At 44.7% G+C, this 115343-nt stretch carries 85 protein-coding genes and 3 tRNA genes (1 of these 88 cut by a window edge); 51 read left to right on the forward strand and 37 right to left on the reverse strand.

The genetic code is table 11. From position 1 onward, the window contains the following. On the reverse strand, positions 1 to 1594 hold the 5' portion of the coding sequence (locus ABD960_RS17980; protein ID WP_345333341.1) for an NAD+ synthase. The gene continues 56 nt to the left of window position 1, outside the view; only the first 1594 of its 1650 coding nucleotides appear in the window; its start codon is at positions 1592 to 1594; its stop codon lies off the left edge, out of view. Positions 1595 to 1634: 40 nt separating this feature from the next. Between ABD960_RS17980 and gldB the strand changes: the two genes are divergently transcribed. Both gldB and ABD960_RS17990 read left to right on the forward strand, forming a co-directional pair. After that, a complete protein-coding gene (gene gldB / locus ABD960_RS17985) occupies positions 1635 to 2669 on the forward strand; it encodes a gliding motility lipoprotein GldB (RefSeq protein WP_486348238.1) in 1035 nt (344 codons plus the stop codon). 44 nt (positions 2670 to 2713) lie between these two features. Next, positions 2714 to 3181 (forward strand): hypothetical protein, encoded by a 468-nt coding sequence (locus ABD960_RS17990; protein WP_345333345.1) that lies wholly within the window; start codon positions 2714 to 2716, stop codon positions 3179 to 3181. Positions 3182 to 3237: 56 nt separating this feature from the next. Here the strand turns inward: ABD960_RS17990 and ABD960_RS17995 are convergent, their stop codons facing one another. Next, on the reverse strand, positions 3238 to 4377 hold the full coding sequence (locus tag ABD960_RS17995) for a PQQ-dependent sugar dehydrogenase (protein WP_345333347.1): 1140 nt from the start codon (positions 4375 to 4377) through the stop codon (positions 3238 to 3240). A gap of 272 nt (positions 4378 to 4649) precedes the next feature. Here ABD960_RS17995 and ABD960_RS18000 point away from each other — a divergent pair, with 272 nt between their 5' ends. After that, positions 4650 to 6872 carry an ATP-binding protein gene (locus ABD960_RS18000; protein ID WP_345333349.1) on the forward strand — a complete coding sequence of 741 codons (2223 nt, stop codon included), beginning with the start codon at positions 4650 to 4652 and terminating at the stop codon, positions 6870 to 6872. On the opposite strand, the gene ABD960_RS18005 is transcribed toward ABD960_RS18000, so the two are convergent. The 3 genes from ABD960_RS18005 to ABD960_RS18015 are packed head-to-tail and all read right to left on the reverse strand — an operon-like array spanning position 6869 to position 8759. Further along, a complete protein-coding gene (locus ABD960_RS18005) occupies positions 6869 to 7435 on the reverse strand; it encodes a biliverdin-producing heme oxygenase (protein ID WP_345333352.1) in 567 nt (188 codons plus the stop codon). The two genes, ABD960_RS18000 and ABD960_RS18005, sit on opposite strands and share 4 nt — an antisense overlap. A gap of 50 nt (positions 7436 to 7485) precedes the next feature. Continuing rightward, complete coding sequence (locus tag ABD960_RS18010; protein ID WP_345333354.1) at positions 7486 to 7941, reverse strand: phosphatidylglycerophosphatase A family protein; 456 nt, start codon at positions 7939 to 7941, stop codon at positions 7486 to 7488. Continuing rightward, positions 7941 to 8759: a TerC family protein gene (locus ABD960_RS18015; protein ID WP_345333356.1), complete on the reverse strand. Its 819-nt coding sequence runs from the start codon at positions 8757 to 8759 to the stop codon at positions 7941 to 7943. The genes ABD960_RS18010 and ABD960_RS18015 overlap by 1 nt, the downstream gene beginning before the upstream one ends. A 169-nt stretch (positions 8760 to 8928) precedes the next feature. Between ABD960_RS18015 and ABD960_RS18020 the strand changes: the two genes are divergently transcribed. Together ABD960_RS18020 and ABD960_RS18025 are read left to right on the forward strand one after the other, a co-directional pair. Then, the gene (locus tag ABD960_RS18020; protein ID WP_345333358.1) at positions 8929 to 9261 is read left to right on the forward strand and encodes a hypothetical protein; all 333 of its coding nucleotides are present in this window, start codon (positions 8929 to 8931) and stop codon (positions 9259 to 9261) included. A 91-nt stretch (positions 9262 to 9352) separates the two neighbouring features. Then, the gene (locus ABD960_RS18025) at positions 9353 to 9781 is read left to right on the forward strand and encodes a tail fiber domain-containing protein (RefSeq protein ID WP_345333360.1); all 429 of its coding nucleotides are present in this window, start codon (positions 9353 to 9355) and stop codon (positions 9779 to 9781) included. Positions 9782 to 9916: 135 nt separating this feature from the next. Here the strand turns inward: ABD960_RS18025 and ABD960_RS18030 are convergent, their stop codons facing one another. From ABD960_RS18030 to ABD960_RS18070, 9 genes are all read right to left on the reverse strand, one after another. Continuing rightward, positions 9917 to 11818, reverse strand: a complete 1902-nt coding sequence (locus tag ABD960_RS18030) for an alpha-amylase family glycosyl hydrolase (RefSeq protein ID WP_345333362.1) — start codon at positions 11816 to 11818, stop codon at positions 9917 to 9919. A 20-nt stretch (positions 11819 to 11838) separates the two neighbouring features. Next, a complete protein-coding gene (locus ABD960_RS18035; protein WP_345333364.1) occupies positions 11839 to 14292 on the reverse strand; it encodes a glycoside hydrolase family 31 protein in 2454 nt (817 codons plus the stop codon). A gap of 69 nt (positions 14293 to 14361) precedes the next feature. After that, on the reverse strand, positions 14362 to 15387 hold the full coding sequence (locus ABD960_RS18040) for a SusE domain-containing protein (RefSeq protein WP_345333366.1): 1026 nt from the start codon (positions 15385 to 15387) through the stop codon (positions 14362 to 14364). Positions 15388 to 15400: 13 nt separating this feature from the next. Continuing rightward, positions 15401 to 16984, reverse strand: a complete 1584-nt coding sequence (locus ABD960_RS18045) for a RagB/SusD family nutrient uptake outer membrane protein (protein ID WP_345333368.1) — start codon at positions 16982 to 16984, stop codon at positions 15401 to 15403. Positions 16985 to 17005: 21 nt separating this feature from the next. Further along, positions 17006 to 19951 (reverse strand): SusC/RagA family TonB-linked outer membrane protein, encoded by a 2946-nt coding sequence (locus tag ABD960_RS18050; RefSeq protein WP_345333370.1) that lies wholly within the window; start codon positions 19949 to 19951, stop codon positions 17006 to 17008. A 152-nt stretch (positions 19952 to 20103) separates the two neighbouring features. After that, on the reverse strand, positions 20104 to 21966 hold the full coding sequence (locus ABD960_RS18055) for a glycoside hydrolase family 13 protein (protein WP_345333372.1): 1863 nt from the start codon (positions 21964 to 21966) through the stop codon (positions 20104 to 20106). Between the two features lie 307 nt (positions 21967 to 22273). Next, positions 22274 to 23914 carry a DUF6377 domain-containing protein gene (locus ABD960_RS18060; protein ID WP_345333374.1) on the reverse strand — a complete coding sequence of 547 codons (1641 nt, stop codon included), beginning with the start codon at positions 23912 to 23914 and terminating at the stop codon, positions 22274 to 22276. Between the two features lie 127 nt (positions 23915 to 24041). Further along, on the reverse strand, positions 24042 to 25595 hold the full coding sequence (locus tag ABD960_RS18065) for an MFS transporter (protein WP_345333376.1): 1554 nt from the start codon (positions 25593 to 25595) through the stop codon (positions 24042 to 24044). Positions 25596 to 25856: 261 nt separating this feature from the next. Then, positions 25857 to 28364, reverse strand: a complete 2508-nt coding sequence (locus ABD960_RS18070) for a M14 metallopeptidase family protein (protein WP_345333378.1) — start codon at positions 28362 to 28364, stop codon at positions 25857 to 25859. Between the two features lie 164 nt (positions 28365 to 28528). On the opposite strand from ABD960_RS18070, the gene recQ reads away from it, so the two are divergent. The 4 genes from recQ (at position 28529) to ABD960_RS18090 (ending at position 33833) form a co-directional block, all read left to right on the forward strand. Then, positions 28529 to 30667, forward strand: a complete 2139-nt coding sequence (gene recQ, locus ABD960_RS18075) for a DNA helicase RecQ (protein ID WP_345333380.1) — start codon at positions 28529 to 28531, stop codon at positions 30665 to 30667. Between the two features lie 138 nt (positions 30668 to 30805). Further along, a complete protein-coding gene (locus ABD960_RS18080) occupies positions 30806 to 32230 on the forward strand; it encodes a glycogen synthase (RefSeq protein ID WP_345333382.1) in 1425 nt (474 codons plus the stop codon). Continuing rightward, positions 32227 to 33492, forward strand: coding sequence for a glucose-1-phosphate adenylyltransferase (locus ABD960_RS18085; RefSeq protein ID WP_345333384.1), 1266 nt, complete (start codon positions 32227 to 32229; stop codon positions 33490 to 33492). The genes ABD960_RS18080 and ABD960_RS18085 overlap by 4 nt, the downstream gene beginning before the upstream one ends. 158 nt (positions 33493 to 33650) lie before the next feature. Continuing rightward, positions 33651 to 33833: a hypothetical protein gene (locus ABD960_RS18090; RefSeq protein ID WP_345333386.1), complete on the forward strand. Its 183-nt coding sequence runs from the start codon at positions 33651 to 33653 to the stop codon at positions 33831 to 33833. A gap of 63 nt (positions 33834 to 33896) precedes the next feature. Here the strand turns inward: ABD960_RS18090 and ABD960_RS18095 are convergent, their stop codons facing one another. The 4 genes from ABD960_RS18095 to fumC all read right to left on the reverse strand — a co-directional run bounded on the left by ABD960_RS18095 (position 33897) and on the right by fumC (position 37291). Further along, on the reverse strand, positions 33897 to 34349 hold the full coding sequence (locus ABD960_RS18095; RefSeq protein WP_345333388.1) for a low molecular weight protein-tyrosine-phosphatase: 453 nt from the start codon (positions 34347 to 34349) through the stop codon (positions 33897 to 33899). A gap of 96 nt (positions 34350 to 34445) precedes the next feature. After that, complete coding sequence (locus ABD960_RS18100; protein WP_345333390.1) at positions 34446 to 35240, reverse strand: S1/P1 nuclease; 795 nt, start codon at positions 35238 to 35240, stop codon at positions 34446 to 34448. 67 nt (positions 35241 to 35307) lie between these two features. Then, a complete protein-coding gene (locus ABD960_RS18105) occupies positions 35308 to 35754 on the reverse strand; it encodes a fumarate hydratase (protein WP_345333392.1) in 447 nt (148 codons plus the stop codon). Between the two features lie 139 nt (positions 35755 to 35893). Continuing rightward, positions 35894 to 37291: a class II fumarate hydratase gene (gene fumC, locus ABD960_RS18110; protein WP_345333394.1), complete on the reverse strand. Its 1398-nt coding sequence runs from the start codon at positions 37289 to 37291 to the stop codon at positions 35894 to 35896. A gap of 162 nt (positions 37292 to 37453) precedes the next feature. Here fumC and ABD960_RS18115 point away from each other — a divergent pair, with 162 nt between their 5' ends. Beyond that, positions 37454 to 38053 (forward strand): hypothetical protein, encoded by a 600-nt coding sequence (locus tag ABD960_RS18115; protein WP_345333396.1) that lies wholly within the window; start codon positions 37454 to 37456, stop codon positions 38051 to 38053. 4 nt (positions 38054 to 38057) lie between these two features. On the opposite strand, the gene ABD960_RS18120 is transcribed toward ABD960_RS18115, so the two are convergent. After that, positions 38058 to 38993 carry a hypothetical protein gene (locus ABD960_RS18120; protein WP_345333400.1) on the reverse strand — a complete coding sequence of 312 codons (936 nt, stop codon included), beginning with the start codon at positions 38991 to 38993 and terminating at the stop codon, positions 38058 to 38060. 200 nt (positions 38994 to 39193) lie between these two features. On the opposite strand from ABD960_RS18120, the gene ABD960_RS18125 reads away from it, so the two are divergent. Beyond that, positions 39194 to 40402 carry a serine hydrolase domain-containing protein gene (locus ABD960_RS18125; protein ID WP_345333402.1) on the forward strand — a complete coding sequence of 403 codons (1209 nt, stop codon included), beginning with the start codon at positions 39194 to 39196 and terminating at the stop codon, positions 40400 to 40402. 252 nt (positions 40403 to 40654) lie between these two features. Further along, positions 40655 to 40960 (forward strand): YbaB/EbfC family nucleoid-associated protein, encoded by a 306-nt coding sequence (locus tag ABD960_RS18130; RefSeq protein ID WP_345333404.1) that lies wholly within the window; start codon positions 40655 to 40657, stop codon positions 40958 to 40960. Positions 40961 to 41013: 53 nt separating this feature from the next. Here ABD960_RS18130 and ABD960_RS18135 read toward each other — a convergent pair whose 3' ends face one another. Then, positions 41014 to 41925: a DUF6607 family protein gene (locus ABD960_RS18135; RefSeq protein ID WP_345333406.1), complete on the reverse strand. Its 912-nt coding sequence runs from the start codon at positions 41923 to 41925 to the stop codon at positions 41014 to 41016. A 196-nt stretch (positions 41926 to 42121) separates the two neighbouring features. On the opposite strand from ABD960_RS18135, the gene ABD960_RS18140 reads away from it, so the two are divergent. The 3 genes from ABD960_RS18140 to ABD960_RS18150 all read left to right on the forward strand — a co-directional run bounded on the left by ABD960_RS18140 (position 42122) and on the right by ABD960_RS18150 (position 47401). Continuing rightward, the gene (locus tag ABD960_RS18140; RefSeq protein WP_345333408.1) at positions 42122 to 43147 is read left to right on the forward strand and encodes a LacI family DNA-binding transcriptional regulator; all 1026 of its coding nucleotides are present in this window, start codon (positions 42122 to 42124) and stop codon (positions 43145 to 43147) included. 286 nt (positions 43148 to 43433) lie between these two features. Continuing rightward, the gene (locus ABD960_RS18145) at positions 43434 to 46598 is read left to right on the forward strand and encodes a ligand-binding sensor domain-containing protein (protein WP_345333410.1); all 3165 of its coding nucleotides are present in this window, start codon (positions 43434 to 43436) and stop codon (positions 46596 to 46598) included. After that, positions 46583 to 47401 (forward strand): response regulator transcription factor, encoded by an 819-nt coding sequence (locus ABD960_RS18150; RefSeq protein ID WP_345333412.1) that lies wholly within the window; start codon positions 46583 to 46585, stop codon positions 47399 to 47401. Before ABD960_RS18145 ends, ABD960_RS18150 begins: the two co-directional genes overlap by 16 nt. A 42-nt stretch (positions 47402 to 47443) precedes the next feature. On the opposite strand, the gene egtD is transcribed toward ABD960_RS18150, so the two are convergent. The 7 genes from egtD to ABD960_RS18185 are packed head-to-tail and all read right to left on the reverse strand — an operon-like array spanning position 47444 to position 54328. Continuing rightward, positions 47444 to 48427 carry an L-histidine N(alpha)-methyltransferase gene (gene egtD / locus ABD960_RS18155; protein WP_345333414.1) on the reverse strand — a complete coding sequence of 328 codons (984 nt, stop codon included), beginning with the start codon at positions 48425 to 48427 and terminating at the stop codon, positions 47444 to 47446. Between the two features lie 23 nt (positions 48428 to 48450). Then, positions 48451 to 49602 carry an ergothioneine biosynthesis protein EgtB gene (egtB, locus tag ABD960_RS18160; protein WP_345333416.1) on the reverse strand — a complete coding sequence of 384 codons (1152 nt, stop codon included), beginning with the start codon at positions 49600 to 49602 and terminating at the stop codon, positions 48451 to 48453. A gap of 3 nt (positions 49603 to 49605) precedes the next feature. Further along, on the reverse strand, positions 49606 to 51177 hold the full coding sequence (locus tag ABD960_RS18165; RefSeq protein ID WP_345333418.1) for an ABC transporter permease/substrate-binding protein: 1572 nt from the start codon (positions 51175 to 51177) through the stop codon (positions 49606 to 49608). After that, positions 51170 to 52135: an ABC transporter ATP-binding protein gene (locus ABD960_RS18170; protein ID WP_345333420.1), complete on the reverse strand. Its 966-nt coding sequence runs from the start codon at positions 52133 to 52135 to the stop codon at positions 51170 to 51172. Before ABD960_RS18170 ends, ABD960_RS18165 begins: the two co-directional genes overlap by 8 nt. Positions 52136 to 52140: 5 nt before the next feature. Next, a complete protein-coding gene (locus tag ABD960_RS18175; RefSeq protein ID WP_345333422.1) occupies positions 52141 to 53523 on the reverse strand; it encodes a mercuric reductase in 1383 nt (460 codons plus the stop codon). After that, a complete protein-coding gene (locus ABD960_RS18180) occupies positions 53520 to 53801 on the reverse strand; it encodes a DUF427 domain-containing protein (RefSeq protein WP_345333424.1) in 282 nt (93 codons plus the stop codon). The genes ABD960_RS18175 and ABD960_RS18180 overlap by 4 nt, the downstream gene beginning before the upstream one ends. A 14-nt stretch (positions 53802 to 53815) precedes the next feature. After that, positions 53816 to 54328 carry a nucleoside deaminase gene (locus ABD960_RS18185; protein ID WP_345333426.1) on the reverse strand — a complete coding sequence of 171 codons (513 nt, stop codon included), beginning with the start codon at positions 54326 to 54328 and terminating at the stop codon, positions 53816 to 53818. A 169-nt stretch (positions 54329 to 54497) separates the two neighbouring features. Between ABD960_RS18185 and ABD960_RS18190 the strand changes: the two genes are divergently transcribed. The 5 genes from ABD960_RS18190 to ABD960_RS18210 all read left to right on the forward strand — a co-directional run bounded on the left by ABD960_RS18190 (position 54498) and on the right by ABD960_RS18210 (position 56742). Continuing rightward, positions 54498 to 54572 (forward strand) — tRNA-Glu (locus ABD960_RS18190). Positions 54573 to 54634: 62 nt separating this feature from the next. Then, a tRNA-Glu gene (locus ABD960_RS18195) sits at positions 54635 to 54706 on the forward strand. A gap of 290 nt (positions 54707 to 54996) precedes the next feature. Further along, the gene (locus ABD960_RS18200) at positions 54997 to 55806 is read left to right on the forward strand and encodes a zeta toxin family protein (RefSeq protein ID WP_345333428.1); all 810 of its coding nucleotides are present in this window, start codon (positions 54997 to 54999) and stop codon (positions 55804 to 55806) included. 11 nt (positions 55807 to 55817) lie between these two features. After that, a complete protein-coding gene (locus ABD960_RS18205; protein WP_345333430.1) occupies positions 55818 to 56060 on the forward strand; it encodes a hypothetical protein in 243 nt (80 codons plus the stop codon). Between the two features lie 121 nt (positions 56061 to 56181). Next, positions 56182 to 56742 (forward strand): DUF4256 domain-containing protein, encoded by a 561-nt coding sequence (locus ABD960_RS18210; protein ID WP_345333432.1) that lies wholly within the window; start codon positions 56182 to 56184, stop codon positions 56740 to 56742. Between the two features lie 9 nt (positions 56743 to 56751). Here the strand turns inward: ABD960_RS18210 and ABD960_RS18215 are convergent, their stop codons facing one another. Next, positions 56752 to 57639 (reverse strand): dienelactone hydrolase family protein, encoded by an 888-nt coding sequence (locus tag ABD960_RS18215; RefSeq protein ID WP_345333434.1) that lies wholly within the window; start codon positions 57637 to 57639, stop codon positions 56752 to 56754. 150 nt (positions 57640 to 57789) lie between these two features. Between ABD960_RS18215 and ABD960_RS18220 the strand changes: the two genes are divergently transcribed. Together ABD960_RS18220 and xth are read left to right on the forward strand one after the other, a co-directional pair. Next, complete coding sequence (locus tag ABD960_RS18220) at positions 57790 to 58233, forward strand: hypothetical protein (protein ID WP_345333436.1); 444 nt, start codon at positions 57790 to 57792, stop codon at positions 58231 to 58233. Between the two features lie 106 nt (positions 58234 to 58339). Further along, complete coding sequence (xth, locus tag ABD960_RS18225) at positions 58340 to 59116, forward strand: exodeoxyribonuclease III (RefSeq protein ID WP_345333438.1); 777 nt, start codon at positions 58340 to 58342, stop codon at positions 59114 to 59116. 57 nt (positions 59117 to 59173) lie between these two features. On the opposite strand, the gene lepB is transcribed toward xth, so the two are convergent. Together lepB and ABD960_RS18235 are read right to left on the reverse strand one after the other, a co-directional pair. Then, entirely contained in the window at positions 59174 to 60271 is a 1098-nt protein-coding gene (lepB, locus tag ABD960_RS18230) for a signal peptidase I (RefSeq protein ID WP_345333440.1), read from the reverse strand. A gap of 81 nt (positions 60272 to 60352) precedes the next feature. Beyond that, positions 60353 to 61519, reverse strand: a complete 1167-nt coding sequence (locus ABD960_RS18235; protein ID WP_345333442.1) for a hypothetical protein — start codon at positions 61517 to 61519, stop codon at positions 60353 to 60355. 281 nt (positions 61520 to 61800) lie between these two features. Here ABD960_RS18235 and ABD960_RS18240 point away from each other — a divergent pair, with 281 nt between their 5' ends. The 11 genes from ABD960_RS18240 to ABD960_RS18290 all read left to right on the forward strand — a co-directional run bounded on the left by ABD960_RS18240 (position 61801) and on the right by ABD960_RS18290 (position 78516). After that, a complete protein-coding gene (locus tag ABD960_RS18240; RefSeq protein ID WP_345333443.1) occupies positions 61801 to 64746 on the forward strand; it encodes a TonB-dependent receptor in 2946 nt (981 codons plus the stop codon). A gap of 219 nt (positions 64747 to 64965) precedes the next feature. Further along, positions 64966 to 65949 carry a hypothetical protein gene (locus ABD960_RS18245; RefSeq protein WP_345333445.1) on the forward strand — a complete coding sequence of 328 codons (984 nt, stop codon included), beginning with the start codon at positions 64966 to 64968 and terminating at the stop codon, positions 65947 to 65949. After that, the gene (locus ABD960_RS18250; RefSeq protein WP_345333447.1) at positions 65942 to 67063 is read left to right on the forward strand and encodes a glycosyltransferase; all 1122 of its coding nucleotides are present in this window, start codon (positions 65942 to 65944) and stop codon (positions 67061 to 67063) included. The genes ABD960_RS18245 and ABD960_RS18250 overlap by 8 nt, the downstream gene beginning before the upstream one ends. Positions 67064 to 67084: 21 nt before the next feature. Then, positions 67085 to 67447, forward strand: coding sequence for a VOC family protein (locus tag ABD960_RS18255; RefSeq protein ID WP_345333449.1), 363 nt, complete (start codon positions 67085 to 67087; stop codon positions 67445 to 67447). 58 nt (positions 67448 to 67505) lie between these two features. Then, positions 67506 to 68063 carry a DNA-3-methyladenine glycosylase I gene (locus tag ABD960_RS18260; protein WP_345333451.1) on the forward strand — a complete coding sequence of 186 codons (558 nt, stop codon included), beginning with the start codon at positions 67506 to 67508 and terminating at the stop codon, positions 68061 to 68063. Between the two features lie 170 nt (positions 68064 to 68233). Continuing rightward, on the forward strand, positions 68234 to 71044 hold the full coding sequence (polA, locus tag ABD960_RS18265; RefSeq protein WP_345333453.1) for a DNA polymerase I: 2811 nt from the start codon (positions 68234 to 68236) through the stop codon (positions 71042 to 71044). A 159-nt stretch (positions 71045 to 71203) separates the two neighbouring features. Next, positions 71204 to 72511 carry a UDP-N-acetylmuramoyl-tripeptide--D-alanyl-D-alanine ligase gene (locus ABD960_RS18270; RefSeq protein ID WP_345333455.1) on the forward strand — a complete coding sequence of 436 codons (1308 nt, stop codon included), beginning with the start codon at positions 71204 to 71206 and terminating at the stop codon, positions 72509 to 72511. 88 nt (positions 72512 to 72599) lie between these two features. Continuing rightward, the gene (locus ABD960_RS18275; protein ID WP_345333457.1) at positions 72600 to 74828 is read left to right on the forward strand and encodes a putative Ig domain-containing protein; all 2229 of its coding nucleotides are present in this window, start codon (positions 72600 to 72602) and stop codon (positions 74826 to 74828) included. Positions 74829 to 74875: 47 nt separating this feature from the next. Further along, positions 74876 to 75877 carry a phosphotransferase enzyme family protein gene (locus tag ABD960_RS18280; protein WP_345333459.1) on the forward strand — a complete coding sequence of 334 codons (1002 nt, stop codon included), beginning with the start codon at positions 74876 to 74878 and terminating at the stop codon, positions 75875 to 75877. 106 nt (positions 75878 to 75983) lie between these two features. Further along, positions 75984 to 77303 (forward strand): APC family permease, encoded by a 1320-nt coding sequence (locus ABD960_RS18285; RefSeq protein WP_345333461.1) that lies wholly within the window; start codon positions 75984 to 75986, stop codon positions 77301 to 77303. 28 nt (positions 77304 to 77331) lie between these two features. Next, positions 77332 to 78516 carry an aminotransferase class V-fold PLP-dependent enzyme gene (locus ABD960_RS18290; protein ID WP_345333463.1) on the forward strand — a complete coding sequence of 395 codons (1185 nt, stop codon included), beginning with the start codon at positions 77332 to 77334 and terminating at the stop codon, positions 78514 to 78516. Here the strand turns inward: ABD960_RS18290 and ABD960_RS18295 are convergent. Continuing rightward, positions 78458 to 79903, reverse strand: coding sequence for a S41 family peptidase (locus tag ABD960_RS18295; protein WP_345333465.1), 1446 nt, complete (start codon positions 79901 to 79903; stop codon positions 78458 to 78460). The two genes, ABD960_RS18290 and ABD960_RS18295, sit on opposite strands and share 59 nt — an antisense overlap. 517 nt (positions 79904 to 80420) lie before the next feature. Between ABD960_RS18295 and ABD960_RS18300 the strand changes: the two genes are divergently transcribed. Continuing rightward, positions 80421 to 80492 (forward strand) — tRNA-Arg (locus ABD960_RS18300). A 175-nt stretch (positions 80493 to 80667) separates the two neighbouring features. On the opposite strand, the gene ABD960_RS18305 is transcribed toward ABD960_RS18300, so the two are convergent. Beyond that, positions 80668 to 81276, reverse strand: a complete 609-nt coding sequence (locus ABD960_RS18305; RefSeq protein ID WP_345333467.1) for a TetR family transcriptional regulator — start codon at positions 81274 to 81276, stop codon at positions 80668 to 80670. A gap of 141 nt (positions 81277 to 81417) precedes the next feature. Between ABD960_RS18305 and ABD960_RS18310 the strand changes: the two genes are divergently transcribed. From ABD960_RS18310 to ABD960_RS18335, 6 genes are all read left to right on the forward strand, one after another. After that, entirely contained in the window at positions 81418 to 84657 is a 3240-nt protein-coding gene (locus ABD960_RS18310; protein WP_345333469.1) for a SusC/RagA family TonB-linked outer membrane protein, read from the forward strand. 10 nt (positions 84658 to 84667) lie between these two features. Further along, entirely contained in the window at positions 84668 to 86467 is a 1800-nt protein-coding gene (locus ABD960_RS18315; RefSeq protein ID WP_345333471.1) for a RagB/SusD family nutrient uptake outer membrane protein, read from the forward strand. 25 nt (positions 86468 to 86492) lie between these two features. Further along, entirely contained in the window at positions 86493 to 87728 is a 1236-nt protein-coding gene (locus ABD960_RS18320; RefSeq protein WP_345333473.1) for an alkaline phosphatase family protein, read from the forward strand. Positions 87729 to 87734: 6 nt separating this feature from the next. Next, positions 87735 to 87995 carry a CBU_0592 family membrane protein gene (locus ABD960_RS18325; protein ID WP_345333475.1) on the forward strand — a complete coding sequence of 87 codons (261 nt, stop codon included), beginning with the start codon at positions 87735 to 87737 and terminating at the stop codon, positions 87993 to 87995. 15 nt (positions 87996 to 88010) lie between these two features. Next, on the forward strand, positions 88011 to 88898 hold the full coding sequence (locus tag ABD960_RS18330; protein ID WP_345333477.1) for a metallophosphoesterase family protein: 888 nt from the start codon (positions 88011 to 88013) through the stop codon (positions 88896 to 88898). A 935-nt stretch (positions 88899 to 89833) separates the two neighbouring features. Continuing rightward, positions 89834 to 90424, forward strand: coding sequence for an RNA polymerase sigma-70 factor (locus tag ABD960_RS18335; RefSeq protein WP_345333479.1), 591 nt, complete (start codon positions 89834 to 89836; stop codon positions 90422 to 90424). Between the two features lie 9 nt (positions 90425 to 90433). Here ABD960_RS18335 and ABD960_RS18340 read toward each other — a convergent pair whose 3' ends face one another. Continuing rightward, positions 90434 to 91867: a sulfatase-like hydrolase/transferase gene (locus ABD960_RS18340; protein ID WP_345333481.1), complete on the reverse strand. Its 1434-nt coding sequence runs from the start codon at positions 91865 to 91867 to the stop codon at positions 90434 to 90436. Between the two features lie 175 nt (positions 91868 to 92042). Between ABD960_RS18340 and ABD960_RS18345 the strand changes: the two genes are divergently transcribed. From ABD960_RS18345 to ABD960_RS18365, 5 genes are all read left to right on the forward strand, one after another. Next, on the forward strand, positions 92043 to 93005 hold the full coding sequence (locus ABD960_RS18345) for a FecR family protein (RefSeq protein ID WP_345333483.1): 963 nt from the start codon (positions 92043 to 92045) through the stop codon (positions 93003 to 93005). A gap of 261 nt (positions 93006 to 93266) precedes the next feature. Continuing rightward, positions 93267 to 96611, forward strand: a complete 3345-nt coding sequence (locus ABD960_RS18350) for a TonB-dependent receptor (RefSeq protein ID WP_345333485.1) — start codon at positions 93267 to 93269, stop codon at positions 96609 to 96611. A 10-nt stretch (positions 96612 to 96621) separates the two neighbouring features. Then, positions 96622 to 98244 carry a RagB/SusD family nutrient uptake outer membrane protein gene (locus ABD960_RS18355; RefSeq protein WP_345333487.1) on the forward strand — a complete coding sequence of 541 codons (1623 nt, stop codon included), beginning with the start codon at positions 96622 to 96624 and terminating at the stop codon, positions 98242 to 98244. Between the two features lie 40 nt (positions 98245 to 98284). Next, entirely contained in the window at positions 98285 to 99409 is a 1125-nt protein-coding gene (locus ABD960_RS18360; protein ID WP_345333489.1) for a SusE domain-containing protein, read from the forward strand. Positions 99410 to 99478: 69 nt separating this feature from the next. After that, on the forward strand, positions 99479 to 100639 hold the full coding sequence (locus tag ABD960_RS18365; protein ID WP_345333491.1) for a glycoside hydrolase family 76 protein: 1161 nt from the start codon (positions 99479 to 99481) through the stop codon (positions 100637 to 100639). Positions 100640 to 100786: 147 nt separating this feature from the next. Here the strand turns inward: ABD960_RS18365 and metG are convergent, their stop codons facing one another. Then, positions 100787 to 102859: a methionine--tRNA ligase gene (gene metG / locus ABD960_RS18370; RefSeq protein WP_345333493.1), complete on the reverse strand. Its 2073-nt coding sequence runs from the start codon at positions 102857 to 102859 to the stop codon at positions 100787 to 100789. Between the two features lie 41 nt (positions 102860 to 102900). Here metG and ABD960_RS18375 point away from each other — a divergent pair, with 41 nt between their 5' ends. After that, positions 102901 to 103803, forward strand: a complete 903-nt coding sequence (locus ABD960_RS18375; protein WP_345333495.1) for a S66 peptidase family protein — start codon at positions 102901 to 102903, stop codon at positions 103801 to 103803. Between the two features lie 53 nt (positions 103804 to 103856). Continuing rightward, positions 103857 to 104264, forward strand: a complete 408-nt coding sequence (locus tag ABD960_RS18380) for a DoxX family protein (RefSeq protein ID WP_345333497.1) — start codon at positions 103857 to 103859, stop codon at positions 104262 to 104264. Positions 104265 to 104330: 66 nt separating this feature from the next. On the opposite strand, the gene ABD960_RS18385 is transcribed toward ABD960_RS18380, so the two are convergent. From ABD960_RS18385 to ABD960_RS18395, 3 genes are read right to left on the reverse strand one after another with little or no spacing between them, the layout of a single operon-like run. After that, positions 104331 to 105317 carry a DUF1735 domain-containing protein gene (locus tag ABD960_RS18385; protein ID WP_345333499.1) on the reverse strand — a complete coding sequence of 329 codons (987 nt, stop codon included), beginning with the start codon at positions 105315 to 105317 and terminating at the stop codon, positions 104331 to 104333. A gap of 21 nt (positions 105318 to 105338) precedes the next feature. Next, complete coding sequence (locus ABD960_RS18390; RefSeq protein WP_345333502.1) at positions 105339 to 107036, reverse strand: SusD/RagB family nutrient-binding outer membrane lipoprotein; 1698 nt, start codon at positions 107034 to 107036, stop codon at positions 105339 to 105341. Positions 107037 to 107054: 18 nt separating this feature from the next. After that, positions 107055 to 110162: a SusC/RagA family TonB-linked outer membrane protein gene (locus tag ABD960_RS18395; protein ID WP_345333504.1), complete on the reverse strand. Its 3108-nt coding sequence runs from the start codon at positions 110160 to 110162 to the stop codon at positions 107055 to 107057. A gap of 183 nt (positions 110163 to 110345) precedes the next feature. On the opposite strand from ABD960_RS18395, the gene ABD960_RS18400 reads away from it, so the two are divergent. From ABD960_RS18400 to ABD960_RS18415, 4 genes are all read left to right on the forward strand, one after another. After that, a complete protein-coding gene (locus ABD960_RS18400) occupies positions 110346 to 110678 on the forward strand; it encodes a PadR family transcriptional regulator (protein ID WP_345333506.1) in 333 nt (110 codons plus the stop codon). Positions 110679 to 110707: 29 nt separating this feature from the next. Beyond that, positions 110708 to 112378: a PspC domain-containing protein gene (locus ABD960_RS18405; RefSeq protein ID WP_345333508.1), complete on the forward strand. Its 1671-nt coding sequence runs from the start codon at positions 110708 to 110710 to the stop codon at positions 112376 to 112378. Then, positions 112375 to 112581, forward strand: coding sequence for a hypothetical protein (locus tag ABD960_RS18410; protein ID WP_345333510.1), 207 nt, complete (start codon positions 112375 to 112377; stop codon positions 112579 to 112581). The genes ABD960_RS18405 and ABD960_RS18410 overlap by 4 nt, the downstream gene beginning before the upstream one ends. Before the next feature lie 210 nt (positions 112582 to 112791). Beyond that, entirely contained in the window at positions 112792 to 115215 is a 2424-nt protein-coding gene (locus ABD960_RS18415; RefSeq protein ID WP_345333512.1) for a TonB-dependent receptor domain-containing protein, read from the forward strand. Positions 115216 to 115343 lie beyond the last annotated feature (128 nt).

The following is a 115343-nucleotide window of genomic DNA, read 5'->3' on the forward strand; positions in this document are numbered from 1 at the left end:
GCGATACCCTTAAAATAGGCGGTGTTTGGTAGCGCTTATGCTCAGCGGTATTAACCAGTTTTATTACCCTGCGCACGGTGGCTTCGTCAAAGCCCATGTGTATAATTTCTGATGATGAACGCCGGTTTTCCAGGTACTCTACCAGTATTTTATCCAGCACGTCATACTCCGGCAGCGAGTCAGTATCTTTTTGATCGGGCCTTAACTCTGCCGAAGGCGGTTTAATAATGGTATTTTCTGGTATAATCTCACGCTCGCGGTTAATGTATCGTGCCAGTTCAAACACCTGTGATTTATAAACATCGCCTATTACCGAAATACCGCCGCACATATCGCCATACAACGTACCGTAGCCCACAGCAGCCTCGCTTTTGTTGGATGTATTGAGCAATATGTAACCAAACTTGTTGCACATAGCCATCAACAGTACGGCACGGCTGCGCGATTGTATGTTCTCCTCGGCAATATTGAACGGCAGGTTTTTAAACTGCGGCGCTAACGCTGTTTCAAAAGCATCGGTAACATCCTTTATAGCGATGGTTTCTGATTTACAGCCAAGCGCATTCACCAGGTCTTCCGCATCCTTAAGGGAGTGGTCTGTTGAATATTTGGAGGGCAATAATACGGCCATCACGTTTTCAGGGCCTAAAGCCTCGGCAGCCAAAGCACATACCACGGCCGAGTCAATACCGCCTGACAGGCCCAAAGTGGCACGCGTAAAACCTGATTTATAAAAATAATCGCGTATACCTAATAACAGCCCCTGGTGAATTTGGGCTATATCGCTTTCACGTTCGGCCCTGATACCCTTTTGATGTGTAAAGGTGACAGAGGCATCATCGTTCAGGGTGTAATAGGCTATGCTCTCCTCAAAATATGGCATCTCGTCAATGAGGTTACCGGCGTTATCAAACACCATTGATCCGCCATCAAAAATCAACTCAGTTTGCGCGCCCACCTGGTTAACGTAAAACAAAGGCAGGTTATAACGTGCGGCATTATCTTTCAGGATAGCGATACGTTCTTCATCGTGATTATACGCGAAAGGCGAGGCCGCGATATTGATCATTACTGTAGGCTGCTGCTTAATCAGCGTATCCATCGGGCGGGTAATGTATAACGGGTTCTCGATTGTATTCCACAAATCCTCGCAAATGGTTAACGCAATGCGGTGCCCTTTGAAGTCGATACAGTTAAACTCTGTCGACGGTTCAAAATACCGGTATTCATCAAATACATCGTAGTTAGGTAACAGGGCTTTATCGACACGGTGCTGTACCTTGCCATCGCTAATGAAATAAGCAGAATTATTTAGATCCTTCCCTTCCGGCTTATCGTTCTCCGTCGGCAGGCCTATAATACACGCTATATCCATACACTCCTGTGCTATTTTTTGAGCGGCATCCTCACAAAGGCCTATGAACTCCTTAAACTCCAGAAAATCGCGCGCGGGATATCCGCATACGCTTAGCTCGGCAAATACTACCAGATCGGCCCCTTCAGCCCGGGCCTTTTTCAGGGCATCAATGGCTTTCGCCGTGTTCGATTCAAAGTTACCGATATGATAGTTGAGCTGCGCTAAAGCGATCTTCATAAGAATGTATGGTTATTTTATAAATTTGTACAGGATGAGCATGATTTACACCTGTAACAAAGCAAAACAAATTTATTTATTTTTCAGCATCATGCTACTGTTTTGCGCTTGCGGCGACAGTAAAAAGGTTGACGTAAGCCATATTGATATCAATGTTACCATCAGCCGTTTTGACCGCGACTTTAATGCTATGCGTACAAAACCCATGCCGCAGCAGGCCGCGCTGCTGCAACAAAAGTATGGCAGCTTTTACAGCGACTATATTGAACGTGTTTTACAAGCCGGTTCTACCGCCGATACCGCATACTTTAGTACACTTAAACAGGTATTTGCCGGCAAAGCTTATAACGACCTGAAACACGAGGTTGACTCGGTATACCCCAGCCTTGATTTGCGGGAAGCCGAATTAACAGATGCATTCAGGCGCATTAAGTACTATTACCCCGGGTTTAAGCCGATGAAGGTCTATGCTTATTTTTCGGGCTTTCAGGCGCAAACATCCATCGGAGATGGATATGTAGCCGTAGGGCTGGATATGTTTTTAGGTGCCAATTCTAAATTTTATCCGGCGCTGGTGCAGCAATATCCGCACTATCTATCGCGCCGGTTTACGCCTGATAATATTACCCCGCGTGTTGTGGAAGCTGTTTTGCGAGAGGACATGTTCCCGGAGAACGATGCCGACAAGACCCTGCTGGCCCGCATGATCTACAATGGTAAAATTATGTATGCTATGGATGAGGTGCTGCCCGATGTGCCCGATAGTACTAAAATTGGTTATACCGGCAAGCAGCTGCAATGGTGCAATACCTTTAAAAGTGATATCTGGGCTTACTTTTTAAATGAAAACCTGCTGTATAACTCCGATTATCAAAAAATACAGAATTATTTAAATGAGGCGCCCTTCACACCCGGCCTGGGTGAGCAAAATGAATCGGCGCCCAAACTCGCGGTTTGGACGGGTTGGCAGATTGTAAGGCAATATATGGGCAAACACGCTGATATCACCCTGCAACAGCTAATGGCTGAACGCGACGCGCAGAAGATACTCAACGATTCAAAATACCGGCCTTAGCTTTACACCGATTTTATATCTTTGCGCTATCTAAATTTTATTACATGACGAAATTTTACGCGCCGCTGCTCATCCTTTGCAGCATTCTGTTCTTCTCCTGTAAAAAGGATAACGAAAGAAACATTGACAACACCATCAGCATTGTTGGTAAATGGAAATTAGTTAAAGACAGCTACAGCCTTTACAACGGTGATAAACTGGAATATAGTGACGATAGTATTGATGAATTAGACCCTGAATATTTGTATTTGTATGCCGATGGAACAGGCAAAAGTGCAAACACTACAGACACATGGGGCAAATTCAACTATACATTCACCAATAATCAAATAAACTACAGTAATTACGTTGCTTACAACGATGGCAATCCGCTACCGGAGATAGAACCTTTTAGCCTGAGCGTAACATCGTTAACGGCAACTAAGCTCGTAATACACGAAGAAGGCACCGAGGTACATGATAACGTTACTTACCGGTTTGTTATCAATTCGGAATTTACCCGCGAAAAGTGATTAAACCAAAACAGCTGCCTTGGTCAGGCAGCTGTTTTTTTGATATGTACTCAATATTATTTTTTGTTCGGTATCAGCTTTAATAAAGCACCAGGGCCTTCGGTAACAGCGTATATGTAACCATCAGGGCTTTCAGCAACGTAACGGAAACGGCCTTTATTCTGCAACAGGCGCTGCTCTGATTTATACTCAGTACCGTTAATCGTTACACGGTTAATGTGCATTAAAGCAAGCGCACCCACCAGGAGGTTGCCTTTCCAACCCGGGTATTTATCGCCGGTGACAATGCTTAAACCACAGGTAGCAATTGAAGGCACCCAATAATGTTTAGGATTCTCGATGCCGGGCAACTCTTTATTAGGTGTTAACACGGTGCCATCATAGTTAATGCCGTATGATGTTTTTGGCCATCCATAGTTTTTGCCCTTTTCAATCAGGTTAAGCTCGTCACCGCCTTTAGGGCCATGCTCAACTTCCCAGATATGGTTGTTCACTGCATCATAAACCATACCCTGCGGATTACGGTGCCCTAACGTCCAGATAGAGCCATGCGCGCCCGGCTGACCCACGAAAGGATTATCCTGCGGTATGCGGCCATCATCAAACAGGCGGTGTATTTTACCATGGTCGTTATCAAGCTCCTGCACCTTTGGCTGGGTACCACGCTCGCCGGAGCTTACATACAGGTAACCGTCCTTATCAAATACCACGCGGCTGCCAAAGTGAAAATCAGCGGAGATATACGGCTTGGCGGTATAAATATCCGTGAGGTCGGTAATGTTATTACCGTTAAGTTTGAAGCGGGCAAGCGCTGTTGTGGCGCCACCTTCAACCGGTTTGGCGTAGGTAATATATATCCAGCCGTTCTTTTTATAGTCAGGATGCAGCTTGATGTCCATTAAACCGCCCTGTCCTTTATTAAACACGGCCGGCACGCCTTTAAGCTTTTCACCGGTAAATTTATCGTTCTTAAAAACCAGTATCTCACCGGCACGCTCGGTAACCAGCAGGCGGCCATCAGGCAGCCATACCATCCCCCACGGGTTACTTAGTTCGCTGTAAATTGTTTTTACGGTAAAGCCGGTACTGTCGGCTACCTTGGGTTCTTCCTTTTCTACATCATTGGCAGGCTTGGTACTGCATGATAGTAGTATGATTGCCGAGGCAAACAATGCCGGCAAAAAGGCTCTCTTCATAATCGATTTTAAAAGGTGATGATTCATGACTATAAAGCTACTGCATAAATATATACTTAGTATGTACTTTTTTAGCAAAAGCGCACATTGTATCAACCAAATTACCTGCTAAATAACCGCTTTGCTTTTTTAAGCGCCCGCGGGCATTAACCGCCTGTATTAATATTACTTTACATACCCGCACAGCAAAACATTTTGAATTTAATTGGCTTTATAGTTTCAGTTATTTTTTCATATTTGTTATAAATATTTACTTATAAATACAATCCCCTATGGCGTTTAATGTTGATCTGACCAACTGTGACAGAGAACCTATTCACATACCCGGCCAAATTCAGCCTTATGGTTTTTTGATAGCAGTTGATAACGACAATATTATACGCTATCATAGCGAGAATGTAAGCGACTTAATACCGGGCCTGCCATCGCTTTTATTAGGTAAGGAATTAAGCGAGGTGGAGTATGCCCTGAGCCCAAACGAGCCGATGGGCTTTATCAGCCAGCTGGTTACCTTCGGCAAAACAACCAAAAGCTTTGAGCAGATCAATCCTTTTCAGCTGGAGTTAAACGGCAATAGCTATTACATGATCATTCACCAGGCCGACGATTTGTTTGTACTGGAGTTTGAGCCCGCTAATTCTGAGGCGACCGCGGATATGCAAAAGATGATCGGGCGTTCGATATCTGAAATGCTGGCCGACAAAAACCTGCAAAACCTGTTGAACAACTCGGCTGAGCAGGTAAAAAAAGTGATCGGGTATGACCGCGTGATGGTTTACCGCTTTGCTGCCGACGGGCACGGCGTGGTAATAGCCGACGCCAGAAACGAGGAGCTGGAATCATGGCTGGGTTTGCATTACCCTGCATCAGACATACCCAAACAAGCGCGCGAGCTTTACAAACTCAACCACACCCGTATCATAGCGGATGTAAACAGCATCCCCTCAAAAATAGTAACCCTTGCTGACGGCGAGCCGCAACCACTCAACCTCACCTGCTCGCAATTGCGTGCCGTATCGCCCATCCATATACAATACCTAAAAAACATGGGGGTGGCGTCGAGCTTCAGTATATCATTAATGTACAAAAAAGAGCTTTGGGGGCTGATTGCCTGCCATAGCTATACACCAAGATATATTGACTATAAAGCCCGTGAGTCCGCCAAACTAATTGGGCAGATACTATCATCAGCTTTAGAATTCAGGCAGGATGAGGAAAACCAGCAGCTGCAGGACCAGCTATTTGCAAACGTCGAAAAAATATCCAAGCAGATGCAGCGCAGCAACAGCCTGGAAGATGCACTTACTACCGATGAGGTTAGCATCCTTAACGTTACTTATGCCGACGGCGCCGTGTTAATTTATGAAGGCAATACCTTTAAATTTGGAAAAGTACCTAACGACGATCAGTTAGCCGGGCTGCTGCAATGGATAAAGACTGATGTTACGGACACTTTCTTTTGCACCGATCACCTGTCAAACAAATATGCGCCGGCACTAAAATATAAGGATATAGCGAGCGGCATTATCGTATCGGCTATATCAAAGGAGATGGGCGAATATATGATATGGTTTAAGCCCGAACAGCTAAAACAGATCACCTGGGCAGGAAATCCCGAAAAGCCGGCAGAGGTGGACAACAATGGCATGCTGAACATATCGCCACGCACCTCGTTCGAAGCCTGGGCCGAAACGGTTACGGCACGCTCCGCTGCCTGGAGCAACGAGGAAGTTAAAGCCGTTATACGCTTAAAGGAAGAGCTCACTTACGCCATCAACCAAAAAGCGAGTGCGATCCGTCAGCTTAACGAGAAGCTTAAACAGGCTTATGAGGAGCTTGACACCTTTAGCTTCACCATATCGCACGATTTAAAAAACCCGATATCGGTAATCAAAAGCTATGCCCAGTTACTTACCCGTGATGCATCCATCCGCCCAGAAGCATTACGCGTTATTGACCGTATTGTTGACCGCGCCGACAAGATGAATTACATGATTAATGAGGTGCTGGATTACTCGCGCATCGGCCGTTCAGAGATCGACTTTATGGATGTAAAGATAGGGCCAATGGTAAATGACATTATTAAGGACCTATCACTGGTATATGATACCGCACGGCTACAGATTACCATAGGTGAAACGCCGGTTGTAAAAGGCGACCCGATTATGCTGTTACAGGTTTTTGCCAACCTGTTGAGTAATGCTATTAAATACTCGCAGCGTGCTGATCCGCAACAAATAAGCATTGAAGGTAAAATAACTGATACCGGGGTACTTTACCGGATAAAAGATAACGGGCTTGGTATTGATATTAAGCAACTTCCGCGCATATTTGAGCTATTTAACCGCACGGACAATGTGAAGGACATTGAGGGCAGCGGCGTTGGCCTGGCCATAGTAAAGCGCATTGTTGAAAAGCACCGCGGCAAAATATGGGTGGATAGCGAGTTGGGCAAGGGTTCAACCTTTTATGTAGAATTCAGCAACCCCGCTTAATTGCAGCGTGCAATCCAGTCGGCAAAGTGCCTGAATGTACTGTTGGCCGATTCGGTCACAACCTCCTGCTCCGCTTCGGTTTGCGCCTGGTTGTTCATTTTTTCTTTAAAAGCGTTCCACATGTTCATGGTATCATCGCCATAACTGTTGAAAAACGAAAGGGCGTTACCGTGTGACGGATCGAGCTTTTGCACAATCATTTTACTGATAATTTTACCGCCAAGGGTTGAACCCTCAATTACGTACAGCGCACCCAAGGCCTGCAAGTGGTTGGTTAATACCGGCAGGCTGTCGCCATCGGCCACGACAGGCACATTCTCGTTAAGCGCTTCCAAATCTTCGGCTATAGCTGAGGTTTTACGGCGCTGATGGTAATCATCTATTAAAGTGGTATCAATAGCGGCATCAATATGTTTTTCAAGCCCGCCAAAATAGCCGTAAAACATTTTTAATAATGAGGCGTAATCATCCTTATTACTTATCGCCTTTATACGGCCAATTAGGGCTACTTCTGTTTGGTGGTGATATGTTTTGGTTTCGTCTTTCAGTTTTTCAGATAGCATATTTTCTTTTTGGGGGATATATCTTTAATAACAACTTCAAAAGCAAAAGTTTATTTCAACAGGCCCGAAAATACTAAAACCTGCAATGTGATGTTAGCATAAACACCGGCCAACACATCATCCATCATTACGCCCAGGCCGCCTTTTAGCGCTTCCATGCGACGCACGCCAAGTGGTTTTACCATGTCAAAAAAGCGAAACAGTATCAGCCCGGCAACAAGCAGTTTAATATTATTGACGGGCACAAACAGCATGGTTATCCACATACCCGCAACCTCGTCAATAACTACACGGTAGCTGTCCTTACCCCAAAATGGTTCCACCTTGTTACCGGTGTATATACCAATAAGCAGTATAGCCAAACCAATCAGTACGTTGGGTAAAGGCATCAACACTGCCGGAACCTGCCATAGAAAATAAAGCACAACGCAGGTAAAAATGGAGGCATACGTGCCGCCACCTTTTATGTAACCAATGCCGAATAGAGACGCGATCAGTTTATTCATTAGCTCTTTTTTAGCACCCCCTCTGCATCTTCTGCTACTTCAGGCTCAATCACATTTCTTTTAGGGAAGTTGAATAGCAACGAAGTTACCACCGGGATTATAAATATGGCTACGGTAAAGATGGACACGAACAGATCGGTACGCTCACCCTCAATAGCATGGGATAATGGTGTTTCGGGGTAAAAGTGGGTATATAATGATGATGACAGTTTAAGCCCTAATACACCGATCACGATGAACGCGATGGTTTCCAGAAAGGTGAACTTTTCCATCAGCTTAACAAAAGCCTGCGCCACAAAACGCATAGCCAGTATGCCGATGAATACGCCCGTATAGATCAAAAAAACGTGGTCAGTAAAGGCTACGGCGGCAAATACGTTGTCGATGGAAAAGGCGAGGTCCATCACCTCAACCAGCGCTACAGTTGCCCAAAAGTTACCTATTAAACCTACGGTTGATTTATAAATCCAGCTTTCGTTTTTATCAACGTTCTCGTCTTCCTTATCGGCTGACTTGCCGGCTTTGGTTTTAAAATAGTTGAAAGCCAGGTATAATAAGTACAGGCCACCCAACGGTTTAAGCCACCATATTTTTACCAGCCATGCCGCTAAAAATAAACAAATGCCCCTGAAAACATAAGCGCCTATAATGCCATAACGCAGGGCTTTATTACGCTGCTCCTTCGGCAGATCAAGCACCATGGTAGCCAATACCGCGGCGTTATCAACCGAGAGCAGGCTCTCTATAACAATCAGGTTCAGGATGATAAGTAAACCTGCTTTAATATCTTCCCCTAACAGGGTGTGTAAAAAATCCATGTAAAAATGCCGGTAAACGCGGCGCGTAAAGGTCGCAATTATTTACTTAACTTTTTTGGTAGCAGTGCGTGTTAAGCACAATATTGCATGGGTTATATTATAAACGTAAAAGTTTTAAAAACCAAATCATTTTTACTATGTTTGCATAGTAAAGTACATTCATTTGATAATGAGAGTAAGCCTGTTAAGATATCTGCTCACCTTCGTGCTCATTTTTTCCGTAATGGAAAAAACAGGTATCTCCCTGCTCTCTATAATCAGCCATACCGGCACCGAGCTTTCTGAAAAAATTTATGCCGACGATGAGGAAAATTCATCGTCACGTACCGAAAGTAAGGAAACGGTTATGAATGAATTTTGGCTGCACCACCCGGAATGGCTGCTACCCGCCCCGCATTTTAAAGCGCGCGCAAATACTTACTTACATGCCGATAGCGACGATCTTTCGGCTTACTTTCCATCTGTACCTACTCCCCCGCCAAACGGCCGTTTTTTAGCCTGAGCGCTTTTTTTATTTTTTTACCCCTTTAACTAAACGCATGCGGCAGCGGTTGCCGCCCACGTTTGTTTAACCTTTATTTTTAATTTATATCATGACTATCAATAAAATTGGTGTTGCCCTGGCAACCATTGCAAGTGCTTTTATATTAAACACGGCTTCGGCGCAAACTGTAAGCGACAAGCAACTGAAAAAGAACAGCGAACCAATACGTAATTCGCTTAGCTACGTTAATCAGCTCGAGCCGCTTAAGTTTGAGTTTGATAAAGACAAATACAAACAATTAAACTTACCATCAGGCACCCAGTACGGTTTCTCGGCTGACGACGTTAAGCTGATACTGCCCGAACTGGTAAAACAGGATAACAAGTGGTACAGTGCCGGTAAAAACAACCAGCGCACCGTGACCACCGGTACAATTGATTACGAGAAGCTGATACCTATATTGGTTGGCGCCATTAAAGAGCAGCAAGCCGAAATAAACGAGCTGCGCAGCCACATACAGCAGCTAAAAAGCAAGTAAACAGTGAGTTTAGTTATAGTGAGAGCGCCCTTGGGCATAATGCCGGGGCGCTTTTTTATGCAAAAAAGCCGCCCCCTTGCGGAGCGGCTTTTCTAACTAAATTAAACCAACAACATTTAACACAAATGCTGTTATCTATTGCAGCTGTGCTGAGCTGTATATGTGATACTCGCCCGGTTGCAGGGTGAGGCTCATGCTTGTGCTGGTTACGTTAAGCGTGCTGCCGGTAACATAATCATACCAGGTACCGGTTTTGGTGAATGCTAGTGTAGCGGTTTTGGCTGTTACATCATAATTACCTACTACCTGCACATCAACCCCGCTTCCGCTAAGCGCCATATTTTTCACCGCGCCCGTAAGGGTATAGGTTGCGGTATTAGCACCAAACACCGGGTTTTTCAACTTCATTTTTATGTATTTGGCGTATGCATTGTACAGTGCCTTGCGCTCGGGTACGTCTTGATAATTCCAAAGTATGGGCTTGTTACCGGTACGGCCGTTCTGGTCAATGCTGACGTCATAACCCAGCTCACCAAATTGCCAAATCATTTTCGGGCCCGGCGATGCCATCAGAAAGGCCGCCGTCATGGCGCCGCGTTTCAGGCCATTGTTCAGCAGGCGGGCATTGTAACCATCCTGATTACCATAGGTTATATTTTTAAACATCACGCGCTCCTCGTCATGACTCTCGGCATAGCTCACCAAACCATCAGCAATGGTAAAGGTGTGCGCGGCAAACATAAGTTGCGACAGGTCTGACGTGTTTATCCAACCCATATTAGCTTCCTGAAAACCATGAGCCAGGTTATTCCAAAGCATCATGCCTTCAGCAGCAAGCTCCTTTTCTTCCTGTGCGGCGGCAAAGTGCTCCAATATCACATAAACGTTAGGGTCAACGGTTTTAATGAAGTTGTTATAATCTTTCCAGATGGCAATGCGGCTGGCATCGTATGCAGACCATGCGTTCACATCATTCGGGTTATTGCTTTGCGTAAAACCTTTTGAAAGGTCGAAACGGTAACCGTCAATTTTATACTCTTTCAACCAGTGGCGCATTACGTTTTTTGAGAAATACCTGGTTGCCGGGCTTTCGTGGTTAAAATCATACCCCACATTAAACGGGTGCTTGGCATCCACATTAAACCACGGGCTTAATGATGATGGCTTGCCGGTATTTTGGTCAAAGTACATGCGCACCATGGGCGATGAGCCAAAGGCATGGTTAAGCACAATATCCATAATAACAGCAATACCGCGCTGGTGGCAGGCATCAACCAGCGCTTTCAGGTCGTTTTTGGTACCATAATACTTATCGGGCGCGAAAAAGAAGGAATCATTATACCCCCATGATTCATTGCCCTCAAATTCAGCAACCGGCATCAGCTCAATAGCGTTAACACCAAGCCGACTGATGTAATCCAGCGTATCAATAATGGTTTTGTAGCTATGATCTTTAACAAAATCGCGCACCAGTAATTCGTATACCACCAGGTCCTTTTTAGCGGGGCGGGTAAAGCTACTCACTTTCCAGGTGTATGAAGGCTGGTTGGCCTGCATTACACTTACAATGGAAGTGGTTTTTCCTGCCGGATAAGCTTTCAGGTTAGGGTATACCGATGCCGGGATATATTTATCGTTATCCGGGTCAAGTATCTTCTCGGTATAAGGGTCGGCTACACGCAGGTTACCGTTAATTAAATATTGATAAGCATACTCGGTATTGGCATCCAGGTTATCAACCTGCGCCCACCACCGGGTACCATCGGTACTGCGTTTCATGGTGGTTGTGGTCCAGTTATTAAAATCGCCAATTACCGATACCGATACCTTACCCGGCGCGTACAGGTTAAATATGGCCGATGTACCGTTATTAATAAATGTAACCCCATCGCCCGCATTGTTAGGGATGCCGTTGCTGCTGGTATCCGGCGTTTCGGTTTCCGGATCAGTAGGCGTTGGACCAGCAGGACTGCTTTTTTTACAGGCCACATTGGCCAGCAGCAGCGCTATAATGGATAGTTTATATATTACTCTCATAACTTATATTTTGGTAGCTGTTAATAGTTAATAACAAATTCGGCGCTGTTGTTAGGCAAGGTAACCGTGCGCGTATTGCTACCCTCGGCAGCATTGGCCACGCCCTGCGGATCAAATTTTGAAACCGGATTGATGAACGATACAAACTCCGCTTTAGCCTGCAACTGTTTGCCGCCGGCTTTTAGGTCGGTATTGCCAAAACCGTGCATATACAAGCGGATATGTTTAAACTTTGATGCCATCGATCCATCCGCCTTTGCAAACGTGATGGCTTTTTTGGCGGCATTATAGCTGATGGTGCGTTTATAAAAGCTGCCTTTTTCGTAATCGTAGCTTTCACCGTCATCCTCATAATACACAAAGCTGTTATTTACATCGCCTTTGTAAATATGTACGTTAAGCGTATCGGTAGGTTTTTCTGTAGTGTTTTGTATCAGCGATTGCATCGGGATGATGGCACTCTCCTTTACATAAACCGGCAACTTGTTGTTGGCCAGTTTAACAATAGTTTCGGTACCGCCATCACTCAACTCATCCGAATACAGGTTATACCATTTGCCTTTGGGCAGATAAACGATTCCGTACGCATCAGCACCGGCAAACGGCGCTACCAGAAAAGCATTGCCAAACAGGTATTGGTTTTGATACTGGTATACCTTCGCATCGTGCGTATAATTGATAGCCAGGGAGCGTACTACAGGCAAACCATCCTGTGTGGCTTCATAAAAGGTAGAGTATAGATATGGCAGCAGTTTATAGCGCAGGTTAATGTAGTTGCGCGCTACCTCCAGTGTTTCCTCACCAAAAGCCCATGGCTCGGCCGATTTGGTGTTTACACCGGTGTGGTTACGGAAGTATGGATTAAATGCGCCTATCTGCACCCACTTAGTGTACAGCGCAACGCTGGCATTGCCGGTAAAGCCGCCTATATCCATACCACTGAAAGGCACGCCGCTCAGCCCTAAACTGCTCAGCAGCCTAACGCCTTGCAGCATGTGGTCATCTTCGGCACGGTTATCACCAGTCCATAGGGCTGAGTAACGTTGCAGCCCTGCATAACCCGAACGGCTCAAAATAAACGGCCGCTTATTCAATGCCTTGCGGAAACCCTCATAACTGGCCCTGGCCATTTGCATGCCATAAGCATTACGCGCTTCGGGATGGGCTGCCTTACGGCCTTCCCAGTCAAAGATCACGTTATCGGGCATTTTCTGTCCCCAGGTGGCAATCTCGTTCATATCATTCCAAATACCGCTAACACCATCAGCAGCGTATTGCTTTATTTCACCCTGCCACCAGTCGCGCCCTTTAGCACCGGTAAAGTCTGGGAAATGGCACCAGCCCGGCCACACCTCGCCGGTATAGTTGGTATTATCAGCATATTTTATAAAAATGTCGCTCTTCTGTCCGCGTTCGTAAACGCCGTAACTGGCCTCGGTTTTTACACCAGGGTCAACAATTACCGTGGTTTTAAAACCCATTTCCTTCAACCGGCTATTCATTTTCACGGGATCCGGAAAACGGTTTTTGTCCCAGGTGAACACCTTGTATTTATCCATATAATGGATGTCGAGCGTAATGCCATCAGCAGGTATCTTTTTCTCGCGCAGTGTTTGGGCTATACGGTACACCTCGGTATCGGGGTAATAACTATAGCGGTTTTGCTGATAGCCCAGGCTCCACAGCGGCGGCAAATTCATGCGGCCGGTAAGCGCGGTGTACGAGGTAATGATATCCGCCAGGTTTTTGTGGTAGATGAAGTAATAGTTCATCTCACCGCCACGCGCACCGAATGATGAAAAGCGGTTGTTGCTGGCGCCAAAGTTAAAATCGCTTTGCCAGGTATTATCTAAAAATATACCGTAATTCAACCCATGGTGTATGCCGATGTAGAACGGAATGGTAGAGTACAACGGATCCTGATCAACACGGTAGCCAAACACGTCCGAGTTCCAGTGCGTATAGCCTGAACCACGGCGGTCAAGCGCGCCGGTTTTTTCGCCCAGGCCAACAAAACGCTCGCCATCCTGCATTTTTTTGTAAGTAGTTACGTAATCACTTACCCATGAGGTAGCCAGGCCAGTTTCGTCCTGACTGATCACCTTACCATCAGGCGTATAAAAGGTAACACTGAAAGGCTTTTTACCGATGATCATCTTAACCGAATCGGTAACTAACTGTATCTCGTTATCATTTTGGGTGATGGATGCCTTTCCCTGTTGTGGCTTGGCTATCACCGCGTACGAAAAATCAGACGCAAGCTCTTTTTTATCAATACGCACCCTGATAACCGAGGGGCTATACACTGTAATCTCGGCGCGGGCATTTTGCGTAGCGATTTTTAAATGCTGGCCGTTTTCGGTTACTGTGGTAACATCGCCCATTGGCCTAACCGGGTTGTTTTGAGCAAAAACCGGTAAGGTAAAAGCAAAGCATACCCCGAGAGCCCAAATAGCTCTATCAAATATCTTCATGAAATAAACTGATTAATGTGTGATCAGAAAAAATAACCCCGGCTTAGGCCGGGGTTAAAAAGGGTCAGTTTATAGTTTAGTAATTGTATACGTTTTGGCGTTAATATCTATGCTTACCCTGTAATTACCGGCAGCATCTATTTTGATATTATTATCATTGTTTGTATTCAGCACGCCGCCTGCACCACCGTAGTTGGTGCCCCAATCATCATTCAGTCTGAATTTAATTTCGCCAACGGTTAGTGGCAAGGTAACGCTCCAAACACCTGTACCATTGTTATACTTCATGTCCGTATCTGAATCCCATCCGGTTGGTGTAGCGCTGCCGATGATACCCCAGCTGTACTTTTTAATCTCGTAAGTAAGAGCATTCAGGTTAGCGGTGATCTGATAAGAACCCGGGCCTGCAACTTTAAGGTTTCCGCCTGATGTACTCAATGAGCCGCCTCCACCATCGCCGTAGGCAGTAGCCCAGCTCTTAGCCGGGGTAATTTTAAATTCGTAGTTATTACCGGCATCAGCGTTATAGTAAATATAACCCGTGTAAATACCGTTTCCGGTGGCTGATATTAAGCTATCGGCAGTAGCCGGATTCCAGCCCTGGTAGTTACCCGGCACATATGCCCAGGCAATAAGCGGGTAGGGTTTTACCGACATGCTTACGGTACTTGAATAAATAGTTTTTAGTTTATCATTTACTTCAGATTTAACGCGCGCTTCAATTTCCGTAGCCGAATCAAAAGGCAGTTCAAGCGCCAGCAGCACTTGGTTAAACTCCAAAACAGTGTAGGTTTTTGATGTTACTTTGGCATCAATGGCAACCTCCTTCGGCGCAGCAAAGTTTGAACCTTTAATAGCTATTTGCAAGGTATTTTTCACCGCCGCTTTGAACCCGAAATCGGGCTCGGTAAAATTAAAAGTTACCGCAGTTTCGGCCTCATTCGCTTTCTCAAGGTTTAAAGTAGTTTCTGATGCCTTTAAGGTGCCGCTTGCCGGGCTGTCAGACGCTACACTTTGCACTTCATCTTTTTTGCATGACCACAGCACCAGCATCATCATGCCAAATGCCAATGTTTTTATGATATGAGATTTCATATATCGTAATATTTTAATAGCCTGTATTCTGTTTCAGATTCGGGTTAGCTATAATGTCAGTTGATGGGATTGGGAACAAGTTACGGTAAGTTTCAACACCACGGCCGGCCTTTACGCCACCTTTGTATGGCCACAGGTACGAGGCATCGGTATATTTACCAAAGCGCACCAGGTCAGTACGGCGCTGGCCTTCCCAGTAAAACTCGCGGCTGCGTTCGTCCAAAATATCATTTAATGAAATGGAAGCAACGTTACCTGAAGCATTGCCATAAGCACGGGTACGCAAATTGTTAAAGTAACTGGTTGCGGTTGCAAGGCTACCTCCGTTACCGCCGCGCAAAGTTGCTTCAGCGTAGATCATGTATGCCTCAGCCAAACGGAACAGCGGGATATCCATTGAACAAAACGTACCGCCTACTGATGGCGCGGTTGCGCCAGATTGGGTGATGTTTTTGAATTTGGTTACCGCCAAACCATCCGTAAAGGTGGCCAGGTCATCAACATTACGTTTGTCGCCAAAAAACATGGCGCGCTTATCGGTAGCTCCTGAAGCATCGGTAAACTTGTTCGGCAGGTTTTGACGGGTACGGTTACCACCCCAGCCACCGTTTGGTACGCCAAAGCTGGTAGGGTTCATAGCTGCATTAATAGCCGCATTGATCAGGTAAGTAGCGCCACCGTAGTTTTGGGTTTTAACACCATCGTAAGCAATTGCGAAGATAGTTTCAGGGTTGTTTACATTGTTATCAGCCAAAAACAGGTTTTTATATTGGCTATGCAGGGTGTAACCTGCGCCAATTACTTTATTAGCATAGGTGATTGCGTCGGCATTGCGTTCGCTACCTGTGTAAACCTGGGCGTTCAGGTACAGGCGGGCAAGCAATGCCCAGGCTGCAGCTTTATCAGCACGGCCATATTCGTTAGTGCGCGGATCTTTTAATAACGTTTCAACAGCCTTCAGTTCTGATTCCACATAGCTGAACAGCGCGGCCCTGGTGGTTTGCTTTGGCAGCTCTTTACCAATATTATCATTTTCGGTAATAAACGGCGGGTTACCGTACAGGTCCATCAGCACCCAGTATTGAAAGGCACGCAGAAAACGCGCTTCGGCAATGTAATATTTAATTTCGGCAGCATCGTTACCGGTAATGTTGCGGCTTGCCAGCTTAGCGTCCGTACTCTCGCGGATAAACTCGTTAACCAGCGTGATCTGGTAAATAGAACGGGTGTAAAGGCCTTGCAGCATCAGGTTGGTTGATGACCAGGTCATCTGGTCAATCTCTGAAACACCCGGATCACCCAACCAGGCACAAACAGCCTCGTCTGTTGATAGTTCCTGAGCGCCGAAATACAGGCGGAAAAAGTCGGATGTACCGGCATCAATACCACCCAGATCGCCGCTGCCCGCGCCGCTGTTACCGGTTTGCGCAAAGCTGCCGTATACTTTGGCCAGCGCGCCCTTGTAACCCGCCGGCGTAGCATAAACCACGTCTGAAGTTACATCATTGGTTGGCTTCAGATTCAAATCCTTAGCACACGATGTTACAGCCACAACAATTACCATCAGGGCTGCATATATTTTTAATTTATTTCTCATAAAATAATCTCGTTAAATTGGTTAAAAACCTACGTTAACACCCAGTGTGTAAATGCGCGGGCGCGGATAAAGGGTATAATCAATACCGTTAAATATCTCCGGATCAACACCTTTATATTTGCTCACCACAAATACGTTTTGCACGTTGGCTGAAAAATTATAACGGCCGATATTATAGCTCAGGCTCAGGTTATCCATTTTAAGGAACGATGCGTTACGTATAAAGTAATCACTATTGTATTGATTGATTGTGAAACCGCTGTTTAAGAACTCCACCGGCGCATTATTAATGCTACCGGCCGGATTAAGCAGGTTTGAACGTGTAGCCAGGTTTGATGATACGTTATCATACATATAATTACCCAAACTTGCACGCAACACAGTAGCCAAAGTCCATCTTTGATAGTTTAGCGATGTGCTGAAACCCATCAGGAATTTAGGCGCGGGGCTTTTATAGAAATACCTGTCGCTGGCGGTAATGGAACCATCACCATTTAAATCCTCGTAAACACCTTCAAGCGGTTTACCATCGGTGCCGTATACCTGTTTGTAAACATAGTAGCTGAACGGTGCTTTACCCGCGGTATGTACTTGTATAAAGTTACCTGTAGCACCGGTTATTGAGCCTGCCTGCTGGAAATAGTTGGGGTTATCAACCAAGGTGAGGTTGGTTACCTTGTTTTGGAGATAGGTGAAGTTAAAGCCCATATCCCAGTTCAGCTTTTTACTTTTAATTATCGAACCGTTCAGTTCAAGCTCAACACCTTTATTTTCCATGTTACCCACGTTGGTAAGTAACTGATTGCTAAAGTTTGAACCCACAGGTATATTAACCACAGCCAACAGGTCTTTAGTTTTTTTGTAAAACACATCCAGCTTACCGGCTAAACGGCCATTCAGGAAACCGAAGTCTAAACCGATGTTACTTGTGGCGGTAGTTTCCCACTTAATGTCCTTATCATAAGCCAATGGGGCATACATATAATAAAACTCATTACCGAATTGGTATTGCGATTCATTTGAACTCTTCGCATAGTTAGGTAGGTAAGAGTACAGGCTACCAATATCCTGCTGGCCGGTTACACCGTAGCTTAAACGCAATTTCAGGTCAGACAGCACATTGCTGCTTTTCAGCATAGGCTCCTCACTGATCCGCCAGGTAAACGCACCTGAAGGAAATACGCCCCAGCGGTTCCTGTTTTCAGGGCTAAACCTTGATGAACCGTCGGTACGTACCGTACCTGACAGGATATATTTACCGGCATAAGTGTAAATAGCACGACCATAGTATGATAATAACCTGCTGCGCGGTATATCATACGGGAAAACAGGGTTTGATATTGCCGTTGTACCATCAAACTGATAACTTGCGTAAGCAAAGTTAGTACGCTTGTTATCATAGTAACCATAACCGGCAATCGCATCAAGGTTGCTGTTAATTGATTTAAAATCTTTTTTATAGGCAAGAAAGAACTCCAGTACCTTGTTATTAATATCGTTCATATAACGAGAGCGTAAGCCTTTGGTAGCGTAGTTCTGTGCAGCAAAATCGGGGATAACGGTTGTGCCCTGGCCACGCGAAATATCATAACCCAAGTTAACATTGGCGCGCAATTCAGGTAAAAAAGGTAAAGTATAATCTACCTGCAAATTGCCAAAACTACGTGCAGCACGTCCTTTATCATCCCTTTGCTCAATTAAGGCTACCGGGTTGCGTGGGGCATTCGGGTTTGGAACATCTCCGCTAGTCCACTCAAAATAATTGCCGTATTTGTTTTCCGCATTTACAGCCTGGGTTGGGTCAAACATAATGGCTGATCCAATAGCGCCCTGGTTAGCGAACGTAGAACGTGAGTAACTACCTTTTAAATTCAGATCAATTTTAAGGTGATTATCCAAAAATTTTGGCGAAAGCGTAAGCGCGCCTGATACACGGTTCATGTTATCGCGCATCAGTATACCGTCCTGGTTAAGGTAACCTATGTTTAATCGGTATGGTGTATTTGCTTTTTTACCGGTTACGCTAACATTGTTATCGGTTGTAAACGCATTTCGGAATATTTCTTTCTGCCAATCAGTATTCGCGTCGCCCAGCAGGTCTTTTTGCGCTTGTGTTCCGTTAGCATTTACATAATCGCGCACTTCAGCGGCGGATAAGTTATTTACTTTACGCGCAACTGTCGCGATGGAGTTTTGTGACGTAACGTTGATCTGAGGTTTGCCACTGCCTCCTTTTTTAGTGGTTATCAATATAACGCCATTTGATGCTCTTGAACCGTAAATAGCCGTTGCATTGGCATCTTTTAAAACTGTGAAATTTTCGATATCATTAGGGTTGATCAGCGTCAGCGGGTTAGCTACACCTGGTATCGACTCGTTATTAAGCGGAACGTTATCAACAACAATCAACGGCGCATTGCTGGCATTAAGTGAAGCTCCTGCACGTATGCGTATCTCGCTGCCCGCGCCTGGTTGGCCTCCGCCAGATACGATCTGAACACCCGGAAGTTTACCGTTTATCAGTTGCTCCGGCGAGGTAATGGTACCTTTTTGAAAATCCTTCGAGCTAATTGACGTAATGGAACCGGTAAGTTCCTTTTTCTGTTGTGTACCGTAGCCAATAACTACCACCTCATTCAGCGATTGTGATTCGGCCGTCAGCAAAAATTCAACATTGGTGGTTTGGCCTGCCGTAACGGTGACTGTTTTGATTAGCGTTGTATAGCCGATATATTTGGCTGTAATGGTATGTGTACCGGCGCTCACGCTGTTCAGCTTAAAAGCACCGTTCATATCAGTAGCCGTGCCAACGGTTGTACCGTCAACAGTAACTGATACCCCAGGCAGGCTCTCGCGCTTGGTATCAAGCACAGTACCGCTTATACTGCCTGATTGCGCAAATGCAAAGCCTGATACAAGCATCATGGCAAGCAAAAGCACATAGTTTTTTAGATAAAATCTTCTCATACAAATTAAGGTTTTAATGCGTAAAGCTTTATTCAATGGTTACTTAGTTGGTTATAATTGTGTGGTTGAAAAGTGCCTCAAATTATGAGCCCTTCAGGCGGGGGCGCCTTTTGCTGTTGTTCTCATCATGTTTATTTGGTTTATTTAGTTAGTTAATTAAGCTCGAGTACATACTGGCCCCGGGCGGGTACCGTAACATTTTTGCTGATGCTGACCGCCTTACCCGTTATTACATCGGTACCAACGGCGTGCTTGCCGGTAACATCGGTAAAGCGAGCCATCTCCAGGGTTTGGTCTTTGCCAGATGCGTTGAGCATTACCAGCACGGTTTTTTCACCATAAATACGGGCGTATACATAAACATTGTCATAAGGCGCGTAATGTATCAGCTTGCCTGCCGTAACCGCCTTATTGGTTTTGCGCCAGTTAAGCAGTCTGCGCAGATAATTAAAGGCTTCATTCTGCTTGTCAGTGCGGCCTTCAGCGGTAAAGGCATCGGTTTTATCACCAGGCCAGCCGCCCGGAAAGTCCTTACGTATCTGTCCGTCGCCGTCGCTTTTAGGGCCTTCCATCAAAATTTCTGTACCGTAATATATCTGCGGAATGCCGCGCGTGGTAAGCAGAAACGCGAAGGCTTGCTTAAAGCGGTCAAGATTTTTATCATCCTTGCGGGTAAAACGGCCCAGGTCATGGTTATCCAGAAAGGTAAGGATATTGTTCGGATCCGGGTATAAAAAGTCCTGAGCTATTACCTCAAAAATCTGGTATATGCCTGATTGCTCGCCGCCATTCCTGTTGGCATCCTCATTAAAACCCCAATCAGCCGTAAAAGTTAACGGGAAATCCATCACCGTTTTCAGGTATGTATTGTTAGGGTTGATGGCCGAGTTACGCTGCCACCAGGCGGTTTCACCAGGTTTACCATACCATGATTCGCCTACAATGTTAAAGTTAGGGTACTCGGCCATCACTTCTTTGCACCAGCGGGCCATAAAGGCATAGTCAGGGTAAGGGTAGGTATCCTGGCGAATGCCGTCAATACGCGCATACTCTATCCACCAGATGCTGTTTTGTATGAGGTAAGTGGCCAGGTGGCGGTTACGCTGGTTCAAATCGGGCATATCAGGCACAAACCAGCCGTCAAGCAAAATATCTTTCTCTTTTTTTGCTGCGTGGGGATCCATCGCGGTAAGCTTGGCGTGGTTGGTTTGTACGTACTTTGCGGGATTATTTATCCAGTCAGCGGCAGGTTTATCCTTCATCCAGGGGTGTGCCAGGCCGCAGTGGTTAAATATCATATCCATCACCACCTTCATGCCCTTGGCATGCATATCGGCAGTGAGTTGCTTGAATTCGGCATTTGAGCCGAAACGTGGGTCAATCTTATAAAAATCAGTTATAGCATAACCATGGTAAGAGCCGTTTGGCATCCGGTTTTCCTGTACGGGATTAAACCAAACCGTGGTAAAACCCAAATCCTTAATGTAGTTCAAATGGTCGGCTACGCCTTTCAGGTCGCCGCCATGGCGGGCGTCCGGGTTCTTGCGGTCAACACCAACCGCCTCCAGCACGTCATTTTCGGTGCTGCCGTTAGCAAAACGATCGGGCGTAAGCAGGTAAAGCACATCCGTACTGTTAAAGCCCAGCGCCCCACTGTGATCGGTACGGGCTTTCAGTTCATAGCTTATGGCCTTTACATCACCATTGGCGCCGGTGAATTTTATACGCATAATACCCGGCTTTGCCGAGGTGGCTATATCCAGGTAAATAAATAAATAGTTGGGGTTATCGGTTTTGGCAACCTCGGTAATCTTAACACCAGGGTAGGTAATCATAGGTTTGGCTTTAGCTATACCCGTGCCATTCACCATAAGCTGAAGCTGCTTATTCTTCATGCCGGCCCACCAAAAAGCAGGTTCAACCCGATTTATGCTTACCTGGCCAAAAGCATTGCCCAATGCGGTAACGCATAACAGTACAACGAATACAAAACTTTTAGTATAGGTTTTATACATGTGCAGCTCGTTCAAAAAAATGTTATCGGTTAATTGGATCTAAATTGGTTAACACCATTTGCCACAGTGTTTCGATAGATTAATTTATACGAAACAATGATGCCCGGTGTTTTAACTGATACAAATTTGATGAGCTTGCAAGCGTTTAGCTATTTGTTTAGCTAAAATTTAAGGAAAAATCGAATTATTTAAAATTAAAATCCTGATTTACAGTATTTTAATTTTATAAAAAATTTGAAAAATTTAAACAAATTTAGGCTTGTCGAAACACGCTTAAGTGTGGAATAGTGTTAAACCGGGATATATTTTACGCGTTATCGGCAATTTTTTTACCGCCCCGCGTGTTGTCAACCGCTTTAATGTCCATTATACGTTTATCAAACTCATCACCCGGAAAAAGTGATTTTGCTTTAAGGCGCATCTTGTACACGTAGATGGTTTTTTCGGAATACTCGAGTATTTTGGAGATGGTTTCGGTGTCATTTATGCCCAGCCTGATCAGCGCGAAGATACGCAGGTCAGTAGTGAGCACCTCATCGCTCTTAGGCCATATCTGATCCTCTTTTTTGAACAGGGCATTAAAGGACGATACAAAATTCGGGAATATTTTGATGAACACATGATCAAACGTGTGGAACAAGGTCTCACGCTCCTTTTTGATCTGAATGTTATCCACAATGAGCTGGATATGATCATAACGTTTTTGCGAGAGTTTAAGGTCGACAGAGCGCTTTAGTTTTTCGAGTTTCAGGATATAGCCCGATATCACGTTAAAAAAATAGCCGATGTATTCTTCTTTGATATGTGTATCTTCCTCAAGCTTACCGTTAATCGCTTCCAGCTCTGCATTGGTTTCCTCAATTATCTTCTCTTTGGCCTTGAGGTTTTTGAGTTGCCTGAACAGCATTACCGATATTACAATAACCAGGGCAGCCAGCACGGATAATGATACGATGAATATCAGGAAACGGGTTTTTTCACGCTCGCTGTACTTTAATTTCTCAGCAGCAATAATAGGTAGGATGGAACTGATTTGCGCGCGACGCTGGCGTGCACCATAAAAATCAGCATCGGCCATGGCATGCTGGATGTACTTATACGCGTTCTTGATATCGCCCTGCTTATAAAATATTTCGGCAAGCCAGAAAATGGCCAGCGTTTCTTTAGTCGATGATCTGATGTCACTTGTAACTGCCTGTATAAGCAGCTCGATTCCCTTTTCGCGCTGCTTGTTTTTTAAGTAAATGTCGCCGAGTGTTGATGCTACTATGGCATGCTGGTGCTCGGTAAGTTTTTGGGTGTTCAGTAGCTTCAAAAAATCAGCCTCAGCGGCAACCGGGTCGCCTTGCTTGAGCTTCTTGTAGCCGATAAGGTATAAATTATTGTATGATCCGGGTACGCTGATCGCTATTGCCGAGTCAATATACTGATTGGCCTTCTCCACATATTGCGGTGAGTACTGGTTATCGTTATCATAATTGGCCAGGTCAAAGTTAGCCCGCATCATTAACCGGTAATACTCATACCGCATGGTGTCGGGTAGCATACGCGCGTCAATTCCGGAAAGATTGTCGAAGGCCTCTTTAAACATGCCCGACGATAACAGGATAAAGCCAACTTTTACCTTGCTGGTGTACTCCCTGCCTACATCGTTAAGCTTTTGGCTTAACTGGAGCAGTTTGTGCGCGTAAACGTAAGCCGAATCATATTTGTATGATTTATATTCCTCGTAAAGCTGCGAGCAAACATCAAAGCTCCGGGCGGGGTTATTGCGTACCCGGGCAAACCGCGTTTTAAGCTGTTTCAGCCGCTGCTCCTTCTGGTTATCGTACTCACTTTTGCGGTTAAGTTCCACGTCGAGCTTATCCAGCAATTCATTCGTTTTGCCTGGTGCAGCAAAAACAGCATTCCCAATCAAAAGCAGCAGAATTAGCAGGGCAGCGCGCATAAACAGGTTTAATTGTTCGCAAAGTAAGCAATAAAAAAGCAAATTGCCTTATTGCTGTTTACGCTATTAACGCTGCCCACAGTTATTATTTTAAAGCTCCGCGAATTATTTTTTTTTAAGCTAAACATTAAGCCGGCGATGGCCCCTGAGCGCTAACTTCTGCGTTGGCTTCGGGCAAATGCACTGCTTTATAACCGCCTTTTGAACGGAAGTACAATAGCAGCAAAGTATAACAAACCATCAGCCCAAGCGGAAATAAAGCCACCGTTTTCAGCGCTTCTTTTTTAGCGGTCTCCTGCACACCTGTTACGGTAGCCTTTTCGGCCACGGGCGCGGCGGCAAGCTTACCAGCGTCAATAGCCTGGTAAGTACCAAACATGCTTGATCGTGGCGTTGTGGCGTACGTACTATGCAGCTCTGTTTTGTTTTGGCTGTCGTAAGCCTGTAGTTTATTGTCGATGGTTTTATCCTGCACAAAACCCAGAATAACCGCGCCGAGCACGCCAGCGCCGATCATACCTACGCCACCGGTAACATTCATGGTAAGTGCCCCGCCTTTAGGGAAACGCTCAGCTACTACGCCCAGCATGGTTGGCCAGAAAAAGCTTTTGCCGATGCCGAATATCGTAGCGGCTACCAATATCATTACGCCATCTGCCCCGGACAAGAAGAATAAACCCAACGCCGCTACGCCCGAACATACGGCCAGCAAACCCAATGGTGATATACGGTGGATGATGTTACCCGCGCAAAAACGCAGTATCACCATTATTGCTGAGGTATAAATAAGTATCCAGCCGCCCTGCAGCCCTATTTTTGACATGGCAGGCGCCATTAAATCTGATATCCAGCTGTCAGTGCCCAATTCAGTTATCGCCATCGGTAGCATGATCAGTAGCATTAGCACAAATAACGGCTTGCCAAAACTACGCACAAACGCCCCGAACAAACCCACAATGGCCAAAGTAACAATTACGTTTACGCTGGTAGCCCAACCGAATACCGAGCCTATCTGGAAAACAATCAAACCTACAATGATAAGTGCACCGCCAATGCCTACTTCTTTCAGCATATCCAAATAAGATATACCGGCCTTTACCCGCTCATTGATCGGGAATTTATGCGGCAACATTAACAGGCCATAACCCAGGGCAGGTATCAAAACCAGTAATATCTTTAACTTCCAGTTGGTTTCCGGACCCATCAGCAGGGCCATAACACCGCCTAATATTAAACCGGTTGGCCAGCCCGCGTGTAAAAAGTTAAGCCATTTGGTTTTTTCCTTCGGGAACATACTGGCCACTGCCGGGTTAGTAACCGCCTCAACGGTACCATTGCCCAGCGCCATAATAAATGTACCTATATACAGCATGGTATAACCTGTAGCAAACCACGTAATAGCTGCGGACAGGATATGGCAGATAAAAGCAAAGATCATGGAGTTTTTATAACCTACTTTATCAATTATCAAACTAAACAAAACAATACTGATAGCGAATGGCCATAGCCCCACCCCTGCAATCTCACCGGTTTGAGTATTGCTGAGGTTAAACTCAGCACTCCATTGCGGCAGCGTTAGCGCCCGTAAAATAAACCCGAACGAGGTAGTTACAATAGCCACAAAACAGGCCAGGAACAGCATTTTGTTAGGCGCTTCGGCCGTTTGAGTCGTTGTGCTCATAATTGGTATTTAAGGTTTTTATAATCTGTTAGTGATGGCAGATATAACGCAGCATAATAATAAGCCCGCCTTTCAGCCAAAAAATGATCAGATACTAAAATGTTATAATTGGTAAGCCAATCGTTTATGGCTTTGATTGTTTGGTTATAACAATCGATTGCATATTTAATATAAAATATTTGTATTTGCAAGCAGATCAGTATATAATGCAAAACGCCCGGCTAAATATCAGCCGGGCGTTTTGCAAATATTCATTTGCGATTACTGCACCATAAATACAGCGTTGCCAAACAACAGCTTGCCGTTTTCCCAAAAGCTGCGGAACAGCGGATCATCAGCCAGGAATACAACCGAACCCCGGCCAACTGATTGTACGCCGATCAGCATACCATCAACCAGTTTGGCTTTGCTGGTTTGGCCCACAAAGCCCGAGGTATAACCATCTTTCTTTAACACGCCCACATTCCAGCTGCTGCCTGAGTCCAGGTAATCATAAACCTCTTCATTCATTTTAAGCGTATAGTAATCCGCAGGCATACCAAAGCCTAAAGGGTGGGTATTGTCCAAGTGGATTTTATAAACCGCGCCGGGTACATTGCTTTTTAAAGCCTCTTTATCGCGGTCGGCATAGGCAATTACTTTATTGGTGGCCTTGCTTTTATCATCCTTTTTATCTGTCGCGGCCTCTTTTTCGCGTATGCCAAAAAGCTTTTTATCTGCCAGTTGTGCTACAGCATTCTGCATGGCTATCAATTTACCGCCGCTGCTAAGCCAGCTTTGCATTTTGTCGGTCGGGAAATCGCCGTAATTCCCATCCGCGAAAATCATCACATCTACATCATTCCAGCGCATACGGCTCAAATCGCTGTAGTTCACCAGCGTAACCGGGTAATTTATCTGCTGCTCAAAATAATGCCAAACTTCGCCAATAGCTTCTGATGAGGTTACATTACCGGCCACTAAAATCACTTTTAGCGGGCGGATATATTTAATATAGTCAGACCCCATATCGGCGCCTTTATCCACAAAGCCCGAATTTAGCTGCACCAGCGGATGGTTGGTTTCGGCAGCGATGGATCGGATGGTTTTATCAAAATCCTTTTCTTTATTGCTCGACCGGGTAATGAGCAACGAGCCGGCAGAGAATTTTTTGCCACCGGCCTCAAAAGGCTTTTCTGAATAGCGCACTTTAACGCCTCGTTTAAGCAAGCTTGCCAAAAACTTAACATCATTTACAGATTGCCATGCCGACACGTAAGCATAAGCCGCGTTGCTGCTGTAAGCAGGTGCAACAACAGCAGGTGCCGACTGCCGCTGCGGTTTGTATGACTCCTTAACCGCCCAGGCTTTTAAGCCGTAAGCATAAGGCAAAGCCCAGCCCGTAATATCATAGGTATTGCTATCGGCAATAAATGTTTTAGGCTCCAGCAGTACATTCAATAAAACCGCCTTAGGCTGGTAGGCATTTATCACCAGATCATTAGCCGCGGGTTTATAGCTTTCGGTTTTTCCGGTGATATAATTCAATCCGCGTACTGAATTGCCAAGCCCGTAGCCATACTCAATACCATTGCGTTTAAGCAGGGCGGCAAGTGCGGTTATCTTATCGTTATTGCTGTTTTCTATCACAAAGGTTTTATACGTTCCCGGTGGATTGGTGCGACCCACGTCAAAATACTTTTTGTATTCTGTTAAAGCTTTTTGTGCATTGGCGGATGCCGCCTCAATGGTACTTAAGCTGTTAGAGTGATGATGCGCTATCCGATCAGCCAGTGTAAGCGTATCGCCGGTACGGGTTTGTATAGCCAGGCCACCGGCTATGCCGCCCTGTTCATACGTCATGCCTATGGAGCCGTTATACAGCGGGTAAGTATCGCCGTAGGATGGGTAAAGCAGATCGAATATCTCCTTGGTAAAATAAGCCCAGCCATTCTGGTCAAAATACTTCGCGTTGTTTTTACCGATGATTACCTGGAACTCGCGCTGCCAGGGAGTAATATCCTGGTGCACCGGCTCGGCAGCAGGGGCAAAATAGTATGGCGCGTTGTAGCCCTGCTCATGAAAATCGACATGTATTTGCGGCAGCCACTGGTTATACAGCGCTACGCGGCCCTGTGTTTCCTTTTGTACCTGCCATGCCCAATCTCGGTTCAAATCAAAAAAGTAATGGTTAGTACGCCCGGCGGGCCAGGGCTCAAAATGCTCACGGGCGGCAGGGTTGGCATCGGGTTTCTCTCCTTTGGCCGAATTGTAAAAGTTAACATAACGCTCACGGCCATCAGGGTTAAGGCATGGGTCAATTACCACTACGGTATTTTTTAGCCAGGCCTGGGTGCGGGTATTGGCGGGGTCGACCATATCGTACAACGTTTGCATAGATACCTCGCTCGAACTAGGCTCGTTACCATGTACGTTAAAGCTGAGCCATACTATTACCGGCGTGTTACTATTAATAGCCCCGGCGACTTTTTCCATACCGGCAATGCTTAAATTATTCTTGCGGATCTCTTCCAGCCTGCCAATGTTCTGCGCCGAAGCGATGAACATCGCCATCAGCGGGCGCCCCTCATTGGTGGTACCGTAAGGCGCCAGCTTTACGTTGGATGCGGTTTTAGCTATGTAATTAAAATACTCGGCAATGCGGGCATGGTGCGTAAACCGCGAGCCCAGGCTATAACCCAAAAATTCATCGGGCGATTGTATTTTCTGCGCCAAGGCATTTACACACAAACCAAGACACAGCAACAGGGTGAATAATCTTTTAAACATATAATGGTGCAGCAAGCGTTTACCTAATTAACGCAGGTGTTAAATGTCGATAATTTACAGGTAAGATCGCTAAAATTTTTATGTAAATATCCTGAAACAGGCATCGCCACACACGCAATAATCCGCACATTTGCACATCAGCATATCTGCACATTAACATACTCATGACCCCACTACAGGCCCTGCAAAAATATTTTGGTTACAATGCGTTCAGGCATCAGCAGGAAGCTATAATCGGGCAGATACTTTCAGGGCACGATGTAATGGCGCTGATGCCAACCGGCGGCGGTAAATCGCTCTGCTACCAATTGCCTGCGGTGTTAATGCCGGGGCTTACCGTTGTCGTATCGCCGCTCATCGCGCTGATGAAGGACCAGGTTGACAGCCTGAACGTGAACGGCATCCCGGCGGCATTTTTCAACTCCAGCCAAACACCCGATGAACAGCGCGACATCATCACCCGGCTAAAAAGCAACCAGATAAAACTGCTTTACCTTGCCCCGGAGCGCTTGTTCGGCACCGAAAATAAGCTGATCGATTTTTTGAAATCGTTGCCTGTATCGCTCTTCGCTATTGACGAGGCGCATTGTATATCGCACTGGGGGCATGATTTTAGGCCGGAGTACCTGATGCTGGCGCACATCAAAGATCATTTTAATAAAATACCCGTAATTGCCCTTACCGCCACCGCCGATAAGCAGACGCAAAAGGACATCCTGGAGAAGCTTGCGCTGCATGAGCCCACTGTTTATGTTTCTTCATTCAACCGGGCGAACATCACTTATAGGGTGTTACCCAAAAACAAAAGCTTTAACCAACTGCTTAACTTTTTGGCGGACAGGCGTAATGATTCGGGCATTATTTACTGCCTCTCCCGTAAATCAACCGAAGCCCTGGCTGCCGACCTGAAAGCGGAAGGCTATAGCGCCGAAGCTTACCATGCTGGGCTCGATCACACCACAAAAGCCCGTAACCAGGAAGCCTTTTTACGCGATGAGGTAAAGATCATGGTAGCTACCATTGCCTTTGGCATGGGCATCAATAAATCTAACGTACGTTACGTGGTGCACATGGATATGCCCAAAAACATTGAAGGCTATTACCAGGAAACCGGCCGCGCCGGGCGCGATGGTTTGCCCTCTGATGCCATGCTGTATTACTCGCCGGGCGATACCATCAAGCTGAAAGGCTTTGTAACATTAGAAAATAATGAAGAGCAAAGCCGGGTGTTGCTTGAAAAGCTGAATGACATGGCCACTTACTGCGAGCTGCACACCTGCCGCCGCAAATACCTGCTGAACTATTTTGATGAGGATACGGCTGACAATTGCGGCTCATGCGATATATGCCTCAGCGAGTTTAAAAAGTTTGATGGCACGCTCATCGCCCAAAAGGCACTATCGGCTGTATACCGGCTCAACCAGGGCTTTGGGTTAGGTTATGTGATCGATTTTTTACGCGGATCAAAAAGCGAGAAGATCCGTGATGAGCACAAGCAGCTTAAAACCTATGGCGTAGGTGCCGACATCAGTAAAGCGCAGTGGCAGCGCTACCTGCGCGAACTGAACGCCCACGGCTATCTGCAAATAACCGATGATGCCTACCCCGTAGTTAAGCTGACCGACAAAAGTGAGGCGATACTTAAAGGCCTTGAAAAGGTTGAGTTGACCGAAGCGCAGATCATCGAAGAAAAAACCGAGGAAGCATTACCCTTTGAAGCGCCGTTACTGGATCAGCTTAAAAGTGTACGATTGCATTTTGCCAAGCTTGAAAATGTACCGGCCTATATTATCCTGTCTGACGCTACTCTGCTGGAAATGGCCACCTATCTGCCGCAAAGCATGGATGAACTGCGCCATATTTCCGGCTTTGGCGATGTAAAGCTGGCCAGGTACGGCCGCGAATTTCTGGAAGTGATCAAACCTTATTGCAGTGCCAACAACCTGTCATCAAAGGTAAAGCAGCGTGCGGCAAAGCGCCAGCCTAAGCCGCGCAGCGAAAAGGTGAACAACACCCAAAGGGAAAGCCTAAACCTTTTCAAAGCAGGCAAAGGCATACAAGAGATAGCTGCCGAACGCGGCCTTTCGCCCATGACGGTTGAAGGGCACCTGACCCAGTTTGTACAAACCGGCGAGCTTGAGGTTGCCGAGTTTGTTGATGAAAACAAGGTACCCGTTATAAAAGATGCCATTGAAAGCTATGGCCCCGAACGCCTGGCACCACTGAAAGAGGTTTTAGGCGACGGTTACAGCTATACCGAAATTAAAGCGGTAGTAGCATGGCTTAAGCGCGAAATTGAATAAGATTGACCTGTTGCTAATCAAATTTTAATGCTTGGTCAGCAAAGCGTATTTTTTTAAAAATATCACACATTTTTGTGCTTATTGGGTTTGTTTGTTACGGCTTAATGTTAGTACATTGAAGCCCATTTATAACCTGTGATGAGAATATACCATTTAAGCGCCGAGTGCTTTCCGGTTGCCAAGGTTGGCGGCCTTGCCGACGTTGTAGGCGCGCTGCCCAAATACCAGGTAGCAGCCGGCTTGCAAGCTGCCGTTGTGCTGCCCTATTACGACCGCAAATTTACCCGTGAGCATGAGTTTGACACCGTTTTTCAGGGGCTGACCCTGCTTGGTACAAGGCGCTTATACTTTGAGATACTTAAAGAGAAAACGAACGCCTTGGGTTTTGAGCTTTTTTTGGTGAAGATACCGGGGCTGATAGACCGCCAGGAAGTTTATTGTTATCCGGATGAAACCGACCAGTTCATCGCATACCAGATCGCTTTCCTGGATTGGATCAACTGGAGCGGCCAAACACCGGATGTTATTCATTGCCACGATCATCACTCAGGCTTGGTGCCATTTCTGCTGCAGCACTCCAACGCTTACAAGCGTTTGGCTAACATACCCACGGTATTTACCATACATAACGGCCAGTACCATGGCGCTACGGATTGGGAGAAACTAAGTTATCTGCCCGACATCGATATGACTAAAACCGGCTTGTTAGATTGGGCCGGGGCGCTTAACCCATTAGCTACGGCGGTTAAATGCGGCTCGGCTTATACCACGGTTTCGCCAAGTTATCTGCATGAGCTTACCATAAACTCCAACGGGCTGGAATACCTTTTTTATATCGAAGGCTACAAAGGCCAGGGTATATTAAACGGCATTGACACCGATGTGTGGAACCCGGCTGCCGATAAGCTTATTGCATCAAAATACTCATCAACACGCATCACCCAGGGAAAAAATAAAAACAAGGCCGCACTTTGCCAACGTTTTGGTATAAGTACCGAACTGCCGCTGGTGGTTTTTATAGGCCGTTTAGTGGGTGAAAAAGGCGCCGACCTGCTGGCTCCGGCTATTGAACGCAGTTTGCAGGAAAACTATGGCCGCGTTAATTTTTTAATGCTGGGCGCAGGCGATAAAAATACGGAAGCGGAACTATTGGCACTTAAAGAAAAATATGCCGAACATTATAACGTATTCATTGGTTACGATGAGGCGCTGGCGCATTTATTTTATGCAGGTGCCGACTTTTTGCTGATGCCATCGCGTGTGGAGCCTTGCGGCCTTAACCAAATGTACTCGTTACGATATGGCACTTTACCAATTGTACGCAGCACCGGTGGCTTAAAAGATACCGTAATTGATTTTGGCGAGCAGGGCGGTTATGGCATCCGCTTTAACCAGGCCAGTGTTGATGATATATGTTACTCTGTAAACCGGGCTATTGTGTTGTATAACGATATGCCGCGTTTACAAAAATTACGCAAAACAATGATGGCGCTCGATCACTCCTGGGATCGTTCGGCCACTGAATATGTAACCCTTTATAACCGAATAATAACAGCATCATGAGTTCAAACGTAATAGCAATTGTGCTTGGAGGCGGCCAGGGCAGCCGTTTATCGCCGCTTACAGCTACGCGCTCAAAACCGGCAGTGCCTATAGCGGGTAAATACCGTTTGGTTGATATACCTATCTCCAACTGCTTACACTCAGGCATTGAGCGTATGTATGTGCTTACCCAGTTCAACTCGGCATCGTTAAATAAGCACATTAAAAATACCTACCACTTCAGCAGTTTCAGCGAGGCATTTGTTGACATACTGGCGGCGGAGCAAACGCCGTCAAGCGTATCGTGGTTTCAGGGTACGGCCGATGCTGTAAGGCAAAGCTTACACCACCTGATGGTACATGAGTTTGAGTACGTGCTCATCCTATCGGGCGACCAGCTATACCAGATGGACTTTCAGGACATGATCAATAAACATATTGAGCAGGAAGCCGAAATATCTATCGCTACCATACCTGTACACGCTAACGATGTACCGGGTTTTGGCATTTTGAAAACCGATGAGAACAGCATGATCACATCCTTCATCGAAAAACCGAAAAAGGACTTTGAGAGCTGGGCATCAGAAGTAAGCGAGGAAATGCAGGCGCAGGGCCGTGTATACCTAGCATCAATGGGTATATACCTGTTTAACCGTAAATTGCTGTTTGATCTATTGCAATCAAACGATCATCCTGACTTTGGTAAGGAGATCATTCCACAGGCTATTACTGAGCATCGCGTAGCGAGCTACCAATACGAAGGTTACTGGACCGATATCGGTACCATCCCCTCATTTTTTGATGCCAACCTTGGTTTAACGGATGATATACCTCAGTTTAACCTGTTTGATAAGAACCACATATTTACGCGTGCACGCATGTTGCCGCCATCAAAGATATCAGGCACGCTGATGGAGAAAGCTATCGTAGCCGACGGTTGCATCATCAACGCTAAACACATCAAGCGTTCAATCATCGGTATACGTACACGTGTTGGCTTTGATACCACTATTGAAAACTGCTATGTAATGGGCAGCGATATGTACCAAACCCTTGAGCAGATCGAGGACTCCCGCGTGAATGATCGCCCCATAATGGGTATTGGCGACCGCTGTTGCATCAAAAATGCGATTATCGACAAAAACTGTTACATAGGTAACGATGTAACCATAAATTGTGAAGCCACCAAACCTGACGGCGATTATGGCACCTACACCATTCAGGACGGAATTGTGGTAGTTAAAAAGCTATCGGTTATACCGAATGGCACTGTAATTCAGTAAATATCATTTTCATAATAAAAATGCCGAAGTGATTAACACTTCGGCATTTTTATTTTTACCGGGTACCATCTCATCAGATTAATAATTTTAACCCGAAGTAAAACTAATTGCTTTCCCAATTGCTGTTTTTATAAATAAAACAACAAAGAACTACCACCATGAAAAAAGTAATTACAATGGTAGCCTTAGCGGCTATCTCATTCGGAAGCGTTTACGCTGCAGATGTTAACGTTAAAACTGCCACCATGCAGCAGGACAGCACCAAGAAGATGAAAAAGAAAATGAAGAAAATGAAAAAAGACAGCACCAAAGCTGCTCAGGATACCATGAAAATGAGATAAGCTGCTGCTTTTTAATCAAACTAAGAACGGCCGCCCGATTACAGGCGGCCGTTCTTAGTTTGATTATTTCTTTAGCTCGATGCCGGTAAATTCCTTTATGATATCGCGGCAGCCTTGTTCAACCATATCATACACAGTTTCAAACTTGGAATCATCGTAATATGGGTCGGGCACCTCGGCATTGCCAAGCAGCAGGCGCACCTTGTCGCGGTCGGCTTGATTACGGGCTTTGGCCAGCACATCGCGCAGGTTAAATTTGTCCATCACCATAATGAGGTCAAACTCATCAAAATCATTCACGGTAAACTGCTTGCATACCTGCTTGCTGATATCCACCCCACGGTTAAGCGCCGTGCGGATAGAGCGATGATCGGGAGCTTCGCCAACATGCCAGTTACCCGTACCGGCTGAATCGACCGTCCAGTTCAGCCCGTTCTTATCAGCCAGGTGCTGCATCACACCCTCCGCCAGTGGCGAACGGCATATATTGCCCAGGCATACCATGAGTATCTTCATTTTTTTATTGCGGATTGCGGAAGGTTAATTTCGGAGTTAATTCATTCAAAGAAACAAATTCCAAAATCGAATATCCGAAATTCTAAATGCTAACCTTTACCCAAATATCTGGTTCAGCAACCCTGCCAGGCGAACACCGCCTTTTACAAGTTGCTGGTTAACTGTTTCTATATATTTAAAGTTGTAACGGTAGCTTAACTTTTCATCAGGCTTAATATCGGCGTAAAGTTTTTGCGCTAACTGGTTTGATTCATATAACCAATGTGTAAGCGGCGCTTTTTGCCACTCGGCACGCTGGGCGGCAGTAGTGTGGTTAATAGCGGCAACGTATTCCGTATAGCTCAGTTGCTGAAAATCGATCAGCTGCGAATCCCAAACTGAATGCAGGTTGCTTGGGTTGTTCATCCAAAGTACCTTAATGTCATTACCTCCCTTATCACTTAAATGACCGGTGTGCAGGGGTTGGTGTATATCCTCCACAATGTGGATTAGCATACGTAGGTAAAGCAGTTTGTTTTTAGCGCTTAGTGTTTTCTTTTTCAGTTCAGCGGTTAAAAAGGTAACCTTGGTGTAAGCATCAGCAATGGTATCAACCTTCAGGTAAGCCTCCATTTCAGGCTCGGTCATTACCTTATCAAAATTTACAAAATGCCAGTTATACAGGTAATTGTAGGTAGAATCGGACTTGATAAAATCGGCCCAGTTGCTGGCCATAGCAATGCTTTCATTGCCTAAAATGCCTTGTATGGCTTTGCGCGCTTTGGGGTTAAGGTAGCTATCGGCTATCTGGCCGCTTATGCGGTGGCCTTGCTGCCCCCAGGCCATTACCTGTACCGGTATATAAACTATTGCTACCAGCGCGATAAACATCTTTATAACTCTATTTTTCATGCACTTATTTTTTGGCAAAGATAGTAGCAGTATAAGCTAACTGTTTGTTAATTTTTTGTTACGATGCTTAGTATTGTAAGGCTTTTGGAGTGCAGGTTATTCGCTTTACCAGCCTGGCCTGTATTGGCAGTACCGTTGTTGAACTGCTGAACGTTAGCAACGAATCGTTCCGGGTCTCTACTTTATAATACGTTTCGTACGGTCCGAAACGGAAGCAGGTTTTGTTATCCTTTAATGAGCCATCAGCATTAACAAATACGCCGCGCAAATGCAGGGCATCGCCGGTTTGCTCGTAGCGGCCTTTAATATATTCCGTCCAGCGGCCCTTGTTCATGCAGCTATCGGCCCCGCTGTTAACCCGGCTTATAGTATTGATGGCGATGTAAAACGAATCGCAGGTAAACCTAAATTTCGACAGCGAGTAATTAAGTAGCTTTCGCTCACCTGGGATGTTATCCTGCTGCCACTCGCCCTGCAGGTATGCCTCCCCTTTGCCTTGAACCGGCGTGTTCATCGTGCAACCTACGGCCATGAGTAATACAATAAACGGCAATAATTTTAACAGCGGTCTTATACGCATCATCACATACATCAGTGTAGAAATAAAAATCCTCTCGTGCTGTGCGCAGGAGAGGATTGATACTTGCCGCAGCTTATTTTAAACTGCCGATCATGTTTTCGGGGCGAACCCATTGGTCAAACTGTTCGCTGGTTAACAGCTCCAGTTCAATGGCCGCTTCGCGTAATGATTTATTTTCTTTCAATGCCTTCTTGGCAATTTTGGCCGCGTTCTCGTAACCAATGTGCGGGTTAAGCGCGGTTACCAGCATTAATGAATTTTCGAGGTGTTTTTTGATGCCGTCGTAATTTGGCTCAATACCTACCGCGCAATGATCATTAAATGATACGCAGGCATCACCAATTAAACGGGCTGATTGCAGGAAGTTGGCTGCCATAACCGGCTTAAACACGTTCAGCTCGTAATGGCCGTTTGATCCGCCTACTGATATGGCTACATCATTACCCATAACCTGTGCCGCAACCATGGTTACCGCCTCATTTTGGGTGGGGTTAACTTTACCCGGCATAATAGATGAACCCGGCTCATTATCAGGAATATGGATTTCGCCAATACCTGAACGCGGGCCCGAAGCCAGCATACGGATGTCATTAGCAATCTTCATCAGCGCAACGGCAATTTGCTTTAAAGCACCGTGGCTTTCTACAATAGCGTCATGCGCGGCCAGGGCTTCAAATTTATTTTCGGCCGTGATAAATGGCAGGCCGGTAAATTGTGCAATGTATTCAGCCACCTTTACATCATAACCCTGCGGAGTGTTTATACCGGTACCAACGGCAGTACCGCCCAGGGCAAGCTCGCTCAGGTGAGCCAGAGTGTTACGCAAAGCGCGCAAACCATGATCCAGCTGTGAAACATAACCCGAAAATTCCTGCCCCAGCGTAAGCGGCGTAGCATCCATCAGGTGGGTACGGCCTATCTTTACCACGTTCATAAAAGCTTCAGATTTAGCTTTCAGCGTATCGCGCAGCTTTTCAATGCCCGGGATGGTAACATCGATCAGTATTTTGTATGCAGCAATGTGCATAGCGGTAGGGTAAGTATCGTTTGATGATTGCGATTTGTTCACATCATCATTCGGGTGGATAAAGGTTTTGCCCTCGCCCAGTTTGTTGCCTTGCAGCACGTGCGCGCGGTTAGCCACCACCTCGTTAACGTTCATGTTTGACTGCGTACCCGAACCCGTTTGCCAGATCACCAGCGGAAATTCAGCGTCAAGCTTACCTTCAAGTATCTCATCGCATACCTGTGCAATCAGGTCGCGCTTTTCGGCAGGCAGTACGTTCAGGTCGGTATTGGTATAGGCGGCGGCCTTTTTAAGGTAAGCGAATGCCTCAATAATTTCCTTCGGCATTGATGCTTCCGGACCAATTTTAAAGTTATTGCGTGAGCGTTCGGTTTGCGCTCCCCAGTATTTATCGGCAGGCACTTTTACCTCGCCCATGGTATCATGTTCAATTCTGAAACTCATAAGGATGTATTTTTTTGCTGGGCAAAGTTAACCCTTATATAAACTACGCGGCAATATATTTTCAGAATTTTGATAGCTTACTTTATAATTTTTGCATTAGGTTGCAACGTTATTTATATATCGCTCGTCTTTAAGCAAAACACAACTCATTTATACCTCATCATGAAAAAGCCGGTAATTTTAATAGCGTTACTAACATTCGTCACCCTATGTGCTTTTACCCCGCCGGAAGGCGTTAAGCCATGCTACCTTTCCCTTAAAAAAGCTGGCGACCTAAAAGCCGGACCCACTGACCGTTTACCAGCCGACGCCAATAATACCCGTACACTGGCTACTGAAGCGGGCGAAATACCAATCACTGTAACAGATGGGTACCGGATAATCTACACCAACAAAAAGAAAGCGCCATTTGTGAATCTTAAGGCAGAGCTAAGCAAACCTGAAAATTATGAGCAGGATAAAAAGAATGTGCTGGCTAACCTGAGTTACCTCAACGCGCAAACAACCGGCATGGAAACCACCGGGAAATTATTGGAGCTTGATTATAATGGCTACAAGGCTCATGGCTTAAGCCGGGCAGATATTAGTGAGGGCGAAACATTGGGTATTTTCGTCATCTTCCCGGGCGATAACACGATTATCTACCTGTACTTTAATAATATTGAACCCGCCAAAAGCCACTTTAAAACTGCCGCCGAGTATCAAGGCTACCGTAACAATTTTATTGGCGAGTACACGGCCCACCTCGCTAAATGCAAATAAGTAATTAGCCTTTTATACCCTTTACCCGCAATATCACCCTGCTGGTATGAGGTATGCCTAAAGTGGTGCCGGGCAGTGTAGTAAGGTACAGTTTTAAGTAGCCATCCATAACACCTTTCATCACCTTAACCTTTTGCTCGTAGTAGTCGGGCAATATGGCCATAAGGGGCTTATTAAAATGCAGGCCGCCGCTGGCATCAACAAAAGCGGCAAAAGTGTAATTAAAATCGCTGTAAGCCTTTTTTATGGTGATATTATACTCCGGGTACATATAGGCATCCTCGGGGTCAACATTATCATACCGGATGGCCTGGGCATGTACCTCAACTTTTTCAACCTTGATGTTGGACGATTTGCTGATGAACTGCACCGGCTCACGGGCGGCAAAGGCCGTGTCGGGGTGGGTGTTTACATACTCAGCGCGTGCCATAATAAATGCCGTATCAGCTTTTGATGGCCGCATCAGCGTTTTGGCATCGGTTTTTAATACGTTTTTGATGTAATCATTAGCATACAAAGTCATGTACACTTGAGATTCTTCCAGGTAAATGGTTGTTCCTTCTACCTTGAGTATCTGAAATACCAGGCTGTCCTTGGTTACTTTTTTTACCCGCAGCCAGGCCCGTGCCATATTCACAATCGAATCATGATCATACGTCACCGGAAAGTTATAGAACACCTTACGCTCCGGGCTGAATATGTTTGCAGAATCATCCGAAGGGAAAGAAAGCTTCCACTCCGGTTCCAGTTGGTAGCCACTTTTATCAAAGGTTAACCCGTTAGCCAGCCAGCGCTTTATTTCGGTGTATTTTATGCCCCAAACCTTTTTAAATGATGGCTTTACATCAACCTTTTTTTTGGGTTTTTCACGGCATCCGCCAAGGGCGATAACAATAGCTATGATAAAAAAAGGTACCGTTCGGGCTTGCGTAAGCTTCATACTGCAATTGTACAAAAAACAGGTTTAACTTGGTTTTGCAGGCATTCATTTAATATACAATATTTTAATATCCGGGTCAAACGTCAGTCCGTGTCAATCAATGTTTACCTCAATGTTAATAACATTTAAAAACAATTGTCATTCAGGTGCTGTATAATTTCTATTTTTCGCCCTCGTTTTATCTACTGGATATATTGTATATGAGATCTGTGATCAAGTGTTTTTCTGCTTCTGCCCTGTGCTTAATATTATTCGCTTCGTGCTCATCCGACAAAAAGAAAGCCACCACCCGCGATGGTAAAAAGGTGAACTTTGATACCGTAGCGCTTTTAAAATACGACCCTAAAAAAGAAGATAAAAAAATAGATGAGTTTATGCAGCATCTGCATAAAAAACGCTTTTTTAACGGCAACGTGCTGGTAGCAAAAAAGGGAAAGATCATCTACCAAAAATCATTCGGCTGGGCTAATTACCTGATAAGGGACAGCTTAAAGCTGGGCTCAAAATTCGAGCTGGCCTCGGTTACCAAAACCATGACGGGCACCGCCATTATGATGCTGGTTGAGCAGGGTAAGCTAAAGCTTGATCAAAATGTTAAAGAGTTCTTCCCTAACTTTCCGTACGATGGCATTACAGTTAAACTGCTGCTTACGCACCGGTCGGGTATGATGAACTACGTTTATTTTACCGACGACCTTTACCGCAAAGAGCACCGCGACCAGCGCAAGGGCATGACCAATATAGACGTGATGAACCTTATAGCCCAGTACAAGCCCAGCCCGTTTACAAAGCCTGACAAGCATTTTCATTACAACAACTCCAATTACATGGTGCTGGGCGCTATCATTGAAAAGGTGAGCGGTAAAAGCTATGCTGAGTTTATGAAGGAGAATATTTTTGACCCTGCCGGGATGCACCATACCGCAGTTTACTCAAAAGCGGTGTACGAAAAAATTCCGGTTGATGTTGTAGGGCACGATCGTGGCCAATGGCGTTACTCGGTAGCCCAAAATTTTCTGGATGGCCCGGTTGGTGATAAAGGGGTGTATAGCACCGTTGGCGACCTGTTTTTATTTGACCGTGCCCTGCGTGCCGGTATCCTACTGAAAAAAGAAACGCAGGATTCGGCCTACACGGCCCATAACCCCCTGCTGCGCGGGCATTTTAGTTACGGCTACGGCTGGCGTATATTTGATGGCCCGAATGAGAAAGTGGTATATCATACTGGCTGGTGGCATGGTTTCAGGCATATTTATTTGCGCGACCTAAAAAACGATGTAACCATTGTGCTGTTATCTAACTTAGCCAACGGCAGCCTGCTGCAGCTTGATGACCTGTTTAAAATAACAGGCATGCCTATTGTACGTAAAAACGCATACACCGGGCAGGGTGATGCGGCGGAAGATTAGGAGCCCCGGCGGCCCCTAAAAAGGGAGCTTTAAAAAAGCCCTTGTCATTTCGAACGAGTACGAGGAGAAATCCACCGCTTTGTAATGAACGCAGGCTGATTTCTCCTAAGTCGAAACGACACGCTTTAAAGATATTTAAATAACACAACACCCTGTCATTTCGACGAGGTAAGAGAAGAAATCTATTCGCGTGATAATGAACGCTGGCAGATTTCTCGCTATCGCTCGCAATGACAGATAACTTTAGAACTTATGTTTGATAAATTATTTGAAGCCCAGCAAAAGGCTGGCGAGGTAAAAAAGAGATTAGATGGCATCACCGTTACCGGCACTGCCGAGGGTGGTAAAATAACGGTAACAGCTAACGGAAACAAGGTTATACAATCCGTTGCTATTGATGAGGAGTTTTATGCCAATGCCGACAGGGAAGAAATTGAGGAATTGCTGGTTGTAGCCCTCAACAAAGCCCTTGAGCAGGCAGATAACGTAAGCCAGGCTGAAACCGCAGCCATCGCCAAAGACATGTTCGGTGGTCTGGGCGGTATGTTCGGTCAATAGATTTGGAAAGAAGCAGTAGCAGTACATATTTTAAGCTGCTACTGCTACCGCTCCTAAATTAAATGCCCTTTAATCGCTTTCTCAACTTCCTGTTTGTTTTTGGCTGAGTTCCATTTTTCTTTTACGGATTGATCGCCCAGTTCAAAAAGCTTTTCAAACAGCAGCTTTCCGTCGGCTTTCTGGTTTATCTTAACTATGGTATTCTTGGCGTACAAGTCATCCCATACTTTGCGCACATCAGCCCAGTAGCTTTTTTGGCTCGCCCACCATTGTTTGGCATAGGCAAACTCTTTTTCATCAGCCTTGGTAAATTCTTCGTAGCCTTTCTCTTGCGCCAATAATTTATCGCCCGTGGCCGAGCGGATGATTTTCTTATTATCCTGCTCGAACATCCAGCCCACGGGTGTTAGATACACGCGGTTGCCTCGGCGCAATACGTTATAGTCGCTACGTTTGGTAAACTCCCTGCGTGGCAGCGGCGAATCCGTTTCGCTTTGCCATTGGTGGCGGCCATCAACGTGTACCCAGGTGCCAATACTCTCGTACCGCGGACTATCATCAACCTGATAAACCTTTTGCACCCAGCGGCCTTTTACCTCCGCCGGTTTTAGTTTAAATTTTTTCCAGGTATTATCTTTATCAAACGCCAGCATAGTTGGCTCTTCATATTGCCAATCCTCACGCCAGTGTTTTATTACGGTACTGTCTCCCACTACCAGTAAATGCTGTATTACTATTTTTTTGGGTGAATCCTCTTCAATAACCGCCCACTCGTAACCCCATGAATGGTAGCGCGGATGAAATTTGTAAGCCGTATCGGCCGCAAATGTTTCGGCGTAATTAAAAGTTACCTTATAAAAACCTGCCAATGCGCGGATGGCCTGCCTGTCTTGCTCAAGCTTTGATTGCGCTATAACCGCCAGGCTGACAAACTGAACAAACAAAAGTATAAAGAGCTTTTTCATTTAAGTTTATTTAGATTGAATTAACAAAATAAACAAAAAATGCAACATCAACACAAATACGTTCTGCCTATTGTGTAAGTTATAATAAAAGTTATTTTTACACTTATCATCATAAGTTCGCACTATAACCGTTAAAAGCTATCTTGCGTATTATTTTATTAACCAGCACAACCAACGATTACAGCTTTTAAACAAGATGGCCGATAATAAAAAGAAGATATCTATAAAGGATATTGCCAAGCTTACCAACACCTCCATAACTACAGTATCTTTTGTAATAAACGGCAAAGGCCGCATCAGTAACGAAATAAAAAAGAAAGTGCTTGACGTGGCCACTAAAAATGGTTACGAACCTAACCGCATGGCTGTAGGTTTGCGTACAGGGGTATCAAAAGTTATCGGCCTAATTGTGGAAACCATTGGCGGGCCTTTTTTTGGCGCTATGGCCAAGGTAATTGAGGAGGAAGCAGAAAAGGCAGGATACGGCGTTATTTATTGTAGCACCAACAACAATGTGCAAACCGGCAAAAACGTAATCAAGATGCTGTCAAACCAATTGGTTGACGGTTATATTGTAACACCCATGAAGGGCCTGGAAAGTGATATTGAGAACATTGTTAACAATGGTAAACCGGTTGTATTGATAGACGGCTATTTCCCTGAACTGAACATCCCGCATGTATTGGTTGATAACTATAATAGCGTTTTTGCAGCCATAGAATCGCTCATTACATCAGGCTATAAAAGCATTGCTTACGTTACTCCAAACCTTGATCTGGTGCAGCTTGAAGAGCGCATTTCCGGTTACCGCGACGCGGTAAAGGCGGGCGGCTTAAAGGAAGATGCCAAGCTGATCTTTAAAGTACCTTTCGGTAGTGATAAAGAACAGGCCATTGCCTCAATAAAAGACTTTCTGAAGAAGAATAAAAAGATAGACGCGGTTTTCTTCAGCACCAACTATCTCGGGTCAATGGGCTTACAAGCCATTAACGATTTAAAGTTAAGCATACCTGATGATATAGCCATGGTTAGCTTTGATGATAATGAGTTGTTTGAGCTATACCCGCCGGGTATAACCGCCGTTAAACAGCCGACGTATCAAATCGCAAAATCAGCTATTGACCTGCTGCTCTCGCGCCTGCATGATGATAAGCTGGACATTTCAGAGATCAAGATGCAGATCCCGGCCGATCTGGTGGTGCGTGGCTCAACAAAAAATTAAGCGCCAGCCAATAACACAAAAGCCCGATAACGCACAGCAAGCTTGTTATCGGGGCTATTTTTGAACATACCTGCGTATGCCTTAATTGAGCAAAAGTTTAATTTAACGGTTACCCGCTTGTAGTAATGGTTATTTCAAAGATGATTATTTAACGCTTTGATAGCCTATCGCTTTTGTATCAATATTTCAGCAAATTGTCTCAAATTCTGAATGATTCAAGTCCCTCCTGATGCTGATAAATAAAGCTCTTTAACTATATTTGGTATAGCTATCCATTAAATCACCATTGAAAGTTAAACTATTACTGCTCTCGTGTTTAGTGTTGATCTGTTTAAACAGCACTGCGCAATCTTATTATTTTACCCATTACCAGGTTGAGCAGGGCTTATCAAACAACGCGGTTATATGCAGTATTATGGATAGCCGCGGTTTTATGTGGTTTGGCACAAAGGATGGCCTCAACCGCTTTGATGGCTATACCTTTAAAACTTTTCGTAACGATCCGGATGACAAAAACACATTGGGCAGCAATTTTATATCCACGCTTTACGAGGATGACAACGGCATTTTGTGGGTAGGTACCGAAAACGGCTTATACCGGTATGATTGGGAAAGCGAGCGATTTATTTTTTTATCCGGCATTCCGCAGCAGGCAATAGAGAGCGTATTGAAGCAAGGTAAATACCTGTGGATAGTATCCGGCCCGGCGTTATTTCGTTATAACCTTACCAACCATTCCGTTACATCGTTTCGTGATAATTTTACAGCCACATACGTGTGCCAATCATCCGAGGGAGACGTATGGGTGTCAACAGCTGATGGTTATTTGCAACGTTATAATCAGCGCACAAATAAATTTACACCGTTTAGAGCGTTATCCAACCTCAACAACAGGTCGGTATCAAACTGGATAGAGAACATAAGCAGCGATGGCCCTGGCCGCTTGCTTGTTGGAGCATCAAACCAGGGCGTTAAGATTTTTAACACCATCACACATCAATCAAAAGACCTGGTTACCCGGAACGAAAACGGTACAGATATTTTTGCACGCAATTTTTTACGCGTTTCCGCTGACGAACTGTGGATAGCCACCGAATCAGGAATATTTATATATCACGATAAAACCCAAAAATTGGTAAATCTGCGCAAGCAGTACAACAATCCCTACTCACTGGCAGATAACGCTGTATATACCTTATTTAAAGACAATGAAGGTGGTATTTGGGCCGGCACTTATTTTGGCGGCGTTAATTATTACCAACCCCGCTACACTTTTTTTGAAAAGTTTTTCCCGCGTATTGGCGAAAACTCTATCAGTGGGAACGCTGTACGTGAAATTTGCCGCGACTATGACGGAAACCTATGGATTGGCACCGAAGATGCCGGACTTAACAAATTCAATATTAAAACCAAGCGGTTCATTAATTACCGCCCCGGCGACGGCCGCTCGGGCATTGCCAATACAAATTTGCACGGCTTGCTTATTACGGGTAATGAGTTATGGATAGGCACTTTTGAACATGGGCTTGATGTAATGGATCTGCATACCGAGCGGGTGATCCGCCATTACAACGCGGGCTCCGGCCCGCACCAGCTGAAGAGCAATTTTATTTTTTGCATGTTCAAGACCCGGGCTGGCGATATTTTAGTTGGCACGCCAACCGGCTTATATAAATATAACAAGCCGGATGATGATTTTATGCTGCTCCCGCACATGCCCGCGTCCGCTTTTATAACCGCTCTGATGCAGGATAGCAAGGGTACACTCTGGTCGGGCACGTTCAGAAATGGTATATATTACCTTAATGCCGACGGCAGCAGCGGCTCCATCACCCGTTTGCTAAATGTTGATATGACCAAAGTGCGGATAACCAACATATTTGAAGACTCGGATAACCGGATGTGGTTTGCTACAGAATCAGGGCTATTCAGATACGACCACCAAACAAAGAAAGTAAAACAGTACACCCTTAACGATGGGCTGCCCAGTAATTTGATATACAGCATTTTAGAGGATGCCCGCAAACAGTTATGGATAAGCACCTCAAAAGGCTTGGTAAACTTTGACCTGGCTACAGAAAAAATACGCGTATACACCAAGGCCAACGGCTTACTTACCGATCAGTTTAACTACAACTCCGCTTATAAGGATGAAACAGGGCGCATGTTTTTTGGCTGTGTAAAGGGTATGATTTGTTTTAATCCTGACGGGTTTATTACCAATACGGGTGCGCCCCCCATTTACATAACCGGCTTTCAGGTAAACAACCGCGAACTTGCCGTAGCACAAAACGGTTCGCCGCTTAAACGCTCTATACTGGTTACCCGCAAAATCGTGCTGAATTATAAAAGCTCATCATTCAGTATTGACTTTTCCGCATTGAGTTACAACTCACCTGGAACACTTGAATACGCCTACCGTATGGACGGGCTGGATAATCAATGGACCTATATTAAAACCAACCGGAAGGTTTATTTTACCGAGTTGCCTGCCGGGGTTTACACCTTCAGGGTAAAGGCGGCCAACAGTAGCGGCATTTGGAATAACAAAGAAGCGCGCCTTATCATAAAAATTCTGCCACCTTTTTGGAAAAGCAATACCGCCTACCTGGTATATACCCTGCTATTGATGACCGCCGTAATTGTGCTGATAAACCGGTATAACCGTAAACTACGGGCCAAGCACCGCAGGCAGATGGAGATTTTTGAAAATGAAAAGGAACGCGAGATATATGAAGCCAAAATTGAATTTTTTACCAATGTGGCGCACGAGATACGAACCCCGCTCACGCTGATTAAAGGGCCTATGGAAAAGGTAATGAAAAAAGCAGTTGAAGTGCCTGACATTGAAAAAAACCTGCGGATAATTGACCGCAATACCGGTCGCCTGCTTGCGCTTACCAACCAGTTGCTCGATTTCCGTAAAACAGAAGCAAAGGGCTTCTCGCTAAATTTTGTAAACGTAGATATACCTGAATTGCTTACGGATATTTACACCCGCTTTCAGTTAGCTGCCGAGCATCGTAATTTAAACTACCAGCTGCTAATACCTGAAACGGGGCTGCAAGCCTACGTAGATCCGGAAGGTTTCACTAAAATTATAACTAACCTGCTGGATAACGCTATTAAATACAGCGACAGCCGGGTTGAGGTTGAGCTGATGCGGGTAGCTAACGACCATGAAACCTTTACAATTGAAGTACGTAATGATGGTAAGGCAATGCCACCCGAACTGGGCAACAAGATATTTGAACCCTTTTTCAGGGTTAATGAACATGGTTCGCAACCAGGAACGGGTATCGGTTTATCTATATCCAAATCCTTAGCGGAACTGCATAAGGGAAGATTAGAATTAGTTGGATATGTAAATCGATTTACTATATTTGCTTTAACACTGCCTGTACACCAATTAATAGAATTTAACCTAAGCGGTAAATGGAAAAAGTATTAAGCCCGGCTGCTTATCAGACCGGCGATGCCGATCTTGAAAAACCGGTTGTTTTACTCGTGGATGATAACGAGGAGATTTTGGAATTTGTTTCCGAGGATCTGAGTGATAAATACCGGGTGATAACAGCGCCTGATGGTATAGTAGCGCTTAACATTTTGCGCGAGCAAATAGTACATCTCGTTATCAGTGATGTAATGATGCCAGGGATGGATGGCTTTGCGCTTTGCGAAGCTATTAAAGCCGAATTTGAACTTGGGCACATACCTATTGTACTGCTGACGGCCAAAAACACGCTTCAATCAAAAATTGAGGGGCTTGAGCTGGGTGCTGATGCTTATATCGAGAAGCCATTTTCGCCTGAATATTTGCAGGTGCAGGTAGCCTGCCTGATACGTAACCGCAATAAGGTAAAGCAATACTTTGCTAAATCGCCGCTGACACATATTAAAACAATTGCCCATAACCGCGCCGACGAGGTTTTTCTGGAAAAGCTGAACGAGCTTATCATCAAAAACCTGGATAATAAGGAGTTGGATGTGGAGCACCTGGCTGACATGATGAATATGAGCCGCCCTACCCTCTACCGTAAGATCAAATCAATATCTGATCTTACACCTAATGAACTGATCAATCTCGGCAGGTTAAAACGCGCCGCTGAGTTGCTAAGCGAAGGAAAATTTAAGATCTACGAAATATCAGACATGGTGGGTTACAGCTCACAAACGCAATTCGGGCGTAACTTTTTAAAGCAGTTCGGCATGTCTCCGTCTGATTATCTTTATAGTTTACACGGCGATAAATAACATTTGATACCGGCGGTGTTTACCGCCGGTATCATTAAATTATTATATAGCTACCAGCATCGCGTCAACAAACCAGTGCTTGCTGTCGAAAATATGATCGGCGGGGGCGAAGCCGGCCTTTTCGGCCATCTCGTCTACCTGGTCAATGGTATATTTTTGTGATATTTCCATCCAGATGTATTCATCCTTTTCAAAACGGATGCTTTTGCCATTGATTTTTACTACTTGCTCACTTAGGCTGATCAGGTAGCTTTTACATGCGCCGGTCTCCGGATCGTAGCTGCAAAAATGGTCAAATTGCGACAGGTCGAAATCAGCGCCCAGCTCCCGGTTAATGCGGGTAAGCAGGTTTAAGTTGAACGCTTTGGTAATGCCGCCCTTATCATCATAAGCCGCGCGTATGATGTTAGGATTTTTTTTCAGGTCTACACCCATCAACAGCATATCGCCTGTTGAAAGGTGTTGCCTTAAGCTGTTACAAAATTCCTGCGCATCCTCAACAGGCATGTTGCCTATGTTCGACCCCAGAAACATGACTACCTTACGGCGATCAGATATAGCCGAAGCCTTCGCCAGCATCTCAAAATATTCGCCCTCAAGGCCGGTGAGTTTAAGGCCGGGTACGCTTACGGGAAGGGTGACTTCCAATTCGCTGATGACATGCCCCGAAATATCGATAGGCATGTATTCAAATTGTGCGCCCTGCTCCACCAGCTTCCGTAACAGGTGAATAGATTTGGTGGCATCGCCTGCACCAAGCTCAATCAAATCAAACGGCTCTCCGCCTTTACGGATGGTGTGGGCCAACAAATCGGTTTGCTGGGTGAATATTTCCATCTCCAGGCCGGTGAGGTAGTACTCGGGGCAGTTCATAATTTCCTGGAAAAGCTTGTCGCCCTGTTCGTCATAAAAATATTTTGATTGCAGATGTTTTGGCGTGGCGCTTAAGCCGTCCAATACATCGTGCAAAAACTGGCTGCAATGGCTTTCAGGTTGTTTTTCAGGTACGGCGGGTGTAAGTATCATGGTGGTTGATGATTTTTTAAGGATTATAATGCGAGGCGTATGCCGGTAAATTGCCAGCGTAAACCGGTTTGAAAAAAGTTTCGGTAGGTGGCCCGGCTATGCCCCGGCGGTGTAACCTCCGATGCGCCGCGCAAAACCTTTTGGTTCACCATAAACTTGCCATTGTATTCGCCGATAGCGCCGGGCGCCTTTGAAAAACCCGGGTAAGGCAGGTATGAACTTTCGGTCCACTCCCAACGCTGGCCCCAGTTAAACTTAGCGGCAGCGGCTTCCCATTCAAATTCAGTAGGCAAGCGCATCCCCTTCCAGGCGGCATAGGCATAAGCCTCATAATAACTAATGTGCGTTACCGGCCCGTGCATATCTAACGGTTGCAAACCGTGGTAGGTGTAGTGATGCCAGTGCCCGTCTATCAGGTACCAATATAAGGGCGATTCCACCTTGTTGGTATTAACCCATGCCCAGCCTTCGGAGTGCCAGTGCCTGAAATCATGATAACCACCGCTGTTTATAAACTCCAGGTATTCGGCATTGGTAACCAGGTTAGGGCTGATCCGGTAAGCGTTCAGGTAAACTTTATGGCGGTTAAGCTCGTTGTCAAAACAAAAGCCCTCGCCCTCAAAGCCTATTTCGTAAATTCCTTCGGGCACTTGTATAAATTCCGCGCCGGCCGCTCTTTCGTAATGCGGCACCTTATATTCATGAGAATAGGCGGGGAACAAAGGATTATGACCAAGGATATATTTGATATCCGTATACAATAGCTCCTGGTGCTGTTCTTCGTGATTAAAACCAAGGATCAACAACTCCTGAACATCGGCAGGTATATCACCACATAAAAAATGATACATCGCCTCATCAACATACTTGCGGTAGCTGTAAATATCAATCACGGTGGGGCGGCTCAAATTACCGCGATCTGTTCGGATAACGCGGCTGCCTACACTCTCATAATAGCTATTGAAAACGTAATTGTATTCGGTATTGAACTCTTTATAAGCAGATATGTAAGGCTTAAGTATAAAGGTCTCAAAAAACCAGGTGGTATGGCCCAGGTGCCACTTAGGAGGACTTACATCCTCAATGGGCTGAACAACGTAATCCTCAGTTTGCAGCGGACTGCAAATATATTCGGAGCGTTGCCGCACCTGCCGGTAACGTTCTGCTAAATTCATTTATTAATTGGTATCAAGGTGGTTCTTCAGATCAGATATCGTTTTAACGTTTAACTCCTGCGCTTGTTTTCGGCGCATCATTAATGCATAAGCATTGTTAAAACCTATGGGGGTAAGCCATTTAATACTGTATCGCTTGCTAAATTCTGCTTTTACAAAGTTATAAGTGCGCTCTTTATCGCTTATTAGTTTATTAACCGTTTGCGCCGGGGCCTGCAAAATCGCCAGCAAACCGGTACCGGTATATTCCGGGTAAAAATCTATCTGGTTGTTAGTAAGAGCATCAAAGCAGATCTTAGTACCACCGAGGCCGGTTTTGGTAGACACATCATAATCGGTATTACCACGTATCAGCATCGCATACATATTGGCCAAAATATATTGCTCGCCAAATATTTTTGAGCCGATGCGTATAATACCTGCCTTACCGTTGCGCGAAGGTTTATATAAGTTTTTTGATACAAGAAAATCTTTGGCCACCCTTTCCGGACTTTGATGCAGATAATCGGTACGGTAGTTCAGCTCCGTCATGACGGAATCGGTAATTGTGCCCGACAGCATATTGAGCGTGCGCTCCAGGTCCGGGAATTTTTTCAGGGCGATGTCGCTCACAATCGGCGCGGCATAGTAAGGTGGGAAAATATGCCCGTCATCCTCCAGCACCACCAGATCGTATGCCTTCAATCGCCCATCGGTTGAATATCCGCTTATTACATCCAACTCCTTTTCATAAGCTGCCTTGTACATCACCGCATCGCTGATCACGGTGGTATGGATTTTCAACCCGTATTTATTACGCAAGCCCAGGTTGCCGTCCTGCCTGCCCATAAATTCAGGGGTAAAACCAGCGGTAAGTTTGCCGCCGTAAGCCGATGGAATAAAATAAAAAGAAGCCAGCAGCAGCGTGAATACAGGCAAGGCATAAGCACCTGCCCGCACCTTCCGGAAATTGAGTTTTTGCACTAAGGATAGCAGGAAATCAAACACAATGGCCAGTAGGGCTGCCGGTATAGCGCCAGCCAATATCATGTTGGTATTGTTAAGCGAAATACCGCCGAAGATGAACTCGCCCAAACCACCTGCCGCAATGTATGAGGCCAGCGTAGCCACGCCTACATTAATTACCGTTGCTGTGCGTATACCGGCTAAAATAACCGGCATGGCTAATGGTAACTCAACCTGCTTTAGTATTTGCCATTTGCTCATGCCCATAGCAACGGCGGCTTCTTTCACCGAAGCATCAACCCCGGTTACGCCCGTGTACGTGTTGCGGATGATGGGCAGCAAGGCATACAACAGCAGGGCCACTATAGCGGGTTTAGGGCCGATGCCTAAAAGCGGAATCATGAAACCGAGCAAAGCAATACTGGGTATGGTTTGCAGCACCCCCGCAAAACCCAGCACACTGCCGGATAATTGCTTTTTACGGGCAATCAATATCCCCAGCGGCAGCCCGATCATCACGGCTATCAGTAGCGAAATAAACGTAAGGCCGATGTGTTCAAGCGTTTGCGAGAGTAATTTATCTGATTGCTGGCGCATGAAATCCAGCAGCGATTGTTGCTGTTCATTCATGGTGCGGTTGCTTTTTGTATTGATAATAAGCGCTCATTAAGGCCTCGAAACCAACGCTCTTTATCTCGCGCGTATGCTGGTTGATAATGTTAATATTGTCGTGCTCCGTAAATTTAAAACCTTCTAAGGCTGCCCACATATTTTCGTCGGCAGATAGCAGATCGGTATGTGTTTTACGACCGGTGTCCGTCAGCCCAGGCCACATATCCGCCAGTTTAATGGAACGCAGCTCGAGTTGCAGATGCTGCTCCTTCAAAAAATCTCTCACAAAATCATCCGCTGGATTAAACAATAACTCTTGCGGTGTGCCTTGCTGCACAATGCGTCCCTTATCCATAATTACAATACGGTCGCCAAGGGCAAAAGCTTCCTGCACATCGTGGGTCACCATAATAATGGTTTTGCGTTTCAACTCGTCGAGTGCCTTAAACTCAGCTTGTATTTTTGTGCGGGTAACATTATCCAACGCGCCGAATGGCTCATCCATCAGCAAAACCGGGGCATCGGCAACCAAGGCACGTGCCAAACCCACCCGCTGCTGTTGCCCGCCGCTCAATTCGTTAGGGTAAACATCAAGGTATTGTGCCGATAAGTGCAGCTTTTCCAACAGCTCAGTAGTGCGCTTTTGGGTTTTGGCTTTATCCCATTTAAGCAGGTTGGGTACAATGGCTATATTCTCGGCAACGGTGTAATGCGGAAAAAGCCCGTTGTTTTGCAATACATAACCTATGCCGCGCCTCAATTCCTCCGGCTGCTGACCGGCAACATCACGGCCATTAATGCTAATGGTGCCGCTTGTTGGCTCAATAAGCCGGTTCAGCATTTTAAGCGTGGTGGTTTTTCCGCAGCCGCTGGTACCCAGCAAAACCATGGTTTCGCCTTCAGCAACTTCGAAAGATACCTCATCAACTGCCTTTACAGCGCCAAAATGCTTGCTCAGGTTATCCGCCTTTATCATGCAGTTTATTTCTCTAACGACATGAAGAGGTTGTTCAGCGACTCGGAATAAGTAGGGTGTGCAAATACACAATAGCGTATCCTATCATACGTAATGCCGCCCTCCATAGCCATCTGCAATACCGACATGATTTCGCCGCCTTGCTCCCCTAAAATAGCAGCACCCAGAATTTTCTTACTTTCCGGATCAACAATGGCTTTCATTATGCCCCGTGTATCGCCCACCTCAATGGCGCGGGCAACATGTTCCATAGGCAACGTGGCTACCTGGTAATTGATGCCCTGCTTTTTCGCTTCCATCTCGCTTAAGCCAATACGGCCAAGCTGCGGATCGGTAAACATGCAGTATGGCACCGGCCTGTCATCTGTAGTAAAGTTTTCGCCTTCAAAAAGATTGCGGTAAACAATGGTATAATCATTATAGGAGATATGCGTAAACGCCGGACCCGGTTTTACATCGCCCAAAGCATAGATGCCTTTTACATTCGTCTCCAGCTTGTTATTTACCTTAATAAAGCCTTTATCATCCAGCTCGACACCGGCTTTGTCAAGCCCAAGTCTTTCAGTTTGTGGTTTACGTCCTGTGGCAACTAATATATGGGTACAGCTGATATTTTCGATTTTGCCATTGCGTTCAACAGCAGCAGTTATTTCGTAACCGGTTTTATCAAAGCTTTTAGCCTGTGCATTGCAAAGAATATTTATGTTTTCCTTTTGCAGAATTTTAGTCAGTTCATGCGCTATATCTTCATCCTCGCCGGGCAATAACCTTTCTGATCGTTCCAGGATGGCAACCTTACTTCCAAACCGGCTAAACATCTGCCCAAACTCCAGTCCGATATAATTTCCGCCGATGATGAGCAGGTGTTGCGGTACCTCTTCCAGGTCAAGTATAGTGGTAGATGTCAGATAACCGGCCTCCTCCAGGCCTTCAATATCCGGTATTACCGGCGATGCGCCCGTGTTGATAAAGAACAGTTCGGCCGTAAGTTCTTCTTCGCCGCCATCATTCAGCTTTACGCTGATGGTTTTATCAGCAATAAAACAGGCTTCGCCAAATATCAGGTCTAATCCCTCGGTGCTTTCAACAGCGCTCTGGCCGCCTGTACGAGATTTCATCACGATTTTGTCCTTGCGTTCTTTTATCGCTTTCAAATCAACCGAATAGCTGTTTACCGTTACTCCAATCTCTGCAGAGTGCACGGCATTGTATGCCGCCTTAGCCGATGCTACCATAGCCTTGGTGGGCGTACAGCCATCATTAACGCAGGTGCCGCCCACAAAGCGTTTTTCAATAAGCGCTGTTTTTTTACCGGCCTTGGCCAGTTTTTTTGCCAAAGGCACACCGGCCTGCCCGGCGCCAATTACAATAGCATCGTACTGCTTCATTCGCTTACCTTAACTCCTTTCCAAAAAGCTACATAGCCTTTAATTTCGGTAGCGGCGTCCTTAGGCTCCGGGTAGTACCAGGCCGCATCCTTATTTTCTTTACCGCCAACATTAAGTGTATAGTATGATGCCAGTCCTTTCCAAGGGCAGGTTGTATGCGTTTCGCTGCTTTGCAGGTACTCCTGCTTTACACTCTCCGGCGGAAAATAATGGTTGTTCTCAATCACGATGGTGTCATCACTCTCGGCAATAACCGCGTTGTTCCAGGTAGCTTTCATTGGTTATAAATTTACTAAAGAGTTCCGTTTTTTACTTCACTTTTTTCAGCCTCGCTCAGCTCCACCCATTGCTCAAAACTGCGTATGGCATCACTCGCGCCGATGCGCTTAAAAAATATGCTCCGCTGCTCAAGCGGCTTGCCTAACTCGGCTGATATCTGTGTATCGCCAAAGCCCGCCCACTCGGCATCGGTTTTTGTATTGCCGTAATAAACCACGTTAATGCGCGCCCAGTATATGGCGCTGGTACACATAGGGCAAGGCTCGCAGCTGGTATACATAATGCAGCCTTCCAGGTCGGGGGTTTTAAGTTTTTTGCAGGCTTCGCGGATGGCATTTACTTCGGCATGGGCGGTTGGATCGTTAGTGGCGGTTACTGAATTCGCGGTGCAGGCCACCACCTCACCGTTTTTTACAATAACAGCGCCAAAGGGGCCGCCTTTACCCGTGCGTATGTTATCATCGGCACATTTAACGGCCATGCGCATAAAGCTTAGGTGGCTATCGTCAATCTTTTTTTTGTTCATAAGCTGATGTAGGTATACAATACTTTGATGCTGTTTTTTGTTTTTTTATAACGTGCCGATAACCACACCATTTAAGAATTTTAAAATGTTGCAAATAATGTTTTAATTTTATTTGGAAAGATATATCTTTGCAGACCCAAAATAAGGGGAATTGTTCTTTTTACATTATGGCCCGTTCGTCTAGGGGTTAGGACGCCAGATTTTCATTCTGGAAACAGGGGTTCGATTCCCCTACGGGCTACCATGTTGAAGTTGATCGTTGTGAATGATCAATTTCAGCTGCATTCTTAATAAGTTCACTAACCCGGCCCGTTCGTCTAGGGGTTAGGACGCCAGATTTTCATTCTGGAAACAGGGGTTCGATTCCCCTACGGGCTACAAAAGCCGCCTTACAATTGTAAGGCGGCTTTTTTGTTGATGTATATGCTTAAAGACATTTAAATCATTAACATAATTATTATTCTCTTTTATGTTGATAAGTTGATAATCTTTAATAAAAATGTAAAAGAAAAATTTCATATTAGAAGCTGTAACCATAAACCATTTATCATAACGTTACGTTTATAAATATGAAAATATCATATTCAAGGCCGTTAAACGACGATGAGGCCGTTGAAAATTTTTTGTATAAACAGCTCCGGTATAGGGAGGATCGAAATATTATTCCAATGATCGTTAAGGGTGAAATTGCCCTGCCTGTATACGAAGATTTTCCGACTTCTACCAGCAAAAAATTTCGTGTCAGTGAATTTCGGGAAGAAGATAATAGATGGGAAATGAGAAGGCAAGTTGTAAATGAACTTTATGATTATAAGCGAGAAGGAGATGATGAGTCTATTTGCTTAGGACGTGGAGGAGCTGCTCCTTTAAGTGAGATAAAAAGAAATGGCGATGCAGTAATTTTAATAGGCCTGCCAGCGTCTGGGAAGTCGTCAATTGCGAATACTATAGCAGAATCTTATGGGGCGTATATATTAGATTCGGACTTTGCGAAAAGAAAATTACCTGAATTTAAAAATTACGAATGGGGTGCCTCCTTGGTTCATAGTGAATCGGATGAAATTATATTTGGTTATGAACATCAGCCAGACGACTTTGAAAGTCTTCTCCAAAAAGTTTCTACTGATAAAACAAACATTGTAATCCCTAAGATTGGACAAAAGCCAGAAAACATTAAAATATTGGCTTTGGTTCTTCAAAAGCTGGGTTATAACGTTCATTTAATTTCGGTTAATTTACGAAGAGAAATCGCTACTCTTAGAGCGGTTGAGAGATATAGGGCGACTAAAAGATATGTTCCACTTGGATTGATTTTTGATGGCTACAGTAATGATCCTATTTTAACTTATTACATTTTGAAATCGAAAGAAAACCAATTGTTTGCAAGTTTTGGGGAGCTGTCAACAGAGCAAAGGCCACCAACAGTAACGGATTTAGAGCGTGACAGCCCAGTAAAATTGTTTCAAAACCCCATTTAGTATCCATCGCTATGGCAAAAAAAATTCAAAAAAAACGCAGAGTGCTTGTCGCTAAAATGTCTTCCGGGGGAGTTATCGCCAAAAGGTCAAATGGCAATAAATTATCTTCTCATGGAATCGCAGTATTAAAACATTCGCCTTATACAATAGGACGAGATGAAACTGTAAAAATTATTAAGGCGGTAGATAAAATATATAATCAGGAAACGTCAGATATAGAAAGACTTGCACGAATTTATAGCGTGAAAAAGTAGCTCTATATTAAAAGCGTTGTATTACCCCTTAAATTTTAGAGAAGCCTTCGCTAAGTGAAGGCTTTTGCATTAGTTTAGAACCGAGACGATTATTATTCGCTAACCAATTCAGATACATGCAATGACCACCCACCATCTCGCCCCCGACCAGCAAACCGAACTGCTTAACACACTAAAAAGCCGTTTTGAAAAGAACACCAACCGCCGCCCGGGCATTAACTGGGCTGATGTAGCGGCCAGCCTCAGTATAAAACCGGCAAAGCTATGGTCGCTAAACGAGATGGAACGTACCGGCGGTGAACCTGATGTAGTTGGGATTGATGCTAAAACCGGTGAATATATTTTTTATGATTGCGCCCCCGAAAGCCCCAAAAGCCGACGCAGCCTGTGTTATGATGGTAAGGCGTTAGATGCCCGTAAGGAATTTAAGCCTGAAAATACCGCTATGGATATGGCAGCTGCGATGGGTATTGAAATACTTACCGAAGCCCAATACCGCGAACTACAGCAATTGGGTGAATTTGATTTAAAAACTTCGAGCTGGGTGCTAACCCCTGCGGATATACGTAAACTGGGCGGCGCAATTTTTTGCGACCGCCGCTACAACACCGTATTTACCTATCATAACGGCGCATCATCTTATTACGCCGCGCGCGGGTTCAGGGGCGTATTAAAGGTTTAAAATGCTATTTCAGGATAGCGTTTGCGTAAAAAATTCAATCGTGCGTTTCCAGGCCAGCTCAGCTGCGGCTTTATCGTAACGTGGCGTAGTATCGTTATGAAAGCCATGATTTACATTTTCATAAACAAAGGCCTGGTATTTTTTATGGTTAGCTTTTAAAGCGGCTTCATATGCTGGCCAGCCATCGGTTATACGTTTATCCAGCGAGGCATAGTGCAGCATCAGCGGCGCTTGTATCTTGGGCACATCGGCAACATCGGGCTGGGCACCATAAAATGGCACCGCCGCCGCCAGCGCAGGTATGCGTACGGCCATCATGTTGGCAATACCGCCACCAAAGCAAAAGCCCACCACGGCCACCTTGCCGTTGCAATCCTTATGATTTTTGAGGTACTGGTAAGCAGCTATAAAATCCTCTTCCATTTCGCCTTTGTCGCGCTTGCTTTGCAGGGTGCGGCCTTCATCATCATTACCCGGATAGCCGCCAAGCGGGGTAAGCGCATCGGGCGCTAAGGATACAAAACCTGCCAGCGCGGTGCGGCGGGCCACATCCTCAATGTAGGGGTTTAGTCCGCGGTTTTCGTGCACTACAATAATGCCGCCTAACTTCTTTTTAGCATCAACCGGTTTTGATAATAGGCCTTTTATAGAGCCGCCACCTTTAGGCGATGGATAATTAATATATGCTGATTTCAGCCTTGGATCATCAGCCTGTACCTGAACATGGCCTTTATAATCGGGCATCAAAAAACTCATTAATGAGGTTACCGTTAAGCCACCTACCGCGTATAATGATAGCTTTTGCATAAACGCGCGCCTGTCCAGCCGGTTATGAGCGTAATCATCATACAGATCAAATACCTCCTGCTTAATATCCTGTTTGTTGATGTGGCTCATGTTTTAAATAGGTTTACTCAAATGTAGCTTTCGGTTGGTAATAGCTTGTTGGTTTGAGTGTAACAGTTTTGATGGGAGGATGGTTTTTGTGGCGGATAACAACTGTATGATTTAAGCTTATGAAACATTATTTTGCAAGTTAAATTCAAAATGAAATCAAATAATCAACTAAGCTATTGTTATAGTATCTTTTTCACAGCAATGCCAATTTTGGCAATCAGTGCTTTATCAATTTTCTTTTTCCTTGTGCTTTGTAATTCTTTGTTTAAGCGAGAAATATTGTGGACACTAATTATTTCACCTTTTATAGTTATCGGGATAGGTGGTATTCTGTTTTTTGTGAGAAAGTATTTTTTGCCTGCTATCAAAAAGCAAATAATATTAACAATAGATAAAGAAAAGATAGTAATAACTGAAAGTAAAAAGACAATTTATTGGGCAGATGTAGAAGAGGTGAAAATTAGATTTAATGCCGCACTTGTATTGACCATGAATGATGGGTCTGAAATTCATATTGAAACCAGATATCTGCCTATTAATGCTGATAAATTACTTGAAGAGATAGAAGCGTATTTTTACAATGCCAATTTTTGAGATAAACAAGATGTGAGTATTAATTATATTCCTGTCAAACACATCAAAAACCATTACCTAAACATCAAAGTTATTTACTCCGTATACTTGTATATAACATTACCCAATGAAAATAGCAACCTACAACGTAAACGGTGTTAACGGCCGCCTGCCGGTACTGCTGCGCTGGCTTAACGAAAGCGCGCCGGATGTGGTATGCCTACAGGAACTGAAAGCCCCGCAGGAAAAATTCCCTGAGCAGGCCATAGCCGATGCCGGATACAACGCGATATGGCACGGCCAGAAAAGCTGGAACGGCGTAGCCATACTGGCAAAGGGCCTGGACATCAATGAAACTACCCGCGGACTGCCCGGCGACCCGGAAGATACCCACAGCCGGTACATTGAGGCTGATGTGAACGGACTGACCATTGGCTGCCTGTACCTGCCCAACGGCAACCCGGCACCGGGACCAAAATTCGACTACAAGTTAAAATGGTTTGAACGTTTTACCCTGCACGCCGCCGGGCTACTGGCTTCAAAAAAACCGGTAATACTAACGGGCGATTACAACGTGATGCCTACCGAGCAGGATGTTTACAAGCCCGAACGCTGGGTTGAGGATGCCCTTTTTCGGCCGGAAACACGCGCGGCTTTTAAAAAACTGGTTGACCAGGGCTGGACAGATGCCCTGCGCAAGCTATACCCCGACGAGGTGATCTATACCTTTTGGGATTATTTCCGCAACGCGTATGGCCGCAATGCCGGGCTGCGTATCGATCATTTTTTGCTGAGTCCGCAAATAGAGGGCAGGCTTGCCGCAGCCGGGGTCGACAAGCAGGTGCGCGGCTGGGAAAAAACTAGCGACCATGCCCCGGTTTGGATAGAACTCAAAGACAAATAACATAAAAAGCCCTTACAATTAATAAGGGCTTCCATTTACATATTTAGTATAAGGTGTTTATTCGATAGTGCGCATTACACGGCTCCATCGTACTTTATTAAACAGGTTTTTGGTGCTGTCAACACTCATAAAGGTTAGTACGGCCTTGCCTACCACATGATCTTCGGGTACAAAACCCCAGTAACGCGAATCCTCGGAGTTGTGGCGGTTATCACCCATCATCCAGTAATAATTCATCTTAAAGGTATAGCTGTCAGCCTTTTTATTGTTGATGTAGTAACTGCCGTTCTCCTTTTTGATGGCATTGTGCTCGAACAGGGCAATATTGCGACCATACAAGGCAACGGTTGAATCATTAAGCGGAATGGTCATATCGCGTTTGGGTACGGTGATCGGGCCGTAGTTATCTTGGTTCCAGTTAAATAGTTCGCTTTGCGGAAAAACGCTAATATCCTGCTCGCCTTTTGGCTCAATAACCGGATTGATTGATTTTATGTTTGATAAGCCTTTCAGTTGATCAAAACTATCCGTCGGGATGATCATCACATAATCATTATTGTTTAACTGGCCGCGAACTTCCACGTTCAGGTCTTTCAACAATTCAGGATTAATGGCGTTGCCGTCGGTGCTAACCAGCCATGAGGTTTGCGCTTTGGGCGCGTTCTTTAATTCCTTGCCGTTCATCATCACTTTGGTATCAACAATGCTTAATACATCGCCGGGGGTGCCCACGCAACGTTTAATATAATGCACGCGCATATCAACCGGGTCTTTTGGTGTACCGCCGGGATAGTTGAACACCACAATATCGCCACGCTTTACTTCCGAAAAACCCGGCAGGCGGAAGTAAGGCAGCTTAATGGCATCCCAGTAAGTTTTAATATCAGCCGAGGTAACGTGCGATTCCAGGAATGGGATAGACAGCGGCGTGTTCGGCATGCGTGCGCCATAGCTCAGCTTGCTTACAAACAGGTAATCGCCCGTCATCTCTGTACCCTCCATGGAGCCGGATGGAATGGCATAAGCTGAAAACAGCAGGCCACGAACAACGGTTGACACCACCAGGGCGAACACAATGGCATCCAGCCACTCGCGGGCTTTGCTTTTCTTTTTAGCGGGAGTTTGTTTTTTGCGCGAAAATGGGTTCAGCTTCATGCGAATAGCAGATTAAATGTTAGCGTTATAACGATAACATTTTGACGGCATTAGGCTTGGGTTGTTACAAATGGAGTGGATTTATTTTACAATATCAAACCAGGGAATATTAAGCAAGCCTTTGTAATAGTTGACAGATACGGTGTCGCCCACTTCAACATCCGAGTAAAAGCTGCTGCTTACCGTGTTTTCATCAATTTGCTTTTGCGGCCCCCAAGGATTTAGTTTCAGATAATAGGTGGTTGATTTATTCCCTTTTGATATTCTTTTATCTAATACTTCAGCCTTATAGGTTTGTGGCGTTGATCTGTCAAAATTAGAATTGATCATCAGCACATCTATTACACAAAGCAGAAACAGGAATACAGCTAACAATATGGTGTTTGATGTTTGCGCCTTATCCTTAAAGCCAAATTCTTTACTGCCTGTAAAAGTTAAAGCAATCAATGGCAAAAAAGCACCAATAACATATATCCATACATTCTCAAATGAGAATATATGCAGATCAAAAACACAACGAATCGCTAAAGCGCACAGCGGGCCCATAAACGCGAAACCTACATTAGGGTTAGCGGAGTTGTTGCTTGTATCAACACGGATAAGTCCTTTGCTACTCTTTACTACGATAAGCACGGCAACAGGGAACACAGTGTTGAGAATAATAGAGGTCTTATCAGGAAAAAATCCTACCCATAAGGCTAACGCCACGCCGACTACATTCAGGAAGATACATAGTTGCCTTGTTTTTTTAAGATGAGCCGCGGCATCCTCCGGGTTTACGCCATAATCGCTATTATTAATAATATCTGCTTCTGATCGATATCTGTCGCGAACATCAAGGTCTTTAAAGTTTTGGCGTAGTATTTTTAATATTTTTGATTTACCAAGGTAAGTTGATAGCTTAATAACCGTTTTTTTTGTTTGGAACGATTCGAGGTAAATGTAATTGTCATCTACACGATAGCCCTCTATATCCTGATATAACACTTCCTTTTGAGTAAAGGCTCTTACATGTATTAGCTTATCCTCCTCAATAATTACTTTCTCTTTAAAAACACGAATAACGCAGTAGCCAAAAAATAATATGCCAATAGGCCCGCATATTATGCCAAAAATGCCCGTTGAGCCGGTAAACCCGTCGTAAATAAGCCACCCAAATACAATGGTCAGAGGTATTGAAATCATGGCAAGAAAAATTCTCCACCCGATGGCGAACGAGATCTCTGTTTGATAAGGCTGATTGTACATTTTAATTTATATCGAACTCAAAAATAATAGGTGCAGGCAAGAGAGAGAAATAAAAAACTAAATTATTATCTACCAATTCTATAGATATTATAATAATAATTTTTATCATTGCAGAATTAACACACAACAATCACATAATGAAACACTTTTTACTTTTAAACCAACCTTTAAAAATTGTTACAGCTTTACCTGAAGGCTGTATGTGTTGTTGTTGATGCCCGTCCCCTTTCGCGTTAATTTAAAAATCACTATCACATACTGATAACCACCATAATTTTATAATGAAACTTTTTCGTAACGTGTTAAACGTCGTTTTAAAAGCGGCCTTAATAAATTTTGCACTCTTTTTCGCGCTCACACATCACGCCGCCGCACAGGAAAACCAACTGGTTGAAATATCGGGCAAGGTTACCGACAATACTACCAAGGAGGCGTTGCCCGGCGTAAGCGTATCCATAAAAGGTACCGTATCGGGTACAACCACCAACGCGCAAGGGCGTTTTTCGCTGCGGGGGAAGCTTAGGTTTCCGTTTACGCTGGTGTTCTCAAGCGTGGGCTTTAAAACACAGGAATTCGCGGTTAACTCGCCCGGCACCAGTCTGGATGTATCGCTAAGTACACAATCCATATTGGGTAACGAGGTGGTGGTATCCGCTTCAAGGGTTGAAGAAAGCATCCTGAAATCGCCCGTAGCTATCGAAAAGCTGGATGTAAGGGCCTTGAAAGAATCGCCAGCGCCAAGTTTTTATGATGCCCTGGAGAATGTAAAAGGCGTTCAGCTTACTACATCAAGCTTAACTTTTAAGGTGCCTAACACCCGTGGCTTTAACATTCCCAACAACTTCCGCTTTAAGCAACTGGTTGATGGTATTGATATGGAAGCCGCTACCCTGGGCGTACCGCTGGGTAACGCTATTGGCCCCACCGAGCTGGATATTGCCAGTCTTGAGGTGATCCCGGGCGCAGCATCGGCACTCTATGGCATGAACGCCATTAACGGTATGGCCTCGCTGCAAACCAAAAACCCGTTTTATTATCAGGGTTTAAGCGTATACGTTAAAAACGGCATTAACCACGTGGGTGGTACCGGTCGCGATTTGAGCAATCTGACCGAAACCGCTGTTCGGTATGCCAAGGCGTTCAACAACAAATTCGCCTTTAAGGTTAACGTGAGTTACCTGAGAGGTACTGATTGGGTGTCGGACACACGCCGCGATCAAAACCCGAACAACCTGGTTACCGCCAACCCTAACTACCCCGAACTGGCAGCCAACAACCCGGCTTATGATGGCTGGAACAAGTATGGCGATGAGAGCAACAACGCGGTAACGGTAAGCGGTATCAATTATAATGGTAATGCCGGTCAATCATTCATTGTACGCCGTACAGGTTACAATGAGCGGGACATTGTTAGTCCGATAGTGGATAACCTGAAAGTGGACGGCTCGCTGCACTATAAAGTCGCTAACAACGCAGAGTTATCCTACGGTTATCGTTTTGGTAAGATGGATGGCGTATTTCAGCGGGGCAACAAAATTCAGCTGGATAACGTGATCGTACAAAACCATAAGCTGGAATTAAAAGGTGCCGACTACTTTGTGCGTACTTACATGTCGGTTGAAAACTCGGGCGACTCGTACAACGTAAAGCCGATGGCTGATAACCTGGACATTGTTAGCGGCGGTACCAATGCCGCCTGGGGCGCCAAATTCAAAACCGCCCTGCAAACCGCGCTTGATGCCAACACCCCGCTGGCTGATGCCATGGTAGTTGCACGTACCGCGGCAGATGCCGGCCGTGTAATACCCGGCACGCCCGAATTTGCCGACCTGAAAAGCCGCATAAGAGGTGTAAATAACTGGGATTACAACGCTACCACTAAAATAGGCGGTGCGGCATTGATACAAAAAAGCCGTACCTACCATGCCGATGCGCAATATGATTTTACCGATAAGATAAAATGGTTCAACCTATTGGTGGGTGCCGATTTCAGGGAATATTCCATCATTCCGGACGGTAATAACTTTGTGGATTTTTCGCGCCCGATTGCCGAGCGTAACCAACCGCTGCCTGATGGCAGCTATGGCAGCAATGTGCATTACACTAAGGTGGGCGCCTTCGCGCAGGTCACCAAAACGTTTTTTGAAGAAAAGTTGAAAATATTCGGCTCGCTGCGTTTAGATTATAACAAGGAGTTCGACCCTAAGCTTAACCCGCGTATAGCGGCGGTATATACCCTTGCCGAAAAGCATAACTTCCGGGTATCATACCAAAACGGGTTCCGTTTCCCGGCTTTGTTCGAGGCATTATCATTCGTTAACAATGGCAACGTGCGCCGTATAGGTGGCTTGCCATACATCAATGAAGGTTTGAATTACCTGGATAACTCGTACACGCTGGCATCCATCAACAACTTTAACGCGGCCGTTAATAATGAAGTAGCCAACAGCAACGGTACCGTTACCCGTAACCAGGCCGCGTTGAACAACCGCAACCTGTTGCAGGTGACTAACCTGGGCAATACTGAGCCTGAGCAGATCAACTCGTTTGAGGCGGGTTACAAGGCTTTATTGTTTGATAATAAGTTAGTGATTGATATTGATGGCTACCTGAACAAATATACCGGCTTTTTAGGGCAGGTTGAGGTTGCCGTACCATACCTTAATGCTACCGATGGCGGCGGCACACTGGCCGCGCAGGCACAGGTAGGCAGCGACCAAGCTGTTATTGCCGCCCTTGCCGAAAACCGCAACGCCCAGCAAACCCGCTATCGTGTATACACCAATGCTAAAAACACGTATACCAACTATGGCTCGTCGTTGGGGTTAACCTATAACTTTTACAAGCGCTATACCGTGAGCGGTAACCTGGCTTACAACAACATTAAGGGTAACGAGAGTGCCGATATTTTTGTGACCGGCTTTAACACGCCAAAATGGGTTACCAATGTATCATTAGCTAACCGCGAGGTGGTAAAAAACCTGGGCTTTAACGTAGTTTACCGTTACCAGAATTCATTTTTGTGGGAGAGCCCACTGGCCAATGGTACGGTACCGGCCATCAATACTTTTGATGCGCAGGTATCATACAAAGTACCAACAGCTAAGGCAACTATCAAGTTAGGCGGATCAAATATATTTAACAGGAAATACTACCAATACGCTGCGGGCCCAACCATTGGCGGCCTGTACTACATAGCGGTAACGTTTGACGGGCTTGATTTTTAACTATTAACTGAGCCATAAATGCGGGCGGCACTTTAACGGGTGCCGCCTTTTTTGTGTCATAAATTAAGCGCGTATCACAAACGGGAATGAAAGTTTAAAACAAACCGGAGTAAAGTTTGTAGTCATCGTGCGCTTCAATATTAAATAAATATTAACGCGTTAAAAAGCAGGCGTCCGGCACTTGCTTTTCTTTTTTGTAGTTTTGACAAATTTTACCTGTTGACCGTAATTGCTAAAAAGTTATTCTCGTGGCTTATCAAGGCTGCTATCCTCGGGCTTGCCGCGTGGTTCATTTATCATAAATTCCTTACTAAGAACAATGATCTGCAGGAGTTCAGCATCAAGGTTTCCAGCCTAACAAAAGGACAGGTTATCGGTACGCTTACGGCGGTATCTATCCTGATGATGCTGAACTGGACGCTGGAGGCCCTTAAATGGCAGTACGTAAGCCGAAAGCTCATTAATATCTCCATATGGAAAGCGCTCGAATCGGTATTTTGCGGGTTAACCTGGGCCATTTTTACACCCAACCGGGTAGGTGAGTATGGCGGGCGCATTATGTTTTTGCCTAACCGTAAACGTATTCACGGCTTGTTTGCCATGGTTGTAGGTAGCCTTGGCCAAAACCTGATAACCAATATTTTAGGATTGATCGGCACCCTTTGGTTTATATATACGTACAAAGATCAAATGCACATTGGTACATTATTTTTTGGCTGCATTGCCGTACTGGTGGTCGTTTTTTTACTGATGCTGACCCTGTTTTATTTCAATATCGAGTGGATGGTGAGCCTGCTGAGCAGAATAAAGTTCATCAAAAAGTACGAGCGGTTTTTTAACATTATGGCCCGCTATAATACAGACGAATTGCTTAACATCTTATGGTATTCGGTAGCGCGGTTTATGGTGTTTACAATGCAGTATTACCTGCTGATCCATTTGTTGCTGCCGCAATTAGGTTTGCTTACTATCGTGATGATGGTGTTTACTTTTTTGATCATCCAGTCGGCACTGCCATCGCTGGATATATTTGATATTGGCGTACGCAGTTTTACCGCCACCAGCCTGTTCGCTTATGTAACAAACGAACAATTAGCCGTGGTTGCCTGTGTATCTATTATATGGCTCATCAACCTGATTATCCCCGCGGTTATCGGTTGTTTTTTTGTACTTAAACTCAAATTCTTTGACCGTTATGCATAGTATCATATCCATGCTGCTCACCGGTATCTACCTGTGTGTGCTCATTTACCTTATAAAAGGCTGGTCTATGCTTAAACGTGCCAAACCATCGCTCACTACCTTTAAAACAAAAGTTACTATACTAATAGCCGCACGTAATGAAGAAGCAGGCATCCACCTCACTATTGAGGATTTGCTGGCGCAGGATTATCCCAAACATCTTACCGAAATAATTATTGTTGACGATCACTCTACCGACCGCACCGCCGAGATTATCCGCGGTTATGCCGAACAGGGTGTTAAGCTGTACCAGATGCGCGCGGGCGAAGCGCTCAACTCCTATAAAAAAGCCGCCATTGCTGAGGCCATCGCCCTATCCACCGGTGAGCTGATGGTAGCCACGGATGCCGATTGCCGAATGGGTAACAAATGGCTGTCGTCGGTAGTATCGTACTACGAAACAGAAAATCCGGTCATGATCTCATCGCCGGTTACCTATTTCCAGGAAAAATCACTGTTCGAACTGTTGCAAACGCTAGAGTTTTCCTACCTGATCGGTATCGGCGCGGCATTTATCGGCAACGGCAGGGCTTCAACCTGTAACGGCGCTAACTTTGCTTATCGTAAGGATGTATTTTATGAAGTAGGCGGCTTTAAAGGTATTGACGACCTGGCATCCGGTGATGATGAACTGCTGCTGCAAAAAGTGGCCGAGGTTTATCCCGGCAGGATAGGTTTTTTGAAAAACCAGGATGCCATTGTTTATACCCACGCCAAACCAACGCTTGAAGATTTTTTACAGCAGCGCCGCCGCTGGGCCTCTAAATCAACGCGGTATAAGGATAAAAAGATCGTCGCCATGGCCGTATGTATCTGGCTGTTCAACGTATCGCTGCTGGCCAATGCACTGCTGGGGTTTTATGATATATACTTTTTTAAGTTGTTTTGCGTGCAGTTCGCATTAAAATATGCGTTTGAAACAGTGTTCCTGTTGCCCATCACCTCATTTTGGAAACGGCCGGCATTGGTGGGCTTGTTGCTATTGCTATCGCCAATACATATATTGTACTTTGTTTACGTGGGGTTGATGGGCAACACCCGCAAATACGCCTGGAAAGGGCGTTTAGTACGTTAATTATAATCTAAAACATCACCTATGGCACCCGCAACAGTTTCAATAAGGCCTTTTATAGGCGCAAAAGATTTTGAGCAATCAAAAGCATTTTACCGCGAACTGGGTTTTGAGGAGCACAGCATCGACGCAAAAATGTCGTTACTGCAACTGAACGGCCTCGCCTTTTACCTGCAGGATTATTACGCCAAGGAATGGGTAGAGAACACCATGACATTTTTCGAGGTAAAAAGCGCCGCAGAATGGTTTGAACATCTGCAAGGCCTTGACCTGGAAAATAAATATCCCGGTGTAAAACTGGTACCCCTTCGCCACGAGCAATGGGGACAGGAATGTATGGTGTTAGACCCGGCCGGGGTGTTGATACATTTCGGTAATTTTCATTAATACAAGCTAAATTAATTAGCAAAATAGATATATTTACCGCTCACAAACCTTTGATACAATGAGCAAACAACCCCACCGCTGCGCCTGGCCCGGCACCGATGAACTGTATATTAAATATCACGATGAAGAATGGGGTAAAGAGGTGCATGATGATAAGATATTCTTCGAGTTCCTGCTGTTAGAATCGGCACAGGCAGGACTAAGCTGGATCACCATACTGCGCCGCCGCGAAAACTACCGCAAGGCATTCGCCAACTTTGATGTGAAAAAAGTAGCTGCCTTTACTGATGATGATGTTAGTCGCTTGCTGACTGACGAAGGCATAATCCGCAACCGCTTAAAAATTACAACGGCCATTACCAATGCCCGTTTGTTTATAGATATACAAAAAGAGTTCGGCTCGTTTGATAAATACCTGTACAGCTTTATGCCCGGTGGCAAGGCTATTAATAAGCCACCACAAAGCGGCATCCCGGTAAGTACGCCCGAAAGCGACGCGATAAGCAAGGACATGAAAAAGCGCGGCTTTAAATTTTTTGGAACCACTATTTGCTACGCGTTTATGCAGGCCACCGGTATGGTGAATGATCATGTGCTGAGCTGCGATTTCAAGTAGGTGATAGTGTTAGTAATCAGTAACCAGAAAAAGTAGTAAATCAATGTTAATCCACTCCCTATTTGCGCTTGCGCAGAGAGGGACGTCAAGCGCAGCGATGACAGGGTGAGTAAAATATTGTACTTTTGAAGCGATCGGTGAAATCACCCTGAATCAGTGAAATCATATTTATGAAAAAACTTTTTTTATTGGATGGCATGGCGCTTATTTACCGCGCCCACTTTGCGTTAAGTAAAAACCCAAGGTTTACTTCGGGTGGCATGAATACATCTGCCGTGATGGGTTTCACCAACACCCTGCTTGATGTATTGCGTAAAGAAAAGCCAACCCACATGGCCGTGGTATTTGATACTGACGCACCCACCGAACGTCATACTGAATTTGAAGCATACAAGGCGCACCGTGAGGCCATGCCCGAGGATCTTTCAAAGGCGCTGCCTTATGTAATTAAAGTAATATTGGGCTTTAATATCCCAGTCATCACATCGGATGGCTATGAGGCTGATGATATTATAGGCACACTGGCTAAAAAAGCCGAGCAACGAGGCTACCAGGTATACTGCATGACGCCCGATAAGGATTTTGCCCAACTGGTTAGCGAAAACATCTTTATTTACAAACCTGCACGCATGGGTAACGATATGGAGATACTGGGCGTAAAGGAAGTGCTGGCCAAATGGGAAGTAGAGCGTGTTGAACAGGTAATAGATATACTCGGCCTTTGGGGCGATGCGGTGGATAATATTCCTGGTATCCCTGGTGTGGGCGAAAAAACGGCTAAATCACTCATAAAAACTTATGGCTCTGTTGAAAATATTATTGCCAACAGTCATGAACTGAAAGGCAAGCTGAAAGAGAACGTTGAAACCTATGCCGAGCAGGGCCTGCTCTCCAAAAAGCTGGCTACCATAATGCTGAACGCCCCGGTTGAACTGGATGAGGAAGGGCTGGAAATATGCGCCCCAAGCCGCGACTTGCTGGAGCCTTTGTTTGCCGAACTGGAATTCCGCACCTTGGGCAAACGTGTGTTTGGCGAGGAATACAGCATTACCGAGCTAAAAGCCGCGTCGGTACAAACCGATTTGTTTGGCAACCCGGTTAACGGCGGTTACACCAGCCTTACCGTTGATGTTACCAATATTAAAGAGCCGGAAACCCCGGTAATCGCCAAAAATATAACTAATACCGAGCATCAATACCACCTGGCTGATACGCCTGAAAAACGTGCGGAACTGATAGCCCTGCTAAAACAGCAAAAAGACATTTGTTTTGATACCGAAACCACCGGTACCGATGCTAACCATTGCGAACTGGTCGGCCTTTCGTTCGCGGTGAAACCTGGCGAGGCCTGGTATGTGCCGGTGCCGCCAACCGAGGCAGAAGCCAAAGCGCTGGTAGCCGAGTTTAAAGAAGTGCTCGAGGATGAAAACATCGGTAAAACCGGCCAGAACATCAAGTTTGATGTAATGATTTTGAAATGGTATGATATCAAGGTAAAAGGCAACCTGTTTGATACAATGCTGGCGCACTACGTGCTTGATCCGGATACCCGGCATAACATGGACATACTGGCCGAAAACTATTTAGGTTATACCCCGGTTTCCATCACCTCGCTGATCGGGCCAAAAGGCAAGAACCAGGGCAACATGCGCGATGTAGAGATCGAAAAGATAAAGGATTATGCTGCCGAGGATGCTGACATCACCCTACAATTAAAACAGGTGTTTGAGCCGAAGATAAAACAGGCCGAAGCCGAGAAACTGATCAATGAGATTGAGCATCCGCTGATCTATGTATTGGCTGATATGGAGTGTGAGGGTGTAAAAATCGACGAGGGTACGCTAAAAGAGTTTTCAAAAGATTTGACTACAGACTTGGCCAAGTTAGAAGCGGTAGTTTACGAAAAAGCGGGGGTTCGTTTCAACATATCATCGCCCAAACAATTAGGCGAAGTGCTGTTTGAAAAATTACAGCTCGATCCCAAGGCTAAAAAAACCAAAACCGGTCAGTACCAAACCGGTGAAGATGTATTGCTGGCTTTGGCTACAAAAAGCGATATTGTAAAGGATATCCTGGATTTCAGGCAGTTGCTCAAATTGAAATCAACCTACGTAGACGCCCTGCCGCAAATGATCAACCCTAAAACGGGACGGGTGCATACTTCATACAATCAGGCTGTGGCAGCAACCGGTCGTTTAAGTTCGCAAAACCCCAACCTGCAAAATATACCTATCCGTACCGAGCGTGGCAGGGAGGTGCGTAAGGCATTCATTCCGCGCGATAGCGGGCATACCATAATCTCTGCGGATTATTCGCAGATCGAGCTGCGTATCATCGCCGAGATAAGCAAGGATGAGAACATGATGCAGGCCTTTTTAAATAATATTGATATTCATACCGCTACGGCTGCCAATGTTTATGGTGTGCCTGTAGCTGAGGTTGATAGCACGCAGCGCCGTAATGCCAAGGCGGTTAACTTTGGTATAATCTATGGGCAATCGGCCTTTGGGTTATCGCAAAACCTGGGCATTCCGCGTAAAGAGGCTGCGGAGATCATCGAACAATATTTTATCCAGTTCCCCGGTATAAAAAAATACATGGCCGACACCATGAACTTTGCACGTGAAAACGGCTATGTAAACACACTGATGGGGCGTCGTCGTTACCTGCGCGATATCAATTCGGCCAACGCAACCGTACGCGGGTTTGCCGAACGAAATGCTATTAACGCCCCGATACAAGGCTCGGCCGCAGATATGATCAAGATAGCCATGATCAACATACACCGCGAGCTGAAGGCGCAAAAACTGCAAGGTAAAATGACCATGCAGGTGCATGATGAGTTGGTGTTTGACGTGCCGCACCACGAGGTTGAGCTGGTAAAGCCCATCATAATGGAGAACATGAAGAACGCCATTAAAACCGAAGTACCTATTATTGTTGAAATAGGCAGCGGCAGCAACTGGCTGGAAGCGCATTGATGTTAAACTTTATTTGTTGAAGGCCTGTCACCCTGAGTTTGTCGAAGGGTGCGTGAGTGAAGACAATTGTTCGCTATGCTTTGACAGGCTCAGCATGACATCAACACAAATTTATTTACCACTGGTTCATTGATTATTAATTTTATTTACTTTGAAGTCATGACCATCGACCATCTATACCAACTATATATCAAGCATCCGGTTATCAGTACCGATACCCGTCGAATAGCGCCCGGCAGCCTGTTTTTTGCACTGAAGGGTGATAAGTTTGATGCCAATACTTTTGCGGCGCAGGCTGTTGCGGCGGGGGCGGCTTATGCGGTAATTGACAATGCACACTATCGTGTTAGCGAACAATATATACTGGTTGATGATGCGCTGGACACCTTGCAGGATCTGGCCCGTTACCACCGTAAGCAACTTAACATCCCGGTAATTGGCTTAACCGGCAGTAACGGCAAAACAACTACCAAAGAGCTGATTAACGCTGTGCTGTCGCAGCATTTTAATACGCTGGCCACACAGGGCAACCTGAATAACCATATCGGTGTGCCGCTAACCATTTTAAGTATCACGGCGGAGCATGAAGCCGCAATAATCGAGATGGGTGCTAATCACCAAAAGGAAATTGAGATGCTTTGCACCATATCGCAGCCTACGCACGGGCTGATCACCAACGTGGGTAAGGCACACCTCGAAGGCTTTGGCGGGGTTGAGGGTGTTAAAAAGGGTAAAGGCGAATTGTATGATTACCTGGCCGCGCATAGCGCCAACGTTTTTGTTAATGCCGATGATGCCACATTACAGCAAATGGCTGCTGACCGTACTTTTAAAAAGCAACTGTTTTACGGCACACAAAGTGCTGATAACCTGATTAACGGTAAGTTGATAGACAATGCGCCGCATTTAGTACTTGAATGGCATGAAAAAGGGTCGTCAAAAACGCATCTGGTAAAATCAAACCTTACCGGGGTTTATAACCTTGGTAACATATTAGCCGCCATCTGTATCGGCACTTACCTGGGTTTGAGTCCGGCAGAGATTAATAAGGGACTTGAGGGTTATCAACCCAATAACAATCGCTCACAAATTGTAAAAACCGCTACTAATACGCTTATTTGCGATTACTACAACGCCAACCCCAGCAGCATGATGGTGGCCATTGAGAATGTAAACAAGCTAAGCGCAGAAAAAAAAGTACTCATTTTGGGTGATATGTTTGAAATGGGCGATGAAGCGCCTGCGGAGCATTTGGCCGTTATTGAAAAAGCGGCAGCAGCAAACGTTGATGAGCGTATTTTTATCGGCAACGAGTTTTACAATGCACGCGCATCACACACCGGCCACTATTATCATACTGCCGAGGATGCCATTACTGCGTTGCAGAATAACCCCATTACCAATGCAACTATCCTGATAAAAGGATCACGCGGCATGGCGTTGGAGCGATTGGTTTCGCTTTTGTAAATAAGTAATTCAAGCATTTATATCTGTTGTTTTTTAGTTGTATTCTACGAATTGAAAATGTAGTTTAGACATTTCTAAACCACAACCAATGCGTAAACTATTAATTATGACCTGTATGGCGGCATTCGCCTACACGGCAACGGCTCAGCGCGTGCAAATGCTGCAGGCCAAATTCAGCAAAGGCAACGAGGCTGCATGGCGCAATCCGGCTTTCAACGATGCTGCCTGGCAAACGCTAAAAACCTCATCTTTTTGGGAAAAACAGGGCGTTAATTACAACGGCTATGCCTGGTACCGCATCCATGTTACCGTTCCATCGTCATTAAGGACAAAATCAGCACTGAAAGATTCGCTGCTGCTTAACCTGGCTTACATTGATGATTGCGATGAGGTGTTTTTTAACGGTAAAAAAGTAGGTCAAACCGGGCGTTTCCCCGAGGAGCAGGGCGGCTACTCAACCGCTTATTTTAAAGAACGGGTATATCGCCTTGCATTAAAGGATATCACCGTGAACTGGGATAAAGAAAACATCATCGCCATAAAGGTATATGATGGCGACGGCGATGGCGGCTTAGGTAACGGCACGCCATACCTGGCCATGCTTGATTATATTGATAACATATCAATCAACACCAATAACAACTTTACGTTTGCTGATGGAAAAGTGAAGAAAGCGGTAAAGCTTGTTAACAGGAATAAGGAAGGTGTTAAGGGTGTATTTTCTATCAGCGCCAAAGATGAAGAGACCGGGAAAATCATTTATTCAAAAGAACAAGGTATAGGCTTTTTGCCTAAGCGCGAATCGCCTAAAGACTATGTTGATATTCCAGTTGAAATTGCCGGCAAACCGGGCATTACCCTCACGTATAAATTCACCGAACAAAGAACCGGCAAAAGCATTACCGCTACCGAGCAGCCGCCCTACATATTAACTCCCAAAGCGCCCGCTACGCCCCGCATAAACGGCGCGCAGGTAACCGGGGTAAGGCCAAATTCTCCTTTAATTTATAAGATAGCTGCGACAGGTAAAAAGCCGTTAAGTTATTCGGCCGCGCAGCTGCCCGAAGGTTTAAAGCTGGATGCCGCGACAGGTATTATCACCGGCTCAATAGCCAAGGGGGGAGATTATCCGGTTAAGCTCACTGTAAAAAATGCATTGGGTACCACCAGCCGAACACTCACCATTAAGGTTGGCGACCTGCTGGCCTTAACCCCGGCAATGGGCTGGAACAGCTGGAACTGCTGGGGCCTTTCGGTAACTGCCGACAAGGTAAAAAGCTCGGCGCAGGCGCTGATCGACAAAGGTTTGATTGACCACGGCTGGACCTACATTAATGTGGACGATGCCTGGGAAGCCCCGGCTCGCGCTGCCGATGGCGCTATTGTTACCAATGAAAAATTTCCGGATATGAAAGCGCTGGGCGACTGGCTGCACAGCCATGGCTTAAAATTCGGTATCTATTCGTCGCCCGGCAGGCTTACCTGCGGCGGTTACTTAGGCTCACTGGGCCATGAGTTGCAGGATGCCGAAACGTATAACAAATGGGGCGTTGATTACCTGAAACACGACTGGTGCTCGTACAGCGAAGTAGCCGGTAGCGATACCTCGCTCGAAACCTTTATGAAGCCTTACCGTGTGATGCAAAAAGCGTTACGCTCGCAGCCTCGCGACATTTACTATAGCCTTTGCCAGTACGGCATGAAGGATGTTTGGAAATGGGGCCCGCAGGTTGATGCCAACAGCTGGCGTACCACAGGCGACATTACCGATACCTGGGAAAGCTTGTATGAAATAGGCTTCCGCCAGTACAAAATTTCTGAATATGCCAAGCCCGGCCGCTGGAATGACCCGGATATGTTGATTGTAGGCAAAGTAGGCTGGAGCGGTAATTTGCGGAATACCCGTTTAACGCCTGATGAGCAATATACCCACATCAGCCTGTGGAGCCTGCTGGCCTCGCCGCTGCTGATTGGTTGCGACATTAGCCAGATGGATGATTTTACCCTCAACTTGCTTACTAATGATGAGGTAATAGCCGTTAACCAGGATGTGCTGGGTAAGCAAGCCCGCCGTGTACTGGCTAAGGATGATTACGAGGTGTATGTTAAAGAACTGGCCGACGGCAGCAAAGCGGTAGGCTTTTTTAATTTGAGTAAAAAATACCGCACCATCACTGTAAAACCGTCTGAGATAGGATTGAGCCCATCAGCCCAGGTGCGTGATGTATGGCGCCAGAAAGATTTGGGTAAAGCAGCCGCAGGCTTTACTTACAAACTTGCACCACATGGTGTAATGATGATCCGGGTAAAAGGCTAATCACCTTCCACACAACGGGCATCATGCGCAAATAATTATATTTGTGCATGATGCCTGTTTATCCTACCCAATACTCAACCTTATCCGCCTCCGCCTTAAATGTTACGCTGCAGCAAAATTACGCGTTAACAGGCACCACCTGCCGCCTGCTGATACGCAACGTGAGCGATACTTATCTGATTGAAAACGAAACTGAAAAATATATTTTTAAAATATACCGCGACGCCCACCGCAAGCGTGCCGAAATACTGGCCGAGGTAGAACTCCTTAATATTTTGCATGCTAGCGGGCTTAAGGTTGCTTACCCATTAACAGATGAAAGCGGGCAACAGCTACAGGCGTTCAACGCTGCCGAGGGTACGCGCTATGGCGTATTGTTCAGCTTTGCCGAAGGTGAGCCGGTGTATGATCTTTCGCCTGAGCATCTGCGTACCTTAGGCCATGCCATGGCACATTTCCATAACATCAGCAGTAAAACCAAATTACAATACCCGCGGCATGAATTTACTGTTGATACCATGCTGCTGCAACCGGTTGAGGTAGCGGCCCCGGCGTTTAAAAATTTGCCTGAAGAATATAATTTTCTTAAAGATACCTCGCATTATGTAGCTGGAAAGATCAACGATTTCGACACCTCAAAATTCAGCTTTGGTTATTGCCATTACGATTTCCTGCCTAAAAACTTTCATTTTGTAAATCCGCATACCCTTACTTTTTTTGATTTTGACTTTTGCGGATGGGGGATGCTGGCCAATGATGTAGCCTCGTTCTACGTGCATTACTTTATGGAAACCACCCTTAACAAAATTACCAGGGAAAGAGGCGATGCTGATTTTCAACTTTTTATTGATGCCTATCGCGAAAAGCGCCCCTTTACCGAGGAGGAATTAGCGGCAGTTCCTTACTTGGGGTTCGCGTTCTGGGTGTTTTACCTGCGTTTCCAGTTCGAGCACTATGATGATTGGTCGAACACATTTTTTAACGACCGCTTTTTGCGTGAACGCATCCGGATTTTAAAACTATGGGCTGAGCGCCATTTCGATTTGTGATACCCGCACAAATCCGGCTCAAAGTAAAACGCGTTTAACGTTGTATTTGATAAGCCGAAATCCTATCTTGACGCCCCGCTAAACGTATTTTGATTAATAGGTTTTTATGAGCATACTTCCAAAACTCAGCCGTTTTGACCTGTCAATGATAGTGATCAGCCTGGTAGTGGGCATGGGCATATTTGCCACGCCGATGGAGGTTTCTAAAAATCTGACCGATCCGTACCTGTATTTCGGCGTGTGGCTTTTCGGCGGCTTTATCAGCCTCTGCGGAGCATTAACGTTTGCCGAGATTGGTGCACGCTACCCGGTTACAGGCGGTTTTTATAAAGCGTTTTCATACAGCTTCCATCCCGCCGTAGCGTTCATGATCAACTGGATATTGGTGATCAGCAACGCTGCATCTGTAGCGGCAGTTACCTTAATTGGCGCTGAGTATGTAGTGCCGCTTGTTATGCCCGCGCATCTGCACAATACCTTTTGGGTAAAAATCGTGGCCATTGCATCCGTGCTGTTACTGTACATTGTAAACATGCGGGGCATAAAAATGAGCGCCAGTACGCAAAACCTGCTTAATCTGCTTAAAATAGCTATTGTGCTGGTTATTTGCAGCGCGATTTTCACGGCGGGCGGGCATGAGCAAACTGTGATCTACAAGGGCGATTACAATACCTGGCATGATGTAGGGATAAGCCTTGTGGCCGTATTTTTCTCTTATGGCGGCTATCAGCAAACCATTAATTTTGGCGGCGACAGTATCAACGCTAAAGTAAACATACCCAAGGCAATAGTAACGGGTATGCTGGTGGTAATCGCGCTGTATATGCTCATCAACGTGGCCTATTACCGGGTATTGGGCATTGCCGAAATGCAGCGCACCCCTGCCCTTGCTGCAGTGCTTGCGGGTTACCATTTCGGGGCGCTCGGTTACAAGATCATGTCGGTACTGATGTTTGTATCGGTGCTTACATTTATTAATGTAAACATCATGTCAAACCCTCGAATATATTACGCCATGGCCGAGGACGGCATATTGCCCGCTGTTTTTAAAAAAGTTAACCCGATAACGCAGATACAAGAGTTCGGACTAACATTTTTCGTGATTGTGGTACTATGCGTTTTATTGTTTGTCGATTCATTCCGCAGTGTGATCAGCTATGTCATGTTCTTTGATACGATAGGACTGTCAACCGCGGCATTATCTGTTTTTATATTGCGCAAACGCACCCGGCACCTCAAATTAGCCTGGATATATCACACAAAGCTTTACCCGGTTATTCCGGTAATGTTTATAATTACTTACTGGCTGGTTACGTTATTCATATTCATGAAACATCCTGTTGCGGCAGCCGTATGCATGGGTATATTTGCAATCGGCCTGCTCATATACTTTATTAGCAAACGTACTAAACAACACATAACCTAAAGCTTTATCGGCACACAATTAAATTACTATGGATCTCTCTTATATATTGAATGAGCTTGGCGAAGAACGCGGACAATATTATAACGCGGTATCGCCGCCGGTAATGCAAACCAGTAATTTCGCGTTTAACACCGTTGCCGATATGCGCGGCGCCATGGGCAACGAGTTTGATGCCACGCTTTACTCGCGCGGCCAAAACCCTACCCTAAATATATTACGCAAAAAACTGGCCGCGCTTGACGGCGCCGAGGACGCGCTGCTTTTCTCGAGCGGTATAGCGGCTATCAGCACTGCTGTAATTGCACTGGTTAAACAAGGCGACCATGTAATATGTGTAGAGAACCCATATAGCTGGACTGATAAGTTATTTAAGCAGTTGCTGCCTAAATTTGGCGTAACTACAACCTTTGTACCCGGCACATCTGTTACCGATTTTGAACAGGCCATAAAACTCGAAACACGTGTTATATACCTGGAAAGCCCCAATACGTTTACCTACGAGCTACAGGATTTACAAGCGGTGGCTGAATTAGCGCAGGCCAAAGGCATTATTACCATAATTGATAACAGCTATTGCACGCCGCTATTTCAGCAACCCGCTAAATTGGGGATTGATTTGGTAGCGCAGTCCGCAACTAAATACATCAGCGGCCACTCTGATGTTATGGCTGGTGTGTTAACCGGCAGCCGTGAACTTATCAGGCAAATATTTGAGCATGAGTTTATGAACCTCGGCCCTGCCCTGTCGCCGCATAGCGCCTGGTTGTTGTTGCGTGGTTTGCGCACATTGCAGTTACGCCTGCAAAGCAGTTTTAACAGCACCCGGATTGTAACCGACTGGCTGACCCGGCATGACGCCGTTGACACTGTGCTCTGGCCCTTTAGCCCATCATTTTCACAAACCGAATTGGCGCACCGGCAAATGCAGGGCTGCGGAGGCTTGTTTAGCATAGCGCTTAAAAACTCTACTTACGCTAAAATTGAGTCGTTTTGTAACAGCCTGCAACATATGCTAATAGCGGTATCATGGGGTGGCCATGAAAGCCTGGTACTACCTGCAATTGCCTCAATACCGCCGGATCAGTATGATACTGAAAATCCAAGGCACCAATACATACGTGTATATATCGGCCTGGAGGATCCGCAGTACCTGATCAGTGACCTGGAACAGGCATTCGAAAAGGCAAAATCAGCCGATGCCGTTTATGGCTAATACCGGCTGAAATCTGATTTATTGTTTTAAATGGCTGAGGCGCTATGTAGATGGTGCCGTTAGCCATCATGGTTTTGCGGGTAAAGCTTTCCACTTTACCGGCAGCGTTACGGTTAACATATAAGCGCGAACTGTTGGGTGCAATGTTAGCGTTAAGTCCGTTTATCACTAAAACATCCGGTTTAACTTCCTGCAAGGTAAAAGTTTCAACCGGTTTGCCGGGCACGCTGTATTTATAAACCAAGCCGTTTTTAGCGGCTGTTATTGATACGTTGTTAGGGTACCTACCGATCAACTCACTATACTTGCTTTTTATATTCACCGGTTTATTAGCAGCCATATTACTGTTATCAATTACCCATTGCGCAGACTCGCGGGTTATGCTGTCCTTACCGGTTTTTACAATATCTTCCAGTATCAGCTTACGGGCGGCCAATAGTGCATCGGCTTTACCGGTATTAACATCAGGTATAACGCCTGTGCCTTCCCAACCTACGTTGCTGCCCGGGCCAACTACCATTTTAAATGGTGTAAAAACAATAAGGTTATTTTTTAATGCCACATATGTACCGGCTATACCGGCTCCGGCTGTAGTATCGCCCACTATGGTTGCCCGATTTAATTTTTGCATAGCATACGCAAATCCTTCAGATGCTGATCCGGTGCCCCTGCCTACCAACAAATACACTTTTGCATCAGGATTACGCCTGCCGGGTACGTAAGCGTAGGTCCACTCCTGCTCATCCTGCTTGCGGTCCTTATAAAAACCGTTCAGGTAAAACTGCTCGTGGCCGGCATTGTAAAAGTACGACGATAGGAAGCGCCCCATCTGCCCCGTACCGCCCGGGTTATGCCTGATATCAATAACGATGTATTTACTGTAAGCGGCCATATTCATAGCCGCAGCCGCCATCTCAAACGCTTCTTTTGAACCATAGAACGGTCCCGGCGCATCAATATAAGCCGTTGAGGTAGCTCCGTCTATTTCTACCTTTTTAAATCCGTAATTGGCGCGGCGCTCGGAGTCATCCTCCCGTTGGTTACCACCGCCGGCTTGCGGCTCCGTCATACTTTTATATACCTGCTCGTTGCGCATAACCCGCAGGTGTACGTCCTTGTGTGCTTTGTTCAAGTCATCAGTCAAGCGCGATGCCAGTTCGTCCTCACTTAAATTATTATACCTACCGGCGGCTTCCGCTTTCTTTAAAGCTTCGCTGTATTTAGCGCTAATGTCGGGGAAGGGGTAGACGTCTACCAGTTTATCAGCCAACTTGGTCACTATTTCATGGCTATCGGCATCATTAACGGCTTGGGCCAGGGCTTGCTCTGTAAAGCCAATTACGCCGAAGGCCGCGATAATTAATATGTTTCTTAAAGGAATTTTCATTACCAGCTGTGATTAAAGGTTCTGTAAATATACAAATTATGATAAAACGTTTTTTCTAATTGCAATTTTAATCTGTCAATATTGTATTGCAACACTTCAGACTATTAGTCAATAAATTTTTTTATGCCGAACCACCTTAAGTAACAGTCTCTTTTTCAGGTGCCTCTCTTTTGTAAATACGGCAAGTCGTGCCCTTGACTAATCTTACGGCGATGCGGTAAGTTCTGATTTTGTCCAAGTCCACCTTTACAAAGAAAAGCTCTTTGTTCAAGTTTGAAAGTTATTTAACCCTGTATGTAATAAACGATAGCCAGACAAACTCAGCGACCTATCATATAGTTTTCATGTATCACGGTTGGTAATTACATCAGCCAGCCCGAAGCACTATGATGTTTTCGTGCGCAAACTGTGCGATTACTTTATAAGTCGTTAAGGGCATAAATGCGCAGCAAATAAATTATGCAGTGCGATTGCCAGCGTCAGCTAAATTTTGCAAATTTGCTTGCTCAAAATATCCGGCCCCGTAGTTCAACGGATAGAATAGAAGTTTCCTAAACTTTAGATATGAGTTCGATTCTCGTCGGGGCTACGTTGAAATGCTGAACATCTGTTAGATGTTCAGCATTTTTTGTTTTAACGATAACGACTTATAACTGAAACGCAGATATCTCATAATTAAATCTTCTGTTTTAAATTAAATAAACACAGAAAGCTATCTATTAACATTTGATTAAACGAGGTACACTAATATAAACCCTTCTGGATTATTTTTCTGCCAATACGTCAAGCCCTAATATTTTAAAAGCCTGCTGCCTGTAACGTTCCAGGTGCATGTCATAGTCGTTAGTATCCTGTATCATACTTAAATAATAGTAAGCACCGTCAGATATTACAAATATCAGATCCGCAGTTTTCGCCGCGTCATCACAGGTTAATTGCCGTTCATCAATGCAGGCCTGTATTAAATTTTGCAACCAGCCGCGCAATAGCAAATGCAGATCGCGAAAACGATGCTTGATCACTTCATTACGAAATATCAGGGCGAAGCAGTTGTAAAAAATACTGTCATCAATGTAATTATCCCATTTTCTGGAAAAAATGTTCTGCATTACAGCTGTCAGTCTTTCAAGCGGATCTGCCTGCTCCAATTCAAATTGATATATATTCTCATATTTCAATATAATGAAGTCGATCAGCCCCAACAGCAAATCATCTTTAGTAGCAAAATAATGCACTACCAGGCTTTGGTGCATATCCAACTCCTTAGCCACTTTACCAAATGATGTATTTTCAATACCCTCACGCTTGGCTACTTCATAAAATGCCTCTACAATGCGCTTTTGCTGATCTTCTTTTAAGCTCCTTCTGCCCATGTTATATAATTCCTAAAAATAAAATTTACTGCGAAGAAAACAGAAAAAAAATAAATTTACTGACTAGTCAGTTTATTTAATGAGCAATTCATGTCAGCTTAACATTGCTGCTTTTCTTTTGCAGCAAATAAAAAGCTGGACATGAAAAAACTTTACATCACATTAATTGCATGTCTGTTACTGTATGCTAACCTTGCTTTTTCACAGCAAACCAAGGTTACAGGCACAGTAAAAGACGATCACGGCGAAACGCTAATCGGCGTATCCGTTCAGGAAAAAGGCAAAACAACCGGTACGCAAACTGACGTTAACGGGGTATATTCCCTCAGTGTATCAACGCCAAACGCTACAATTGTATTTACCTACATTGGTTACGTTAAACAAGAGGTTTCTGTTGGTAACCGTAAATCAATCGACGTAAATCTGAAAGCCGATAATTCTGAGCTGAACGAGGTTGTAGTGGTTGGGTACGGAACACAAAAAAAGGTAAACTTATCCGGCGCGGTTGACCAGATAAGCGCAAAAGCCCTTGCCAGCCGGCCTATATCAAACGTAGCACAGGGCTTGCAGGGTTTAGTGCCCAACCTTAATATTGATTTTGGCTCTGGTGCACCGGGTGCAGCTGCTAATATTAACATTCGGGGTATTACCTCAATCAATGGCGGCGATCCGCTGATATTGATTGATGGTGTACCTTCAGACGCGGTTGAACTAAACCGTTTGAACCCACAGGATATCGAAAATTTATCAGTAATTAAAGATGCGTCATCAGCTGCCGTATATGGCGCGCGTGCCGCGTTTGGCGTGATACTGATTACCACCAAAACAGGCACACAGGATGGTGTGAGCTTAAACTATAGCAACAATTCATCATTTAACAAACCAACGGTAATGCCTGATAAAATTACCGACCCATACATTTATTCACGTTTATTGGAGCTGTCAACCAATAACACACCGTGGGATAACGTAAACTACAGCGATCAATACTATCAATTTGCTAAAGAGCGTTCAGACAATCCGTCAATTCCGGGTGTGCGTGTTAACCCTACTGATAATTCACTTTGGGAATACATGGGTAACCGCGACTGGACACGTTATTTTTTGAGCGATTACACATTCTCTCAGGATCATGCATTATCAATAAGCGGCAGATCGCCAAAGGCGCAATACTACCTGTCAGGCAACTACAACCGCCAAAATGGTGTGCTTAAAATAGCCGATGATTATTTTGACCGTTATAGTTTTCGCAGTAAGGTAAATTACCAGGTTGCGCCGTGGCTCAACCTGGGTAATAACACTTACCTTACATCCACTAAGCGCGAAAACCCGTCTAACTATTCTATCTCGGGTATCTATAACCTTTTTCCGACTGATTTTGATAAGAATCCGGACGGCACATGGGCTAACACAGAAGTGGGCCGTACCGGTGCAAGGCTTACCGAGGGAGGAAAAGCGTCGGATAAATATTTCAGTTTGCAAACACAGTTTAATGCCGAGTTAGCGCTTATTAAAAATAAGTTGAAAGTTAACGGTGAATTTACCTACCGCAGGGGGGCTGAAAATTATGATGAATACGGCTTACCTATTGACATTGGCTTCGGGCCTAATGATGTACGTACTGAAGGGACGAGTTATGTACGCAAGTATACCGGTTTTGATGATTACACGGTATTAAACTTATATGCCACTTATAATCAAAAATGGAACAAGCATGCTTTGAGCGTAATGGGTGGTTACAATCAGGAGTATTCGCGTAGTGAGGTTAATGATTTAACTTTAAATAACCTCATCTCATCATCCTATCCGTCAACCGGTCTGGCAACAGCTTTTGGTGGTTTGCCAACACAGGCTATAGCTGATTGGGCTTTGCAAGGCTTGTTTTACAGGGTTAACTATACATTTGATGACAAGTACATAGTTGAATTTAACGGCCGTTATGATGGTACATCCCGTTTCCCAAAGGATAAGCGCTTTGGTTTCTTCCCTTCGGCATCAGTAGCATGGCGTATTGATCAGGAAGCCTTTATGGAAAACTTACGTGCAACTGTAAGTAACTTTAAACTCAGGGCATCATACGGTTCATTGGGTAATCAGTTAGTTGGTAATTATGATTATATAGCTACTTTGCGCAGAACAACATCAAATTATTTAATAAATGATGAACTGCCGATAACTCTTGCGCCGCCAAGGTTGGTAAGCCCTAACTATACCTGGGAAGATGTTTCAACCATAAACCTGGGTACCGATATTGGCTTATTTAATAACAAGCTGAATTTTACTTTTGATATTTACCAGCGCGATACAAAAGGCATGCTGGTGCCGGGGCAGGAAATGCCGGCTGTTTTAGGTGCAGCATCACCTATTGAAAACTCAGCGGATTTACGTACCCGTGGTTGGGAGTTTTCGGCAGCTTATCAAACAAGTTTCAGAACAAGCAGCGATCCGGTTAACTTCAGTGCACGTTTGGTAGTGTCTGACAGCCGTTCGGAGATTACCCGCTTTGATAACCCGAGCGGGCGTTTAACAAACTATCGTCCGCATATGCAGTTGGGCGAAATATGGGGTTTGCAAAGCGATGGCTTGTTCCAGAACCAGGCGGAGATTGACGCGCTTGACCAATCAGCTATTATTCCGTGGGATGCGCTTTCAATTGTACCAGGCTGGCCAAAGTATAAGGACATTGATGGCAACGGCGCTATAGAAACCGGCCTTACCGCAGGTGATGCCAAGGACCTTAGCGTTATTGGTAACTCATCTCCCCGCTACCGTTTTGGTGTTGATCTGAATGCAAGCTGGAAAGGCTTTGATATACGTGCATTTTTTCAGGGGGTGGCTAAACGCGATTACTATCCGCTTGATTACCTGTACTGGGGTTTTTACCAGCAGCCATATGCCGGTGGATATAGTCACTTGCTTGATTTTTACAGGCCTAATAATGATAGTGATGTTGATAGGGGCAAACACTCGCAAGCCTATTTGAACGCAGGCCTGGCCAACCAAAACCTTGATGCCCGTTACCCTATACTGCAATCGTGGCTGGCTGACGTTAACCTGGGTACTACGACAGGTAACGCCAAAGGTTTGGCTATACCGCAAACCGGTTACATGCTGAATGCGGCATACATTCGCTTTAAAAACCTGACTTTAGGGTATACCTTGCCGGCAACCCTGACCAAAAAATGGGGCATGTCGAACGTAAGATTTTATGTGAGCGGTGAGAACATCTACGAGTGGTCGGCACTCAAAAAGTTCTATGACCCGGAAGCAGTCAACGTTAATGCGGCTATCAATCCGGCATCAAACACCAACCGTAGCGGTAATGGTTATGCTTACCCATGGCAGCGCAGATACTCTATTGGTTTGAATGTAAACTTTTAATAAAGCAACAATGAAATTCATCAACAAATATATCGCCGGCTTCGCGTTGGCAACACTTAGCCTAAGCGCCTGTAAAAAGGACTTTTTAGACAGGCAACCCCAAACAGATATTGGTACAGGCAACTTTTTTAACAGCGAGCAGGATTTAAAACTGTATTTAAACAACCTTTACAATTTTCCTGGTTTTGGTATTTATAATAACGATCGCTCTACCGATAATGCACCGACAACCGGTGCGGTTGAAATTAAAACCATGATGGTTGGTAACCCGAGCGCCTCAACCATTGTTTCGGGCTGGAACTGGGAGCAGTTACGCAGTGCCAACTTTTTCCTGGAGAATTTTAAAAAGGCACCGCTATCGCAGGATAAGCTGAATCATTATGAGGGTATAGCCCGTTTTTTCAGAGCTCAGTTTTATATTGATAAGGTAAAACGTTATTCGGACGTGCCTTGGTACGATAGGACGATGAACGTTAACGATACTGAGCTGCTGCAGAAACCCCGTGACCCTCGCGCATTCGTCGTAGATAAAATTATGGAAGATCTTGCTTTTGCCGCAGAGCACGTAGATGCAAAAGGCGACAAAGGCGGAGTTAACAACTGGGTAGTGAAAGCATATCAGGCAAAGTTTGCTTTATATGAAGGCACGTTTAGAAAATATCATGCTGAACTTAACCTTGCCAATACTGCAAATGTGTATTTACAGTTAGCTCGTGACGTATCTAAGGATATAATGGATAAAGGCGGTTTTCAGTTATACACTACAGGCAATGTTAACCAGGATTATCACAACCTGTTTTTGCAGGATGACTTAAGCAGAAATCCGGAAGTGATATTGGCCAGGTATTTCCAAAACGGTGTACTTAACAGCGGATGGAGCGAAACAGTTTTCGGTAATTATGAGGTATCGCCATCAAAGGATTTATTGCAGGATTACCTGATGAAAGATGGCAGCTATTATACCAATCAATCAGGATATACTACATTCCCGTTTGTAAAGGAATTTGAAAACCGCGATCCGCGTTTAAGCCAGACATATGCATATCCGGGTTTTAACCTGGTTAACGTTCGTACTTACTCGCAAGGCGGTGGCATATACGTGCAGCAACTGGGTAAAAATTTTAGTGGTTATCACCAGATTAAAGGCTTTGTGAACAATACCAGTGCCGAAGTGCAGCAAAACCTTGATATACCCATACTTCGTTATGCTGAAATTTTGCTTACCTACGCCGAGGCTAAGGCTGAATTAGGAGAGCTTACGCAAGCGGATCTGGATATCAGCATTAACCTGCTGCGTAAAAGGGCCGGTATGCCAAACATGCCGGTAAGCCCGGCAATTGATCCGGTGCAAAGCATGCGTTATCCAAACATAAACTCATCACAAAGGGCTGCGGTATTGGAGATCCGCCGCGAACGCCGGGTAGAGATGGCGCTGGAAGGGTACCGCTTTGACGATTTAATGCGTTGGAATGCTGGCAAACTGCTTGAAAAAGAACCGGAAGGTATCTACTTTTCAGGCCTGGGCAAGCATGATCTGACAGGTGATGGAGTGCCGGATATTATACTATTGCCAAATAACGAGTCGATTCCTGCGGTGAAAGAAAAAAACGAGTTAGGTAAGGATTTTATTTACTATCGTACAGGTACCTTTGGGCAGGATGCAGGCGTGTTCCTGAAAAACGGCACATCGGGCACAGTACAAACTATTGCTGATATGGGTACCTTTCAGGAGCCTAAGTATTACTACCGCCCGGTGCCTCAGAACCAGGTGCAGCTTAATCCTAATTTAAAGCAAATATTTGGCTGGTAATTATTAAAATTGATCCGAAGAAAACATGAAAAAGATTATAGCCATTGCGGCACTTATTTGCGTTGCAGGCATGGCCTCGGCACAAAAAAAGAAAGCCATTTTTGTAATTATTGATGGTGTATCAAAAGATGTAATTGAGAAGGTGGAAACACCCAATCTGCATGCTATAGCTAAGGAAGGTGCGCTGCTTAGCGCATACCAGGGCGGCGAGAAGGGGCAGTTTAACCAAACGCCAACCATTTCGGCACCCGGCTATACCAATGTGCTTACCGGCGTGTGGTTTCATAAGCATAACGTGCCTGATAATGACATCAAGGCGCCAAACTATAATTATCCCACCATCTTCAGGTTTTTTGAGGATCAATATTCTTCTAAAAAGACCGCCGTCTTTTCGAGCTGGGAAGATAACCGTACCAAGCTGGTAGGCGAAGGGCTTGCGCAAACTGGCAACATCAAGCTCGATCACCATTTTGATGGTTTGGAGCTTGATACCGTAAAATATCCGCATGATAAGGGCCGCAAATTTATGGCCGATATTGACCAGGCTGTTGTTGACGATGCCGTTAAAACTATTAACCAGGATGCGCCCGACCTGTCATGGGTTTACCTGGAATATACGGACGATATGGGCCACATGTATGGCGACAGCGAGCAGTTTTATGATGCTGTACGCGCTGCCGACCGTCGTGTAGGCCAGCTGTGGGAAGCCATAAAGCAGCGTAAAGCCAAATATAAAGAGGACTGGCTGATTGTGATAACAACCGACCATGGCCGAGACCCTAAAACCGGGCGCGGGCATGGCGGGCAGACCGACCGTGAACGCGCCTCATGGATAGCGACAAACGCGCAGCCGCTTAACGGTTATGCTAAACAAGCACAGCAGGTTGCTGTGGTTGATATTTTACCGACTATAGCCCGTTTTGTAAACATCAAACTATCGGCCGGTCAGCAGCGTGAGTTGGACGGTGTGCCGCTCATCGGCAAAGTGTCATTATCGCAGCCGCAGGCCGTTAAGGTCGACGGTAAAATCAACCTTACCTGGACTGCTCAAAACATCGAGGGCAAAGTAAAAGTATGGCTGGCCACCACCAATAATTTTAAGCAAACGGGCAAAGCCGATGCTTATAAATTAGTAGGTGAGGTGCCTGTACAAACCGGTAAATTTGATATCGACCTGAGCAAAGAGGCTACATCAGATATTTACAAAATTGTGCTCGAAGGTAAGTACAATACAGTTAACCGCTGGATAGTTAATAAATAACAACACATGCACCAGGTCACCGCTCACCTGATATTTGATGTTTTGGGTTGGCTTGGTGCATTGTTTTTTTTGATTGCCTACTTTTTACTGATCACTAAAAAGTGGCAGGCAACATCGCTTGTTTTTCACTGCGCCAACATAGCAGGCGGACTGTTATTAGGGGCAAGCGCCATTTTTGATCATTCATACCCTTCAGCTTTTATTAATCTGGCCTGGGCCGGAATAGCCGTTTACGGGCTGTTTAATGATAATCTTCGCAAAAGCTGAATAAGTTAAATTGTTATGAAAAGAAGGAGTTTTTTAAAAACCTCGGCTACGCTGGGTAGCACGGCTGTATTGCCTGTAAACGCTATTACCACCGATAACAAAAAGCCGGTACTTACCATTGCGCATATTACCGATGTACATATCCGCGATCAGGATAACGCCCCGGAAAGGGCAGCAAATTATTTCACTGAGATACTCAGAAATAATAAGTTTGACTTTATTTTAAATGGAGGAGATTCCATTTTTGATGCATCGTATGATAACGTTACAAGGGAGATGGTAACTAATCAATGGGCGTTGTGGGATCAGTTTATCGGCCTTACTTCACTCAAGGTTCATAGTTGCATCGGCAATCATGATGCCTGGTGGAAAGCCCCATCTAAACAGGACGAAATGTATGGCATACCCTATGTAGTTAAGCGCTTAAAAATACCTAACCGTTATTATAGCTTTGATCAAAAAGGATGGCATTTCGTTATATTAGATGGTAATAATGCGGGAATAACGCTTGACCCGGAACAGATGAAATGGTTGGTTGATGATCTAAGCAGATTACCGGCCAATACCCCGGTACTCATCATGTCTCACTATCCGATACTTTCCTCCACCTGTGCCTGGAGCGGCGGACAGCATGGTGATTACAAAGAATTGAAAGCGCTGTTTTTTAAACATAAAGATAAAATAAAGATATGCCTTAGCGGGCACCAGCATTTGCAGGATGCTGTTGAATATAACGGCGTATCCTATTTTTGCAATGGCTCATTAAGTGGCTTTTGGTGGGGCGATGGCGATAAGGAATCAGCGGGCAAATATTACTATCAGGAAACGCCCCCCGGTTATGCAATACTGAAATTATATGCTGATGGTTCTGTGAGGAATCAATATTCGTCAGTATCAATTTGAAATAGAGGCCCGGAAAGGATTTTGGATGTTTGAAGTAAACGTGGGTGAAATTTATTTGATCTTGAAATAAAATGATTGCATCGATTTGATATTAATTTTTATTGATGATATGTAGTAATACAGGCTCTATAATTCTCGTCGGGGCTACGTTGAAATGCCGGATGTCTGTTAGATGTTCGGCATTTTAGGGTAAATCGGCCATGTTTTCAGCAGTTTAAAGCAATTCGTTTACATGCTTATAAAGTATAAAACGCGAAAGTGTTTTATTTAAAAACTACCTAATTTTAGGTTATAATTTGAAATATTTAATAGCCATACTTTACAAATACTATAATGACGGAAGTACGCGGACAATAGCTTACGGGATGGCACTAATGGTTACTGTTACGCTGTTAACTTTTAATATTGGGAGTTTGTTAATCATAATTTATGGTGAGATTAACTTTTTGAAGTTACTCCCAAAGCAGGAAGGGAAAGTTTTTATGATCTTTTTATCCTATTTCATATTATCAAATATATTGCTTAGTCTGCGTTATCCGAAAAAAACTATTATCAGTTACGTCACTAACCATGGTGTATACAGCCCGCAATGGTTAGTTATATTATATATAACTTTAACCATTCTATTGTTTACAATCATGTGTGCAGCCAGATAGATTACCTTAAATCGAAACTTTTACCTCCTTCGGCTTAATCTGATATGAACTGAGTAAAGAAGCATACCGGATATTTAAAAATAGCGCTTGAAGGCAAGTATAACACAGTTAACAGCTGGATAGTTAATAATAAGCTTAGCATCGTGCTTTGTGTACGTTTTAACCCTTGATTACAATTCGCCGGATTTAACACTTGCAATTAAATTAAAAATTTAGTTAGCTTTATGCCCTCTATTTTAAATAACCAATTAGCAAAGCCGTTTTGCACGTTATTAAACTATGCATCAAGCAACGCAACATCAATTATGGCCCGATGGTAAGCTGTTAGAGTTGATCAAACTCGATGACAGGGGTGCGTTTGAAATGTTGTATAACCGCTACTCGGCAAAGGTCTTCCATGTAGCCTATAACCTGTTTCGCGACAAATATGTATGTGAAGATCTGGTGCAGGAGCTATTTACTGATTTGTGGTTTAAGCGCCACGCTTTACAAATAAACAGCTTGCCCGGTTACCTCAAGGTAGCAATAAAAAACCGGGTTCTGGTGTACATCCGCACACAAAAAGCCACTATTGATATTGATACTATTGACCGTATAATGGAGCAATACAGTGCCGATAGCAAATTGGTGCAAAATGATATAACGCGCCTGCTTAACGAAGGTATTGCTGCGCTGCCTGAAAAATGCCGGCAGGTATTTTTGCTGAGCCGAAAAGAGTATCTGACCAATAAAGAAATAGCCGAACGGCTGAATATCTCTGTAAAAACGGTTGAAAACCAAATGACTATTGCACTACGCTACCTGCGTACCGGCCTTACCGATTACCTGCCGCTGGCTGTATTGGTGGTATTGTTGCAGGAAAAATTATAACCATTTTTATCAAGCTCCGGTTTGTTTAAGCCGAGGTAATGATCGCCACCAGGCAAGCAACTTAATTTTTAAATTATTGGTTATTGATGGTTGATTTGCCGCTATGTTATTTGTTTCATTTCTGTCCTTTTCCATATCGTACAACTGAACGTCGGTACCGTCGCTGTTCAAGATCAGCTTCCATTTTCCGGAACGCATGGCAATGTTCGGACTTTTATCATACGCGTCAGGATATCTGAATGCGGTATTATTACGTCCGTATTCCCAGTAAATAGCCTTATTCCGTACAGAAGGCTTACCCAACAATGCGCGGCTCCTGTCAACCCCATCACCCGGATATTCTTTAGGTAAAGCAACATTACCTATTTTGGCCAATGAGGGCAGCATATCAATACCGTTTATCACCGATAATGAATCAACCGTTCCGCCCTGTATATGGCCCGGCCAGCTAATAATAAAAGGCATACGCGTTCCGCCCTCATATAACGAGAGTTTTGAACCCCTTAATCCACCGGCCCTGCTCCCTCTGAAGCTTGGCAAAGGCCCATTATCACTGGTAAATATAATAATGGTGTTTTTGTCGATGCCCAGTTTTTTAAGTCCATCCATCAGCCGCCCTATCTGCAAATCATATTCTTTAAGCACAAGTTTGAACGCGGCTTCTTCTTCAGCGTTCATTGGGTATTTTCCGGTATATTCAGGCTCACGACGGGGCACCCAAGGGGTGTGCACATCATCGGGCCATAAATTTACAAAGCAGGGTTTGCCTTTGTGCCGGCTTAAAAAACCGAGCGTTTTATCAACAAAATATCGGGTACGATCCCACCGCTTTACACTATCCTTGTCAGACCATATCCAGTTTGTTGCCGTAATCAATGGATCAGGCGCGGGGCTTTCGTAGGTGCTGGCGTATTCGTCATAACCATATTGTTCAAAACCCGGAGCATTTTTCACGTCGCGACCACCACCCAGATGCCACTTGCCAAAATGCCCGGTAGCATATCCGGCCTGTTTAAAAAACCTGACTATTGACGGAGCTGACGGGTCGAGAAAATCAGCCTGTTCGGCATCGCGGTTATGCTTTTTATTATCCAAGTAGGTAGAAAAATTCCATCTGCCCGGATACATCCCTGTAATTATACCAGCGCGTGATGGTGAACATATGGGCGCGGCACTATAATAGCGTGTAAATAAACGGCCATTTTTCGCCAGGCGGTCGATATTAGGTGTGGGGGTAAACCGGCCGCCAAAGCATCTTATATCGGCATAACCCATATCATCTGTCAAAATAAATATAATGCTGGGGCGGTCCTGAATTTTATTTTCATACTTGTCCGTATCGCGCCAGCTCAAAACAGCTATAATGGTTATAGTTGTAAAAAAAACACCGGACAGTGTACGCAATAATAAAAACGGCTTAAGAGCATTTGGATACAACTTCATGTGAGAGAATGCTTTAATTGGTAGTGTAAAGGCAAGTTACTGTTTTTAAACGATGTTCTCTCTTTATAAATAAAATGATACAAAGTACTATTGCCGTTCCATTAAATAATTAAAATATTTTTTTGAATCGTTTAGGGGGTAGGGTCTTTTTCTGCATCCTGCTTATGTAAACCCAATGAGAAGATTTAATAAACCTAATGAACCCGGAAGGGTAAATGACGGCCGTTTGCAGGAAAAACTGGTAGAGAAATATTTTCAAAACCTTGATCTTGACGATGTGCAAACCGGCGCGCACGATGCTGAATTTGACAGCAAAGGGGTTTATAACAAAATACTTTACACAATTGATGCCGAGGCCGAGGCGCCAAAGCGCCGCTCATATAAAGGGTGGCTTGCAGCCGCGTCCGTTATCGCCGTACTTATTTCGCTTTCCTACTACTTTCGTTACGACATCCTGAATTACGTATCGCCGGTGCATACTATGCAGGTTGCTGCAGCGCGCGGCAGCGTTACCAGCATTGTGTTGGGTGATGGTACCAAAGTATGGCTTAACGGCGGTAGCCAGATCAGTTACCCGGAAACCTTCAGAGGTGAAAAGCGCGAAGTTACCATAACCGGCGAAGCTTTTTTTGATGTGGTGCATAAAGCCGATCAGCCTTTTATAGTACATACCGGCAGCATCGCCACACATGTACTTGGTACAAGTTTCAACATTAAGGCTTATAACGATGATCCGCTTTTACACATCGATGTAGTAAGCGGAAAAGTGGGCGTTGTGCCCGCAGAAAGGAGCGCTTTATTATTCAGCGCTATTTACCTTACCCCGGCGCAGGGCATCACGTTCAACAAAAAAGATAATTCCATATCAAAAAGCAGTGGTGTTGATATAGCTAACCTTTCGGGCTGGCGCGCCGGCAAGCTCATATTTAAAAACGCAGCGTTGCCTGAAGTAATAAAAACATTGAACCGCGAATTTGAAGTAAGTATACGTGCCGATGCCAACCTGACAAATTGTAACATATCGGCCAATTTTACCAATGTGCCCATTAAAGATATTATGGCTGTTATTGCCCGCCTGGTAAAAGGTAAGGCAACACTAAGCGGTACCGTATATCGTCTACAGGGCAAGGGATGCTGAGTACTAACCAATAAATTAAACTGTACATAACCAGTTGTAAACTTAAAAACTAAATTATGACAAAAGGATCTACGTAATTAAAACAAAAAACCCTGTTCAATCGGATTTGAACAGGGAAAAATCAATGCAGGTTATAAAAGTGATTTTGCGTCAGAGCTGCAATTCGTAGCAAAACACTTTAGTTTCTAACACTTTAATTTTCTCAAAATTATGAATAAATCTCTGTTTTATAATAGAGTGATTCGTCATGTGCTAATTCTAATGAAAATTACCTCGCTTGTTTGTTTTGTTGTTTGCTTTATGTGCCTAACCGCCATTGCAGACAATACTTATGGGCAGCAATTTTTAGAATCGCGGGTAACGCTTAAACTGAATAATATTAAGCTTACTGACGCGCTCGAAAAGATCGCCGCCGATAACAATGTTCGTTTTGCGTATACCGATAATGTGCTTAAGCAGAGTTACCGGGTTACGTTTAACGTGCAAGGCAAGAGCGTGCGCGACGTATTAAGCCAAATACTGGCTCCATTCAACCTTAGCTATAAAGTTATAGGCGATGTTATTGTAATTAGTGAGCCATCCGCTCAAACCGTTCTATCGGGAAGGCAGGAAGCCGCGGATAAACAGGCAAAAATTACCGGTAAAGTAACAGATGATACCGATTTTCCGCTGCCCGGGGTAACTGTAAAGGTAAAAGGTACTACCATAGCGGCAGTAACCAACGCGCAGGGTGTGTTTACCATTGACGCGCCGGAGGATGCCACCCTGGTGTTTTCATTTATTGGCTATACCACACAAGAGGTGGCGGTAAACGGTCAGTCGACCTTAAATGTTAAATTAGCACCTGCTCAAACCGCTCTTAACGAGGTGGTTGTAGTAGGTTATGGTACGCAAAAACGCTCAAGCGTGGTTGGCGCTATTGACCAGGTTACATCCGAAGCCATTGAAGGCAAGCCGGCAGTAAGTGCTATACAAGCCCTGCAAGGTACATTGCCTAACTTAACCATTCAGCAAAAAAACCTGGAGCCGGGCCAAACGCCTAATATTAACATCCGTGGTTTGGGTACGCTTAATAACAACTCGCCATTGCTGGTTATTGACGGTATTATCAGTGAGGATGTTGGCGCAATTAACAACCTCAACCCGTCTGACATTGAAACGGCTACCGTGTTGAAGGATGCGGGTAGTGCGGCCATCTATGGTTCGCGCTCAGCCAACGGTGTAATATTGATCACTACTAAAAAAGGTAAAAAAGATAGTAAAGCAACCGTGGCTTATAACGGGCTGGTGGGTACTCAAGTGCCACGCATTACTTACAGGCCGGTACACTCTTACGAGAATGCCATTCTGCGTAATGAAGCCGCCGCTAACGCTAACCTGCCTGCTGTTTATACGCCGGCTCAGGTGCGCCAGTTTCAGCAGGAGGGTGACCACGAGTGGTTTCTGGATGCTATCCTGAAAAACGCCTTGCAGCAAAACCATAACGTGAGCATTACCGGTGGTAATGCGTCAACAAGCTACCTGGTATCAGCCGGTTTGCTTGATCAGCGCAGCAACCTGGTAGGGCCTGATTATGGCGCAAGACGTTATAACTACCGTATAAACCTGACCAACGAAATAGGCAGGTTAAAGTTGACCAGTATATTAACCTATGCCCGTACCGAGCGTAAAGAACACTCATACAGCACCGGTACATTGATAGTTGATGCCGGCCGTACGCCGACTTATTATGATATTAAAGACGCCCAAGGCAATTACCTGACTAACGATGTACTGTCTGAATTTAACCCGCTGGGTATATTGGAAAAAGGCGGTTACCGCAAGTTTGATGACGACGTAATTACCGCTAACATCAGCGCGGAGTTTGCTGTTACCAAGGATTTAAAAGTTCGTGGTGTGTTTGGCAGCAACCTGGGCAGCTACCATACTTTGGAGCGCGTGCAGCGTGTTGATTACCTGCCTAAGGGTGTATACGGCGCTGACCGTAATACCAACGACATCAGCTCAAAAAACCTTTTCCTGAACACCCAGTTGATTGCCGAATACAACAAAGTTTTCGCCAAGAAACACTCGCTTGGCGTTCTTGCTGGCGTTGCCAATGAATCGGTTACTAATAGGGGTACTGCGTTGCGCTATAAGCTTACCGACCCAGATCTTGGAATTCCGATTGGCGAAACTGAAATTGATGAGGCTAATACAAACGGCACGCTCGGCAACACCAATGAAAGCAGCCTTAACTCGCTATTCGGTCGTGTGTCGTATGATTATGATAATAAATACTACGGTGAATTCAACTTCAGGATAGATGCATCGTCTAAGTTCGCCAAACAAAACCGTAACGCTTTCTTTCCATCAATATCGGCAGGTTACCGTATCAGCCAGGAAGATTTTATGGAAGACTATCGCGAGCGTTTTGGTGATCTGAAAATTCGTGGTTCTTACGGTGTACTGGGTAACCAAAGTGTAGGTAATTATCAATTTCTAACCAGATATTTTAACATACCCAACAACTACGCATTTAATAATGTGGGCACATCTGGTACGGGTTTCAATATAGCCAATGAGGATATACGTTGGGAAAGAGCAGCTAACTTTAATATAGGTTTTGAAGCCACCTTGTTTAAGAATGCCCTTAGCCTATCTGCCGACTACTTCAACAAAACCACACGCGATATTTTAGTGGAACCGGCTGTGCCAGGAGCTTTCGGGTCAGGATTGCCGGTATTTAACGCAGGTAAGGTAAATAATAAAGGTTGGGAGTTTACAGCAACGTATCGTAAAAGCACAAAAAACTTTAAACATATGATAAGCTTTAACATAGCTGACTCAAAAAATAAGGTTTTGTATTTTGAAGGTGACCAACAAATTACACCATACGATGAAATGCGAGTTTTGCTGAAAACAGGTATGCCAATGAATACTTATGTTGGCTATAAAACAGATGGTTACTTCCAAAATCTTGATGAGGTAAATAGCGGACCAAAGCCTACCGGAGTAAGTGTGTTGCCTGGTGACATTAGATACGTAGATGTGAATAACGATGGTGTGATTGACGAGAATGATTTACACGTTTTAGGAAACCCGCTTCCTCGCTATACATTTGGCTTAACTTATGACATTACCTATAAGCAGTTTGACCTGAACGTATTTTTGCAAGGTGTAGGTAAACGCAGCATGTTTTTACGTGGTGAGCTGATTGAGCCTTTCCACTTCAACTACTCGCAGGTAATGTACCAGCACCAACTGGATTACTGGACACCACAAAATCCTGATGCAAAATATCCTCGACTTGCAGCCAACGGCAGCCCGTCAAATACCAACAACTTCCGTCGCGGATCTGATTTGTATTTGCAAAATGCCGCATACGTCCGTTTAAAAAACATTCAATTTGGATATACCTTGCCTTCTGGTATTGCACAAAAGTTAGGCATGAAAAAGGCACGTGCTTATTTCTCAGGCCAAAACTTATTAACATTTTCTGGGGTGAAAATTGTTGATCCTGAATCTACTGAGTTTGATAATGGGCGCGGACTTGGAGGAGCGAATAGCGGCCGTAGCTACCCACTACCAGTTTACTATGGTTTAGGGATTGATTTAACTCTTTAATAATACCAATATGAAAATATCGCAACAAATAAAAACCGCAGGTTTGATCATACTGGTAAGCCTATCATCAGCATGTAAAAAGCTTGACCTTGTGCCTACCAATAATTTTACAGATGAAAATTACTGGACAAGTGCATCCAAAGCGAGCGCAGTCTTGAATACTGCTTATTCGCAACTGTTTAACAGCAGCCTGTTTTTCTATAACGAAGGTTTATCTGACAATGCCTATAACGGGCGCGGTGATAACGAAGGCGCGGCCTCGTTAGCAGCGGGCACATACGATTCTTCATTACCACGGCTTAAAAATGAATGGGGGTTTCATTATTCAGGTATAAAAACCAGCAACATTTTATTGGAAAATATTGACAGGGTTACAGGTATGGATCAAAACCTGAAAAACCGTATGAAAGCAGAGGCACGAGTGTTACGGGCATGGCATTATTTTTATCTTACCACATGGTTTGGTGACGTGCCTTTGTTCGACAAAGATCCTACAGTGGAGGAAACCAAAACCGTTAGTCGTACGCCAAAAGAACAGGTGGTTAGTTTCATTCTGAAAGAGCTGGACGAGTGTGCTGCTATTTTGCCTGTTAACACTGCTTATGATTCGGCGGACAAAGGACGTTTAACCAAAGGTGCTGCTATCGCCTTAAAAGCGCGTGTGCTACTTTATCAAAATAACTGGGCCGGCGTAGTTACCGAATGCGAAAAGCTGATGAGTAGCAACGCTAACGGTACTTACAGCTTGTTCCCATCATATGAAGGGTTGTTTTTGCCAGAGAACGAATACAACAGCGAAGTTATTTATGATATAGGTTATGTTACTGTTGACAGAGAGTATCAAACATTTTATGATATGGCACCCTTGTCAGTTGGTGGCCGCCTAAACGCCCTTGCTCCAACACAGGAACTAGTTGATAGTTACCTGATGCTTAATGGCCGTAAAATAGATGATAATGGATCAGGGTATGACGAGAATGATCCATACACCAATCGTGACCCGCGTTTAACTAACACCGTGGTTTATCATCTGTATAACTGGAAGCTGCCAAGCGGAGGTACTAAGGTAATTTATACCAAGCCAGGTACTGATCCGGATAATAATGCGCCGGATGAATACCGTTCAGGTAGTATATCATCCCCAACGGGCTATTATACCCGTAAATATTACGATCCGAAATCTCGTACTAACTTCCAGGCTGCGCTTAACCTGATCATGCTACGTTACGCGGATGTATTGCTAATGTATGCCGAAGCCAAAACAGAGCTTAATCAGATGGATGCTTCTGTATGGGACAGGACTATAAAGCTGTTGCGCCAACGGGCGGGCTTTACTGCACCGGCAGCCATTAACTTTAATGCATCAGCCAACCAGCGTGAAGTGGTGCGCAATGAGCGCCGCACAGAGCTGGCTATGGAAGGCCTGCGCATTTTCGACATTCGCCGCTGGCGTATTGCCGAGGATGTGCTTAACGGTTGGGCGCATGGTGCCCGGTTTGGCCCTGCCAATGTGGATAACGGCTACATCCGCGCCAACGAGCGCAGGTTTGATGCAAGCCGCAATTACCTGTGGCCGATTCCGCTTGACGAAAGGCTGCTTAACCCTAACCTTGGCCAAAACCCAGGCTGGTAATAATTTTTAGTTTGAACATCAATTAAAAGGATCAATCAACATGAAAAAAAATATATTCTGCATAATACTTGCAGGCATAGTAGCTACTATATTTTCGGGCTGTAAAAAGGATAAAGAACTCAGCCATACCAACGTAACCGCTGTACAGGCGCTCTACTTTCCGGAGAACGACAAATTTGTAAAGCTTGACGGCACCGGCACCGTAACCTTTGAATGGCAGCAAGCCAAAGCCGAAGATAACGGCTATGTAAGCTATGAGGTGGCATTTGCCAAAGAGGACGGTGATTTTACGAAACCGATTTATGCTATGGCATCGGGCCGTAATGGTTTTGATAATACACTGGTGATGACCTTCTCTGACCTTAACCGCGTAGCAACGCTGGCGGGTATTAAACCGGCAGAAAAAGGTAAATTAAAATGGACGGTAATTGCTTCAAAAGGCATCAATCCTAAAATTCCAACGGTATCAAATGTAATTGAAGTAGAGCGCCCTGACTCGTTTGTTACGCCTAATGACCTATTTATTACCGGCGCGGCTACCGAAGGCGGTGCGGATTTGGCTAACGCCAGGCATTTCAAAAACCTGGGTAACGGTAAATTCGAAATCTTTACCAAACTTAAGGATGGCGACTATCAATTCGCGTCGGCTAATAAAGGTACGCCATCTTTATTTTCGATCAACGCTTCGGGTAAACTGGCTGAAAATGGTTCGACTGCTTTTGCCGGCGAGAAAGTAGTTCGCCTGGTACTTGATTTTGGTACCCGCGAAGCGCAAATGACTGAAATTACCGCCCTGGGCCTTTGGTTCTCGCCTGAAGGTAAAATACTGTTTGATCTGCCTTACGTAGGTAACGGTACCTGGTTGGCTAATGATAAACCGATTGTTTTCAGGCAGGAAAGCTGGGGCCGCGACGAGCGTTACAAGTTCCGCTTTACAGTTAAGGATGCGGCCGGTCAATCAAGCACCGAGTATTACGGAAGCAAGAACAAAGACAACAACCGTCCGGATGCGTCGAGCCCTGCCTCGTATTACGAAATGGTACCGGTTGATAACTCTCAGTATGATTACTCATTCAAATTCACGTCTGGCGCTGATAATCATAATGCTGATGTTAAGGTTGACTTTAGCGGTGCTACCTACACCCATTCAGTAACTGTAAAATAACCACTGTTTTATCATCTATGGATGCCGGGGCTTGCAAAGGTCCGGCATCTGTAAATAAGATACCGATTTATGAAACTGAATAAATTAACTATTATAAAGCTTGCCGCGGCGGCCGTGGTATCATTATCGCTGCCGGCCTGTAAGGATAAGGCATTCCCGTTATACGGTGCCGATAACCAGCGCCCGGCTGTTACATACAACTGGGCTTTAACGGCCGATACGCTGCAGGAAAAACTGTATAACACCTTCCTGTCGGCCAACGGGCGTTATTTTGTACAAAATGATGCCGGTAATGCCACTTTTCATTACTGGCCCAATGCCCATGCCCTTGATGTGCTGGTTGACGGATACCTGCGTACCGACGATGACAAGTATGTGCAGCGCATGAAAGCCCAGCTGAATGGTATCAGGCAAACCAACGGCAACAGCCTCATTAATGATTATTATGATGACATGGAGTGGCTGGCGCTATCGACACTGCGCGCTTATGATGCTACCAATGATGCCGATTACCTGGCCGCTGCCAACACCTTATGGACCGATATAAAAACCGGCCTTAACAGCAACCAAGGTGGTGGTATTGCCTGGCGTAAAAACCAGCTCGATTATAAAAATACACCGGCTAATGCACCTGCCATAATTTTTGCCGCACGATTATCACGTATTAATGATAATCCGGCGGATCTGGAATTGGCCAAAACGTTGTATACCTGGTTAAAAGGAAAGTTGGTTGACCCTTCAACGGGTTTGGTTTGGGATGGCGTTAACGCCAACGGCGACGGGCAGATCAGCAAAAACCTGTTTACTTACAACCAGGGTATATTTGTAGGCGCCGCGCTTGAGCTTTACCATTCAACCAACGATGCCGCTTATTTAAGCGATGCGGTGCGTACGGCAAAAGCATCCCTTATCAGCGGTGATATTACACCGGGCGGTATTCTTAAAGGAGAAGGCCAGGGTGATGGCGGCTTGTTCAAGGGCATCTTGATAAGGTATTTTACCTTGTTGGCGCAAGAGGAAGCTGTAGCTGCTATTGACAGGAATGAACTGGTGAAATTTCTGAAATTGAACGCGGAGACCTTATATACCAACGGTATTGCAAGGCCTGCCCATACCATCAGTCCGGATTGGACCAAGAAACCGTCGGGCTCGACTGATTTAACTGTACAACTCAGCGGTATGATGCTAATTGAAGCAGCCGCAACCTTAAACGAGGCAAAGCTGTTTTAAATCACATAATGATAAAAAATCCCTTTTACTTTGTGTAAAAGGGATTTTTTATTGGGTTGGTTTAAGATAGTAAGAATTGCTAAAGCTTATTCTAATGACGGAATTAAGCGCACAATTTAAAATACATGTTAAATTAGCACATCATTTTTATCGTATCACTGCTCCGTTAGGCATTTCATCCGCCGGGGCAACAAAGCTTAGCCTGCCTTCGGCATTTTCGGCCATCAGTATCATGCCTTGCGAGGTAATGCCTTTAATATCGCGCGGTTCCAGGTTTACCAGTATACTCACCTTGGCACCGATTATGGCCTCCGGCTCATAGCATTCGGCAATACCGGATACCACGGTACGCTGATCGATCCCGGTATCAATGGTCAGTTTCAGCAGCTTTTTAGTTTTGGCTACCTTTTCGGCGGCTAAAATGGTTCCAGTGCGAATATCCAAGCCGGCAAATTGCTCAAAGCTGATGTTCTCCTTTGCTGGCGTAACAACAGCTTCAGCAGGTTTGGTAGCCGCAGCTTTTTGAGCCTGTAGCTTCTGCAATTGTTTTTCAATCACCTCATCCTCTATTTTTTCAAACAGCAGTTCCGGTTTGTTCAATTGGTGGCCGTTTATAAAAGATAGGTCTTCTTCAAAACCAACGGTATCGGTCGGCCAGTTCAGCATGTGGAATATTTTTTTGGCTGTTGCTGGTAAAAACACCTGCAAACAGGTAGCTAAATGGCCAATTAGCACCAAGCTATTGTGCAATGCCTCTTTAGCCGCTTCGGGATTGGTTTTGATGGTTTTCCACGGCTCTTTTTCCGTGAGGTAACGGTTACCCAGACGTGCCATATCAATAACTGCCTGCAAGCCCTGGCGGAATTTAAACTCTTCCAACGCTTTGGCTAAATCATCATAACCCTTGCCTATTTGTTCATTTAATGTAGCATCTGTGAGTTGAAGAGACGGGCCTGCTGTTTCTATTTTACCCCCGTAAAACTTGTGCATCAGCATCATCACCCGGTTAACGTAGTTACCCAAAATGGCCACCAGCTCGTTATTTACACGTGCCTGATAATCCTTCCAGGTGAATTCGCTGTCGCTGGTTTCGGGGAGTATGGATGTAAGTACGTAGCGCAATTCGTCTTGCTTGTTCGGGAACTCTTCCAGGTACTCATGCAGCCATACCGCATGGTTGCGTGAAGTAGATAGCTTATCGCCCTCCAAATTCAAAAACTCATTTGCCGGCACATTATAAGGCAATACATACTCGCCATGCGCGTGAAGTACTGAGGGGAAGATGATACAATGAAAAACTATATTATCCTTACCAATAAAGTGGATCAGGCAGGAATCATCCTCCTCGTTCTGCTGCTTTTTCCAGTATAGCTGCCAGTCCTTATTTTTATCAATAGCCCATTGTTTTGTGGCCGATACATAGCCTATCGGCGCATCCAGCCATACGTATAGCTTTTTGCCTTTAGCTTCTTCCAAAGGTACGTCAATACCCCAGTCGAGGTCACGCGTCATGGAGCGGGGTTGCAAGCCCGATTTAAGCCACGATTTACATTGACCGAATACATTTACCTTCCACTCACCCTCTTTTTCGTCTATCCATTTTTCCAGCCATGGCTGATACTTATCCAGCGGTAAATACCAGTGCTTGGTTGGCTTTAACACCGGCGTTTTACCGCTCAGGGTTGATACAGGGTTAATCAGGTCAGTCGGGTTAAGCGATGTACCGCATTTTTCACACTGATCACCATAAGCGTTTTCATTATGACAGTTGGGGCAGGTACCTACAATGTAACGATCGGCCAAAAACTGTTGGTACTCCTCATCAAAATATTGTTCTGAGAATTTCTCCTCAAACTCACCTTTTTCATACAAATTCAAAAAGAACTCCTTTGAAAGATCGTGATGTATGGGCGATGAGGTACGGTGATAGATATCGAATGAGATACCAAACTTTTCAAAGCTATCCTTTATCTGGTGGTGATACTTATCAATAATGGCTTGCGGCGTTGTGCCCTCCTTTTTAGCTTTTATGGTGATGGCGGCGCCATGCTCGTCAGATCCGCAGATGTACACTACATCCCGCTTTTTTAGGCGCAGGTAACGCACAAATATATCAGCAGGCAAATACGCCCCGGCCAAATGCCCGATGTGTAAGGGGCCGTTAGCATAAGGTAGTGCTGATGTTATGGTATATCGTTTAAATTTATCGAGTTGTGACATTATGTACCGCGTTATTTATAATTTGGCAAAGATAATTCAATATGAGCATAACTCCCCCATATCTTAAAAAAGGTGACAAGATAGCGATCACCTGCCCGGCAAAAAAATTGCCAAAACCCATGACGGATGCCATCAACCTGATGCAATCATGGGGACTTGACGTGATTTTAGGGGAAACGGTTGAGGCATCGTACCACCAATTCTCGGGCGATGACGCCCTACGGGCCAAAGACATGCAGCGCTTTGTTGATGATGACAGCATTAAGGCCATTATAGCAGCCCGCGGTGGCTACGGCACTATCCGGATTATAGATCATGTAAATTTCGACAGGCTGGCAACCCATCCCAAATGGGTTTTAGGCTTTAGCGATATTACTTTGCTGCATAGCCACCTGTACAGCAAATACCAGTTACAAAGCATACACGGGCAAATGCCGGTTAACATACCCGATGCATCGGCACAATCCATCCAAACGCTTTATAAGGCTTTATTTGGCGAATCTTTGAGCTATGAATACACATCGGCAGGACATCACAACATCAGTGGCGAAGCCACCGGAACTTTAGTTGGCGGTAACCTTACCTTGCTGGTTTGTAAGCTTGGTTCCGTATCTGATTTTGATTACACAGGTAAGATTCTTTTTATTGAAGATGTTGGCGAATATCTATATTCAATAGATAGACTGATCCGCACGCTTGACCGCGCAGGCAAGCTCAAGGAGTTAGCAGGATTGATAGTAGGTGGCTTTACTGACATTAAGGATAACGATATCCCTTTCGGACAAACGGTTGAAGAAATTGTGCGAGATGTAGTTAAAGCCTATGGCTATCCCGTTTGTTTTGACTTCCTGGTAGGACATATTCCCAATAACAATAGTCTCATACATGGCGCCATGCTGCACTTAGTTGTTGATAATCAGCACGTGAAAGCAAACTATAAGTAAGCCCAACTGTTTAGCTGCTATAACATTCCGTTCACTTTAAAGTAAGATAGTTTATGGCAGTTTTAAGCAACCTGGGCCGGTATAAGGATGCCGGTTTACTTGTATTACGCATTGGCCTCGGTGCCATGATGATTTTTCACGGTTATCCTAAATTAATAGGCGGACCGGAGAATTGGGCACAGTTAGGTACATCAGCAAAGTTTGTAGGCCTTAACTTTGCCCCTACCTTTTGGGGATTGATGGCAGCTTTAGCCGAGGCGGCCGGTGGTGTGCTGATTATACTCGGTTTATGGTTCAGGCCAGCGGCTATTTTTTTAACCCTGAACATGATCGTAGCTTCAGCCATGCACCTCGGTAAGGGCGATGACCTGATGACGGCATCGCATGCTATTGAACTGGCTTTTGTTTTTGCCGGATTGATATTTATTGGCCCCGGTAAATACAGTATTGATAAGCGATAAAATTCTATTAAAAAAGAAGCCGCTTAGTAATAAGCGGCTTCTTTTTTTAATAGAGTAAAGTCAGAATTAACGGCTTCCTTCAAAGGTCCATTTCTCATGGAAGAATGTTCTGTCAGAACCATTCTGAACCATTATATAACTTACTTCAAGTGTTTTAGAAGTACCATCTGCTGATACCGTAAACTTGTTGACACCCGATGGATCAAGCCTCGCAGCACGATTACTTGAATTACCACCCTGTCCGTAAAAGTTAGTAACACTTGTTACGTTACCGTTGTCATCCATCGTAAATATCGGAGCGAAGTTACCGTAGTATGAATTAGCGGTGCCGCTTTTAATAGGGTGACCTTGTAAACCGCCAAGATACGTGTTACAGAACATTACTACTGAATTCGGTGAAGTAGTAACCAAATCTGAATCCAATGGGTAGTATCCGGTTAAAGTAGCGTTGGTAACGTCAACCATAGGCGCTGTTGCTGTAACAGTGAAATTTCCGTCATACTTGTTTTTTACACTAACCTTAGTTAAAATAGTACCGTAATTACCGCTAATGGTAGTACCATCCGCATCAGTAATGCTGATAGGCAGTACATATTGCGCATCGAAATCTGTTATCAATGTGGTATTTAACTTAACATTGATTTTAACCATACGCTGCCCTTTAGGAATTGTAACCTCAGCAGGTATTGAATAAAACGCGCTTGGCAATAATGAGTAATCCAGAGTGATGCCGTCTTCAGCTTGTTCTGCAACGTACTCATCAATAGCTTCCGGCTTAATTCCGAGCTTGATTTTAATATCCTTTGGAGCTGCTGAACCACCCGTGTAATTAATCACGTAGGGCATTTCAATATTAGGGTCCAATTCATATGCTCTTTCATAAAGGGCATATTTTGTACCTACTGATGAACTTGGCAATTCAAGGGTCGATGAAGAAAACTCAACAACTGCCGGAGAATTTGTAGGAGTTAAATTAGGCCTGTCGTCCTTCAAACAAGACGTTAAGCTTGTAACGGCAGCAGTGAATAATAATATGCTTAAATACTTTTTCATTTTTTTTAATTTAAATAGATATTAATTTAAATCGTAAAACACACGAGACGTAAACGGATTAATACCTGAAGGAACATTCTGAGCGTTAAGTGCATATTCAGATGCCGGGTACAATACGCGAACAGGCAACTTATCCTGACGAGTAGACACTGATTGAACCGAAGCGAAGTTATTATACTCATTACCACCCGGGTTTGTAGTAGGATAACCTGTTCTTCTGTAATCAGACCAGCCTTCATTACTATGAATGTAATTAACGGCTATCCATTTTTGCGTAACGATAGCTTCCAGTTTTTGGGCTTGAGTACTTGGCAAGCTTATATCAACCAAATAAGGCTTAGAAGCACCAGTATTTTGCGCAAGATAATATTCGTAAGAGTCCAATCCGGCTCCATTACCTTCAGCAGCATCAGGCTCAGCAGCATAATCAGGTTGAAGCGCTTCGTTTTGATCTGTTAATAAATAACGCTGTGAAGCACGGATACCACGGGCAAACAGCTCTTCTACTGCTAACCCTGAGGAAATGATTCCGAATAATTTTGCTTCAGCTTGTATAAAATAACTTTCGGCAGCTAGCATTAAAGGCTGAGCCATTTGCGCTCCCTTAATTGTACCGTAACCTGCTGATGCAGCACCGTTACTGTTACCTGTAAAGAACTGGCCACCAGTTGCTGAACTTGGTACGTCTGCATCAACTACGCCTAACTGATTAGCAGTTGTATAGCTTCTGTAAGTCACAAGCGGATCGTATAAACCTAAGCCTCTAACGTCATCTTCCAATTTATGACCGTCATAAAAAGCAACCGCGAAAAAGGTAGGAATGGTAGTTAACTGAGCTGATCCACCAGTGTACGTGTAAGCATACGCATTGAATGACGGGTTCTGCTTACCATCCTGGCCAGATGCATAACCCGGTTGCGCTTTAACATCGTAAGTAACAAATGAAGCGCTTGCAAGCTTTGCTTTTTCTGTATTAAAAGTAGAAGAAAGGCTTCCGACTTCGCGAATGCGTACTAACATTTTAAGTTTAAGTGTGTTAGCAAATGCTGTCCATTTAGCAGTCGGATAACCGTTTGCTTCCCAAGCACCGCCATCACTCTGACCGGAAGTTATAATATCAATCCGTTGGCTGTTAGCGCTTGTTGCAGTTGATACTGTTGACTGATTATTTGCCAACGCAAGCGCTGCAATAGCATCGTTTAACTCGCCAAATAAAGCAACGTAAATATCCTCTGCTTTGTCATACTTAGGTGTTAGGTTCTCTACACCTTTAAGAGCATCGGTATATGGCACATCGTTGTAAACATCAATAAGGCGCAGGTAGCAAAAAGCCTTCATTATTTTTGCGATAGCAAAATAGTTTTTGTAAGGCCCCGTACCATCGGTTTTATTGATGATAGTTTGATAGCTGTTAAGATTGCTATAGGTAGATGACCACAAACCATTGTTGTCGCTGGTTGCGTAGTTGTATGTTAATACAGATCCAAAACCACCGTAACCACCGGCATTAGCCTGGTAACCACCAGCCCATGCGCCGTAGCTGTTAAAAGTTACGTTGTTGGCTGCGGTTTGCGCAAGCGCAGCTGGCAGGATCAAATCCGGACTAACGTCAACAGGGTTGTTCGGATTATCGTTTACATCCAGATACTTGTTACAAGAGGTGGTTGCTAGTAAGGCCCCCCCTAAAAGTATCATATTTAAAAATTTTATCCTTTTCATTGTCTTTTTCTCTTTTAATTATAATGTTACTGATAGGGTTGCACCAAAGTAACGGGTTGGAGGGGTTTGGCTTAATGATTGGATACCAATAGCGTTACCATCTGTGAAGTTAAACTCCGGGTCGGTATAAAGGTTTGATTTTGGAACCCACAGGAACAGGTTACGTCCTTGTGCACTAATGGTTACACCTTTTACGTATTTTTGGTTTCCTAAGATCGATTTTGGTAAATCATAAGATAATGATACCTCACGTAGTTTCCATGATGCACCGCTGTAAATATAGTTAGTAGCGATGTTCATGTTATAATTGTTATCAGCAAAGAAACCCGCACCACCGTCAGATACGGTAATGTTTGTGTTTGGAACGTAAGAATTAGTAGCTTCATCAAAATAAGATGAGTTAGGGAATACGAAACGTTCACGGTTGTAGTATGCAGTTCTGATACCTGAACCCGAGAAATCGTAAGTACCGGCACCACTGTTGTATACTACGAAACCACCACGGTATTCAGCCAATGCAAATAACCTGAAGCTTTTGTATTTAACTTCCATATTTACACCAACGCGGTGTTTAGGGCTTGTATTACCTAATATAGTTTGTGCAGCATTAGCAATTGGAAAACCAGTAGCTCTGTTGATTACAACGCGGCCCTGATCATCACGAACATAGTCAGTACCTTGAAGTACAGGATAAGGTAAACCGGTGATAGCGTACACCTGAGCAGAAGCGCCGGTGCTTAACGCAACCTGATTTAAGTCAGAGCTGATTTCAACAACTTTGTTGATTTGGTAGGTGTAGTTACCGCCTAAAGTTAACTGCCAATCAGTGTTTTTGTAAGCAACAAGGCTTAAGGTACTTTCCAAACCTTTGTTTAATACGTTACCAGTGTTAGTCAGGTAAGAGGTAAAGCCGGTTGCGTTTGATACGCCGGTTGGAACGGTTTGGTTAGTAGTATTGGTTTTGTAGTAAGTAACGCTTGCGCTTACACGCTCGTTAAAGAACAAACCGTCAAAACCGGCTTCCCAACCTTTAGTGATCTCCGGACGTAATGACGCAGATACTAAACGATTACTCAGGATATAACCCGGTCCAGTGCTGAACGGATAACCTGCCGCCTGGCTGTAAGTTGGCACGTTAGCGTAAGCGCCGATGTTAGCCTGGCCTACTTTTGATAATGAAGCACGGATTTTTAAGCTGTTAACCATGTCATTATCTTTAAGTGATTCAAACGCCATTGTTGGAACAAATGAAGCACTTAATGATGGATAGAAGAAAGAACGGTTGTCTTTAGCTAATACCGAAGTCCAGTCGTTACGGCCGGTACCTTCTAAAGTTAAATAATCTTTATAAGTTACACGTAAATCTCCATAAACACCTATTTGCCTTCTTATTGCTGAGCTTTGGTCACCACCAGTGTTAGCTGTGTAACGAGCACCAACATTAAAAAGATCTTCTTGTATTAAACCGCTCGCGTTGATGGTTTGAGCATTATCATTATTACCACGCAGCTGAGTACCTGCTGTAAATGATACCTTGAAATCACCATAGGTTTTTTCAAACGTACCTTGCAATTCTGATAACAATTGAGTAGTGTAAGAGCTACCATCCTCAACACTACCTGCAATGTTGTTTGATCCGTTAAACTTGCCGCTTGCTAAAGTGTAAGGAGTAAAAACGAATTTGTTAACACTGCTTTTGTATGATGTATTGTATGTTGAAATACCTACGCGGCCTACAAATGTTAATACATCGATAGGGCGCCATTTCAATTCAGCCTTACCAATCAAATAATCCTGACGGGTGTTGATACGGCTATTAGCGGCCCTGTAATAAGGGTTATCATAATAATCGTTGTAAAAACCGTTAGGGTTAGCAAATTTGTTATTACGCCAATCTTTGTAATCAGTAATACGGATGTTATCCGGCTGGTTCAATAAGTTGTCGTAAATTGTACCGGTAGCGCTGGTTACATCTAAACGGTTTTGAACGTAGTTTGCAGAATAATCTAAGCTTACGGTGCTGCCCACTTCGCGGGTTCCGTTTAAGCGTAATGATACACGATTATATTTATCACCCGGGGTTGTACCTTTTTGAGTAAAGTACTGGCCTGAAAAATACGTTGTTGATTTCTCATCACCGGTCTGCAACGTAAAGTCTGACTGGTTTGCTACACCTGTTTCCCAAAAATCATTTTTTGAGTTGGTTGCAGCATAAGGAAGTATTTGTTGAGAACCATCTTCAAGCACACGGCCCACCGGTTTTAATGAACCGTCGAAAGCTGGTCCGTATTGCTGGTTTTCATACGGAGTATATTGTTGTATACCTGAAGCCGAACCTGAACCAAACAGATTTTGAACTTTAGGGAAGTAGCTAACCTGCTCTAAACTGGTTGTGTTTGAAAAACGGATTGATGTTGAACCTTTTTTACCTTTTTTAGTGGTGATCAGGATCGCACCGTTTGACGCGTCTGAACCATAAAGAGCCGCACCTGAAGCACCATTTAATACCTGGATATCATCAATATCCTCAGGGTTTAAGCTGTTTAACACCGAGTTTGGAACGATGATGTTATCCAACACGATCAGGGCCTGGTTGTTACCAAGTAATGAGCGGTTACCACGAAGTACGATACGTACGTTAGGGTTAACACCGCTGCTTACAACGTTGACCTGCAAACCGGCAACTTTACCAGAAAGGGCGGCGGCAACGCTCGGGGTTTTACCTTGGGTAATAGCCTGGCTCTTTAACTGAGTTGTAGCATAACCCTGTGTACTTTTTTGTACCTGAAGACCGGCAGCTGCAACAACCACCTCGTTAAGCTGGTTTGAGCTTGATGACAGGGATACAGAAACATCGCTGCGTGTTCCGATTGATGCATCCTGGCTTTCAAAGCCGATAAAAGAAAAGCGTAGCGATTTGGCATTTGCGGGCACAGAGATGGAAAATTTACCTGCCGCATTTGTTTGCGTACCAATTGTAGTTCCCGATACAGTTACACTTACTCCAGGCAACGGCAAACCGTCGTCTTTTGAAGTAACCGTACCAGTAACTGTCCGATTTTGTGCGAATGTCTGCGTTACGCATAACAACAGAAAGCACAAACTTACGAGTAGAAGTTTTTTCATTTCGTTAATAAATAAGATCAGTTAATAGTTAATTGAACATAAAAGTAATGTTACATTATTAAAAAGTCAAATATTCTGTTAAAAAAAGTTAAAAAACTTTCCTCTAACAGAATAAAAAATAAATTTTTAAAAATACAGTACTATGTATTGCATAATACATTTTAAAACATATATCTTTGTATTATGATTGTTGAAAATACCCAAATCCAAATGAGGAAAGGCATACTGGAGTACTGCATACTTTCCATAATTGCCAAGGGTGAAACATATGCCTCAGACATAATTGCCGAATTAAAAAAAGCGCAACTGCTTGTTGTTGAGGGCACTTTGTATCCCTTGCTTACCCGGTTAAAAAATAATGGCCTACTCAGCTACAACTGGGTTGAATCGACTTCAGGGCCGCCGCGCAAATACTACGTCCTGTCAGACGATGGCCGGAAGGTGCTCGAGCAACTCGACAAAACCTGGCAGGAACTTGAATTTGCTGTAAAAACTGCCATTGGCGACAGAAAGTAACCTATCCATCACCCCAAAATGTTATCATCATGAACAAAACCATTATTATAAATATAAACGGCACCGTTTTTCATATCGAAGAGGATGCCTATGAGACACTTAAGAATTACATGACTGATGTTAAACGTCATTTCATGAACTCAGCAGACAGCCTGGAGATTACCACTGACATTGAAAACCGGATAGCGGAGATGCTAAGTGAGATATTGGCCCGCGACAGTAAGCAAGCCATTATAGATGCAGATGTGCAGCTGGTAATTCAACAAATGGGCCGCGTTGAGGATTTTGCCGGAGCGGACGAAGATGGCAACCATACTGAACCGCCTGTGAGCGAAGACAAACAAACTCACCGTAAATTATTCCGCGATCCGGAAGAGCGTGTTATCGGCGGCGTGTGCTCAGGCATAGCCAGCTATTTTGATTTTAAACCGGTATGGATCAGGCTGGCATTTGTTATTGCGGTTTTGATGTTTGGCACGGGAATTATTCTATATATCATACTTTGGCTGGTGGTACCCAAAGCCGCCACACGCGCAGACCGCATGGCTATGAAGGGCGAAAAATTAAACCTGCAGGGCTTTAAACGTAATTTCGAAGAAGAATTAACAGGCTTAAAAGGCAGCATGAATAGCTTTGGCAAAGAAGCCCGCCCTTTTGTTTACCGTGCGCGTGATTTCGCAGGCGACTTTTTTACACATTTCGGCACTTTTTTAAGAGGCTTTGGAAAAGTATTGCTTAAAGTATGCGGCATTGCCCTCGTTGCTTCAGCCTTTGCCGGCATCATAAGCCTTGCGGTAGTAATAGTTGCCTTTATAGCTTATGGAAATAAAGCGTTATATGAATGGTTTCCTTTCAACATTGTGAACTACCAGGTAAACGTTATCTTTTTGATATGCGGTTTCTTATTGGTAGCTATACCATTACTTACTATTATATTATTGGCAATAACACTGCTCTTTAAAAATTTTAGTTTCACAAAAGCTACCGGCCTAACTTTGTTGGCTATTTGGTTCACTTCAATATTTGTGGTTATTTATTATTCGGCAAAATCATTCGCTGATTTTAAAGAAGTGGGCAGATTCAGGAAAACAGTTAACATTAAACCGGCAAAAGGCACTTATTATCTCAAGCTGAATGACATTAAATATCTTACCAGTGAAGATAGCACACGGCTGAACATAAAAGAGCAGTTTAAGGGCGTAACGATTGTAGAAAATTACTATGACCGTAATAATCCGGAATCCTTTATCAATAACGTAACCATCTCTATCGAAAAGAGCGATGTAGCTATTCCTGTACTCATTGAAGAATTCGGATCATATGGAAAAAATTATGAGGAGGCTTTAATTAACGCCAGGGCAACCAACTATCAATTCATTCAGCAAGATTCCGTACTGAAATTTTCACCAAAGCTTGACCGCCGGGCCGGTTCGCCTTGGCGCAGGCAATCATTACACCTCACGTTAAAAGTTCCTGTGAATACAAACGTAATCATTGATGAAGAGTTGGATCGTTATGTTAATAACATTGACGCTTGGAGTTGCAGATCAATGAACGGGCAAGACAATACCCCAACTACTAAGTTTGTTATGACGGCAGAAGGTTTGCAATGTAAAGCCGATACTATTGCCAAAGCCATTGCCGCCGGAAACGACACCATTATTGTTGCTAAGGACACTATCATAGCCACAAAAAAATGAAAGCCCTGATTAAATATATAAGCCTGCTGGTATTCAGCGGGCTTATTATTCCACTTTACTATTACTACCTGCCCGAGAAGAATAACCGCGCTGGTGTACATGCCATTAGCGCCGTAACCGATAACGCATCTCTCGAAATAACCCACACCTACCTGCAAAAAATTGCCGCCGAAATATTCCCGGTGATAAAAAAGTTTGAATAAAACTGTAACCAAGGCACATGTTTCAGCATCTTATATATAAAACACAGATGCTGGTTTGTTAACAACATCTGACAACGCGGTTCAACCGGAACCGTAAAGCCAAACTTTTTAACTAAACACTTAAAAAACATGAAAATGCTTTTACAGGATAAGTATTGCCCTAACTTTTATACTCACATTATATATATAAGAGCCTATATAATTAAATTAATGGCAGCATGCGCCCTTATTGCGTATATAAATACGACTGCAAATGCCCAAACATCAGCCAAAATATCAGGCTCGGTATTAAATGAGGCAGGCAAACCGATGGAATTTGCCACTTTAAGCCTTTTGCGCGCCAAAGATTCGAGCATTGTTAAAGGAACCATGGCCGACGCGAACGGAAAATATATTTTTGACCGCATTGCAGCGGGCGATTATATTGTAGCTGCCACCACAATGGGTTATCAAAAGAGCCACAGCGCTAAATTCGTTGTTGGTACGCAAGCAGTAACCGTTCCGTCGCTAAGCATGCAACCCGCCAGCCAAAGCTTAAAAACAGTAAGTATTACCGCAGCAAAACCATTGGTTGAACGCAAGGCCGACCGCCTGGTGATGAACGTGGAGAACAGTATTGTAGCAACGGGAAACAGTGCGCTTGAGGTGTTAGAACGCGCCCCGGGTGTAACCGTTGATAAGGACGACAACATCAGCCTGCAAGGTAAAGCCGGTGTAACCGTTATGATCAATGATAAGCTTACTTACTTATCGTCAACCCAACTGGCCAACCTGCTGCGCTCAACTGATGGCAGCACTATTCAGTCAATCGAGCTGATTACCAATCCATCATCAAAATATGATGCAGCGGGCAATTCGGGCATCATCAACATCAAGCTAAAAAAGAATAAGCAATCAGGTTTTAACGGATCGTTGACAGCTGGCGCGGGTTACGGCTTGAACTTTAGGAACAATAGCAGCCTTAACCTGAATGTAAAGGAAGGCGACTGGAACTTTTTCGGCTCATTTAGTCGTGGCGATATAAAGCGTGAGAATAACATGAACTTACGCCGTACGGTTACTAACAATACCGGCACTACCTTTTTTAACCAGTACACCGATTTTGTTAACCAGGTACATTTTAACAACTACCGCTTCGGCGCTGATTACAACACCTCGAAAAGAAACGTTGTAGGGTTCATAGTTAGTGGCGACCACTCAAACGGTTTTGATACTAACGGCAACGTAACCAACATCGGCCCATCGTTTGACCGGGTGGACAGCATCCAGAATACGCCTTCAACCATTGATCAATCCTTTCGTAACATCGCTTTAAACCTGAACGATAAATTTGATATTGATACGCTTGGCCAAAGTATTAGCGTTGATGTGGATTACTCAAAATTCCGCAATAACTCAAAAGGGTATTATAACACTGATTTCTTTTTAGCTGATGGCACCACACGCTACCGTGACCCGTTGCTGATCGCCAACATTACACCTTCAAAAATAACCATCAACACCCAAAAGGTTGATTACGTTAAACCCATCAACAAAACGCTTAAGCTTGAACTTGGTGCAAAATTCAGTTTTGTAAAAACTGATAATGACCTACAGGCTAAAATAGACTCAACCGGCAGCGGACTGGTGGATGATGCCGGGCGCACCAATCATTTTATATATGATGAAAATATTAAAGCCGGCTATTTTAACCTGAGCAAGGAGTTTAAAACAACATCGGTACAGTTAGGTTTACGTGCCGAGCACACCAAATCAAAAGGCGACCTGGTGACAACCAATAATGTGGTTGAGCGCAGTTACCTTAACTTTTTCCCGACCTTATTTGTAAATCAAAAACTGGGTAAAAAACACGAGTTAGGTTTAAATTACAGTCGCCGTATTGACCGCCCGAGCTATGAAGATCTGAACCCATTTATTTACTACCTCGATCAATTCACCTACTCGCAAGGTAACCCGTTTTTAAAACCACAATATACCAACTCATTTGAGCTGAACTATACTTATAACAAAACCATCAACCTAAGCTTTAATTACAGCCATACCAGCGATGTGTTTACAGAGATCATTTTGACCGATACCGCTAAAAAGGCCACTTATCAAACTAATCTCAACCTGAACGCGCAAGATTCGTACTCGCTGAACCTGAACACCCCGTTCACTTTTTGGAAATGGTGGACAGGTAACTTAACCTTTACCGGTTTTTATAACAGCTTTAAAGCGACTGACCTACTTGGCGGAAATTTAAACAGAGGCCGTGCATCTTTCTTTTTTAAAACAACGCACAACTTTTTGCTACCTAAAGAGATCAAGGCCGAGATCGTAACCTTTTATCAATCGAACGTTACTTATGGTATATACAATATCAAGCCGCAATATTCAATCGATCTGGGCTTTAGCCGCTCTTTCCTGAGTAAAAAACTGAATGTAAAATTAGCGGTGAGCGATGTATTCTGGATGCGCCGTAATAACATCACAGCGAACTACCAAACGGTTGACCTGGACATTCGCCAGAAACGCGAAACCCGTATTGCCCGCATTAACCTGACCTATAACTTCGGCAACACCAAAATTAAAGCCCGCAACCGCCAAACCGGTGCTGATGATGAAAGCAACAGGGTGAAATCAAGGAATTAACAAACACCCTTTCTGCTATAAAACACAGGAATATGGCTCGTTGAAGCGTTAGTGGTTGTTACTTTCTTTTGTCTGCACAAAAGAAAGTAACCAAAGAAAAGCTTCCGGCTGCGTCCTGCCCGGTGAAG

The organism is Mucilaginibacter defluvii (assembly GCF_039543225.1).
GTDB lineage: Bacteria > Bacteroidota > Bacteroidia > Sphingobacteriales > Sphingobacteriaceae > Mucilaginibacter > Mucilaginibacter defluvii.

Excerpts from the sequence above, each read along its gene's own strand:
- gldB (WP_486348238.1), top strand. The coding sequence starts at position 1,635 with ATGATTTACACCTGTAACAAAGCAAAACAAATTTATTTATTTTTCAGC.
- ABD960_RS17990 (WP_345333345.1), top strand. The coding sequence starts at position 2,714 with ATGACGAAATTTTACGCGCCGCTGCTCATCCTTTGCAGCATTCTGTTC.
- ABD960_RS17995 (WP_345333347.1), bottom strand. The coding sequence starts at position 4,377 with ATGAAGAGAGCCTTTTTGCCGGCATTGTTTGCCTCGGCAATCATACTA.
- ABD960_RS18000 (WP_345333349.1), top strand. The coding sequence starts at position 4,650 with ATGGCGTTTAATGTTGATCTGACCAACTGTGACAGAGAACCTATTCAC.
- ABD960_RS18005 (WP_345333352.1), bottom strand. The coding sequence starts at position 7,435 with ATGCTATCTGAAAAACTGAAAGACGAAACCAAAACATATCACCACCAA.
- ABD960_RS18010 (WP_345333354.1), bottom strand. The coding sequence starts at position 7,941 with ATGAATAAACTGATCGCGTCTCTATTCGGCATTGGTTACATAAAAGGT.
- ABD960_RS18015 (WP_345333356.1), bottom strand. The coding sequence starts at position 8,759 with ATGGATTTTTTACACACCCTGTTAGGGGAAGATATTAAAGCAGGTTTA.
- ABD960_RS18020 (WP_345333358.1), top strand. The coding sequence starts at position 8,929 with ATGAGAGTAAGCCTGTTAAGATATCTGCTCACCTTCGTGCTCATTTTT.
- ABD960_RS18025 (WP_345333360.1), top strand. The coding sequence starts at position 9,353 with ATGACTATCAATAAAATTGGTGTTGCCCTGGCAACCATTGCAAGTGCT.
- ABD960_RS18030 (WP_345333362.1), bottom strand. The coding sequence starts at position 11,818 with ATGAGAGTAATATATAAACTATCCATTATAGCGCTGCTGCTGGCCAAT.
- ABD960_RS18035 (WP_345333364.1), bottom strand. The coding sequence starts at position 14,292 with ATGAAGATATTTGATAGAGCTATTTGGGCTCTCGGGGTATGCTTTGCT.
- ABD960_RS18040 (WP_345333366.1), bottom strand. The coding sequence starts at position 15,387 with ATGAAATCTCATATCATAAAAACATTGGCATTTGGCATGATGATGCTG.
- ABD960_RS18045 (WP_345333368.1), bottom strand. The coding sequence starts at position 16,984 with ATGAGAAATAAATTAAAAATATATGCAGCCCTGATGGTAATTGTTGTG.
- ABD960_RS18050 (WP_345333370.1), bottom strand. The coding sequence starts at position 19,951 with ATGAGAAGATTTTATCTAAAAAACTATGTGCTTTTGCTTGCCATGATG.
- ABD960_RS18055 (WP_345333372.1), bottom strand. The coding sequence starts at position 21,966 with ATGTATAAAACCTATACTAAAAGTTTTGTATTCGTTGTACTGTTATGC.
- ABD960_RS18060 (WP_345333374.1), bottom strand. The coding sequence starts at position 23,914 with ATGCGCGCTGCCCTGCTAATTCTGCTGCTTTTGATTGGGAATGCTGTT.
- ABD960_RS18065 (WP_345333376.1), bottom strand. The coding sequence starts at position 25,595 with ATGAGCACAACGACTCAAACGGCCGAAGCGCCTAACAAAATGCTGTTC.
- ABD960_RS18070 (WP_345333378.1), bottom strand. The coding sequence starts at position 28,364 with ATGTTTAAAAGATTATTCACCCTGTTGCTGTGTCTTGGTTTGTGTGTA.
- recQ (WP_345333380.1), top strand. The coding sequence starts at position 28,529 with ATGACCCCACTACAGGCCCTGCAAAAATATTTTGGTTACAATGCGTTC.
- ABD960_RS18080 (WP_345333382.1), top strand. The coding sequence starts at position 30,806 with ATGAGAATATACCATTTAAGCGCCGAGTGCTTTCCGGTTGCCAAGGTT.
- ABD960_RS18085 (WP_345333384.1), top strand. The coding sequence starts at position 32,227 with ATGAGTTCAAACGTAATAGCAATTGTGCTTGGAGGCGGCCAGGGCAGC.
- ABD960_RS18090 (WP_345333386.1), top strand. The coding sequence starts at position 33,651 with ATGAAAAAAGTAATTACAATGGTAGCCTTAGCGGCTATCTCATTCGGA.
- ABD960_RS18095 (WP_345333388.1), bottom strand. The coding sequence starts at position 34,349 with ATGAAGATACTCATGGTATGCCTGGGCAATATATGCCGTTCGCCACTG.
- ABD960_RS18100 (WP_345333390.1), bottom strand. The coding sequence starts at position 35,240 with ATGAAAAATAGAGTTATAAAGATGTTTATCGCGCTGGTAGCAATAGTT.
- ABD960_RS18105 (WP_345333392.1), bottom strand. The coding sequence starts at position 35,754 with ATGAACACGCCGGTTCAAGGCAAAGGGGAGGCATACCTGCAGGGCGAG.
- fumC (WP_345333394.1), bottom strand. The coding sequence starts at position 37,291 with ATGAGTTTCAGAATTGAACATGATACCATGGGCGAGGTAAAAGTGCCT.
- ABD960_RS18115 (WP_345333396.1), top strand. The coding sequence starts at position 37,454 with ATGAAAAAGCCGGTAATTTTAATAGCGTTACTAACATTCGTCACCCTA.
- ABD960_RS18120 (WP_345333400.1), bottom strand. The coding sequence starts at position 38,993 with ATGAAGCTTACGCAAGCCCGAACGGTACCTTTTTTTATCATAGCTATT.
- ABD960_RS18125 (WP_345333402.1), top strand. The coding sequence starts at position 39,194 with ATGAGATCTGTGATCAAGTGTTTTTCTGCTTCTGCCCTGTGCTTAATA.
- ABD960_RS18130 (WP_345333404.1), top strand. The coding sequence starts at position 40,655 with ATGTTTGATAAATTATTTGAAGCCCAGCAAAAGGCTGGCGAGGTAAAA.
- ABD960_RS18135 (WP_345333406.1), bottom strand. The coding sequence starts at position 41,925 with ATGAAAAAGCTCTTTATACTTTTGTTTGTTCAGTTTGTCAGCCTGGCG.
- ABD960_RS18140 (WP_345333408.1), top strand. The coding sequence starts at position 42,122 with ATGGCCGATAATAAAAAGAAGATATCTATAAAGGATATTGCCAAGCTT.
- ABD960_RS18150 (WP_345333412.1), top strand. The coding sequence starts at position 46,583 with ATGGAAAAAGTATTAAGCCCGGCTGCTTATCAGACCGGCGATGCCGAT.
- egtD (WP_345333414.1), bottom strand. The coding sequence starts at position 48,427 with ATGATACTTACACCCGCCGTACCTGAAAAACAACCTGAAAGCCATTGC.
- egtB (WP_345333416.1), bottom strand. The coding sequence starts at position 49,602 with ATGAATTTAGCAGAACGTTACCGGCAGGTGCGGCAACGCTCCGAATAT.
- ABD960_RS18165 (WP_345333418.1), bottom strand. The coding sequence starts at position 51,177 with ATGAATGAACAGCAACAATCGCTGCTGGATTTCATGCGCCAGCAATCA.
- ABD960_RS18170 (WP_345333420.1), bottom strand. The coding sequence starts at position 52,135 with ATGATAAAGGCGGATAACCTGAGCAAGCATTTTGGCGCTGTAAAGGCA.
- ABD960_RS18175 (WP_345333422.1), bottom strand. The coding sequence starts at position 53,523 with ATGAAGCAGTACGATGCTATTGTAATTGGCGCCGGGCAGGCCGGTGTG.
- ABD960_RS18180 (WP_345333424.1), bottom strand. The coding sequence starts at position 53,801 with ATGAAAGCTACCTGGAACAACGCGGTTATTGCCGAGAGTGATGACACC.
- ABD960_RS18185 (WP_345333426.1), bottom strand. The coding sequence starts at position 54,328 with ATGAACAAAAAAAAGATTGACGATAGCCACCTAAGCTTTATGCGCATG.
- ABD960_RS18200 (WP_345333428.1), top strand. The coding sequence starts at position 54,997 with ATGATCGTTAAGGGTGAAATTGCCCTGCCTGTATACGAAGATTTTCCG.
- ABD960_RS18205 (WP_345333430.1), top strand. The coding sequence starts at position 55,818 with ATGGCAAAAAAAATTCAAAAAAAACGCAGAGTGCTTGTCGCTAAAATG.
- ABD960_RS18210 (WP_345333432.1), top strand. The coding sequence starts at position 56,182 with ATGACCACCCACCATCTCGCCCCCGACCAGCAAACCGAACTGCTTAAC.
- ABD960_RS18215 (WP_345333434.1), bottom strand. The coding sequence starts at position 57,639 with ATGAGCCACATCAACAAACAGGATATTAAGCAGGAGGTATTTGATCTG.
- ABD960_RS18220 (WP_345333436.1), top strand. The coding sequence starts at position 57,790 with ATGAAATCAAATAATCAACTAAGCTATTGTTATAGTATCTTTTTCACA.
- xth (WP_345333438.1), top strand. The coding sequence starts at position 58,340 with ATGAAAATAGCAACCTACAACGTAAACGGTGTTAACGGCCGCCTGCCG.
- lepB (WP_345333440.1), bottom strand. The coding sequence starts at position 60,271 with ATGAAGCTGAACCCATTTTCGCGCAAAAAACAAACTCCCGCTAAAAAG.
- ABD960_RS18235 (WP_345333442.1), bottom strand. The coding sequence starts at position 61,519 with ATGTACAATCAGCCTTATCAAACAGAGATCTCGTTCGCCATCGGGTGG.
- ABD960_RS18240 (WP_345333443.1), top strand. The coding sequence starts at position 61,801 with ATGAAACTTTTTCGTAACGTGTTAAACGTCGTTTTAAAAGCGGCCTTA.
- ABD960_RS18250 (WP_345333447.1), top strand. The coding sequence starts at position 65,942 with ATGCATAGTATCATATCCATGCTGCTCACCGGTATCTACCTGTGTGTG.
- ABD960_RS18255 (WP_345333449.1), top strand. The coding sequence starts at position 67,085 with ATGGCACCCGCAACAGTTTCAATAAGGCCTTTTATAGGCGCAAAAGAT.
- ABD960_RS18260 (WP_345333451.1), top strand. The coding sequence starts at position 67,506 with ATGAGCAAACAACCCCACCGCTGCGCCTGGCCCGGCACCGATGAACTG.
- polA (WP_345333453.1), top strand. The coding sequence starts at position 68,234 with ATGAAAAAACTTTTTTTATTGGATGGCATGGCGCTTATTTACCGCGCC.
- ABD960_RS18270 (WP_345333455.1), top strand. The coding sequence starts at position 71,204 with ATGACCATCGACCATCTATACCAACTATATATCAAGCATCCGGTTATC.
- ABD960_RS18275 (WP_345333457.1), top strand. The coding sequence starts at position 72,600 with ATGCGTAAACTATTAATTATGACCTGTATGGCGGCATTCGCCTACACG.
- ABD960_RS18280 (WP_345333459.1), top strand. The coding sequence starts at position 74,876 with ATGATGCCTGTTTATCCTACCCAATACTCAACCTTATCCGCCTCCGCC.
- ABD960_RS18285 (WP_345333461.1), top strand. The coding sequence starts at position 75,984 with ATGAGCATACTTCCAAAACTCAGCCGTTTTGACCTGTCAATGATAGTG.
- ABD960_RS18290 (WP_345333463.1), top strand. The coding sequence starts at position 77,332 with ATGGATCTCTCTTATATATTGAATGAGCTTGGCGAAGAACGCGGACAA.
- ABD960_RS18295 (WP_345333465.1), bottom strand. The coding sequence starts at position 79,903 with ATGAAAATTCCTTTAAGAAACATATTAATTATCGCGGCCTTCGGCGTA.
- ABD960_RS18305 (WP_345333467.1), bottom strand. The coding sequence starts at position 81,276 with ATGGGCAGAAGGAGCTTAAAAGAAGATCAGCAAAAGCGCATTGTAGAG.
- ABD960_RS18310 (WP_345333469.1), top strand. The coding sequence starts at position 81,418 with ATGAAAAAACTTTACATCACATTAATTGCATGTCTGTTACTGTATGCT.
- ABD960_RS18315 (WP_345333471.1), top strand. The coding sequence starts at position 84,668 with ATGAAATTCATCAACAAATATATCGCCGGCTTCGCGTTGGCAACACTT.
- ABD960_RS18320 (WP_345333473.1), top strand. The coding sequence starts at position 86,493 with ATGAAAAAGATTATAGCCATTGCGGCACTTATTTGCGTTGCAGGCATG.
- ABD960_RS18325 (WP_345333475.1), top strand. The coding sequence starts at position 87,735 with ATGCACCAGGTCACCGCTCACCTGATATTTGATGTTTTGGGTTGGCTT.
- ABD960_RS18330 (WP_345333477.1), top strand. The coding sequence starts at position 88,011 with ATGAAAAGAAGGAGTTTTTTAAAAACCTCGGCTACGCTGGGTAGCACG.
- ABD960_RS18335 (WP_345333479.1), top strand. The coding sequence starts at position 89,834 with ATGCATCAAGCAACGCAACATCAATTATGGCCCGATGGTAAGCTGTTA.
- ABD960_RS18340 (WP_345333481.1), bottom strand. The coding sequence starts at position 91,867 with ATGAAGTTGTATCCAAATGCTCTTAAGCCGTTTTTATTATTGCGTACA.
- ABD960_RS18345 (WP_345333483.1), top strand. The coding sequence starts at position 92,043 with ATGAGAAGATTTAATAAACCTAATGAACCCGGAAGGGTAAATGACGGC.
- ABD960_RS18350 (WP_345333485.1), top strand. The coding sequence starts at position 93,267 with ATGAAAATTACCTCGCTTGTTTGTTTTGTTGTTTGCTTTATGTGCCTA.
- ABD960_RS18355 (WP_345333487.1), top strand. The coding sequence starts at position 96,622 with ATGAAAATATCGCAACAAATAAAAACCGCAGGTTTGATCATACTGGTA.
- ABD960_RS18360 (WP_345333489.1), top strand. The coding sequence starts at position 98,285 with ATGAAAAAAAATATATTCTGCATAATACTTGCAGGCATAGTAGCTACT.
- ABD960_RS18365 (WP_345333491.1), top strand. The coding sequence starts at position 99,479 with ATGAAACTGAATAAATTAACTATTATAAAGCTTGCCGCGGCGGCCGTG.
- metG (WP_345333493.1), bottom strand. The coding sequence starts at position 102,859 with ATGTCACAACTCGATAAATTTAAACGATATACCATAACATCAGCACTA.
- ABD960_RS18375 (WP_345333495.1), top strand. The coding sequence starts at position 102,901 with ATGAGCATAACTCCCCCATATCTTAAAAAAGGTGACAAGATAGCGATC.
- ABD960_RS18380 (WP_345333497.1), top strand. The coding sequence starts at position 103,857 with ATGGCAGTTTTAAGCAACCTGGGCCGGTATAAGGATGCCGGTTTACTT.
- ABD960_RS18385 (WP_345333499.1), bottom strand. The coding sequence starts at position 105,317 with ATGAAAAAGTATTTAAGCATATTATTATTCACTGCTGCCGTTACAAGC.
- ABD960_RS18390 (WP_345333502.1), bottom strand. The coding sequence starts at position 107,036 with ATGAAAAGGATAAAATTTTTAAATATGATACTTTTAGGGGGGGCCTTA.
- ABD960_RS18395 (WP_345333504.1), bottom strand. The coding sequence starts at position 110,162 with ATGAAAAAACTTCTACTCGTAAGTTTGTGCTTTCTGTTGTTATGCGTA.
- ABD960_RS18400 (WP_345333506.1), top strand. The coding sequence starts at position 110,346 with ATGATTGTTGAAAATACCCAAATCCAAATGAGGAAAGGCATACTGGAG.
- ABD960_RS18405 (WP_345333508.1), top strand. The coding sequence starts at position 110,708 with ATGAACAAAACCATTATTATAAATATAAACGGCACCGTTTTTCATATC.
- ABD960_RS18410 (WP_345333510.1), top strand. The coding sequence starts at position 112,375 with ATGAAAGCCCTGATTAAATATATAAGCCTGCTGGTATTCAGCGGGCTT.
- ABD960_RS18415 (WP_345333512.1), top strand. The coding sequence starts at position 112,792 with ATGGCAGCATGCGCCCTTATTGCGTATATAAATACGACTGCAAATGCC.